The organism is Variovorax glacialis (genome assembly GCF_051216375.1).
Taxonomy (GTDB): domain Bacteria; phylum Pseudomonadota; class Gammaproteobacteria; order Burkholderiales; family Burkholderiaceae_C; genus Variovorax.
Genome location: NZ_JBPJZT010000006.1, coordinates 113,196 through 224,332, shown reverse-complemented (window position 1 = coordinate 224,332; position 111,137 = coordinate 113,196). Strand labels below are relative to the sequence as shown.

Sequence of the window (111,137 nt, the reverse complement as noted above, 5' to 3'; positions counted from 1 at the left end):
GCCGACGACTACCTGGGCAAGCCCTTCGATCTGGCCGAGGTCGAGGCCCGTCTCCGCGCCCTGGTGCGGCGTGCGCAGGGCACGGAGGACATCGCCACGCTCGGGCAACTCCGGCTGGATCGCAGGGCCCGGCGCTTCGCGATCGGCGGGGTTCCGCTCGACCTCCCCGCGCGCGAGTTCGAAGTGCTCTGGGAGTTGATGAGCCCACCGGGCCACACGATCAGCAAGCGCGAACTGTCGGACAAGCTTTCGACCTTTGACGAGTCGCTGGGCGACAACGCGTTGGAGGCTTTCATCTCGCGCCTGCGCAAGAAGCTGGCCGGCAGCGGCGCCGCGATCCGCACGCTGCGCGGGATCGGCTACCTGCTGGAAGCGGAAGTGTGAACGTGCGCGCGACGGCAGGGGCCGGCGCAGGCCCGGCGCCCTCGCTGACCGCGCGCGTGCTTCGGCGCGTCCTGTTGCCATTGGCCCTGACCTGGCTGGTGGGTACCGCGGTGGCGCTGTTCGTCGCCAGCTATTTCACCGAGCAGGCCTTCGATCGCGAGATGCTCGACGATGCCTATGCGGTCTCTGCCAACGTGCAGGCGGGTGAGCGCGACATCGAACTGCTGCTGTCGCCGCGCGAGGTCAACAGCGTCCTCTTCGATCAATCGGAAACCGTGTTCTTCGCCGTACTGCGGCCCGACGGATCGTTGCTCGCCGGGCATGCGGGCCTGGAAGCACCCGAGCCGGAAGAGGGCGCGCGCTACCGGTTCTCGCGCGTCGTCTACCAAGGCAAGGAGTTGCGGGCAGTGGTGTTGAACCACGAGAAGCCCAATGCCTATCGCGTGGTGATCGCGCAAACCACGCGCGCACGCGCCGTGCTCGTCGAGCGGTTGCTGATCTACTCGCTGGCGCCGCAACTCGTTCTGCTGGTCCTGCTTGCCGCGTGGCTGTGGCGCGGCATTCAACGCGAGCTTCGTCCACTCGGCGAACTGCGTCAGACGCTGGAACAGCGCGATGCCCACGACCTCGCGCCCGTGCCGGTAGCGCGGAGTTCTCGCGAACTCGAACAACTGGGTGACACGCTCAACGCGCTGCTGGACCGACTCGCCCAGAGTGCCTCGGCACAAAGGGAGTTCGCAGGCAACGTCGCGCATGAACTGCGCACACCGCTCGCCGGCATTCGCGCGCTTGCCGACTATGGTCTGGCGCAGCGCACGCCAGCCGTGTGGCGCGAGCAGCTGGAGCACATTGCCGCAAGTCAGGCACGCGCGAGCCATCTGGTGGATCAGTTGCTTGCGCTCGCGCTGGCCGACGAAGGACGCACCGGCCTGCAGCGCGAGCCGCTGCGGCTGGATCAGTTGGTACAGGAGGCCGTGCTGCGCCATCTCGCACGCGCCGACGCGCGCGGCGTGGACCTGGGTGCGCTCGGCCTCGATGAAGTCGTGACGGTGGAGGCGAACGCCGCCCTGGTCGAGGGCATCCTCGACAACCTGATCGACAACGCGCTCCGCTACGGCGGGCGCACCATCACCATCGAACTGGCGGACTCCACGCTGGCCGTCGTCGACGACGGCCCCGGCATACCCCCGGAGGCCCAGCGCGACCTCATGCAACGCTGGGCCCAGGGCCCTGCCGGCCAGAAGCTGGGACAAGGCGCCGGCCTCGGCCTCGCCATCGTCGCCCGCTACGCAAAACTCCTCGGCGCAGAACTCAGCTTCGCAAAGGCATCCCCCGAAGGCGGCCTCCGGGTCAGCGTAGCCTTCGCCCCCGACTGACCGCTACCCAACGCAATTCAAGGAACCCCGCGGAACCGGCTCTGCCGGCCGCCGGGGTTGCCCCCGGCAGGAGGAAGGCGGCCGCGCGATGTGGGCGGGGGGGCGAGCTCAGAAACCCCGCGGAACCGGCTCCGCCGGGCCGCTGGGGTTGCCCCCGGTAGGGGGTAGGCGGCCACACGAAGTGGGCAAGCCTGGGGGCGAGCTCAAAGCCTCGGGTAGTCGATGTACCCCGCCTCGCCGCCACCGTAGAACGTGTTCTTGTCCCATGGATTCAGCGGCGCCCCTTCGCGCAGACGACGCACCAGGTCGGGGTTGGAGATGAACGGCTTGCCGAAGGCGATCAGGTCGTCGCCTTCCTTCAGGGCCTCTTCGGCCAGCGGCTTGTCGTAGCCGTTGTTCACCATCCATGCGCCCTTGCCGCCGGCCTCGCGGTAGGCTGCCTTGAGGGCTTCGTAGTCGAACGGACGATCCTCGATCTCGCGCGGGCCGCCAGTCGCGCCTTCGATGACGTGGATGTAGGCAAGGCCGAGCGATGCGAGTTGTTTGACGACATAGTCGAACAGCGGCTGCGGATCGTCGTCATGCACGTCGTTGGCGGGCGTGACTGGCGACAGGCGGATGCCCGTCTTGCCGCCGCCGATCGCATCGACGACGGCGCGCGTCACTTCGAGCAAGAGGCGCGCGCGGTTCTGGATGCTGCCGCCATAGTCATCCGTCCGCTTGTTGCTGCCGGTCTTGAGGAACTGGTCAAGCAGGTAGCCGTTGGCGCCATGGATCTCGACGCCGTCGAAGCCCGAGGTCTCGACCGCGTTGCGCGCAGCAACCGCATAGGCATGCACGATGCCCGGCAGTTCGCTCGCGTCGAGCGCACGCGGCTCGGAGGTCTCCGTGAAGGTCGGAACGCCATCCTTGATGAGCACCGTCTTGGTCCTGGCGGTGATCGCGGACGGCGCGACGGGCTTGGCGCCTTCGGGTTGCAGTTCGGTGTGCGAGACGCGACCCACGTGCCAGAGCTGCACGACGATCTTCCCGCCTTCGGCGTGCACCGCATCGGTCACGCGCTTCCAGGCGTCGAGCTGCTCCGTGCCATAGAGCCCGGGCACGTCCGCATAGCCCTGCCCCTGGTGGCTGATCGCCGTCGCTTCGGTGATGAGAAGGCCGGCACTCGCGCGTTGGGCGTAGTAGGTGGCGGTGATGTCGCGCGGAACCGCGTTCGGCGAGCGGTTGCGCGTGAGGGGTGCCATCACGATGCGATTGCTCAGCTTCAGGTCGCCGGCCTGGACGGGGTCGAAGAGGGAGGACATTGATGGTGTTGCTGGTTGATGTGAGGAACGATGGAGAGGGTAAACGCCGTACGTCATCCCCGCTGTCGCGAGGTTGTCGATTTGCTGCTAAGCGATGCCGCAGAATGGCTGCGCACCCATGACGCCGACCGCCGCCACGCTCACGCCCGCACAAGCATTGCGCCTGGCGCTCGCGTTGTCGCTGGGCGCCGCAGTGTCGCTGGGCATCACGCGCTTCTCCTACGGCCTGTTGTTGCCGCCGATGCGCGCCGACCTCGGCTGGAGCTACACGCTGGCCGGCGGGATGAACACCGCGAATGCCGCTGGTTATCTGCTCGGCGCATTGATGATGCCCGCCTTGATGCCACGCTTCGGACCGATTCGCCTACTGGTGGGAGGCGCGGTGTGGGCCAGCGTGTTCATGGTGGCGAGCGGCTTCTTCACTTCAGCGCCCGCATTGCTGTTTCAACGGCTGCTTGCCGGATTGGCAAGTGCCTGGGTGTTCGTCGCCGGGGGCCTGCTCGCGGCGCGGCTCGCCACCTTGCAGCCCTCGCGGTCTGGCTTCCTGCTTGGCATTTACTACGGCGGTACCGGGCTGGGCATCACGCTGTCGGCCTTGCTCGTGCCGGCCGTGTTGCAGGCTGCCGCGACGACACCGCACGGCTGGGCCTGGGCGTGGTGGGCGCTGGCGGTGGCGAGCTTCGCTGCAACGGCGGTGATGGCGTTGGCGATGCGGGCGCTGCCTGCGGAAGCGCGTGCACATGTGCCTGCACCGTCAGCCGACGCGCCCCGTTCGACGCCGACGCCGGTGTACCGCTTCGGCTGGGCGCTCGCTGGCTACACGCTTTTCGGTGCCGGGTACATCGGCTACATGACCTTCGTGATCGCCCTGCTGCGCGAGCAGGGTGCTCGACCGGCCGACATCACGACCTTCTATGCGCTGCTCGGCGTGGCCTGCGTGGCATCGTCGCGCCTGTGGGCGGGTCTGCTCGACCGGTTTCGCGGCGGCGGACCGCAGGCAGTGCTCAACGCCTTGCTCGGCATCGCCACGTTGTTGCCGGTGCTCAGCCCGTCGTGGCCGATGGCGATGGCTTCGGGCCTGCTGTTCGGCGCCGTGTTCCTCTCCGTCGTGGCATCGACCACCGCACTCGTGCGCCACAACCTTCCTGCCGCCCAGTGGGCCGCAGGCATCAGCGCCTTCACGATCGCCTTCGCGCTCGGCCAGATCGTCGGCCCGACCGTGACCGGCTGGATCTCCGACGGCAAAGGCGGCCTGGCCCGCGGCCTCGTCGCCTCCGCGATCACGTTGTGGGCCGCCGCCCTGATCGCATCACGCCAACGAGAGCTACGCGATTCGTGAAACACCACGGATCCGGCTCCGCCGGTCCGCAGGTGTTGCCCCCTCGAAGGGGGAAGGCGGCCACACGAAGTGGGCAAGCCTGGGGGTGGGCGTATTACTTAATCAGCCCCTCAGCCTTCATCGCCTCCTGCACCGCAGGCCGCGCGCCAACGCGCGCATGCCACGCCTTGAGGTTGGCGAAGTCCGCGATGTCGACCCCGGTCGGCTGGGCCCAGTTCGTGACGGTGAACAGGTAGCCGTCGGCGACCGTGAAGTTCTCGCCCATCAGATAGTCCTTGCCTTCGAGCTGGCCGTTGAGCCACTCGTAGCGCGACTTGAGCTTGGTCTTGAAGCTGTTCTTGGCTTCGTCGGGCATGTTCGGGTTGAACAGCGGCGAGTAGCTCTTGTGGATCTCGGTGCCGATGAAGGTCAGCCATTCCTGCAGGCGGTACCGCGACAGGGTTCCGTTGGCCGGTGCGAGGTTCTTGGTCGGGGCCAGGTCGGCGATGTACTGGACGATCGCGGGGCCCTCGCGCAGGCGCGTTCCGTCGTCGAGTTCGAGCAGCGGCACATAGCCCAGCGGATTGATGCCGTAGTAGTCGGTGCCATCCTGGAGCTTGTGGCTCTTGGTGCTGGCGAGCATGGGTTCGAAGGCCACGCCGGCTTCGCGCAGCGCGATGTGGGGAGACAGCGAGCAGGCGCCCGGCGAGTAGTAAAGCTTCATGCGAAAACTCCAGTGAAAAGGCGGAATGCGATTTTGCAAGCGGAGGTCGATGCTAGCGGGTTTGGGGCGTCGCGTTTTTGTCCTACGGCCGCTTGCGCGCCGCGACTATGAGCGTCGACGCCGCCGCTTTTTAAGCTTGCGCCGCTGCGGTGGAGGGCCATCGCAAGGAGTTGTTCATGTTGAAGTACGCCATCATCTTTGCCGTCATCTCGTTGATTGCCGGTGCGCTGGGCTTTGGCGGCGTCGCCGCGGGCGCGGCGGGTATTGCCAAGGTGCTGTTCGGTCTGTTCCTGATCCTTGCCGTCGTGTTTCTGGTGCTGGCGGCATTGGGCGTGGGCGCAGTGAAGAAGGCGCTGGACTGAAAGTGGGAGCGTCTTCGATGCGGTGGCCGCGCGTACGGCCTCTGGTGGTGCTGCTGCAAAGTCCGGCGCATCGCGTTCTGCGCGTGCTCCACGTGACGCAATCCCACTGGCACTTGCCATCCCGGCCTGACGGTGCGAGTGGCTCGCCTCATGGGCGGCTCGGCGCGCAGTCCTGATTCGATCAACTCATCCAGCGAAGGCTGTGCCCGCAGGCGCAGGGAGGATCATGCATTTCTCGCACATTGACGCGGTGCTCGAGTACGAAGTCTCGGCACCGTCGCACCTGTTGCTCAACATCGAGGCGGCGCGCAGCGGCTCCCAGGCGCTCATCAGCGAGGACCTGGTGATCGAGCCCGCGGTCGAGATGCAGGCCTTTTGCGACGATGGCAACGGCAACCGTTTCATCCGCTTCGACGCCGCGCCCGGGCCGCTGAGGATTCGCTACAAGGCCAGCGTTCAGCGCGCACATGTGGATGTGCCGACCGACCTGCAGGAAGTGCCGGTGAACGAGGTGCCCAACGAGATCCTCCACTACATGATGCCGACGCGCTATTGCGAGTCGGACTTGATGTCGCGTTGCGCGCAACAGCTGTTCGGCGACCTGCCGCCCGGGATCGGACGCGTGCAGGCGATCGTCGACTGGATTCACGAGAGCATCACGTACGAGCCCGGAAGCAGCGACTCGACGACGACGGCGCGGGAGGTGTTCGTCGAGCGTGCCGGCGTATGCCGCGATTTCGCGCACCTCGGCATTACCTTTTGCCGCGCACTGAATATCCCGGCGCGGCTGGTCGTGGGCTATGTCTGGTTCGATGAGCCGCCGCAGGACTTCCACGCCGTGTTCGAAGCCTGGCTGGGCGGGCAATGGGTGCTGTTCGATGCGACGCGCATGGCGCCGGTCGATCGCCTCGTCCGCGTGGGCACGGGGCGTGATGCGAAGGACGTGGCGTTCTGCACGATCTTCGGTCCCGTCACCATGACGGGGAAGACCTTGATGGTGCGCGAACTCCAGGACGAACGCGCGGCAGTGCATGCGGAGCCGGAACCCAGCGGCCTGCTCGTTGGTATCGAAAAGCCGGTTCCTGTGATGCCGCACGATGCCGGGGATAAGGGTCAGGCTGCCGCTCATGTTGTTGCGGTAGAGAGCTGAAGCCGCATTGCTATCAAAAAGATAGCAATAAATCCAGATTGGATGCCGATCTTGAAGGGGTTCGGGCATTCGATCAGCATGCCCCCAAGGGCGGCACGAAGTGGCTTGAGCGATTAAAATTGGTGCCCCTTTCCGCAGCGCACGCGACAGTGCGCCACTCCCATGCTCTATCCCGAAGAATTCGACGTCATCGTTGTCGGTGGCGGCCACGCCGGCACTGAAGCCGCGCTGGCGTCCGCCCGAATGGGCGCCCGCACCTTGCTGCTCACCCACAACATCGAAACCCTGGGGCAGATGAGCTGCAATCCATCGATCGGCGGCATCGGCAAGGGCCATCTGGTGAAGGAGGTCGATGCGCTGGGCGGCGCGATGGCCATCGCGACGGATGAAGGCGGGATCCAGTTTCGAATTCTCAATTCCAGCAAGGGACCGGCCGTGCGTGCGACGCGCGCACAGGCGGATCGCGTGCTCTACAAGGCGGCGATCCGCCGTCGGCTGGAGAACCAGCCTAATCTGTCCTTGTTCCAGCAGGCCGTCGACGATCTGATGATCGAGGGCGACCGGGTGGTCGGTGCGGTGACGCAGGTGGGCATTGCATTCCGTGCGCGCACCGTCGTGCTGACGGCTGGCACTTTCCTCGACGGCCGGATCCATGTCGGACTCGACAACTACCAAGCAGGGCGTGCGGGCGATCCACCGGCGGTCAGCCTGTCGGCGCGGCTCAAGGAACTGAAATTGCCGCAAGGGCGCTTGAAGACGGGCACCCCGCCGAGGTTGGACGGCCGAAGCATCGACTTTTCGAAATGCACCGAGCAACCCGGCGATGGGGGCGGAGCAGGACCGATGCCCGTGTTCAGCTTCATGGGGCGAGCCGACATGCATCCGCAGCAGATGCCTTGCTGGATCACCAACACCAATGCGCGCACGCACGAGATCATCCGGTCCGGCTTCGATCGCAGCCCGATGTTTACCGGCAAGATCGACGGCGTCGGACCGCGCTATTGCCCGAGCGTCGAAGACAAGATCAATCGATTTGCCGACAAGGAAAGCCATCAGATCTTCCTGGAGCCGGAAGGGCTGACGACCAACGAGTACTACCCGAACGGGATCTCGACCAGCCTGCCGTTCGACATCCAATACCAGCTGGTCCGCTCGATGGCGGGCTTGGAGAGCGCGCACATCCTGCGGCCGGGCTATGCGATCGAATACGACTACTTCGATCCGCGCGAACTCAAGAGCAATTTCGAGACGCGCGCCATTCAGGGCCTGTTCTTCGCCGGCCAGATCAACGGCACGACGGGATACGAGGAAGCGGCTGCGCAGGGGCTGTTCGCGGGTATCAATGCTGCACTGCAGTGCAGGGGAGAGGCGGCTTGGCTGCCCCGTCGCGACGAGGCGTACCTGGGCGTCCTCGTCGATGACCTGATCACGAAGGGCGTGACCGAGCCCTATCGCATGTTCACGAGCCGGGCTGAGTTCCGACTGCAACTGCGCGAAGACAACGCAGACATGCGATTGACGGAAGCGGGTCGCAAACTGGGCTTGGTCGATGATGCGCGTTGGGATGCGTTCTCACGGAAACGCGATGCTGTTTCACGTGAAACAGAGCGCCTGCGCTCGATCTGGGTCAATCCGCGGAATCTGCCGGCAGCCGAGTCGGAGCGCGTGCTGGGCAAGGCCATCGATCACGAATACAACCTGGGTGATCTGCTGCGTCGGCCCAACGTGAGTTATGAATCGCTTATGTCATTGGATGGCGGCAAATACAGTGCTGCCGAACCGTTGGGCGAATCCGAGGTCGAGCAGATCGAGATCGCAGCCAAGTATTCGGGCTACATCCATCGCCAGCACGACGAGGTCGAGCGAGCCGCGCATTTTGAGAATCTCAAGCTGCCTGCGGATCTGGACTACGGGCAGGTCAAGGCGCTGAGCTTCGAGGTGCGCCAGAAGCTGACCAAGCATCGTCCCGAAACGCTAGGCATCGCTTCGCGCATCTCCGGGGTGACGCCAGCGGCCATCTCGCTGCTGATGATTCATCTCCGCAGAGGTGGGCACCGTGCCTTCGTCCGTGACGGGGCGCCAGAGGCCCAGTCCGCAGAATGAGCCAGGAACAGCAGCTGCGCGAGGGCGCCCAAACGCTTGGCATTGAGTTGACAGCCCGGCAGAGCGAACAGCTCTTGGCCTACGGGGCGATCATCCTGAAGTGGAACAAGGTCTACAACCTCACCGCACTCCGGGATCCGGCGAGTGTCTTGACTCATCATTTGCTCGACAGTCTCTCGGTTATCAAGCCTCTTTCCAGGGAACGGGCGGGAGGCGCCAAGCTGCTGGACGTCGGGGCCGGCGCCGGGCTTCCTGGCGTGGTGATCGCCATTCTTCGGAGCGACATCGACGTGACCTGTGTCGATGCCGTGGCGAAGAAGATGGCCTTCGTCCAGCAAGTTGCGTCCGAACTTGGCCTGCGCAATGTCCGTGGTCTGCACGCCCGTGTAGAGACATTGACCGGAAGCTATGACGTCATCAGCTCCCGCGCCTTTGCATCGTTGCCTGATTTCGTCAGTGGCTCCTCGCATTTATTGGCTCCGACGGGTGTCTGGCTCGCCATGAAGGGCAGGGTGCCCAGTGACGAGATTGCCCAGTTGCCGGCCGGAATAGAGGTGTTTCACGTGGAACAACTGTCCGTTCCGGGCCTCGACGCCGAGCGCTGCGTCGTCTGGATGCGAAAACCCGTCCTCTGACCGGCGTCCGCCGCGTCGACCTCGCTTAGACTCGACGCACCCCCTTCTGAGGCAATTTCATGTTCGGCATCGCTGATTACGGCGCGTTCGTCGCGGCCATCATTCTTTTTCTGGCGATTCCCGGGCCGGGAAACCTTGCCTTGATCACATCGACCAGCAAGGGCGGAATTCGGGGCGGATTGGCGGCGACCATCGGATTGATCGCCGGAGACCAGGTGTTGATGTGGGCAGCGGTCGCAGGCGTAGCGACGCTGCTGACCGCCTATCCCGCTGCGTTTAGCGCGGTCCAATGGCTGGGTGCCGCCTATCTGGCGTGGCTCGGCTTCAAGATGCTGCGCACCAAGCCGGGCGCCGCTCCCATCCTCAACATCAAGCCCCGGCAGTATTTGCGCCAAGCCTTGATGATCACGCTTCTGAATCCCAAGGCCATCGTCTTCTACATGGCGTTCTTCCCGCTGTTCGTCGACCCATCCCGTCATCAGGGCCTCACGACCTTCGCCGTCATGGCGTTGACGATCGCAACCCTGACATTCCTCTACGGCCTTAGTGCGACCTTGTTGACACATTTCTTGGCCGAACGCATGCGCGCCAACCCCCGGATTTCAGGGACGCTCAACAAGCTGGCCGGCGTCTTCCTGATCGCTTTTGGCGTCAAGCTGGCGGCTTCCTCGTGAGCATGAAAAGCCCGCAAGCCTGCATTTCGCCGTCCGCGCCGAGGAAGGGCTCCTGAACATGGCCAAGATCTTCTGCATTGCGAATCAGAAAGGCGGTGTCGGCAAGACCACGACCACGGTCAATCTTGCCGCAGGCCTGGCGAAAGTCGGCCAGCGCGTGCTCATGATCGACCTGGATCCACAGGGCAATGCCACGATGGGTTCCGGAATCGACAAGCGCCAGCTTGAAACGACGGTATATGACGTGCTGCTCGAATCAGCCTCCGTGGCCGAAGCAAGGGTGAATGCCGAAAAATGCGGCTACGACGTTTTGGGCGCCAATCGCGAACTGGCTGGCGCTGAGGTCGAAATGGTCACCCTCGACCGTCGGGAGAAGCGACTGCGGACCGCCCTGGCCGCCGTCGGCGCCGAGTACGACTTCATCCTGATCGACTGCCCGCCAAGCCTGAGCCTGCTCACGCTCAACGGGCTGTGCGCCGCGCATGGTGTGATCGTGCCAATGCAGTGCGAATATTTCGCCCTCGAAGGACTGACCGATCTGGTCAACACGATCAAGCAGGTGCATGCCAACCTCAACAAGAACCTGCAGATCATCGGCCTGCTGCGCGTGATGTTCGATCCGCGCATCACGCTGCAGCAGCAGGTCAGCGAGCAACTCAAGGCGCATTTCGGCGACAAGGTCTTCGATACGGTGATCCCGCGCAATGTGCGACTGGCGGAGGCCCCGAGCTACGGGCTTCCCGGCGTCGTTTTCGACCCGGCGGCCAAGGGTAGCCAGGCCTTCGTGGCCTTCGCTCAGGAACTGGTCGAGAAAATGCCTCCCGCAAGTGCGCTGGCCGCGGAGTCGCCTGCGCCGGTCACGCCCATCGCGCCCGTGCCGATGGACCCGCCGCCTGTGGCTGTCCAGCTTCCGGACGGTCCCTGAAATCGTTTTCGCCAGAGATGACTGTCACGAAAATCCTGCTGCTGCCCGGTTGGCAGAACAGCGACCCCAACCATTGGCAGAGCCGTTGGGAAGCCATCTACGGTGATCACCGGGTCGAGCAGCACGACTGGATGCGCCCCCTGCGCGGCGACTGGTCGGCCCGCCTCGAAGAGGAGATCCTCGCAGCGCCGGGCCCGGTCGCGCTGGTCGCGCACAGTCTCGGATGCATCCTCGTTGCCGCGTGGGCGGCCCATTCGCGAAACACCGGCAAGGTGCGCGCCGCGTTGCTGGTCGCTCCCGGCGATCTGGAGCGCGACGACGTCCGCCAGATGATTCCCGGCTGGGCACCCATCGTTCGCCAACCGTTGCCGTTCCCCGCCCTGTTGATTGCCGCCCAGGACGACCCCTACTGCGATGCGAGCCGCTCCCACCAGATGGCCCGCGACTGGGGTGCACGCCACATCGATGCCGGCAAGCGCGGCCACATCAACAGCGAATCCGGCCTGGGCGACTGGCCCGAAGGCCGCGCGCTATTGAACGACCTTTTGAAAGAAGACTGATCTCCATGGCCACCAAAAAACCCAAGGGCCTCGGCCGCGGACTCGAAGCCCTGCTCGGGCCGACCTTCAACGGGCCGGACCACGGGTCGGCCGAAGACATGCCGACGCCCAACCCGACGACCCTGAACCTCGACCAGATGGTGCCGGGCGTCTACCAACCGCGAACGCGCATGGACGAGGGTGCGCTGTACGAACTGGCCGAGAGCATCAAGGCGCAGGGCATCATGCAGCCGATCCTCGTGCGACGCCTGGACGCAGATGCAGCGCGTGCCAAGAACGCCGAATTCGAGATCATCGCGGGCGAGCGCCGCTTCCGAGCGGCAAGTTTGGCGGGGCTGGAGAGCGTGCCAGTGTTGGTGCGGGATGTGCCCAACGAGGCGGCCGCCGCGATGTCGCTGATCGAAAACATCCAGCGCGAAGACCTCAATCCGCTGGAGGAAGCCCAAGGCCTCCAACGCCTGGTCGCCGAGTTTGGGCTCACTCACGAATCGGCCGCGCAGGCAGTGGGTCGTTCGCGAAGCGCCGCCAGCAATCTTTTGCGACTGCTCAATCTGGCGGAGCCGGCACAGGCGATGCTGATGGCCGGCGATATCGACATGGGTCACGCCCGCGCGCTGCTGTCGCTCGACAAGGGCACGCAGATTACCGCGGCGAATCAGATCGCAGCCAAGAAGCTCTCGGTGCGCGAGGCGGAAGCCCTGGTCAAGAAGTTGGCGGCCGAATTCAGTCTCACGCCGTCGCCTCGCCGTGGCGCAGCCGAGAAATCGCGGGATCTTCTTCGCGTGGAGGAAGAACTCGCCGACCTCCTGGCGGCCGAAGTCGAAGTCCGAATTAAGAAGCGCAGCCGACGTGGCGGCCGCATCGAGGAGAGCGGCGAACTCGCGATTCACTTCGGCTCGCTCGATGCCCTCAACGGATTGATCGACCGGATCCGCCAAACGGCATAGCTCGCGCGACGCGCTCCTGGCTTTCCGGGCGATTGATTCATCCGGTTACTTGGATCTATTCTCTGGTTCAGTTTTTAACCAGAAAGTATTAAGAGGGATCCAGCCATGGACAACACGAGACTCTCGCTCGCGGCCTTTGCCTTGGGTGCCATCTTCCTGACCGGATGTGAAACCACGGACATGCAGATGGGCAGCCAGAGCGCGAAGACGGTGGCCACCGGCAGCGCGGCGGGCAGTGCGTCTACGAACACCAACACCGCGCTCGAGAAATGCGCGTCGCCGCTCGGCACGGTGTCGCTGGTCGAGAACCAGACCGCAGGCTGGTACACGATCCTCCGCAACGAATACAAGCTGCCGCCCACAGCCAATCTGCTGCGCCTGCTGGTGCAGCAATCGAACTGCTTCGTGGTGGTCGAGCGCGGCGCGGCCGGCATGAACGCCATGTCACGCGAGCGCCAGCTGATGCAGTCCGGCGAGATGCGACAGGGCAGCAATTTCGGCGCCGGCCAGATGGTCGCTTCCGATTACGGACTTTCGCCGGAGATCGTCTTCAGCAACCAGAACGCGGGCGGAGTCGGGGGCGCGCTGGGCGGGCTGGTGGGCGGTCGCTACAGCGGCGTGATTTCCGCCGTCGGCGGCAGCATGCAGACCAAGGAGGCCAGCGCGATGCTCACGCTGGTCGACAACCGCTCGGGCGTCCAGGTGTCGGCGTCGGAAGGCAGCGCATCCAAGACCGATTTCGGCGCCTTCGGTTCGGTCTTCGGCGGAAGCGGCGCTGCAGGGCTCGGCGGCTACACCAACACGGCGGAAGGCAAGATCATCAGCGCGGCTTTCATGGACGCGTTCAACCAGATGGTCATCGCCCTGCGCGACTACAAGGCGCAGACCGTGCAAGGGCAGGGCCTCGGCGGCGGCGGCCGTCTCGGCGTGGACGGTGGGGCCGCACCCTCGCAAACCTCGGCACCGGCCGCGAAGCGCACGGGCAACGGAACCAGCACGAAAAAATAAGGCATCGCTCAGGGTGTGCAAAAGCCCGGCGGCTCTTTCGAGCCCCGGGCTTTTGTCTGGGTGCGCGGCGATGGCTAGAGACTGAAGATCTTGCCGGGATTCATGATGTTCTTCGGATCCAGTGCGCGCTTGATCGTCCGCATCATGTCGACCGCTCCGGCGCCGGCCTCGGTGACGAGGAAGCCCATCTTGTGCAGGCCGACACCATGTTCGCCCGTGCAGGTTCCCTCGAGCGCGAGCGCGCGCGACACCAGCGCGTGATTCAGTTTCTCGGCCGTCACGCGCTCTTCCGGCGCGTTGGGGTCGAGCAGATAGCCGAAGTGGAAGTTGCCGTCGCCCACGTGGCCGACGAGGAAATAGGGGATGCCGCTGGCATCGGCTTCCGCCACGGATTCGAGCAGGCAATCGGCCAGGCGCGAAATGGGCACGCAGGTGTCGGTCGAGATCACTCGGCAACCGGGACGCGATTGCACGGCGGCGAAATAGCTGTTGTGCCGCGCGGTCCAGAGGCGCGTCCGCTCTTCGGGCGTGCTGGCCCATTCGAAGGCATTGCCGCCATGGCCGCTGGCCAGCTCCTGCACGGTTTCGGCCTGCTCCTTCACGCCGGCCGGCGACCCGTGGAACTCCATCAGCAGCATCGGTTCCTCGCGCAGGCCCAGCTTGGAATAGGCGTTGACCATGCGCACGGTGTTCACGTCGATCAGTTCCACGCGCGCGATGGGCACGCCCAACTGGATGATCTCGATGGTGGTGCGCACCGCAGCCTCGATGCTCGGGAAGGAGCAGATCGCCGCCGACACCGCCTCCGGCAGGGGATAGATGCGCAAGGTGATCTCGGTGATGACGCCCAGCGTGCCTTCGCTCCCCACGAGCAGGCGCGTGAGGTCGTAGCCCGCTGACGACTTCTTGGCCCGCGTGCCCGTGCGGATCACTTCGCCGCTGGCGGTGACCACTTCGAGCGCCAGCACGTTCTCGCGCATCGTGCCGTAGCGAACCGCATTCGTGCCGCTCGCGCGCGTCGCCGCCATGCCGCCGATCGAGGCGTCGGCACCCGGGTCGATCGGGAAGAACAGGCCCGTGCTCTTGATCTCCTCGTTCAGCTGCTTGCGCGTGACGCCGGGTTGCACCGTCACCGTGAGATCGTCGGCGTTGACGGACAGTACGCGGTTCATGCGGCTCACATCGATGCTGATGCCGCCTTGCACGGCCAGCAGATGCCCTTCCAGCGAGGAGCCTACGCCGAAGGGAATCACCGGCACGCTGTACTCGCTCGCGAGCCTGACTGCGTCCGCCACGTCCTGGGTGCTCTCGGCAAAGACCACGGCGGAAGGCGGCGGCGCATCGAAGGACGACTCGTCGCGACCATGCTGCGAGCGCACCGCCAGCGCGGTGGAGCAGCGATCACCGAAGCGGGACTTGAGGGCCTCGATCAATGCGTCCGGCACCTCGCGCAGTGCGATCTCCGGCGTGAGATGGGAAAGAGCGGTGGGGGCGTTCATCGAGACGATCTCCTGAAGGGTCTAACATTCTACGAACCGCATTCGCAAAAGCTACGGAAGACACCCCATGGGCAATCGCCTCACTCAGATCGCGACGCGCACCGGCGACGACGGAACCACCGGCCTCGGCGACAACACGCGCGTTCCCAAGGACCACCTGCGCGTCCACGCGATGGGCGACGTCGACGAACTCAACTCCAACATCGGTGTGCTGCTTTGCGAGCCGATGCCGCCCGCTGTTCGCGAGCTCCTGGTCGACGTGCAGCACCAGCTCTTCAACCTGGGAGGCGAACTGTCGATGCCCGGATTCACGCTGCTCAAGGCCGATGCGCTTCTGCAACTGGACAACGCACTCGCCGAGCACAACGCCGCATTGCCTCGCCTGGCCGAGTTCATTCTCCCGGCAGGCACGCGCGCCGCCTCGCTGGCCCATGTATGCCGCACCGTCGCACGGCGGGCGGAGCGTGCCGTCGTCGCGCTGGGCGCAAATGAGGAAATCAACGACACGCTGCGCCGGTACCTCAATCGTCTGAGCGACCTGCTCTTCGTGCTCGCGCGTGTGCTCAATCGCATCGACGGCGGCGACGACGTGTACTGGAAGAGCGAACGCATGGCGCGAGCCGCTGCGGGCGAGCGGGCTTCCGGGGCTTGAGAGACATCTCTCGGAACTCGGCTTTACCTGCCTTCACCTCGCGCGTACGTGCGCAGTGGGAGCGCGATACATGCGCATCCCACACTGAACTCCTCATCAACGCAGAAGGAGTTCCAGAATGATCAAGTCGAAGAGAATGGCCGTGGCCACTACAGCGCTGGCGATGTGCATGGCGGGAAGTGCCTTCGCGCAGGATCCCCGCTTCGATCGCGGCCCGGACCGCAATGACCGCAACGACCGGCAGGAGCAGCAATACCGCCGTCCGGACGGCCCGAACAACGGCTACTACCAGCAGCGCCATCAAGACTTTCGTCCCGGCGCGCAGTTCAGCCGTCAGGGCTATCCCAACCCACATGCCGAATGGCGCAGGGGCGGCCATGTGCCCAGTGAATACCGTGGCCGGAACTATGTCGTCAACGATTGGCGCGGACATCGCCTCTACCAGCCGCCGCGCGGCTACCAGTGGGTCGGTGTGGGCGGTGACTTCGTGCTGGCTGCGGTCGCCACCGGCCTGATCGCGCAGATCATCGTCGGCCAGTAATGGCCGCCTTCAGGTGGCGGTGGAGGGCGCCATCTGGGCGCACACGTTGCGCCCGGTGATCGTCAGGCGCAGCCCGCCGCCGTGCCATTCGAGCCAGTTGAGTCTCACGTAGGCATCGATGTCGTTGTCGTCGATCTGGTCGGCCTGATGCTGCTGGAGGTGACCGACCGTGGCGGGCAGGCCCTGCCGCAGTCGTTCACGATCCGCGGCTTCGGCAACTGCCTTGGGAGAGACGCGCGTCTGGGAATTCGATGCCATGGCTGATTCGATCTGATCGCTGAGGAAATCGCACCAATGTACGCTTCCTGAGAACTTCGTCACGGACCTTTTCCACAATCTGGCGCAGGGCAAACACCGAGACGCGTCTCGAAGGCGACTTACTTGGGCTGTTTGAGCAGCTTGCTGACCTCGTCCACGTTGTCCTGGATGCGGCGGCGCACCACGTCGAAAGCCTCGGCCTGCGACTTGGCCGCCATTTCCGACAGCTCACGGATGTCGTCGAGCGCCTGCTTGAATGCCGCCTTGCCCATGGCATCGAGCTTGGCGAGGCCCTCGCGCGGATCGGTGCCCTTCATGCCCTTCATCGTGCCTTGCCATTCCTGGATCGAGCTCTTGAGCATCTCGGTCTGGCGCTGGACGACGGCCTGCAGCCCCTGGTAGGACTTCTCGTTGGCCTGCACGAGCGCCTGCAGGTCCTTGCGTCCGCTTTCGACGATCGCTCCGGCGGCGCCTGCCAGCGGGAGGTTCTGCAGCCGTTCGGCCATGCCCTTGAGCGGCTTGACGAACGCTTCCTGCACGTCTTCCACGGATGGCCCGCCCATCGGCCGAGTCTTCTTGGCGGCGGTGGTGCTCGATTTGCTGGTTGCCATGGTGCGTAGTCTCCGGGTTTGTGTTGGGACTTCCACGATACGCCCACACCGTGGTCGGATGGAAGCCCCAGTCGCCGGAACTTGCTATTTCGCACGCGTGTGCTAAATTCCGCGCCATGGACGCCAAGACCCAGAAGAGCGAACTGACCCGCGCCGCCATCGTCGGCGCGGCGATGGATGTCGCCGCGGCCGAGGGCCTGGAGGCCATCACGCTGCAGGCGGTGGCCAGTCGCCTCGGCCTGTCCAAGAGCGGGGTCTTCTCCCGCGTCGGCTCGCGCGAAGCCCTCCAGAAGGCGGTCATCGAGGAATATGGGCGCCGCTTCCTCGCCGACGTGTTCGTCCCCGCCATGCAGAAGCCCAAGGGCCTGGCGCGCCTGAACGACATCGTCGAGCGCTGGATTGTGCGCATGCGCGACGTCGAGATCGAGAGCGGGTGCATCTACACCGCCGGCGCCTTCGAGCTCGACGACCGCGAGGGCGAACTGCGCGACCACCTCCTGGCGGAAGTGTCGCGGTGGCGGGCCGCGCTGCGGCGCACCGTGACCCAGGCCGTCGAGACGGGCGAACTCAAGTCCGACACCGACCCGGCGCAGTTGGTCGGTGAAATCTACGGGCTCGTGATCGGGCTGCTGCACGACGCCCGCTTCCTCCGTGACCCCCGCGCGGCGGACCGTGCCGTGCTGACCTGGCAGCGGCTGCTCGCCAGCTACAGGGCTTGAGCTTCAGGTTCGTTGCCAAACCGTTTTGATGCATGCACAGATTTCGCACATACGTGCGATAGATAGGAAAAACACCATGTTGATCGCTGCTCTGTTCCTCCTCGCCTGCGGGCTCGCAATGGGCATTCGCGCGCTTGTCGAGACGTTGCGCAGCCTCCCCGGAGGCAACGAAGACTGGGTCTGGTACTGAGGGAGCCGCCGTGACCACATCCAGCTCTGGCACGGCATCCAGCGCCGCTTCCAGCTACTACGGCGAGACACCTTGGATCCGCACGCTGCGTCTGGGGCTCGGCGCCTTCCAGCGCATCTGGCCGACGCTCGGGGTTCGCGCCGCCTACCGGCTCTTCGGCACGCCCTTGCCGCCCAAATGGCTGAATCGCCGCCACGGGCCAGACGCTCACTGGCATCGCCAGGCGTGGTCGTACGAGAACGCCAGCATCGGCATCTACACCCCGGCGGTCGTTCCCATGGACGCGCCGCTGGTACTGCTCGTGCACGGCTGGGGCGGCCATGCGGGCCAGATGTTGCCGCTCGCCAAGGCCATGGCGGGCGCGGGCTTCACGCCGGTGATGGTCGAAATGCCTGCCCACGGGCGCAGCGCCGGGACGGTGAGCAACCTGCCGCAGTTCGCCCGTGCGATCGACTACGTGGCGGCACGCCTGGTTCAGCGGGGCGACAAGCTCAAGGCGGTGGTCGCCCACTCGCTGGGCGCGAATGCGCTCGCCTACGCGGCCAGCCGTGGCTTGCCGGCCGAGCGGCTGGTGCTCCTGGCGCCTCCGGCGTCCCCTCATGAATTCACTCGCTACTTCGCGCAGGTGTTCGGTCTCACCGAGGGCACGCGGGCCGCCATGCAGCGCCTCATCGAAGCGCGGGAGGCGATCCTGATGCCGCTGCTGGAGCCGGCAGCCGTCGGTCCGCGCATCGGCCAGCGGACCCTGGTGGTTCACGACCGCGACGACCGGGTCAACCGCTTCGAGGACGGCGTGGCCTATCGCGACGCCATCGCGGGCGCGCAGCTCGTCGCCACGCAGGGCCTGGGCACCGTCGCATCCTGAAAGAAGCGGCGGTGTTGCAGGCTGTGGCCGCGTTCATCGCGCGGCCGTGAAAGTCGAGCGACCGGAAAGACGCCCGGTCAGCGCGCCGCGAGCGCGGCGTCCGGCAGTTCGATCTTGACCTGGAGCACTTCGAGGTCGTCCTGCTTCTCGAGGTGCACCTTGATGTCCTCGGCCTTGATCGACACGTACTTGGAGATCACCGCGATCAGCTCGCGCTGCAACTCCGGCAGGTAGTCGGGGCGCTTGCCGCCGAGGCTGCTGCGCTCGTGCGCGAGGATGATCTGCAGCCGCTCCTTGGCCACGCTGGCCGTCTTCTTCTTCTCGCCGAGCAGAAAGGAAAAGAGGGACATTGGCTACCTCGTTCCGAAGATTCGTTTGAAGAAGCCGGGCTTCTCGGCGTCGACGAAGCGCATGGGCTTCTCTTCGCCGAGGAAACGTGCCACCACGTCGGTGTAGGCCTGGGCCACGTCGGTGTCCTTGTCGTGGATCGCCGGCACGCCCTGGTTGGAAGCCTGCAGCACGCTTTCGGATTCAGGGATCACCCCGATCAGCTTGATGCGCAGGATGTCCTGGATGTCCTCCAGCGACAGCATCTGCCCGCCCGCCACGCGGTTGGGGTTGTAGCGCGTGATCAGCAGGTGCTCCTTGATGGGCTCGCCGCCTTCCTTCGCGCGCTTGGTCTTGGAACTCAGCATGCCCAGGATCCGGTCGGAGTCGCGCACCGACGACACCTCGGGGTTGGTCACGATCAGCGCCTCGTCGGCGAAGTGCATGGCCATCAGCGCACCGGTCTCGATGCCGGCCGGCGAATCGCACACGATGTAGTCGAAGCCCTGGTCGGCGAGCTCCTTCAGGATCTTCTCGACGCCATCCTGCGTCAGGGCGTCCTTGTCACGCGTCTGCGAGGCGGCCAGCACGAACAGGTTGTCGCACTGCTTGTCCTTGATGAGCGCCTGGCTCAGGTTCGCCTCGCCCTGGATCACGTTGATGAGGTCGTACACCACGCGCCGCTCGCAACCCATGATGAGGTCGAGGTTGCGCAGGCCCACGTCGAAATCGATCACCGCTGTCTTCTTGCCCGCGAGGGCGAGCCCCGATGCAAAGCTCGCGCTCGTGGTCGTCTTGCCGACGCCGCCCTTGCCCGAGGTCACCACCACAATTTTGGCCATTGCCATTCCTTCTTATGTTCGTTCGTTTCAGTTGTTCAGTTGGGCGCCCGCCGGGTCAGAGGATCGGATCCATCACGATCTTCTTGCCGTCCAGCGAAATCTGTGCCGGCTTGCCCGCGATTTCGGGGGGAAGGGCGACTTCGACCGTGCGGTAGATGCCGGCAATGGCCACGAGCTGCGCTTCCAGGCAGGTCGTGAAGATGCGCGCCTCGGTGTCGCCTCGCGCACCCGCGATCGCCTTGCCGCGCAACGGGGCGTAGACGTGGACGTTGCCGTCGGCGATGACTTCCGCGCCGAAGCTCACCACCGCGGTCACGATCACGTCGCCGCCGCGGGCGTAGACCTGCTGGCCCGAACGCAGGGGCTTGTCGATGATCAGCGTGCCGTTCGCCGGCACCGGCACTTCGCGGACGATCTGAGGTGCTTCGCTCACGGGCTCCGCCGGAGGCGCGGACGCCCGGGGCGGGGGCGCGACAGGCATCGCGGTGATCGAGAGGCCGGCCGCGCGGGCCGCAGCGTTCTGCGAATCGCTGCCGCCGCGGACGGCGACGGGCTGCGTCTGGTGGCGCGCGAGCAGGGCGCGCAGTGCCGTGAAGTCGAGTTCCGCCTCGGCTTCGGCCTCCTCATCCTGCAAAAGGGAAAGGTCGATGACCACCGGCTCCTGTTCGAAGAAGTCGGGCGAGTCCGCCAATTGGGCGTCGAGCGCCTCCGCCAGCACGTCGAGATCAGCCGTCTTGAGGATGACCGCGATCAGCGGCAGCGTTGCGCTCTTGAATTCGAATACCGCCTTGGTGCGCGCGGCGGAAGCATCGGCCATGGAATACGTAGGTACGAAAAGCGATGGAGTCTAACTGGCACTGGGTTCCGATGGACTCAAACGCTCGAATATGGATGACGGTGCACAACAGCTATTGCACGACGTTGCACTTTCCGTCGGTTGGCTGCCCTCAGTTGCGCGAGCGCCCCAGCAACGCGTAAAGCAGGATCGCGCCGAAGGTCGCCGTGCCGATGCCGCCGAGGGCGAACTGGCCGAACTTCAGCGTGAAATCGCCCGTGCCGAGGATCAGCGTGATCGCCGCCACGATGAGGTTCTTGTTCTGCGAGAAGTCGACGCGGTTGTCCACCCAGATCTTCGCGCCCGCCACGGCGATCAGGCCGAACACCACGATGCTCACGCCGCCCATGACCGCCAGCGGAATGGCCTGCACCAGCGCACCGAACTTGGGGCTGAAGCCCAGCACCAGCGCGATCAGGGCCGCGACGACGAACATCGCCGTCGAGTAGATCTTGGTCGCCGCCATCACGCCGATGTTCTCGGCGTAGGTCGTGACGCCCGTGCCGCCGAAAGCGCCGCTCACCATGGTCGCGACGCCGTCGCCGATGAAGGCGCGTCCCAGGTAGGGGTTGAGGTCGCGGCCGGTCATCGCGCCGACGGCCTTGAGGTGGCCGAGGTTCTCGGCCACCAGGATCACCGCCACCGGTGCGATCAGCAGGATCGCGTTGGCATCGAACACCGGCGACGAGAAGGTCGGCAGCCCGATCCAGGGCGCGGCGGCGAGCGCGGTCAGGTCGATCGGCTTGCCCAGCCCGAGACCGTTGGTCAGCACTGCGTAGATCAGGCTCGCGACGATCAGGCCCATGAGGATCAGCAGGCGCTGGATCATCCCGCGCGTGTACACCGCGATGAGACCCACGCACAGGAAGGTCAGCGCCTGGATCCACGTGTCGAAGCCCGTGGGCGCCATGTTCTTGATCGGCACGCTCGCCAGGTTGAGGCCGATCACCGCGACCACCGCGCCGGTGACCACCGGCGGCATCAGCCGCTCGATCCAGTGCACCGCGACGTCCTGCTCGACTTCCTCCACCTCGATGCCTTCGAGCCCGCGCACCGGTGCCCGCTTGGTGTGGCGCTCGTTGGTGAAGTGCACCAGCACGCCGATCAGCGCGTAGATGAGGCCGCAAGCGATGATCCCGCCCAGCGCCACGCCGAGATTGCCGTTCGGCCCCGAGCCCGAATAGCCGCTGGCCGCGATCACCACGCCGATGAAGGCAAAGCTCGATCCCAGGTAGCTGGGCACCCGGCCGCCCGTGATGAAGAAGAAGAGCAGGGTGCCGATCCCGCTCATCAGGATCGCGATGTTGGGGTTGAAGCCCATCAGGATCGGCGCCAGCACCGTGGCGCCGAACATCGCGATCACGTGTTGCACCCCCATGGCCGTGGTCTGCCCCCAGGAGAGGCGCTCGTCGGGCGCGACGACGGTCGCGGCGCTGGCTGTCACCTTGCGCCAGCGGGGAAGGTAGGAATCGCTCATGTCTTCTTCTCCTCGGTTGTTGTCTTGTCGGAGCGGTGCGGGTCGACCCCGCTCAACCGGCGCGCGGCGCCAGCACGGCCATGGTGATGCGCGAGACGCAGGTCAGCTCGCCGTCTTCGTTCGTCAGGTCGATCTGCCACACCTGCGTGGTGCGGCCGCGATGCACGGGCCGGGCCGTGCCGGTCACCCAGCCCTTCGAGGCGGACTTGAGATGGTTCGCGTTGATGTCGAGCCCGACCGCGCGATGGCCTTCCGGTGCCGAGTAGTGGGCGCCGCACGATCCCAGCGTTTCCGCCAGCACCACCGAGACGCCGCCATGGAGGATGCCGTAGGGCTGACTCGTGCGCTGGTCCACGGGCACGCGGGCCCGGATGAAATCGTCGCCGATCTCGAGGAATTCGATGCCGAGGTTCGACACCGCGGTGTCGACGTGGCTCCGGGTGAGTTCGTCGATCGAAATCTCTTTTTGCCAGATGCGCATGGGGTGTCTCCAGTTCTGATGGGTCAAAACTATAGCGATTGGCGGCAGAACGTCGCGCCTATGGCTGACAGTGTGATCGTCGGCACTCCGCCTAAGCTTGCCGCATGACGCGCGCTCGACGATGGATTGCCGGCGTGGCCGCCGCTGCGGTCGTGCTTGTCATCGGCCTCGCGGTGCTGGTTCGCACGCTCCTGCCGAGCGACGAACAGCTTGCGGCCGACCTGTCCGCGCGCTTCGAGAAGGCGTCCGGGATTGCCCTGCATGTCGGCGCGGTGCACTGGGCGCTTCGGCCTGCGCCCGTGGTGGTGCTGGAAGAGCTCGCCACCGTGCAGCCCAAGCCGATCACCATGCGCCGCGTCGTGATCCGGCCGCATCTCGCAGCCTTGTGGAATCGCAAGATCGCCATCGACACCGTGGAGATCGACGGGGCCGTGCTCCCACGCGCTTCCGTGCGTGCATTCCGCGGGCGCTGGCAGGCGGACGACGCCACCACCGTGCTCGCGGGCGCGTGGACGCTCGCGGAGATTCCGGTCGAACGCGTGCGCCTGCGCGATGTCGTGTGGATCGACCGCCGCGACATTGCATTGACCTACGACGCGGACATCCGCTTCGATCCGCGCTGGCGGCCGCGCGAGGCGCAACTCAGCCGGGCGGGTGTGACGCCGCCCGCGACCCTGCGCATCGAGCGCGAAGGCGATCAGGACCGCTGGCGCACGCTCGTCGACGTGGGCGGCGGCACGTGGAACGGAACGGCCGAATTGCAGGCGGCCGCACGGGACAGCCTGCGCCTGGCTGCGCAACTGGAGCCAAGGAACGTCGATGTGGGTGCGCTAGTCCAAGCCTTCGGCCGTCACAGCGCTGTGGAAGGCAAGCTCCAGGGGCAGACTTCGGTCAACACGGAGGGCAAGGACCTGACGGAACTCGCCCGCAACCTCCACACCCGCACACGATTCACCATCGCGCCTGCGACGTTGAAAGGCTTCGATCTCGCCAGGACGGTCAGCACCGGCCGCAGCAGCCGTGAAGGGCAAACGAAACTCGACACCCTCACGGGCACGCTCGACACCCAGGCCACCGACGAAGGCGTCATCTTGCGTTACATCGGCCTGAAGGCGCATTCGGGCGGGCTGACGGCGAGTGGCAGTGCCACGGTCATCAACCGGCGGCTCGATGGCGAAGCGGCGGTCGACATCGTCGACGGCGTTGTCGGCGTACCGCTCAAGCTCGGCGGCACGCTCGACGATCCGCAACTCTCGCTCACCGGCGCGGCGCTCGCGGGTGCGGCCGTCGGTACGGCGGTGCTGCCCGGCGTCGGCACCGCGCTCGGCGCGCGTATCGGCCAGCAGATGGACAAGCTGCTCGGCAAGGAAGACCCGAAGAAGAAGGGCCACTGAGGGTTTCCGTCGCTTCCGGCCGTCGATCAAAATGCCGGGTTTCGACGATCCAGCCATCAGAGGTGACCCATGCACGTCAGTTATTCGGTCTTCACGGAAACGAGTTTCTGGTTGATGGTGGTGATTTCCGTCGTGCTGCCCTTCGGCATCTACGGCGTGCTGATCGCCAAGAAGGCGATTTCACGGATGACCGTGCTCGTGCTCGGCTTTTCCCTGGTGGCCATTGCGGGCGTGGACGTCTTCTTCCTGCAGCGGCTGGCAACGACCGCGGCGGCCACGCCTTCGCTGGCAGACGATGTTCTCTTCGTGTCGGAATTGCGGGTGGCCCTCTACCTGCTGCCCGCGCTGTTCGCGGGCCTCGGCATCAACGTGATCTCCCACGTCATGACGACGCACCTGGTCGCCGCGGAGAGGCGTTTCGCCGAGCAGCAGGCGGACGAATCGACCTCGGAGGTGTGAAGGAACCCGCCGAGGCTCAGAACGCTTCCCAGTCGCCGCCGGCCGAAACTGCGGCGGCCACCGGCGCGGGCTTGCGCTGGGGTGTCTTAATCGGCTTCGGCACAGCGGGCGCTACGGCGGCTGCAGGGCGCTGCTTGGTGACCGACTGACCGCCTTCGAGCCTGAACACGCTCACGACCTGCGAGAGGCTGCCTGCCTGTTCCTGCAGCGATGCGGCGGCAGCAGCGGCCTCTTCGACCAGCGCCGCGTTCTGCTGCGTCACCTGATCCATCTGCGTGATCGCCTGGTTGATCTGCTCGATGCCCGAGGTCTGCTCCTGGCTCGCCGCGGTGATCTCGCCCATGATGTCCGTCACCCGCTTCACGCTGTCGACGATCTCTTCCATCGTCTTGCCGGCTTCGGCCACCTGCTTGCTGCCTTCCTCGACCTTCTCGACCGAGTCGCCGATCAGCGTCTTGATTTCCTTCGCTGCGGCTGCGGAGCGTTGCGCGAGGTTGCGGACTTCGGAGGCGACGACCGCGAAGCCGCGGCCTTGTTCACCGGCACGAGCCGCTTCGACAGCGGCATTCAACGCCAGGATGTTGGTCTGGAACGCGATGCCGTCGATGACGCCGATGATGTCCACGATCTTGCGGGACGACGCATTGATCGAGCCCATGGTGTCCACCACCTGCGAGACCACGCTGCCGCCCTTGACCGCGACTTCGGAAGCAGAGACGGCGAGCTGATTCGCCTGGCGCGCGTTGTCCGCGTTCTGCTTGACGGTGCTGGTGAGTTCTTCCATCGACGCGGCCGTCTGCTCCAGCGAACTCGCCTGCTCTTCGGTGCGCGACGACAAATCCTGGTTGCCCGTCGCGATCTGCGTGCTCGCGCTCGAAACATTCACGACCACCCCGTGCACCTGTTGCAGCGAGCCTTTCAACGCTGTGCGCATCCGGTCGATGGCGCGAAGCAGGTGCCCCGTCTCGTCATTGGCATAGCTCGTCTGCGGCAACCCCGTCAGGTCCATCCCGGCGATGGCCTGCGCCATCTTCTCGGCGCGGCGGAGCGGCCGCGTGATGCTGCGCGTGAGGAACCAGGCCATCAAGCTGCCCAGGGCCAGCGAAAGCGCCGTACAGACCGTCAGCAGTGTGCTGGTTTGCGCACGCAGTTCCTCGCCGCGCTGCGCGGCTGCATCGAGCTGCGCCCGCTGCAGGTCCACCATCTGCTGGACCCCTGCGAGGTAGTTGACCGAGGTCGGTTCGAAGCGCGAGGTGAACACGCGGTTGGCCCCTTCGAGGTCGCCCGCCAGCTTGAGCTTGCTGACTTCCTCGCGCGCCGCGAGGTACTCCTTGCGCAGCTCGCCGACCTTCTGGAACAACTGGCGCTCCTCGGGCGTGGTCATCTGGCCTTCGATGAATTTCTGAAGCTCGTTGGTGTCCTTGATGGACGTCGCAGTCGCCGGCGCGAAGTAGGCAATCAGGCTCGGGTCGCTGCTCTTGGCGATGGCGGCGGCGCGTTGCACGCCGGAGGTGGTGTGGCGCAGCCAGTCGGAGCCCGCGCGTTCGGTCTTAACGCTGTCATTGACCATGCTGTCGATTTCGACGCCAAGCTCGCGAAGCTTCAGCACCGCAACGACGCTGCTCGCGAGGAACAGGGCCAGGATGGCGCCCAGCACAAGGGCCAGGCGCCTGCCAATCGAGATATTGCTCAAGAACATGATCGTGATTCCGGAAGAAGGTGAGAGGTCGCAGACAGGGATATCGGCCGAAAGCCGACAAACTTGAAGGGATCTCCCGCATGCTTCTCACGCATGTCGAGCGGGGATGCGAACCGGTGCGGTTCGCGGGGGCTCAGAACTTGTAGGTCACCGAAAGGTACGGGACGATCGGATTGACCTTGAGGCTGGACTGGCTCTGGGCCACCGGCAGGCCTGCCACCGAGGTGGTGAGCTTGGCTGTGGTCTTCAGCGGGATGTACGACACCGAGAAGGCCATGCCCCAGTGCTCGTCGAACTGGTAGGCGGCACCGACGTTGAAGACGGCCGAGAAGGAGCTGTCGAGTTTCGCCGTGGTCGACGACAGGCCGACGGGCGCGCCGATCCGGTTGGCGAGGGCGCCCTGCAGGCCGGGGGTGAGCTTCACGTCGTTGTACCAGACGTAGGTCGCGCCGAGGCCGACGAAGGGACGGAGCTTGGCATCGCCTTCGAGGAAATAGTATTTGGCCAGCAGCGTGGGGCTCCACTGGCGCGCTTCGCCGAGTTCGCCGATGGGGGCCAGCGTGCCGGCGCCCTGGAGTCTGAACTTCGGCGGGATGCCGATCACGCCTTCGACCGCCCAGTGGCTGTCGATGAAATAGGTGGCGTTGAGGCCCAGCGTGTCGGAGTTGTCGACGGTGGCGCCGGAACCTGGCACCACGGCCACGCGTGGCGCGGTGAAGGTCAGGGGTTCGCTGGAATCACGCGGGGCGAAATGCAGCCAGCCGGCGCCGACTTGCCAGTCGCCAGCCTTTTGCGCCAGCGCGCTGCCCGATCCGAACGCGGCAACGGCAGCCAGCGCAAACAGTTTTGTCTTCGTCATGTAGTTCACATCTAGGTTGGGGGAGTCTTTAGGATACGGTGCCGTTTAATTAGTTTGCCTCGGCCTGTCGCCTGTGCAACACGGGCCGGCAAAGGGGTACGGCGACCGAGCCAGCACTCACTTTACGCCCGTGGGGCCGAAAGGCAGCGACAGACCTGAAGATGTCGGACCCTGAATTTTTTCCCTTGACCGCCGATATGGAGGCTGGTTCTCCAGGGATCTTCTGACCAGGGATCATTTGGCCCGCCTCGTGCGGGCCTTCTTTTGCCTGTTGCCGGATCAGGACCGTCGCTCGGCCGACCCGTAGCGGCGCCGCGCCTCGTGCCGCGCCAAGCTGCCTTGCCGGAAGAAGGTCGCCCAGTCGCTGCGCTCGCGTGCGTCGATGTCGTTGAGTTCGTCGGGGACGGTCACCAATCGCAGCGCGTCCTCGCCCGGCAGCCGCCGCGACGAATCGAGGAAGCGGAGCCGGCATTCACCCACGCCGATCGCGTCGCCGTTCCTCAACGCACGTTCCACGACGCGCGCCTGGTTCACGAAGGTGCCGTTGCGGCTCGCCATGTCGCGCACGACGAAGCGCTCGCCCGTCCACCGGATGGCCGCGTGGTGGCGGCTCACCCCGAGGCTGTCGATGTACACGCCGCACGTCGGGTCGCGTCCGATCGTCGTGATCGGTCCCTTGATGTTGACCTGCCGGACGCTGCCGTGCGGGGTCAGGACGATGAGTCTGGGCATTTCGCTCTCACTGCTCGATGGTTGGAAGTGCTTGCATTTCGGCGGCCTGTCTCGTTTCCTGAAGTGCCGCGGTCCATCGGCCGCGAAGTTGCCCAAGGGAGTCGCTGAAAGTGCGACATCCGTCGCGATGACGGCATGAAAAAGGCCCGCGAGGGGCGGGCTGTACCATCGTTCGAGCGGCAACCCCGCCGCCTGCAACCGGACTCGAACTGGAGCGAACATGATTGGAAGATTCCTTGCCGTCGTCCTTGCCATGCTGCTGGCAGCCTGTGCAAGCACAGCGGACGTCAAGACCGACTTCGACGCGCAGGCCCCGTTCGCCAGCTATCGCAGCTACAACTGGATCACACCGCCTGCCGGCACCGACACCCTGATGCCCCAAAGCGTCGTCGCAGGCATCAACGCGCGCCTGCAGGCGGCAGGATGGAAGCTGGCCGCGGAAGGCGACGTTCACGTCGCTGCGCACGTGACGCGGGTCCAGGGCCAGAACTTCAACAATTTCTACAGCGGCATCGGCCACGATCTCAACTGGCTGGGCGTCGGCAGCGGATGGCCGGGCTACACCACGATGTCCGTCGACGACTACGAGCGGGGCACCCTCGTGGTCGACATGTTCGACGCGCGCACCAAGCGCGCGATCTGGCGGGGCAGCGCGACCGGCGTCCTCCCGGACGACCGCTCTCGCCTCAACGCGGCCGTTGAATCGGCACTCGACAGGCTGTTCGCCGGCTTTCCGCCGAAGGGCCCTGCCGGGCGCTGACGGGCGATCAGTCGAGGCCGCGAGCCGCGAGTTCTGCCGAGAGCGCGGCTGCGCTGGTGAACTCGCAGGCCTGCAGGCCGGCGTCGAGCGCACCGGTCACGTTCGCTTCGACATCGTCGATGAAGAAGGTCTCGGCGGCCGGCACGCCCAACGCCTCGAGGCAGCGCAGATAGGCTTGCGGTGCCGGCTTGGTCGCGCCGAACGATGCCGTGGCGAAGATGGCCTCGCCGAACAGCGAGGCCACCTCCGGGCACAGGGTGTCCATGTGCAGTGCGAGCAGGCGGCAGTTGTTGGTGAGGATCGCAATCCGCCGGCGCGTCGATACGATCTGCGCGAGGCGAAGCACCTCGGGATCCAGCGTCATGGCCGCGCGCCGCGCGTCCAGCCAGGCGTCGAGCGTAACGGTGGTGCCCAGGTGCCGGCCGAGCTCGGCCAGATAGTCTTCGTCGCCGATCAGGCCCGCATCGGCCCGCGATTCGAGGCCGGTGCCCCAGATGACATGGCGAACCGCCTCCGCGCTGCGGTGCGTCGATGCGGCAAGGTGCTCGACGCGCGCGGCGCGGTCGTAGTGGCACAGCACGCCATCCAGGTCGAACAGCACCAGTGAGATCGCTGCGCCCATGAGCCGTCCCGGCAAAGCGCTTTTCGAGGAACGCTAGCCCGTGGCCTGGCAGGCCGCACGGATGATGCGGTTCGTCGGATTGGGCTCGACGTCGACGAACAACATCGGCCGTGGATTCGCCGCGTAGTCGGTCACCTTGTGCGGCGGCCCGTTCCACAGCGGGGTCGGGTAGAAGGTCGCGAACAGGTACTCGGCCTTGCGTGCGCGACAGTCGAAGACGACCCGGGATTCGTACGAGCGGTAGGGCACCTTTTCCCAGTTCGTGCGCTGCCTGGCGCGGCTCACGCGCACGTTCATGGTCTTCAGCGTGCCGTTTGTCCTGATCGCGACGGGGTCGACCTCCACCGTGTCCACGGACGCATCGCGCGGATTGCCTGTCACGGTGAACCAATTGGTCTGAGCCTGGGCCTGGCAAGCTATCAGGCCAAGCAGCACGAGCCACCTTCTCACGTCGATTTCCTTTTGCTGCCGATTCCTTCCGAATTCTAGCCAGCGGTCCGACGCCAGACGCCCCCTCAGGCGACCCGCACCACCTCCGAATGAGGGCCGCCGTAGAGCCGCTCCACCTCGGCTGCGCGCCGTGTCAGCACGGCCCGCTGGTTGATGTAGCCCTTGTCGGTGATCTCGCCGGCGTCGATGTCCGGCGGGGAGCCGAGCACCAGCGCCCGGACTGGGCATTGCGACGAGCCACCACCCGCGTCGCGCAGCTCGCGCATCACGCGTTCCAGCGCCGCATGCCACGCCTCGCGTGCTGTCGGCCCGCCCTGCGGACTGGGAAACACCAGCATGCCGACCTGATCCCGATCGTGGCCGGTGATCACGACGTCCTGCGCCAGCGGCGCGAGCCGCGAGACCAGGTCGACGCGCAGCGTGCCCACCGACACCCAGGTTCCGCTCGTGAGCTTGAAATCCTCGGCCACGCGGCCGTGGAACATCACGCCGCATTCGGGGCGCGTCGAATCCGCGAGGAAGCCGGCATCGCCGATCCGGTAGTAGCCCTCGTCGTCGAAGGCTTCGGACGTCTCGCGCGGCGCGTTGCGATAGCCCGGAAACACCGACACGCCCTTGACCCGCATCTCCAGCTTGTCGCCATTGGGGACGAACTTCAGCTCCAGCCCGGGCAGGGGCGCGCCGATGCAGCCGGCCCCTTCGAGCCGCCAGTGCGCGGAGGTGATGGCGGGCGAAGTCTCGGTGGCGCCCCATGAAGTGGTGAGCCACAGTGGCCGGGCAGGCCGGGCGCGCCGGGCAACGGCCTCCAGCCGCTGCCAGGTCGAGGGCGCGAGCGCCGCGGCCGCGTAGAAGGCCAGGCGAAGGCGCGACATGACCTCCGCCGCCAGTGCGCCGTCGGCTTCGAGGAAGGGCAGCAGCATGTCATAGCCGCGCGGCACGTTGAAGAGCAGCGTGGGCCTGACCTCGCGCAGGTTGCGCACCGTCTTCTCGATCAGTCCCGGCGCGGGCCGCCCCTCGTCGATGTAGAGCGCGCCGCCGTGGCACAGCACCATGTTGAAGTTGTGGTTCGCGCCGAAGGTATGGCTCCAGGGCAGCCAGTCGACCAGCACCGGCTTCTCGTCCTCCAGGAAGCGCCAGGTCTGGGCCATCATCTGCTGGTTGGCGCACAGCATGCGGTGCGTGTTGATCACGACCTTCGGCTTGCCCGTCGAGCCGGAGGTCAGCAGGTACTTGGCGTGGTCATCGGGAAGGATCGCCTCGAAGGCCGCCAGGACGGACGGTGTCTCCTGCGCCTGCGTCAAACGGTCGAAGGGCAGGGCGCGGGCATGGGCATCGGTATTGCGGCTGAACACCTTGACCGCGTCGACGTCGCAGCCCGACAGGGACGGGCCGTAGACCTTCGCGTCCGAGGCGTAGATCAACGCTGGATCCAGCGCGCGCAGCATGCCGTGCAGCCGCGTCGGATCCTTCGCCATGCGCGAATAGGCGCTGGACAGCGAGCAGGCCGTGCGGCCGATGTGCATCGTCGCCAGCATCAGTACGGCGTGGTCGATCGCGTTGTCCGAGAGGATTGCCACCGGCCGGTTCTTCGGGATGCCCATGTCCAGCAGGCTTTGCGCCACGGCGCCCACGACCCGGCGCAAGGCGCGGTAGTCGAGCTTGCGCCAGCCTTCGCCGCTGTCGTCGCGTTCGGCCAGCGCCAGCGCGTCCGGTGTTTCCCGGGCCCAGCGTTCGAGCCATTCGCCGATGCAGCGGGCGTAGGGCTTGAGCGCGACCGGCGAGCGCAACGCGAAGGAGCCGTCGTCGAAATCGATGCGCACCGTGCGCGGCGGCGCGAGCTGGCGCTCGTCGTCGAAGAAGGCGGGCGTGGTCATGATCTTGTTGTCTCCTTGAGGTCCACATCCGCCATTCCGGATGGGGCCGAATCACACGGGGTCGTCGAGGCCGGGAGCCAGCTTCTTCTCCTTGATCAGGTTCAGCAACAGGGTATCGCGCGCGGCCTCGATATCGGCGGTGCGGCGCTCGCCCAGTTCGGCCGCCACGCCTTCGGTGACTTGCTGCTTCAGTTCGGCCGTCATGGTCGGCGAGCCGAGGTCGCGCCACCAGTCTTCGATCGGTCCGCCAAGGTGGTCGAGCAGGTGCGCGATGCCGCCGGCGCCGCCCGAGAGATGGAGGTTCATGAACGGCCCCATCACCGCCCAACGCAATCCGGGCCCCTGCGCGATGGCCGTATCGATGTCCGCCACGGAGGCTACGCCCTGGTCCACCAGGTGGAAGGCCTCGCGCCAGAGAGCGGCCTGCAGCCGGTTCGCGATGTGGCCCTTCACCTCGCGCTTCACGTGGATTGGCCGCTTGCCGATCGCGCTGTAGAACGCCATCGTGCGTTCGACGGTTTCGGCCGAGGTGTGCTCGCCGCCGACCACTTCCACGAGCGGAATCAGGTGCGGCGGATTGAAGGGATGCCCGAGCACCACGCGCTCGGGATGCTGGCAGGCGGATTGCACGCCGGTGATTGCGAGCCCCGACGAACTCGATGCGAGCACGGTGCGCGGCGGCGCGGCGGCGTCCATGCGGCGGAACAGATCGATCTTGATGTCCATGCGTTCCGGCCCGTTCTCCTGCACGAAGTCGGCGCCCGCCACCGCGTCTTCCAGCCGCTCGTGAAAGCGAAGCCGTTCGACCGTCGCGCCGTCCGCCAGCCCGAAGCGTTGCATCGTCGGCCAGTGCTGCGCGACGGCCGCGCGCAGGCGCGCCTCGGCGCCGGGTGAAGGATCGGTGGCGTCCACATCGAGACCCTGGGCAAGGAAGTACGCCGCCCAGCTCGCGCCGATCACGCCGGTGGCGACCACCGCAACGCGCCGCACTGCCGACGCCGGCGCGCTCATCGCAGGTTCCGTCCGGGAGCGGCGGGAGCGAAGTCGGGCACCGGCAAGCCCCTGCGCGGCAGGCCCATCATGTCGCGCGCCTCGGCGGGCGTGGCGGGCTCCATGTCCATCTCGCGGATGATCCTCACGATGCGCTCGGTGAGCTGCAGGTTGGTGGCCAGCTCGCCGTGGCGGAAGTACAGGTTGTCTTCCAGCCCCACGCGCGCATGGCCGCCGAGCAACAGTGCGCTGATGTTCGCCTCCAGCTGCGAGGGCCCGATGCCGCTCACGCAGAAGATCGCGCCCTTGGGCAGCGTGTCGACCATCATCTGCAGATGCCGCGGCGAAAAGGGCATCGCGTTCTGGAAGTTGCGATGCACGTTCATCACGAGGTTGATGAAGTAGGGCGCCTCGTCCAGCCCTTCGTTGATCAGCGTGGTCGTGTCCTGCAGGATGTGCGTGGGGCTGAACACCTCCCACTCGGGCTTGATGCCGCGCGCCTTCATCCCGGCTGCCAGCTCGCGGCCCTTCGACAGCGGCGTGTCCATCAGGATGTCGCGGCCCTCGAACGAGAGGTTGAGCGTGGTCGCGTCCAGCGTGCACATCTCGGCGCCGGCGTCCATGCCCTTGATGCGCTCTTCCCACGCGATCTCCCAGCGGTTGCCCGGCAGCGGCTTGACCATGTCGCCGTGCACGCCGCCGCCCGTGGAGTTGTTGATCACGATGTCGCAGCCCGCCGCGCGGATGCGCGTGTTGATGTCGCGGTAGACGTCCGCGTTGCAGGTCGCGCCGTCGTCGGGCCGGCGCGCATGGATCGCCGCGACGCTGGCACCGGCGTTCCAGCAGCGGACCACGTCGTCGGCGATCTCGGCCGGCTGGGTGGGCAGGTGGGGGTTCTGCGACTTGTGCGCCATCCCGCCCGTGGGGGCGATGGTCACGATCACCTTGCGCTTCGACATGAGGTTTCTCCTGTGAACAGCGGGGTATTATTTTTGGCTGCCTCCGCCCTGGCAGTCATCGCGACGACATTTGGGATCAGGGTTTACGAGGCGCCGGAGCATTCATGCATCACCACAAGCCGACCGGGAGACAACAGGCGGCATCCCTTTCGCTTTCCATTCCCACGCTGCTGGCGTTGTCGGGCTGGTTTCCCCATCTGGACCCCGAGGCGCAGGCGCGCGTGCTCGAAGACATGCGCGAGGAACACGTCGCCGCCGGCGCGGCGCTGTGCCGCCGCGGCGAGACGCCGCTGCACTGGTACGGCACGCTGGAGGGCCTGCTCAAATGGTCGCTCACCTCGGACGACGGCCGCTCGGTGACCTTCGGCGGCCTGTCGGTCGGCAGCTGGTTCGGCGAAGGCACGCTGCTGCGCGCCGTGCCGCGCACCGCCGACATCATCGCGCTGCGCGACAGCCGCGTCGCGGTGCTGCCGGTCGACACCTTCGAGTGGCTGCATCGCACGCAGATGAGTTTCAACCACTTCCTGCTGGTGCAGATCAACGAGCGCCTGCACTGGTTCATGGGCAACTATGCGGCGCAGCGCCTGCTGGATGCGGACAGCCAGGTGGCGCGCGCGCTGGCCGGGCTGTTCCATCCGTGGCTGCATCCGCTGGGGCAGACGCACCTGGAAACTTCGCAGGAAGAGATCGCGAACCTGTCGGGCCTGTCGCGGCAGCGGTGCAACGCCGCGCTGAACCGGTTGCGGGAAGCAGGGCTGCTGCGGATCGAGTACGGCGGGATCACCGTGATCGACCTCGGAGGGTTGCGCCGCTTCGTGGACCAGATCTAGCGCCTGCATGCCTGCAGCGGGCGCTCGCGCAGCAGGCCATGTTCCCGGCTATGCTGCGCCACTTCACGTCGCCAAGGACCCACATGCCGCCTCGCCTCACCGCCCGGGATTTCGACCAGGAGCTGCTCATCCTCTTCGATGCCTACGTTCATGGCGACCTGGACCGGCGCTCGTTCCTGAATCAGGCGAAGAAGTTCGCCAAGGCCGGCGTCGCGGCCACGACCTTGCTGACGGCGCTGAGCCCCGATTTCGCAGCCGGGCAGCAGGTACCGCCCGGCGATCCGAGACTGAAGGTGGAGCGAGTGAGCTATCCGTCGCCTTCCGGCAGCGGCACGGTCAAGGGCTACCTCGCGCGCCCAGCGAATGCCGGCGACAAGCGCCTGCCGGCGGTGCTCGTCATCCACGAGAACCGCGGCCTCAATCCGCACATCGAGGACATCGCGCGGCGCCTGGCGCTCGACGGCTTCATGGCCTTCGCGCCGGACGCACTGACACCGCTCGGCGGCTACCCCGGTGACGAGGACAAGGCGCGCGAAGCCTTCGCCAAGCTGGACCAGGCGCATGCCCTCAATGACTTCCTGGCGGCCGCCACCTGGCTTCGGTCGCGGCCCGATGCCACGGGCAAGCTGGGCGCAGTCGGTTTTTGCTACGGCGGCGGCATGGTTCACCAGCTGGCGATCCGGTTGCCTGACCTCGATGCGGGCGTACCCTTCTACGGCAACACGCCTGCACCCGCGGAAGCGGCCAAGGTCAAGGCACCGCTGCTCATCCAGCGTGCCGAAGTCGACGAGCGGATCAATGCGGCATGGCCAGCCTACGAGGCGGCCCTGCGTGCCGCAGGCGTGCGGTTCACGGCCTATCAGTACCCCGGGACCCAGCACGGCTTCAACAACGACACCACCCCGCGCTACGACGCGGCGGCCGCCCAACTGGCGTGGTCGCGCACGGTCGCGTTCCTGAAGGCACAGCTGGAAGGCGCCGGCTAGCGCCCGGCCGCATCACGCGGCCATGATCACTGGGAGATGGGCCTCGAGCCGTCCGCAGGCAGAACGATCGTCGAATCGCCGTCGGGCGAGGTGATCGTGGTCGAGTCGCTCCGCGGCAGCGGCGCGTTGTCGGGAATCACGACCGTCGCCCGGCCACCCGGCGACTGGACGTCGATGGTCGGGGCGACGCCGCCCTGGCTCTGGTCCATGGCGCGACCCGCGTCGCGTATGCAGGCGTCCCGCGCCGGGCGCGGCAGGTTGCCGCTGTTGCAATACGCCACCGCCCGGTTGTAGCGCTGCGTCGCCGCATCGGGATCGTAGGCGGACTGGGCGAGCGCACCCACGCTGGTCACGAGTGCGGCGCAACAGATTGCGGCTTGCGTGCGGAAACGAGTCAAGTGCTGCTCCTTGCGATCCACGGTGTAGCTCGCCAGCGACATGCTAAGAGTCGGGCGTGATCGGCACAAGCCCGGCCCCGGCGCGGTCCCTGGCCGCCGGCCGCGACCGGCGACCCTAACGGTAGATGACCGCTCGCCGGTAGCCCCGCCGCGCAACCCCGGCGTACGACAAGGGCGTCAGCGGCATGCCGATCACGTCGATGAAGAGCGAGACCTCGGCGCTCTTGGCGGGAACCTTACCGTCCAGCACCCTGATCGTGTAGGACAGCGTGTCGCCCTTCAGCGCGGGCGACTGCAGCACCGCCACGATCTGGTGGAGCGTGCTGCCCTCGACCATCGAGATGTCGGCGTTGGGCGGATCGCTCAGAAAGCTGTCCTTGCCCATCCCCTTGGTCCAGAACGGGACGAAGGCGGCCGTCTGCATGTTGCCGGCGATGCGCTCGGGACGATCGCTGAAGAACACGGTGACCGGGCTGACACCCTTCAGCGTCAGGAGGCCGGTCGCCTTGTCATAGGTCATCGCCTTGGCCGTCTGCACGAACAGGAAGTCGGCCTGCTTCACGCCGTCGGCGGTCTGCGCCAGGGCGGACGTCAGCGTCGACGCCGAGGCGAGCAAGGTTGCGGAAGTCACGATGCTGCGACGAGTCGTCATGAAAAGGCCCTGATGCGTTGCGTTGATGCGTCCTTCCTGGTCATTGTGGGCGGGCCGGGCCGGCAAATCCAGTCGAATTGCAGCGGTGGCATCGCCCGGCGCTGTCACAAAATGGCGATGCCGAACGTCTACGCACGATGAACGACGCCACCGACACCTTCACCCGCCTTCGCCCTCGCCTGCAGGGCATCGCCTACCGCATGCTCGGCTCATCGGCCGAGGCCGAGGAAGTGGTGCAGGACGCCTGGCTGCGCTGGCACGAGGCCGAGCAGGAGCGTCTCGACAGCACCGAAGCCTGGCTGGTCGCCGTCACCACGCGTCTTGCCATCGACCGGCTTCGCTCCGCGAAGGTCCAGCGCGAGCACTACATCGGCACCTGGCTGCCCGAGCCGATGCTGACCGAATCGCCGAGCACGCCGGAACAGATGCTGGAGCGCGCCGACGACGTGTCGATCGCCTTCCTCGCCGTGCTGGAGCGGCTGGCCCCCGAGGCCCGCGCCGCCTACCTGCTGCGCGAGGTCTTCGACACCGACTACAGCGAGGTGGCCAGCACCCTGGGAAAGAGCGAGAGCGCATGCAGGCAGCTCGTCCACCGAGCCAAGGAGCAACTGAAGGACCAGCGGCCCCGCCACGTGGTGCCGCGCGATGCGCAGCTTCGCCTGCTGCGAGGGTTTGCCGATGCCGCGACCCGCGGCGAGTTCGCCGCGCTGAAGGCGATGCTGGCCGACGACGCGCAACTCATCGGCGACGGCGGCGGCAAGGTGCCCAGCTTCGGCGTGCCGCTGGTGGGCGGCCAGCGCATTGCCCAGCTTTACCTGGCGGGCAACCTGCGCCACGGGGACTCGGTCCGCTACGAGGTCGTCCTGCTCAACGGTGAGTGGGGCTTGCTGCGCTTCATCAACGGCGAGCTCGAGTCCGCGCAGGCCATCGAGACCGACGGCGGGCGCATCGTGCGCATTCATGCGCAGCGCAATCCCGACAAGCTGGCGCGCATCGTTGAGGCACTGGGTCTCCGGGCCGCCGACGCCCCTCGGCCGCGCTAGAAGAAATCTTTTGCCAGCCCGTCACAACCGGCGGTCGTGGAACGTCTTTCAGGGGTGGATGGTTGCAACGTGCCGCCGTCCTCGATCTCCCAACGGACTGAAGGACTGACATGAAGGTCGTGATCATCGGAGGCAGTGGCCTCATCGGAAAGAAACTGTCGGCTCTGCTGCGGCAGGCCGGGCATACCGTGTCGACGGCATCGCCCTCGTCGGGCGTCAATGCCGTGACGGGCGAGGGGCTGGACCTGGCACTGGCAGGGGCGCAGGTCGTCGTCGACGTCACGAACTCGCCGTCGTTCGAAGACGAGGCGGTGATGCAGTTCTTCCAGGTCTCGACCCGGAACCTGATGGCGGCAAGCGCCAAGGCGGGCGTGCGCCATTTCGTGGCTTTGTCGGTCGTCGGAGCGGATCGCCTTCCTGCCAGCGGCTACCTGCGCGCCAAGGTGGCGCAGGAGGCGTTGATCCGGAACGGAAAGGTGCCGTACACCATCGTGCGCGCGACGCAGTTCTTCGAGTTCCTGATGCCCATCGCCCAGGCAAACACCATCGGACAGGCGGTGCGGGTCCCGTCCGCGAAGCTGCAACCGATTGCCGCGTCCGACGTGGCAGCGGCGCTGGCCAAGGTCGTGGATCGCGAGCCTCTGAACGGCACGCTGGAAGTGGCCGGCCCCCAGGCCGTCCCGCTCGACGACTTGATCCGTCAGGTCGTGAAGGCCGAACGGGACGCGCGGGAAGTCGTCACGGACGCCGACGCCACCTACTTCGGAACACCGCTGGACGACGACTCGCTGACCCCCGGCAACCAGCCGTGGATCGGCGCGACGTCGCTCACCACCTGGCTCGCGACGGAACCTGCGACGCGCTGAGCGCGAACACGCCCTCAGAAGAAAGTCACGACGCCATTCGACAGGTCGTACATCGAAGCGACGATCTTGATCTGCCCCTTCTTCTCGAGGTCGGCGAGGATCGGGCTGCCGCTGCGCAAGGTGTCGATCGTCAGTTGCACGTTGGAGCGCGCGACGGCGTCGACGAAGGCCGGATTGCTGCCGGTCCGCTCGCCTGTGTAGGTCGTCGCCGCAATGGCCGGCTTGATCGTGTCGAGCAGCCCGGTCAGGTTGCCGAGCTGCACGTTGTCGATCGCGCCGCGCACGGCGCCGCAGGCGGTGTGGCCCATCACCAGCACGACCTTGGCGCCGGCCGCCGCGCAGGCGAACTCCAGGCTGCCCAAGATGTCCTTGTTGGCGATGTTGCCGGCGACCCGCGCGTTGAAGGTGTCGCCGATGCCCATGTCGAGCAGGATCTCGGCGGGCGCGCGCGAGTCGATGCAGCTCAGGATCACCGCGGCGGGGTACTGGCCCGAGGCGCTCGAACGCTTCTGCGCGAGGTAGTCATGCGTCTGCAGCTTGCCGGCGCGGAAGCGCTGGTTGCCCTTCTTCATCAACTCGATGACCTGGTCGGGCGTCAGCGCGTCGCGCTGGGCCTTGGTCAGCGAAGCCGCCTGCGCATCGTCGGTCCGAAGGCCGATCCCGGCCATCAGCACCGCGGCGCCGGCACAGCCGCCGGCCTTCTTCAACCATGCGCGCCGGCCGCCGACGGGCGAATCGCCCGTTTCGCAGCAACGATCTGAGAGAGTCATGAGAGGTCCTTCACGTTCACCAACCGGATTGCTGCTGCCGACCGCCGTGGATGTTACCCGCGATACCCCCGGCGATGCCGCCGATGGCGGCGCCCGTCCACGCGTCCCCACCCGAGATCGCCGCGATGCCGGCGCCGCCGGCCGCACCCATGGCCGCCCCGCTCATCGTGCCCTGCTGCCGCGGCGTCATGTCCGTGCAGGCTGCGGCGAGCGCGAGGGCTGCGACCACCGTCGCCATTCTGATGTGTTTCATGGTCGGCTTCCTTACTTGTTCTTCTGCAGGCCGGGCACGGCCATCTCGAACCAGATGATGTCCAGCACCGGATGCCTCATCTTGGTCGGGTTGGCCGCGTACCAGCGGTCGACGCCTTCGCGCACGCTGTCGAGTGTCTGCCCTTCCATGCCCTTGGCCAGGCGCGGCAGGAAACTCTGCGCGTCCGACGGCGGATTGCCCGCGTGGTAGGCACTCTGGACCTGGACCATGTTGGCAAGGCCGACGAGGTACGCTTTCTTGACGGCCTCGCTCGAGGTGCTCCATTGTTCACCCGTCACGATGGGGATCTCGCCCGCCTGCGCCGGGATCGACAGCAGGCCCAGCGAGAGGCACGTCGCGGCCATCGCTGTGCGTATTCGCGTGTTGGTTTTCATGCGTTCTCCGTTGATTGAAGACATCGGGACTGTGGCCGGCATGCGCGGCATGCGTCCTCAGTGTTCCCATTCGAATTTCGTTTGTCCATGCGGCTCATGGATATTCGCCATCCATCACGCGCATAGCGCGCATCGGGCACGTCAGAGCCGCGCAAGATCGGGCCCGCCGCGCGGCCCGAACCATGCGCGGTCGTAGGCCGTCTTCGCCGTCTTTTCGGCTCCAGCGTTGCCTTTCCCGCGTTCCACCTCCACCAGGCCCGCAAGTGCCCAGCCGTTGTTGCGCACGTGCACGAGCGAGTCGCGGAACGCCTGCTGCGCCTCGTCGAGCTTGCCCTGGCGAAGCTTCACCGAGCCCAGCGACTGCCGCACGGGGTAGTACCAGTAGGGTGGCTCGGTGTAGGGAATGGTGTCCTCGATCCTGACGGCATCTGCATAGAGCTTGGCGGCACTGTCGAGGTCGCCGTTCGCATCGGCGAGCCGCGCCGCCGCGACCAGGCCCGCCGTGCGGATGATCTCCCTGGCCGGCAGCCCCCACGCCTCGAAGGCCTTGTAGTCGGCCGTGCGTTCGATCTGCTCGATCGCGTCGATCTCCTTCTGCGCACCTGCCTTGTCCTTGCGTGACGCGAGGGCGACGGCGCGCGCGTAGTGGTACATCGTCGAAACCAGCGCGGCGTCGTTGCCGGGCGGTGCCAGCGCGAGGATCGTGTCGGGATCGCTGAAGCGCGCATGCGCCGCGAAGGGCGAGGACTTGATCGGCTGCAGGATCGGGAATGCCTTCACCAGGTCCATCGGCACCGAGGCATCGAGCTTTTTCGCCGACGCCACGGCGGTCTTCCCGTCACCGCCCATCAGCGCCGACACCATCACGAAGTGGATGTTGTGCGGGTAGTAGGCCGTCTTGTAGATCGGGTCCGACGGCGATGTCCTGAAGTAGTTCTCGTCGATCTGCTCGGCCTTCCGATTCAGCGTCATCGAATCGCGGTACATGCCCACGCGGTAATAGATGTGCGCCGGCATGTGGACCACGTGGCCAGCGCCCGGCATCAGGGCCGCGAGGCGGTTGGCATAGGGCAGGGCCTTCTCGGGCTGCGTCGACGCTTCCATCGCATGGATGTAGAGATGGATCGCGCCGGCATGGGCCGGGTCACGCCGGAGGACCGTCTCGAGCGTCGACACGATGTCCGCGCCGCGGCCCTTCGATCTGGCGCCACCGGGTTCCCAGTAGTCCCAGGGTTGCGTGTCCATCGCGGCCTCGGCATAGAGTGCCAGCACCGTGTTGTCGGCGGGGAAGGCCGTGGCCACTGCCTTCATCGCATCGGCGTAGGCCGCGTCGAGCGGCGCGCGATCGGGCGGCGGACTGGCGGCGTAGCGCTTCTCGAGCGCGCCGATCAGCGCCTGCTCCTTCGCGCTGGCTCCGCCCTTGAGCGCTACCGCCTTGCCGAGCGCAGCCAGGGCCGGTGCATTCGCCTCCGGCATCATCGGCACGTTGATGTTCGTGCCCAGCACGAAGGCCTCGCCCCAGAAGCACATCGCGCAGTCGGGATCGAGCTTCTGCGCGGTCTGGAAGGCGCGCTGCGCTTCCGCGTGGTTGAAGCCGAAGTCCAGCCGCAAGCCCTGGTTGAAGTACGCCTGCGCCTGCGGACTTTTCGTCGTGATGCGGAACTGGAGCGAGCCGAGGTTCTTGTAGAGCGGCGGCTCGGCGGTGGCCGCCTGCGCGGGTGGTGCCGTCTGGCTTGCGACGCGGACCAGGGCCTTCAGCGATGTGGGCGGGCCGGACATGGCTGGCCCGCAGACGCCGGATGCCGACAGGAGCGGGTCAAAGGCATCGACGGTGCGCCCGGCATTGACGCCGTCCGCCACGAGCAGTCCAGTCGAGGCGAGGGTGAACGCGGCTGACGCGAACGTGTGCCGACGCGGCAGAGGAAATCGATGCGATGGCATGGCGTTCCTCCTGGAGCGTCAGAATTTTGGCACTTGGTCCCGCCCTTCGCAATCGAGCTACATTCGTCGGAAACAAGGGAGCAACGCGGGCTGGGGGAACTGATTGAGAGTCCTGGTTTCTGGCGGATACGGAAATTTCGGCGCGCGCATCTGCCGGGCCTTGGCAGAGCAACCCAATGTGGAGTTGGTCATCGCCGGCCGGAGCGCGCCGAAGGCCCGTGCGTTCGCCGCGGAACTGGGCGGCGGTGCAATGGGCATCGCACTCGATGTTGGCCAAGTCCTTGCCGAGGCGCTTCGTGCGATGGGGATCGAAATGGTCATCCACACGGCGGGACCGTTCCAAGCTCAAGGCTATGCGGTCGCCAAGGCGGCAGCGGCTGCCGGAGCGCATTACATAGACCTGTCTGACGGGCGTCGCTTCGTCTGCGACTTTCACGCCGCGATGGACGAAGCCTTTCGATCCGCTGGTCGAGCAGCCGTTACCGGTGCAAGCACGGTCCCGGCGCTCTCTTCGGCTGTCGTCAATCATCTTTGCGCGGGTTGGCAGCGCATCGACAGCATCGACATTTGCATCGCGCCTGCGCAATCCGCCCCGAGGGGGCGTGCGACGATCGCCGCGGTACTGAGCTATTGCGGCGAGGACATCTCCGTCTGGGAAAAGGGTCAATGGCGGACTCGACGGGGATGGGCTGGCCCGGAAGTCGTTGCGTTTGCGCGCATGAGGGCCCGCGTCGGCGCACTGTGCGAAATCCCTGACCTCGAACTCTTTCCGACACACTACGGCGTCACGCAGCGCGTGATCTTTCGCGCGGCACTCGAAGTGAGGCTGACCCAATGGGGACTCGCCGCGCTGGCCGCTGCGCGCGCTGTCGGATTGCTGCCCAATCCGGCGAGCTTCTCGCGCGCAGTGGCCGCGGCGTCTCCGATGTTCGATCGCCTGGGCACGCAAAACGGCGGCATGGTGGTGCGCGTCGAGGGCGTTGCCGGCTCCGGGCGGACGGCCCGGCGCGCGTGGCACATCGCTGCGGGCAACGATCACGGTCCCGAGATTCCTTGCATGGCGGCCATTCTCTTGGCGCGCCGTCTCGCCGCCGGCGGCGAAGTGGCGGTCGGAGCGTCAACCTCGATGGGTCTGCTGAAGCTGATGGAGTTCGAGCCCGAGTTTGCCAAGTGGGGCATGGTCATTGACACGATCGAGGAGGCCTGAAACATGACGCACGAGCGAATGGAGTTCGCCATGCCGGCCAGCGCGGAGGTGGTGTTCGACGCATTCCACTATCACGAGTGGCGGCACCGATGGGATTCTCTCGTCGGCGCAACCCGAGTGGAAGGCGCTGCACCGTGCCCCTTCGTCGGCGCGACGACCGAGAACACCGGGAGAGGAATCCTCGGGGCACTCTCGATGCGGACCCGCTTTGTCTCTTTTGACCGCCCGCGCATCGCGGCGGCCTCGATGGAAGAGCCGTCGTTTCCGTTCACCCGATGGGCGGCATCCATGCGCCATCGCGCAGTGGGCCACGGCACGTCCGTGCTCATCTACACGTATTCGTTCGACGTAGGACCACCGGCGTTGCGATGGGCGTTGGCACCGGTGGTTCGGCGGGTCTTTCAGGCGCAGACCCGTCGCCGCTTCGATCTACTCGCTCGATTCCTGGCATTGCACGCCGGCGAGGTCGAGCAGTGGCAACGAAGGCGGACGGTCGAGGTCGCGCCCGCGGGCTCCGGCCCCTAGACCCCGAGCAATTCCTCCAGCACCTGCGGCGAACCCAATAGCTCCGACGACGCCCCGTGCCGCACGATGCGGCCCTTCTCCATCACGACGGCACGGTCAGTGTGCCCGAGCACCTTGCGCCAGTCGCGATCGACGATCAGCGTCGCGATGCCGGTCGCGCGGATGTCGCTGATCACGCGCCAGATCTCCGCCACGATCAGCGGCGCCAGCCCTTCGGTGGCCTCGTCGAGGATCATCAGGCGCGGATTGGTCATCAGCGCACGGCCGATGGAGAGCATCTGCTGCTCGCCGCCGGACAGCTGCTGGCCGCCGTTCGAAAGGCGCTCCGTGAGCCGCGGGAAGGTCGCCATCACGCGGTCGAAGGTCCACTCGCGCTTGCCGTCGATGCCCGCGCGCGCGCTCATCAGGAGGTTCTCGCGCACCGAGAGATTCGGAAAGATGCCGCGGCCTTCGGGCACGTAGCCGATGCCGCGGCGCGCCATCTTCTCGGGCACCCATCCGGTGACCTCCTGGGCATCGAGCCGCACATGTCCGGAGGCAGGGCGAACGTAGCCCATCAGCGACCGGATCAGCGTCGTCTTGCCCATGCCGTTGCGGCCGAGCAGGCCGACGGACGTTGCGGCGGGAATCTCGACATCCACACCGCGCAGGATGTGGCTGTCGCCGTAGTAGGTATTGAGGCCTTCGATCTGAAGCATTTCAGTGGTCCTCGCCCAGGTACGCGGTGCGCACTTCGGGATTGGTGCGGATCGATGCCGGGTCGCCCGTCGCGATCACCGTCCCGTTGACCATCACCGTGATGCGGTCTGCGATGCGGAAGACCGCGTCCATGTCGTGCTCGACGAGGAGGATCGCGTGCGAGTCCTTGAGCCGGGTCAGCAGCGCCAGCATGCGCTCCGTCTCTTCCGCGCCCATGCCGGCCAGCGGTTCATCGAGCAGCAGCACGCGCGGCTTGGTTGCCAGGCACATCGCGACTTCTAGCTGGCGTTTGGCCCCGTGACTCAGCGTGCCGGCGATGCGATCGACCACCGCATCGAGGCCGGCTTCCGCAAGGGATTCGCGCGCCGCCGCATTGCTGTAGGCACAGTGCTTCGAAGATTGCCAGATGGCCCAGGGCCGTGGTGTCGCCGCCTGTGCGGCGAGCCGGCAGTTTTCGAGCACGGTGAATTCCGGAAAGATCGTGGTGCGCTGGTAGCTCCGCCCCACGCCGGCCAGCGCACGCCGGAACTGCGCGCGCTGCGTGATGTCCTCGCCATCGAGCGAGATGCGGCCATCGGACGCGCTGATCTCGCCCGAGAGCATGTTGATCAGCGTGGACTTGCCCGCGCCATTGGTGCCGATCACCGCGTGCACTTCGCCGCGGCGCAGGTCCAGGCTCACGGCGTTGACGGCGACCAGCCCGCCGAAGCGCCGTGTCAGTGTGTCGACGGCCAGCAGCGTGCTCATGCCGCACCCTTCGGCGACACACGGGCCGCAATGCCGATGATTCCCCGGGGCAGCAGCGCGACGAACGCGATGATCGCGAGGCCCAGCGTGAACTGCCAGTGGTCGGCCAGCGGGCCGACGATCGCCTGCGTCGACAACAGCTCCTTCAGCAACGTGAAGGCCACCGCGCCGATCACCGCGCCGCGCAGGTGGCCGAGGCCGCCCAGGATGATCATCAGCAGCACCTCGCCGGAGTTGTGCCAGGCCAGCAGCTCGGGATTCACCACGCCGTCGCGCGACGCCACGAGGAAGCCCGCCAGCCCGGCCAGCGCACCCGCGATGACGAAGGCCGCGAGCTTGTAGCCGTAGACCGGAAAGCCCGCCGCACGCATGCGCTGCTCGTTGACGCGAATGCCCGCCAGCGCGGCGCCGAAGCGCGAGCGCCGGATCAGCGCGAGGAAGCCGTAGGTGCCTGCGAGGGCGGCCAGCACGAAATAGAACTGCACGTAGCGGTTCTCCATGTCGAGCGCGCCGAGCGCAGGGCGGATGTACATGTAGATGCCGTCGCTGCCGCCGCCGAGCGCGGTGTCGTGAAACACGAAGAAGGCCATCTGCGCGAAGGCCAGCGTCACCATGATGAAGTACACACCCCGCGTGCGCAGGCTCAGCGCACCGACGAAGAGGGCATAGGCGGCCGCGGAGCCCATCGCCAGCGGCAGCAGGAGCGCGATCGAGCCGCCTTCCTTGCCCGAGCCGAGCACCGTCGCATAGGCGCCGATGCCGTAGAAGGCCGCATGGCCGAGGCTCACGAGGCCCGTCATGCCGACCAGCAGTTCGAGACTCAGCGCGAAGATCGAGAGGATCATCACCTTCACGATCAGGTCCGACAGGTAGGGGCTCAGCATCGGGCCGAGCACAGCCAGCGCGATGGCGGAGAGCAGGGGTACGAAATGGGAAATGCGTTGCATGCTAGATCTTTCGTCCCATGAGACCTTCGGGGCGCCAGATCAGCACGATCGCCATCAGCACATACACGCCCATGCCGCTCAGGTCGGCGAAGAACACCTTGCCGAAAGTGTCGACGAAGCCCACCAGCAGCGACGCCACCAGCGCACCGGTGATCGAGCCGATGCCGCCGATCACCACCACGACGAAACAGATGATCAGCACGCTCGCGCCCATGCCAGGATAGACCGAGGACATCGGCGCCGCGATCATCCCGGCCAGCGCGGCGAGCGCTACGCCGGCCGCGAACACGATGCGGTACAGCCGCCGGATGTCGATGCCCAGGCCGCGCACCATGTCGCGGTTGCTTGCACCGGCGCGGATCATCATGCCCAGGCGCGTGCGGTTCACCACGTAGTACAGCGCGACCGCCAGCACCACGCACGCCGCAGAGGCGAAGAGCCGATACCACGGATAGCTCATGAGACTGCCCAGCGCGAAGCTGCCGTCCAGCCAGGGCGGCGCCTTCACGCCGTGCACGTCGTTGCCGATCAGCAGCGAGCGCAATTCCTCGAAGACCAGGATCAGCCCGTAGGTCATCAGCACCTGCTGAAGGTGGTCCCGCTGGTAGAGATAGCTGAAGAAGGCCCACTCCAGCACATAGCCGAAGATCGCCGCGAGCACCACGCCCGCGAGCAGCATCACGATGAACTGGTCACCGAACAGCGGCGACAGCGCGAACGCCATGTAGGCGCCCAGCATGTAGAAGCTGCCGTGAGCGAGATTGATCACGCCCATGATCCCGAAGATCAGCGTCAGCCCCGAGGCGACCAGGAACAGCAGCAGCCCGTACTGCACGGAGTTCAGGCACTGAACAAGAAAGGTACCGAAGTCCACGTTCCAGGTTCTTCCACAAGATCATGAGAGGGGCGGAGTCCCATCAGGGAAACACCGCGGAACCGGCTCCGCCGGGCCGCAGGTGTTGCCCCCGGCAGGGGGTAGGCGGCTACACGAAGTGAGCAAGCCTGGGGGCGAGCTACATCACATCTTGCAGCCGCGTGCCGGATCGGCCAGGTTCTTCACCGCGACGTTGATCATCTTGTTCTCGTTGCCTTCGACCTTGCGCAGGTAGATGTCCTGCACCGGGTTGTGCGACTTGCTGATCGTGAAGGTGCCGCGCGGGCTGTCGATCTTCGCCTTCTCGATGGCGGCTGCGAACTCGGCCTTCTTGGAGATGTCGCCCTTCACGGCGGTGAGGCCGATCGCGAGCATCTGGGCGGCGTCGTAGCCCTGCACCGCATAGACGTCGGGCTGCAGCTTGAACGACTTGGCGTAGGCGGTGCGGAAGGACGTGTCGCGCGGCGTGTTCAGGCCGTCGGCATAGTGCAGCGTGGTGAGCATGCCCTGGGCGGAATCGCCCTGCGCTTCGAGCGTGCCGTCCGTCAGGAAGCCCGTGCCGAAGAGCGGAATCGTCTTGTTGAGCCCTGCCGCCGCGTAGTCCTTGACGAACTTGACCGCGCCGCCGCCGGCGAAGAAGGCATACACCGCATCGGGCTTGGCCGCTGCGATCTCGGTGAGCAGGGCCTGGAACTCGACGTTCGGGAACGGCACGGTGAGCTGCTTCGTGACTTGGCCGCCGGCCTTCTCGAAACCTTCCTTGAAGCCGCCGGTGGACTCGTCGCCCGCCGCGTACTTCCAGGTGATGGTCATGGCCTTCTTCTTGCCCTGCTTGGCCATGACCTCGCCCATCGCGTAGGCGGCCTGCCAGTTCGAGAATGAGCTGCGGAAGATGTTCTGCGCGCACATCGGGCCGGTCACTGCATCGGCGCCGGCGTTCGGCACGATCAGCACGGTGCCGCTTTCCTTGGCCGCCTTGGCCATGGCCATCGCGACGCCGGAGTGCACGGTGCCGATGATCACATCGACGTTGTCGCGCTTGATCAGCTTGTTGACGTTGTCCGTCGCCTTGGCCGGATCGGATTCGTCGTCGACCTTGACGAATTCGATCTCGCGGCCGCCGAGCTTGCCGCCTTGCTCCTCCAGACGCAGCTTGAAGCCGTTCTCGATGGCCACGCCGAGCGCCGCGTAGGTGCCGCTGTACGGCAGCATCATGCCCACCTTGAGCTTGCCCTGTTGGGCATGCCCCAGCGTGGCGATGGTGGCCAGCGCGAGGGCGGTCAGCGTGGTGCGTGCGATGCGGATGCTCATGGAGGGACTCCTTGCGTTGAAAAATTCAGGTGGTTGCGGCCGGGGCCGGGTCGAATTCAGGGGACACCTCGCCGAATACCTGAGGCGTCAATACTTTACTGGTAAACTATTTATCTCTCAATTAAGAGTTTTCCCTGACAGCTCGTTCAGGAACGAGACGGTCGCAACTATCGCCGTTTCGGGCTGGTCGCGGTGCGGGGAATGCCCGCAGTCCGGGATCTCCAGGAGCCGCGTCTGCGGCACCCGCTCGGCGATGTCGCGGATCTGCCGGAGCGTGCCGTACTCGTCATCGATTCCCTGGATAGCAAGAACCGGGCAAGCGATGGTGTCGAGCTCCGCCTCGATGTTCCAGTGGCGGAAGGGCGGGTGCAGCCAGATGCGGTTCCAGCCCCAGAAGGCGGAGTCGACATCGTCGTGATAGCGGCCGAGTTTCTGCGGCAGGTCCGTCTCGAGGTAGGCCTGGCGCGCCAGCTCGATGTTGGCGACCGTCACGTCTTCCACCAGGATGTGCGGCGCCAGCACCACGAGGCCGGCGACCCTGTCGGGAAACCGCGCCGCGTACAGCAACGAGATCGAGCCGCCGTCGCTGTGGCCGAAGAGCCAGGGCTTCTCGTCGAGGCCGATCGCCTCGAAGAAGGCCGGCAGCACTTCGTGCGACTGGCGGTGCATGAAGTCAACATCCCAGACCTCGTCGGGGTCGCGCGGCGTCGAACGGCCATAGCCCGGACGCGAGAACACCAGCCCGCGGAAACCGCCGGCTTCGCACAGGCGCTCGGGGAAATCCTTCCACATGGCGATCGAGCCGAGGCCTTCGTGCAGGAAGACGAGCAATGGCGCATCGCTGCGTTCCGGGGCGATGCGCACGTATTCGATGCGCACGTCCTTTCCCCGCCAGCGGATGGCGGCGAAACCGGGCGCCGTGCTCACGCCTTCCGCTCCCGCTCCCGGAGACGGAAACGCTGGATCTTTCCGGTGGCGGTCTTCGGCAATTCGTCCACGAACTCGATGAAGCGCGGGTACTTGTAGGGCGCGAGGCGCTCCTTGACGAAGGTCTTCAGTTCGTCCTCGCCGACGGACTGGCCGTCCTTGCGCACCACGTAGGCCTTGGTCTTCGTCAGCCCGTCCGCATCCTCCTTGCCGATCACCGCGGCTTCCAGCACGGCCGGGTGCTGCATCAGCGTGGCCTCGACCTCGAAGGGCGACACATAGATGCCGCTGACCTTCAGCATGTCGTCGCTGCGGCCCGCATAGGTGTAGTAGCCGTCGGCGTCGCGCGAGTACTTGTCGCCGCTCTTGGTCCAGTCGTCGCGAAAGGTGTCGGCGCTCTTCTCGGGGTTGGCCCAATACATCAGTGCGGTGCTCGGTCCCTTGATATAGAGGTCGCCGACTTCACCGACGGCGACGGGCTTGCCATCCTCGCCGCGCAACTCGATCTCGTAGCCCTCGACCGGCTTGCCGGTGGTGCCGTAGCGGATGTCGCCGGGCCGGTTGGAGATGAAGATGTGCAGCATCTCGGTCGAGCCGATGCCGTCGACGATCTCGCAGCCGAAGTGCTGCTTGAAGCGCTGCGCGATCTCGCCCGGCAGCGCCTCGCCGGCCGACGAGCACATGCGCAGCGCGACGGCGTCGCGCGCGGGCAGGCCGGGGGAGGCGAGCATCCCGGCAAAGCCGGTCGGGGCGCCGAAGAAGACCGTCGGCTTGTGGGCGCCGGTCCAGCGCTTGAATGTGGCATCGGGCGTCGGCCTCTCGGCCATCAGCAGGACGGTGGCACCGACCGAGAGCGGGAAGGTCAGCGCATTGCCCAGGCCGTAGGCGAAGTACATCTTCGCGGCGGAAAAGCAGATGTCGTTCTCGGTCAGGCCCAGCACCGGCTTGCCGTAGAGCTCCGCCGTCCACCATGGATTGGCGTGCGTGTGCACCGTGCCCTTGGGCTTGCCGGTCGAGCCGGAGGAATAGAGCCAGAAGGCATGGTCCTGCGGCGCTGTGGAGGCGGGCGCGGCCAGCGGATCGTTCGCCGCAATGGCCGAGTCGAGGTTGTGCGCGCCGTCGGGCAGTGGCCCGGTGGGTCGCGAGACGAAGAGCGTGCGCACAGCGCTTGGCGCCTTCGACATCGCCTCCTGCAACACGGGCAGCAGCGCGCCCGAAACCAGCGCCGCCGTCGCACCGCTGTGATTCAGCATGTAGGCATAGTCGTCCGCGGTGAGCAGCGTGTTGACCGCCACCGGCACCACGCCGGCGTAGAGGCTGCCGAGAAAGCTCACCGGCCAGTCGCTGCCGTCGAGCATCAGCAGCAGCACGCGGTCTTCGCGGCGCACGCCATTGGCAAGCAGCGCGGCGGCGAGCCGGCGTGCGCGGTTCTCGAGCTCGCCGTAGCCGAGCGCACCGTGGTCGTCGACGTACGCGGCCTTCTGCGCGCGGCCGCGGTTGAGTGCGAACAGGTGCTCCGCGAAGTTGAAGGGGTTCGGCAGGCTCATCGTTTGTCTCCTCGGGTTCGTCGGGAAAGTGTGTGCGGGCTACTGCAGTCCGAGCTGCGCCAGCACGCCCGGGCTGGCCTGCACCGCGCTGCGGCGGTGATAGAAATCCAGCGCGCGCAGGCCGCCCAGTTCGGCACCGCCGCCCGCACGGCCCGGTCCGCCATGCAGCGACATCGGCATCACGTTGCCGTGGCCCGTCTGCGCCTGGGCGACATCGGGCGTGATCACATGAACGCGCCCATGGCTGGCGGCGAGCTGCACCGACACCAGGCCCAGTGCGACTTCGTCGGCGCCGTAGAGCGAAGTCACCAGCGAGCCCTGCCCGCGATGCGCAAGCGCCATCGCATGATCCAGGTCGCGGTAGGGCAGCAGCGTGGCCACCGGGCCGAAGACTTCTACGTCATGCACGCGGTCGGCCGCATCCGCATCGCGCGCGCCCAGCAGGAGGGGGCCGATGCAGGCAGCGATGGCCGGGTCGGCATCGACGAGCGGCTTCACGCTCCCGTCATGCAGCACGCTGGCTTGCGCCTTCAGCGATTCGAGCCCTTCGCGAACGGCGTCGAGTTGCGCCCGGCTCACGAGCGAGCCCATGCGAACGCTCTCGTGGCGCGGATTGCCGACCGTGATGCCGGCGAGCTTCGCGCCGATGGCCTCCGACGCCGCGTCGTAGACCGAGGCGGGCACCAGGATGCGGCGGATCGCGGTGCATTTCTGGCCCGACTTCACCGTCATCTCGCGGACCACCTCGCGCACCAGCAGATTGAAGGCCTCAGAGCCGGGCGCCGCATCCGGCAGCAGCAAGGCGGAATTCAGGCTGTCCGCCTCGATGTTCACCCGCACGGAGCGCTGCGCCACCGCGGGATGCGAGCGGATCACCGCGCCGGTTGCGGCCGAGCCGGTGAAAGAGACCACGTCGAAGGGTTCGAGTTGGTCCATCAGCCCGTTGGAACTGCCGCAGATCACCGACAGCGCGCCCGCCGGCAAAACGCCCGCCTCGACCACGTCCCTGACCATGCGTTGCGTCAGCCATGCGGTGGAAGTCGCGGGCTTCACGATGACCGGCACCCCGGAAAGCAGGGCAGGCGCGGCCTTTTCCCACAGGCCCCAGGAGGGGAAGTTGAAGGCATTGATGAACAGCGCCACGCCCCGCGTCGGCACCTGGAGGTGCTGCGACATGAACACCGGCTCCTTGCCTAGCTTCACGGCATCGCCGTCGCGCAGGGCACGCACGTCGCCCAGCGCGTCGCCCCACTTGGCGTACTGCCCGATCGTGAAGATCGCGCCGTCGATGTCGACCGCCGAATCGTTCTTCACGGTGCCGGAATTGGCGGTGGCGATCTCGTAGTAGCTGTCGCGATTCGCCTGCAGCACTTTCACGATGGCACCCAGCAGTCCCGCACGCTCGCGGTAGCTGAGCCCGCGCAGCGCCGCCCCCCCGGTTTCACGTGCGAAGCGGAAAGCATCCGGCAGATCCAGCCCCGTCGCATCCACCCGGACCAGTTCAGCACCCAGCACCGGATCAAACAACGGCGTCCCGCTGCCACTCCCGGCCTGCCATCGGCCAGCAACGTAATTGGAGAGGAGTTCGGTCATGAAGGTCAGACGGTAAAAAGACGTTTTCGGAAAGCACCGCGGAACCGGCTCTGCCGGGCCGCGGGTCTTGCCCCCGGAGAGGGGGTGGAGAGCGACACGAAGTGCGCGAGCCTGGGGGTGAGCCTTACTTGCTGAATTGAATGGCCCCTTCGGGCAGGAGGTAGAGAACCAGGGCGCGGCCCTGCGCAACAGTCGGGTGATGAGCGCTTCCGGCCGGGTAGACGCACCAGCCCGCCGGTCGGCCGTCGAAAGTGGCGTCGCCTTCCAGCGGCATGATCAGATCGATCTCGCCGTTGGGATGCGTGTGGTGCGGCCCGGCAATGTCCCGCATGTCGACCACGTCGACCGAAAAACGGCTCAGTGCGTCCTCGGCCTTGAACACCCGCCCATAGCGGATGCCACCCCCTTCGCGCTCGCACAGCCAGCCTTCGGCCACGCCGTCGATGCAGGCCTGCTTCAGGTTGGCGAAGCTCGGCGTGCCGGCGCCATGGTGGGTGTTGAGCCAGCGGTCGAGTTCATCGTCGAGCGGACGGCCGGCGATCTGCGTCGCTACATCGGCGACGATCTGATGGAAGTCTTGCTTGGACATGGCGATTTCTTCGTGCGTGGGGGAACCAACTTGCGGCAATCGGCTGCGTGCAGTATCTTGCCTGTGAGCGAACCATAAACATGCAGTCAAATGGTGTCAAGCAATATAGTGCATGAACCCGTGTTAACCCTGACGGCACCCATCGACGACAGCGAGAGAGACCCATGAACGAGCGAGCCGACGACGCGGTACTGACCGCGCCCACCGACGCGAACACCCCGGCCGAGGAGGCCAAGAACCCGCTGCTCGTGGCGCTGGGCGAGCGCGTGCGCAACCTGCGCGCGCGGCGTGGCCTCACCCGCAAGGCAGTGGCGCAGGCGGCCAATGTGTCGGAGCGGCACCTCGCCAATCTCGAATACGGCATCGGCAACGCGTCGATCCTCGTGCTGCAGCAGGTGTCGACCGCCCTGCAGTGCTCGCTCGCCGAACTGGTGGGCGACGTCACCACCCTCTCGCCCGAGTGGCTGCTGATCCGCGAGCTGCTGGAGCACCGCGGCGAAGCCGACCTGCGGCGCGCGCGCATCGCACTGGGCGAACTGCTCGGCACCGCCGCCGGCGATCCGGCCCGGCAGCGCCGCATTGCGCTGATCGGCCTGCGCGGCGCGGGTAAGTCCACGCTCGGCCAGATGCTGGCGGACGATCTCGACGTGCCCTTCATCGAGCTGAGCCGCGAGATCGAGAAGTTCGCCGGCTGCAGCGTTCGCGAGATCCACGACCTCTACGGAACCAACGCCTACCGCCGCTACGAGCGCCGCGCCCTCGAGGAGACGGTGCAGATCTACAGCGAAGTGGTGATCGCCACGCCCGGCGGCATCGTCTCCGATCCGGCCACCTTCAACCAGTTGCTCGCCCACTGCACGACCGTCTGGCTCCAGGCGGCCCCCGAAGAACACATGGGCCGCGTCCGCGCGCAGGGCGACACCCGGCCCATGGCCGCCAGCAAGGAGGCCATGGACGACCTGCGCCGCATCCTGAGCGGCCGGGCCGCCTTCTATTCGAAGGCCGACCTCAGCGTGGACACCACCGGCCACGACCTGCCGGAGAGCTTCCAGCTGCTGCGCACCGCGGTGCGCGAGATGATGAATCACGAAAGCTGACCGGGCGACCAGAAGGACCTGTAAAAAATCCATTCCGGTGTTGACTCGCCCCAAAACATGCAGCATGATGCATGTTCCGGCGATCGACAAATGCACTATTGTTCCTCGCCACCGAACCTTCAAGGAGACTTCGACATGGCCGAAACCGCTGCGCATCCCGCCCGTGTGGACTACCGCACCGACCCCACCCAATACCGTCACTGGAAACTGAGCGTCGAGGGTCCGGTCGCGCGCCTGTCGCTCGACATCGCGGAAGACGGCGGCATCCGGCCCGGCTACAAGCTCAAGCTCAACAGCTATGACCTGGGCGTCGACATCGAGCTCAACGACGCCCTGAACCGCGTGCGCTTCGAGCACCCCGAAGTGCGCTCGGTCATCGTCACCAGCGCCAAGGACCGCATCTTCTGCTCGGGCGCCAACATCTTCATGCTGGGCGTCTCCAGCCACGCCTGGAAGGTGAACTTCTGCAAGTTCACCAACGAGACCCGCAATGGCATCGAAGACACCTCGAAGCATTCGGGCCTGAAGTTCATCGCGGCCGTGAACGGTGCCTGCGCCGGCGGCGGCTACGAACTCGCGCTGGCCTGCGACGAGATCGTCCTGGTCGACGACCGCTCGTCGTCCGTCTCGCTGCCCGAAGTGCCGCTGCTCGGCGTGCTGCCCGGTACCGGCGGCCTGACCCGCGTCACCGACAAGCGCCACGTGCGCCATGACCTCGCCGACATCTTCTGCACCAGCGTCGAAGGGGTTCGCGGCCAGCGCGCCGTCGACTGGCGCCTCGTCGATGCCATCGCCAAGCCGGCCCAGTTCGGCGCCGCCGTGCAGGAACGCGCCGCCAAGCTGGCCGAAGGCAGCGACCGCCCGGCGAACGGCAAGGGCGTGAGCCTCACCCGCCTCGAACGCGAAGAGGGCGCCGACAGCCTGCGCTACGAACACGTCACGGTCGAGATCGACCGCGCCCGTCGCACCGCCACCTTCACCGTCAAGGCACCGAAGGGCGCGCAACCGGCCGACATCGCCGCCATCGAGGCGGCAGGCGCCACCTGGTGGCCCCTCGCGATGGCCCGTCAGCTCGACGACGCCATCCTCAACATGCGCACCAACGAGCTCGACGTCGGCACCTGGCTGCTCAAGACCGAAGGCGACGCCCAGGCCGTGCTCGCCAGCGATGCCACGATGCTCGCGAACAAGGACCACTGGCTGGTGCGCGAAACCATCGGCGCGCTGCGCCGCACGCTCGCCCGCCTCGACGTGTCGTCGCGCAGCCTCTTCGCGCTGATCGAGTCGGGCTCCTGCTTCGCCGGCACGCTGGCCGAGATCGCCTTCGCGGCCGACCGTGCCTACATGCTCGCGCTGCCCGACGATGCCGAGAAGGCACCGAAGCTCACCCTCGACGAGTTCAACTTCGGCTTCTTCCCGATGGTCAACGACCAGACCCGCCTGCAGCGCCGCTTCTATGAAGAGAGCGCGCCGATGGAGGCCGCGCGCGGCGCCGCCGGCAAGGCGCTCGACGCCGACGAGGCGCTCAAGCTCGGCCTCGTCACGATGGCGCCGGACGACATCGACTGGGACGACGAGATCCGCATCGCCATCGAAGAGCGCGCCGCCATGTCCCCGGATGCGCTCACCGGCCTCGAAGCCAACCTGCGCTTCGCGAGCCAGGAAAACATGTTCACCCGCATCTTCGGCCGGCTTACCGCTTGGCAGAACTGGATCTTCCAGCGCCCCAACGCCGTCGGCGAAAAAGGCGCGCTCAAGGTCTACGGAACCGGTGAAAAAGCCGGCTTCGACTTGAACCGCGTCTGACACAGAGCCCGATCAAACCCAAGGAACAACGATGAGCACGATCAACTACAGCGAGAAGATCCCCAACAACGTCAACCTCGGCGAGGACCGCACGCTGCAGCGCGCGCTCGAAGGCTGGCAGCCGAACTTCGTCAACTGGTGGGACGACGTCGGGCCGGACGGCTCGACCAACTACGACGTCTACCTGCGCACCGCGGTGAGCGTCGATCCGCAGGGCTGGGCGCAGTTCGGCCACGTGAAGATGCGCGACTACCGCTGGGGCATCTTCCTGAACCCGGGCGATGCCAACCGCGAGATCCATTTCGGCGACCACAAGGGCGAAAAGGCCTGGCAGGACGTGCCCGGCGAGCACCGCGCCAACCTGCGCCGCATCATCGTCACGCAGGGCGACACCGAGCCGGCATCGGTGGAGCAGCAGCGCCACCTGGGCCTGACCGCGCCCAGCATGTACGACTTGCGCAACCTCTACCAGATCAACGTGGAAGAAGGTCGTCACCTGTGGGCCATGGTCTATCTGCTGCACAAGCACTTCGGCCGCGATGGACGCGAAGAAGGCGAGGCGCTGCTGCAGCGTCAGTCTGGCGATGCAAACAACCCGCGCATCCTGGGCGCCTTCAACGAGAAGACGCCCGACTGGCTCGCCTTCTTCATGTTCACGTACTTCACCGACCGTGACGGCAAGTTCCAGCTGTCGGCCCTGGCCGAGAGCGCCTTCGATCCGCTGGCTCGCACCACCAAGTTCATGCTGACGGAGGAAGCGCACCACATGTTCGTGGGCGAGAGCGGCGTGTCGCGCGTGCTGCAGCGCACCGCGCAGGTCATGAACGAACTGAAGACGGACGACCCGCAGAAGGTGCGCGCCGCCGGCGCCATCGACCTCGGCACCATCCAGCGCTACCTGAACTTCCACTACAGCGTGACCATCGACCTGTTCGGCGCCGACCAGTCGAGCAACGCCGCCACCTTCTACAGCTCCGGCCTCAAGGGCCGCTACGAGGAAGGCAAGCGCACCGACGACCACGTGCTCAAGGGCCAGACCTACAAGGTGCTCGAAGTCGTGGACGGCCAGCTCGTCGAGAAGGACGTGCCGATGCTCAACGCGCTCAACGAAGTGCTGCGCGACGACTTCATCAAGGACTCCGTGGCCGGCGTCGGCCGCTGGAACAAGGTGCTCGAGAAGGCCGGCATCCCGACCCGCCTCACCGTGCCGCACAAAGCCTTCAACCGCCAGATCGGTGCCCTGGCCGGCATCAAGATGTCGCCCGAAGGCCGCGTAGTCAACGAGCAGGAATGGGCCGCGAAGAAGGCCGAGTGGCTGCCGACCCCCGAAGACTTCGCTTTCGTGGCATCGTTGATGGGCCGCGTGGTCGACCCCGGCAAGTTCGCCGGCTGGATTGCACCACCTGTGATGGGCATCAACCGCCAGCCGGTGGATTTCGAATACGTCAGATTTGGCTAACCCCCAGGCTACGCGCACTTCGTGTCGCTTCGCCTACCCCCTTGCAGGGGGCAACACCGGTGGCCCGGCAAAGCCGGTTCCACGGTGTTCTGCGAAAAGGCCGGGAGGAAAATGCCGAGTGGCGGCCATGGGTCGGTCGCTCGGCAACAAAGGAGAACACGATGGACATGGCTGTCGACGTCGCGGTCATCAAGCAGCACCTGATCGACCCCGAGATCTGCATTCGGTGCAACACCTGCGAGGCGACCTGCCCGGTCAACGCCATCACGCACGACGACCGCAACTACGTGGTGCGCGCCGACGTGTGCAACGGCTGCATGGCCTGCATCTCGCCGTGCCCGACGGGCTCGATCGACAACTGGCGCACCATGCCCGTGGCGCGCGCCTATTCGATCGAGGAGCAGCTGACCTGGGACGAACTGCCCGCCGAACTTTCGCCCGAGCAGCTCGAAGCCGAAGGCGTGGCCTCGCCGGACGATGCACTGGTGCAGGTCGCGACCGCTTCGCCGCAGCCGCCGACCGCGCCGGGCGAAGTGGCGTTCAACTCGGCGCAATACGGCGCGACGGTGCCGCCGTGGTCCGCCGCGCACGCGTACACCAACCTCTTCCCGCCGAAGGCGCCGACCACTGCCACGGTCGTCGGCAATTTCAACTGCACGGAAGCCGGCTACGAGAACCAGACGCACCACATCGTGCTCGACTTCGGCACCATGCCGTTCCCGGTGCTCGAAGGCCAGTCGATCGCGATCATCCCGCCCGGCCTCGACGCCAACAGCAAGGCGCACTTTGCGCGGCAGTACTCGATCGCCAGCCCGCGCAACGGCGAGCGCCCCGGCTACAACAACATCTCGCTGACCGTGAAGCGCGTGCTGGAGGACCACCAGGGCAACCCCGTTCGCGGCGTGTGCAGCAACTACGTGTGCGACCTCAAGGTCGGCGACAAGGTGCAGGTCATCGGGCCCTTTGGCTCGTCCTTCCTGATGCCGAACCATCCGAAGTCGCACATCGTCATGATCTGCACCGGCACCGGCAGCGCACCCATGCGCGCGATGACCGAATGGCGCCGGCGCCTGCGCAAGAGCGGCAAGTTCGAAGGCGGCAAGCTCCTGCTCTTCTTCGGCGCGCGCACACAGCAGGAGCTGCCTTACTTCGGCCCCCTGCAGACCTTGCCCAAGGACTTCATCGATATCAACTTCGCCTTCTCGCGCACGCAAGGCCAGCCCAGGCGCTACGTGCAGGACATGATGCGCGAGCGCGCCGCCGACCTCGTCGAACTGCTGAAGGACGGCCAGAGCCACTTCTACGTGTGCGGACTGAAGAGCATGGAAGAGGGCGTCGTCCTCGCGCTGCGCGACGTGGCGACCGACGCGGGCCTGGATTGGGACACCGTCGGCGCGAGCCTCAAGCGCGAAGGCCGGCTGCACCTCGAAACCTATTGATGCCCTGATGAAATTTGCCGACTTCCACACGGGCCAGGTCATCGAGGCCGGCCCGTACCTCGTGACCGAGGCGGAAGTCGTCCAGTTCGCGCGGGCCTACGACCCGCAGTGGTTCCACACGGACGAGGCTGCCGCGGCCGAAGGGCCCTTCGGCGGCCTCATCGCGAGCGGGTGGCACACCAGCGCGATCGCCATGCGGCTCGTTACCGATGCCGCGCTCGCCGGCTCCGAATCCTTCGCGTCGCCCGGCCTGCAGTACCTCAAGTGGCCCAACCCGGTGAGGCCCGGCGACAGCCTGCGGCTCGTGGCCGACGTGGTCGAGGCGCGGCGATCGGAGAAGCGGCCGACGCTCGGCATCCTGCGCTGGCGCTGGCGGCTGTTCAACCAGAAGGAGATGCCGGTGCTGGATCTGGAGGCGACCAGCCTGTTCAGGCTGAGCCCTTGATCGGATTGCGCCCGAGGGCGCGGAGGAAGAAACTCGGCGACGGCATGGTGACATTCAGCTCGCTCATCGTTCACCCATGAATCGCCCCTGGAAGCACCTCGCCTCCATCTCCCACTGGCTCGACGAGATCGACCCCGGCGTCCATCGTCGGATCAAGGGGCTTCGCCTCGCGACGGCCTACGGCATTGCCGCGCTGATGGGCGCGGTCTACGACATCGCCTACAAGTTGCCCGACGGCGCCTCGTTGAGCCTGCTGGCGGGAGGCATCGCGCTGTGGGCCAGCGTCTCCGAAGGGCGCGCCACGCGCGGCGAATCGAGCCGCGACCTCGCGCTGTTGACGCTCAGCGCGGTGCTGGGCGGCGCCTTCACGGCAGGGCTGACGCCCTGGCTGATGCTGTCCGGCAGGGCGATGCCCGAGCTCACGCTCGTTCTCGGCGCCTTCCTCGTCGGTTACGGGAAGCGCTTCGGCCTGCTGGGCGGCGGTGCCGGATCGCAGTTCTTCATCGGCCAACTGCTCGCCTACGGCCTCGGACTGACGACATCCGACTTTCTCCTGCTGGGTGCAGCGGGCGTGATCGCCGCCATCGCAGCCATCGTTCCCCGGGTGCTGAGCGGCCCTGCCGAGCACCCCACCGCGATGCCGCCGGCGCCGGAGGTCGTCAGCTTCTGGCGCCTCTCGCCGGAGTTCGTGATGGGCCTGCAGGCCGCGTTGGCGGCGCTTGTCATCGTGGCGCTGAACAGCGCATTCACGCTGACCGAATCGGTCTGGGCGATGGCTGCCTGCACCTATGTCGTGACCAGCACCGCCGCGGGGACCATCGCCCGGATCCGCCAGCGCGTGATCGGCACCGCGATCGGGCTGCCGCTCGGACTGGCCTGCCTCCCGGTGGCGGAGCACGCCGCGCTCCTCCTGTGGGCTGCGGCGGCCCTCGCGATGGTGATCTACGCGATGGCCCTGCCGAAGCGCTACGACATCGCCTGCGCCGCCTACACGTTCACGCTGATCGTCACGCTCGCCGCCAGTGGCGAGCATTCGCTTTCGCTGCTTACCGCACGTTTCTGGGAGACGCTGATCGGCGGCGCGCTCGGTCTTGCGGCGGCGTCCTACGTCTTTCCGTTGCGCGAACGCACCACGCCATAGCGCTGCGGGATTCCACCAAGGATTTGATTCGGCCCGGGCGGCGCATACTGAGGGTAGACCCGCGAAAGCCCTAACCCCAAGAGCAGCGGGCAGCAGCCAGGAGACAAGCCTTGCAGCGAACCGATATCGCCAATCCGGCCTACTTCCACAAGGTCGTGGATTGCCAGTACGCCTGTCCGGCGCACACCCCCGTTCCCGAGTACATCCGATTGATCGCGCAGCGCCGCTACGGCGACGCCTACATGGTCAACTGGGTCTCGAACGTCTTCCCCGGCATCCTCGGGCGCACCTGCGACCGGCCCTGCGAGCCCGCATGCCGGCGCGGGCGGGTCGAGGAGAGCAACGCCAAGGATCCCGAGCCGGTGGCGATCTGCCGGCTCAAGCGCGTGGCCGCCGACATGAAGGAGGACGTGCGTTCGCGCATGCCGACCGTCGCGCCGAGGAACGGCCGGCGCATCGCCTGCATCGGCGCGGGGCCCGCCTCGCTCACCGTCGCGCGCGATTTGGCGCCGCTGGGCTACGAGGTCACGGTGTTCGATGGCGAGGCGAAGGCCGGCGGCTTCATCCGCACGCAGATCCCGCGCTTCCGGCTGCCGGAGTCGGTGATCGACGAGGAGACGGGCTACATCCTGGACCTCGGCGTCGAGTTCCGCAGCGGCGAGCGCATCGAATCCATGAAGGCGCTGATGGCGCAGGGCTGGGACGCGATCTTCGTCGGCTGCGGTGCGCCGCGCGGGCGCGACCTCGATGTGCCGGGCCGGCAGGAGGCCGCGGCCAGCATCCACATCGGCATCGACTGGCTCAACTCGGTCTCGTTCGGCCATGTGACCCGCATCGGCCGTCGCGTCATCGTGCTGGGCGGCGGCAACACCGCGATGGACTGCTGCCGCTCGGCGCGCCGTCTGGGCGGCACCGACGTGAAGGTCATCGTGCGCAGCGGCTTCGAGGAGATGAAGGCCTCGCCCTGGGAAAAGGAAGACGCGCAGCACGAAGGCATCCCCATCATCAACTTCCACGTGCCCAAGGCCTTCGTCCACGAGAGCGGCAGGCTGACGGGCATGCGCTTCGAGATCGTCCGCGCGGAGTACGACGCGCAAGGCCGTCGCTCGCTGGTGCCGACGGGCGAGGAGGATGCGTTTTTCGAATGCGACGAGGTGCTGGTGGCCGTGGGGCAGGAAAACGCCTTTCCGTGGATCGAGCGCGATTGCGGCATCGACTTCGACAAGTGGGGCCTGCCGAAGCTGGACGCGACCAGCTTCCAGTCCTCGGTGCCGAACGTGTTCTTCGGCGGCGATGCGGCCTTCGGTCCCAAGAACATCATCACGGCCGTGGCGCACGGGCATGAAGCGGCGGTGTCGATCGACCAGTTGCTCCACGACGATCCGGTGCATGCGCGACCGCCGCCGATGACCAACCTCGTGTCGCAGAAGATGGGCATCCACGAGTGGAGCTATGACAACGACACCTCCAACGACCTTCGCTACAAGGTGCCCTGGGCCAAGGCCGAGAAGGCGCTGGCGAGCATCCGCGTCGAGGTCGAACTCGGCTTCGATGCCGCCACCGCCTTCAAGGAGGCCGAGCGCTGCCTGAACTGCGACGTGCAGACCGTGTTCACCGAGACGGCTTGCATCGAATGCGACGCCTGCGTGGACATCTGCCCGATGGACTGCATCAGCTTCACCGAGAACGCCGACGAACCGGCGTTGCGTGCCCGCCTGAAGGCGCCGGCGCTCAACCTGGCGCAGGACCTCTACGTCTCCGGCGGGCTGAAGACCGGCCGCGTGATGGTCAAGGACGAGGACGTCTGCCTGCACTGCGGCTTGTGCGCGGAGCGCTGCCCCACGGGTGCCTGGGACATGCAGAAGTTCCTGCTCAAGATGACGCCGGCCGGAACGCGCGTCAAGGCAGAGGAGGTCGCGGCATGAAGACGCCCCGGATCGAAGCCGTCAACGACTTCGTCATCAAGTTCGCCAACGTGAACGGCTCCGGCTCGGCCTCGGCCAACGAGCTGTTCGCCAAGGCCATCCTGCGCATGGGCGTGCCGGTGAGTCCGCGCAACATCTTCCCGAGCAACATCCAGGGCCTGCCGACCTGGTACGAGGTGCGCGTGACCGAGAGCGGCCATCTCGGCCGGCGTGGCGGCACCGACATGATGGTCGCGATGAACCCGCAGACCTGGGACGCCGACCTGGCCGAACTGGAGCCCGGCGGCTACCTGTTCTACGACAGCACGCGGCCGCTCCCGCCCTCGAAGTTCCGCGACGACATCCGCGTCATCGGCATGCCGCTGACCGAGATCTGCAATGCGGTCTATCACGACCCGCGGCAGCGCCAGCTCTTCAAGAACATCGTCTACGTGGGCGCGCTCGCGATCCTGCTGGGCATCGAGCCGGAAGTGGTCGAGAAGCTCTTCGGCGAGCAGTACAAGGGCAAGGAGAAGCTGCTGGCCTCCAACGTGCAGGCGCTGCACCTCGGCTGCGACTTCGCGCGCGAGAACCTGCGAGAAGCCGTGGGGCTGAAAGTGCGGCGCGCCGATCGGGTGGGCGACCGCATCTTCGTCGACGGCAACAGCGCCGTCGCGCTCGGTTGCGTGTACGGCGGCGCGACGGTCGCGGCCTGGTATCCGATCACGCCCTCGTCGTCGGTGGCCGAGGCCTTCCAGAAGTACTGCGCGAAGTTCCGCGTCGATCCGTCCACCGGCCAGAACCGCTATGCCATCGTGCAGGCGGAGGACGAGATCGCTTCCATCGGCATGGTGGTCGGCGCCGGATGGAACGGTGCGCGCGCATTCACCGCGACCTCCGGGCCGGGCGTCTCGCTGATGACGGAATTCATCGGGCTGGCCTACTTCGCGGAGATTCCCGTCACGCTCGTCAACGTGCAGCGGGGCGGTCCTTCCACCGGCATGCCCACGCGCACGCAGCAGGCCGACATCCTGTCCTGCGCCTACGCATCGCACGGCGACACCAAGCACGTGCTGTTGTTTCCCGAGGATCCGCACGAATGCTTCGAGCACGCCGCGGCGGCGCTCGACCTGGCGGACCGACTGCAGACGCCGGTCTTCCTCATGACCGATCTCGACATCGGCATGAACCAGCGTCTGTGCAAGCCTTTCGCGTGGGACGACAGCCGCGTCTACGACCGCGGCAAGGTCATGACGGCCGAGGAACTGGAGGCCGGCAAAGACTTCGGCCGCTACAAGGACGTGGATGGCGATGGCATCCCCTGGCGCACGCTGCCCGGCACGCACCCGAGCAAGGGCAGCTTCTTCACGCGGGGCACGACGCGCGACCCCTATGCGCGGTACTCCGAGCGCGGGCCCGACTACATCTACAACGTCGAGCGGCTGCTGAAGAAGTTCGCGACGGCGGCCACGCTGGTGCCGCGGCCGGTGCTGCGGCCCGCCGCCGTAAAGACCGGGCTCGGCGTGATCCACTTCGGCTCGACCAGCCCGGCCATGCACGAGGCGCTGGAGACGCTGGAGGCCGACGGCATCCACCTCGACGCGATGCGACTGCGCGCCTTCCCCTTCCCGCAGAGCGTGCCGGACTTCATCGCGCAGCACGAGCGCGTGTTCGTGGTCGAGCAGAACCGCGATGCCCAGATGCGCAGCCTGCTGGTCAACGAGCTGGGCATCGATCCGGCCCGGCTGGTGCCGGTGCTCCATTTCGACGGCACGCCCATCACGGCGCGCTTCATCGCGGAGGCCATCAGCCGCACGATCGAGACCGAGGAACTCGCATGACCTATCTCGCCAAGCCCCGCCTGCACCACCCGACGCTGGCCACCAACAAGGTCGGCTACACGCGGCGCGACTACGAGGGCAAGATCTCCACGCTGTGCGCCGGCTGCGGCCACGACTCGATCTCCGCCGCGATCATCGAGGCCTGCTGGGAACTGGACATCGAGCCGCACCGCGTCGCCAAGCTCTCGGGCATCGGCTGCAGCTCCAAGACGCCGGACTACTTCCTCGGCGCCTCGCACGGCTTCAACACGGTGCACGGCCGCATGCCCAGCGTGCTGACGGGCGCCAACCTGGCCAACCGCGACCTGCTGTACCTCGGCGTTTCCGGCGACGGCGATTCGGCCTCCATCGGCCTGGGCCAGTTCGCGCACGCCATGCGGCGCGGCGTGCGCATGGCCTACATCGTCGAGAACAACGGCGTCTACGGCCTGACCAAGGGCCAGTTCTCAGCCACGGCCGACCAGGGTTCGAAGAGCAAGAAAGGCGTGGTCAACACCGACAGCCCCGTCGACCTCGTGGCGATGGCGCTGCAGCTCGGCGCCAGCTACGTGGGCCGCGGCTTCTCGGGCAACAAGGCGCAACTGGTGCCGCTCATCAAGGGCGCGATCAGCCACGGCGGCGCCGCGTTCATCGACGTGATCAGTCCGTGCATCGCCTTCAACAACCACCCCGGCAGCACGAAGAGTTACGACTACGTGCGCGAACACAACGAGGCGGTCAGCCGCATCGACTTCATCAGCGGCCGCGAGGAAATCGCCGTGGACATGGCGCCGGGCGAAGTGCTCGACGTCCGCCAGCACGACGGCACGCTGCTGCGGCTGCGCAGCCTGCACCCGGACTACAACCCTGGCGACCGCTACGCCGCCATGGCCCACATGCAAAGGCATCAGGAGATGGGCGAGATCGTGACGGGGCTGCTCTACGTCGACCCGCTGGCGACCGACCTGCACACCGCGCTCAACACCAGCGACCGCCCGCTCAACGCGCTGGGACCCGACCAGCTCTGTCCAGGCGCGAAAGCCCTGCAGCGGCTCAACGACGCCTTGCGCTGAGCGCCGGCAAAGGGCACCATTGCCGATTCTTCGGGGGACGGAACATGGCCGAACGCACTGTCTTTCAGTCCATCTCGCGCAAACACGTCACCAGCCTGGGCCCACGGGCGAGCGTGCGCGACGCCGCCTGCGTGATGACGCGTGCCAATTGCGGCAGCGTGCTCATCATGGAGCCGCCGGACATCCTGCTGGGCATCCTGACCGAGCGCGACCTGATGACGCGCGTCCTGGCACGGGGCCTCGACCCCGAACGCACCACGGCGCGCGAGGTCATGACCCCCAATCCGATCTGCGTGCCGCCGGAGACGCCGGTCTCCGACGCAGTTGTGCTGATGCTGGAGCGGGGCTTTCGCCATCTGCCGCTGGTCGCGGGCAAGAAGATCCTCGGCGTGTTCTCGGTGCGCGATGCGCTGCCGAGGGAACTGGGCACCGCGCTCAGCCAGACCGAGTTCAACGAGCAGGTGAACGACGTGCTGGGCTGAGCCGGGAACGCAAGGTCTGCGAGGGTAGTTCGCCGAACAGTGCCCTGTATTGCCCCGTGAAGTGCCCCAGGTGCGTGAACCCGCATCTCATCGCTGCCTGGGCGACACTGATGTCGCCGGGCCCCGTCGAAAGCAGCAGCCGTCGCGCCGCATCCAGCCGCACGCAGCGGAGGTAGTGCACCGCCGTCGTGTCCGAGACCTGCCTGAAGCTGTTCTGCAGCGTGCGGCGGCTGGTCCGGAGGCGAGCGCAAAGGGCCTCGATGCCGGGAGGCTCATCGGTACTGCGGGCGACGATCTGATGGCACTGCGCCACGACATAGCTGGCGGACGCGCTTCCGACGGACTGGGGCGCGCCGGTCGCGTGCTCGGCAAGGTCCGCGATCGACTGGAAGATGGCTTGCGAGGCGATCGGCGCCCGGAATGCGCCCAGCGCCTGGCGTCGCAAGCGCCGCAGGTACGGCAGGGGCGCCTGCATGTGCGAACGTGACAGGAGGGCGCGTGCAGCTGGCGACAGCGGTCTTTCGTCGAGCAGGCGCAGGAACTCGTCGGCTTCGAAGGTCACCGCCAGCAGTTCCATGTCCCTGGGTCGCTGCAGCGAGAACTCCTCGCCGCCGCGAAGAACGAAGAGCGTGTCGGCGCGTACTTCACGCCCCTGCATTCGCGGTGTTCCGGCGGCTGCGCCGTTGAGAACGGCAAAGCAGATCTTTCCCTTGGGAAGGCAACCCTGCTGGACGACGCGCTCGCTCATCCACTTGCGAAAGACGTGCAGGCTGCCGGCGGTGACTTCAGCGAGCGAACTGCGCATCGCGCCCCGCGTCATCTGCGCGTAGCGCTGGTTCCACTCCGGCGCCGACGCACCGTGCAGGTGGAAGTCGTGGAACACGCTCAGCTTGTAGGTCATGCGGATGCTCGCTCGATTTGCCGATTTCGGATAGCCGCGGATCGTGTGCCTGCCCATACTGGCTCGCGAACCCTCTTCAGCAGGATACCGAGCGGACCGATCATGAATGTCGAACAGACCAAGAACGCCCTTGTCGGCGAATGGGTGAGCATCGCCCCGGAGATCCGACCCAGCGCCCTCAAGAATCCGGACGGCGCCTTGAAACCGTTCTACCTGAAGCGTGACTTCAAGTATCTGGACGGCGATCGTTTCGAGTTGACTGTCGTGAATTCGGCGGACCCGTATGGCGCCGTGCCCATCGCACGGATCGTCATCCGGGGCCACATGGCGTGGCGCGGGCCGCATCCCATTGCGGAAGGGGCGCAGAAGGTCGACTTCCTGGCGGACGAAGGCTACGAGGTGACGCCGCTGGTCCAGGGCTTCGCCGACCTCCTCAACCAGGTGGCGGGCAAAGGCTTTGCCAAGTGGGAGGTGAACGGCACGCAGAGCATCTTCGGCAAGGCGTTCCCGCCCTTCGGCCTGGTCGAGGGCGAGAACTTCATGGAGGTCGACCTGGTGTACCTGAGCCGTGACATGCTGTTCTGGGGCGCGCGGAACATCGACGGCCGGGGATTCGACAAGGAAGAGAACAGGCCCACCAACCTCCAGATCCCGCTCGTGCGCAAATAGGGCGGGGGGTGACTTGCCCCAAAGGGCAAGACCCCGTGTCCCTCGGTGCAATGGAGCAAAGACGAGTTCGCCCGTTAAGCTGGCGCGTTAGTTGCTGCCGTCGAAAGCGGTGCAACGGGAGCCCGCGAGGTGAATGTTCATGAGCTTGTCTTCGGCATCGTCCCGGCGTCGTAGCCGTGCCTGGGTGGCGGCTTGCGCAGCCGTGCTGCTGGCCGGCTGCAACTCCATGGCGCCGATCAATCCGCCGATCGATCACGTCGACCTGGACGGCGGCTACCGCGTGGGCAACCTGCTCAAGCGCCGGCACTCGGTGTCGAACGACAACAAGACGCTGTTCGTCCTGACCTTTTCCGGGGGCGGCACGCGCGCTGCCGCGTTTTCCTACGGTGTGCTGGAGGAACTGCGACGGACCAACGTCATGGTCAATGGCAGCCCGCGCAACCTGCTCTCCGAAGTGGACCTGGTGACCGGCGTGTCCGGCGGCAGCTTCACGGCGCTGGCCTATGCGCTTTACGGCGACAAGCTCTTCACCGAGTACGAGTCGCGCTTTCTCAAGCGCGATGTGCAAGGCGCGCTCACCTCCCGCACGCTGAATCCCACCAACTGGTTCAAGCTGGCGAGTGCGGACTACGGCCGGTCGGAGCTCGCGGCCGACTACTACGACGAGATCCTCTTCAACGGGGCGACCTTCGACGACCTGCTCACCCGGCAGACGCCTGCAACGGGAGTGACCGGCACCGACCTCTCGACCGGCGCGCGCTTCCAGTTCTCGCAGGACCACTTCGACCTGCTCTGTTCCGACCTCGGCAAGGTGCGGCTGGCGCGGGCGGCCGCCACTTCGTCGGCGGTGCCGGTGGTGCTGTCCCCCGTGACCTACCGGAACTACGGCGGCCATTGCGGCGCCGTGATGCCCGCCTGGGTCAAGGACGTCACCGACCCCGTAGCCCAGGCACGACCCTCCGGCCGCGCGCTGCTGCGCTACCGCGACATGCAGGCTTTCGAGGACAGCGCGAACCGGCCCTACCTGCACGTCGTCGATGGCGGCGTCGCGGACAACCTCGGCCTCCGTGGCGTGATCGAGGCGCTCGAAGAGGTGGAGGCGAGCCCGGCCTTCCAGAAGGAGATCGATTTCAGGAACCTGCGACGCATCGTGGTGGTGGTGGTCAATTCCCGGTCGGCGCCGGCCACCAACTGGGATCGCAGCCCGCGCGCGCCCGGCATCGTGAGCCAGGCCCTGCAATCGTCGAGCGTGCCGATCGATCACTTTTCCTACGAGTCGGTCGAACTGCTGAAGGACATCGCCCAGCGCTGGGCCGATGCGCGGCGTTTCGAGATCGCCGACAAGCGGCTCGGCGGCATGTCCAAGGCGCAGGCCGAGGCCGACGTGCCCGACCTTCGCTTCGATGCGATCGACGTGAGCTTCGACTCGATCACGGACCCGAAGGAGCGCCGCTATTTCATGGACCTGCCGACCAGCTTCGTGCTGTCGAACGAAGAGGTCGACAAGCTTCGCGCGCTCGCGGGGAGGCTATTGCGCGAGGCGCCCGGCTACCGCGAGCTGATCGACTCGGTGGAAGGGCCGGCGACGCCCGCGCAGCGCGCGGCGCGGCAACAGTAGCAGGTGCGACGGGCGGCAGGACGCCGCAAAGATACGAATCGAATCGTCTCTGCACCAAAGTGCCATAGCGACATCCGGTCGCGCGTCGTAGTCTGGTTCCCGAACGCGCCGACCCGCTCTCCAGGAGATCGCCTTGACACACAAACTGCTCGCTGCCGCCCTGCTGGGGCTGTCACTCGCCGCGCCCGGTATCCATGCGCAAAACAACCCGGCGCCCGCCGCGGCGACGGAGAGCCCGGTCAATCCCGCATCGGTCCAGGCGCTCAAGGACATGGGGACCTTCCTGCAGTCGCTCAAGCGCTTTCACGTGTCCACGGAATTGACCGGCGAGGTCGTTCTCGCGGACGGCCAGAAGCTGCAGCACTCGGCCCACGCCGACATGGATGTCCAGCGCCCGAACAAGCTGCGCGCCCGCATGTTCACCGCCCGCAACGAGCGCATCGTCGTCTTCGACGGCCAGCGGGCGACGCTCTATCTCCCGTCGCAGAAGTACTACTCGACGGTCGATTTCAACGGCAACGTCGATGAACTGGTCCAGAAGCTGGAGGCCAGGTACCGCGTCGAGGTTCCGTTGAGCGACCTCTTCCTGTGGGGCACGCCGGCCGCGCCGCTCGACAAGCTCGAATCCGCCATGAACGCCGGTCAGGACTTCATCGGCAACGACCTGTGCGACCACTTCGCCTTCCGCCAGGGAAGCTACGACTGGCAGATCTGGATCTCGACCGGCGGCAAGCCGCTGCCGCGCAAGCTCGTGATCACCAATCGGGCCGACGACGCGCGGCCGCAGTCGGTGTCGCTCATCGAGTGGAACCTGAATCCGACCTTCAAGGACGACGTCTTCCGCTTCACGCCGCCCCAGGGCGCGAAGGCGGCCGAACTTCGTTCGCTCGAAGCAAAGTAAGGGGCAACGAAATGAACAACACATTCAACAAGCTGCTCGTGCTGCCGATCGCCGCGCTCTTCGTGGCCGGCATCGCCCTGACACCCGATGCGATGGCAAGGCCGGGAGGGGGTGGTATGGGCGGGGGCGGCGGTGGTGGAGCGCGCGCCGGTGGCGGCGGAATGCACGCTGGCGGCGGTGGCGCGAACCGGCAGGTCAACAACGTCAACCGCGACGTTCGTGCCAACAACGTGCGCAACACCAGCGTCAACAACATCAACGCGAACGTGAACCGCAACGTGAACGTGAACGTCAACAACACCCGCGGCGGCTGGGACAACGACTACCACCCGGTCGCGACCGCCGCGGCCATTACGGCCGGGGTCGCGGTGACGGCCGCGGTCGTCGGCTCGATGGTGAACACTGTTCCTGCCGGCTGTGTGCCGGTGAACTATGGCGGACTCATCTACCAGCAGTGCGGCACCGTGTGGTACCAGCCGCAGGGTTCGCAGTACGTCGTGGTCAATCAGCCGTATTGATCTTCGCGGGAGGCACTCTCGCTGCGGCATCGGTCAGCGGCTGGCAGTCGTCGCCGGCTCCCGCCGCGCGTAGAACTCCGCCACGCTGTCGAGCTCCTGCGGCGTGAGCGGACGCACCATGTTGCGCATCTGCCCGAAGCTGTCGTTGCGCCGGGCGCCGGATGCGAACGCTTTCAGTTCCTTCAGCAGGTATTCCTTAGGCATGCCTTCCAGCCACGGCGCGCCGATCTTGTGGTCGATGCCGCCGTGGCACGAGACGCAGGGAACGATGTTGCGCAGCGGATCGCCGACGCGCACCAGCGCAGGCGCATCCGGTTCGCCTGCCTGCACGATGGCCGCGCGCGCCTTGGGCAGCGAGTCGTAGTAGGCGGCGATGTCCGCGATGTCCCTGTCCGACAGCCTTTGCGCGAGCGTCTGCATGATGGCGCTGGTGCGATCGCCGCGCTTGTAGTCGTGCAGTTGCTTGATGACGACTTCCGGATACTGCCCGGCCAGATTCGGCGCATTCGCTTCGCTCATGCCCTGGGCGCCGTGGCACATGCTGCACTGCTGGACCGCGATGGTGGCGCCCCGGCCGATCGCGGCACCCCCGCCCGCGCGTGCCATGTCGCTGGTCAGCACGACCTGGGTCGTCCCTTTTCCCGCACCGGGCCACTTGCCTTGCAGGGACCATTCGCTCGGCACGCCCGCGGCGCGGCAGATGCTGTCCCAGACGCCCTTGGCCGTGAAGTCGCCCTGCTGCGAGGGCAGCCAGATGAAGCCGGCGAGCACGGCCACCACCGTCATTCCGCCGACGCCGAGCAGGCTCCAGCGAAACCAGCCGTTGCGCCACGAGTACAGGCGAGCTTCCTGCATCATCGACCCCCGATGGGAATGGCAGGCACCGAGGTCTCCTTCAGCGATGCCAGCTGGGCGATCGGAAAGCCGTAGTTCACGAGCGTGAGCGCGATCATCAACGCGAGCCACAGTCCGAAGCTGTTCAGCGCGACCGGCGTGGTCGTCGGCATGTGCACCGGCGTGCTGAAGGTGAAGGGCGCCGGTTGCACATCGGTCTTCTTCGCGCGCGCCAGGATGAAGACGAAGAGCAGGGCCGAGATCACCAGCATCAGCCCGCCGAGAGAACCGGCGATCAAGGTCCAGCCCTGGCCCGCCAGCGCCGGGTTGGAGAAATCGAAGTACGCCATGCGCCGCGGCATGCCCAGCAGTCCGACCCAGTGCCAGGGCATTGTCATCACCATCATGCCGATGAACCACAGCCACAGTTGCGTCCTGACGAGTCCTCCAGGCAGTGGCCTGCAGCCTGTCAGTTGCGGCCAGAGGTCGTAGGCCACCATGAAATACATGATGACGATGGCGCCCGCGAAGATGAGATGGAAATGCCCCGTCACCCACTGCGTGTTGTGGATGGTCTCGTTGAGCTGGAAGCTCATGTTGATGAGGCCGCCCGCGCCGCCCAGGCCCAGCATGACGAAGGAGAAGGTGACGGCCAGCATCATCGGGTTGTCCCACGGCAGTGCCTTGACCCATCCGAAGAGGCCCTTGCCGCCGCGCAGCCGCGCCGCGATCTCGACCGACGCGACGATGGTGAACACCGTCAGGAAGGTCGGCACCGCCACCATCGCGGTGAACACCGAGTGCAGGAACTTGATGCCGAAGCCTACCTGCGGATCCGCGAAGAGATGGTGGATGCCGATCGGCATCGAGAAGACGAGGAACAGCACGAAGGCGACGCGCCCCATCGTGTCGCTGTAGAGGCGCCCGCCGATGGCGCGCGGCACGATCGTGTAGAACGCGATGTAGCTCGGCATGAGCCAGAAGTACACGATGGCGTGCAGCGTCCACGAGAAGAACACGCGCGACAGGCCGGCGTCGATGGTGTCCTTGAAGCCGAGCGCCACTGGCAGGATCAGGAAGAGGATCTCGATCGCCGCGCCCACCGAGGTCCATGCCCACAGATAGGCGCCGGCCACGTTGCCGAACATCGCCAGCGGCACGGCCTTGCCCGCGTTGTCCTTCTTCCAGGCCCACAGGTTGATGCCCATGAGTGCCACCCACACCCACGAGCCGACCACCACCAGCACGACGCCCAGGTAGTAGAACGCGCTCCCGATCATCGGCGGGTAGAAGGTATAGAGCACGGAGGCGCGGCCCATCGCGATCGGCGTGGCCGCCATCACCGTGCCCACGATCACCGTCCAGAAGCCGATCCACGCCCAGCGCATGCCGAGAAGGGGTCGCTTCAACGCCAGTTCGCTGATCGCATAGCCGAAGCCCATCGCGACCAGCGTCGGAAACACGTAGCCCATCACCGTGCCGTGGCCGGTCACCGAGCGGTAGTAGTGCTCCGGATCACCGATCCAGGCGCTGAGCGGGCTGCGCACGAACATCTGCCATTCGCCGAGCACGATGGCGACCGCGAAGGCCGCGAAGGCGACCCAGAAGTGCGCGAGCACGAGTCGTCTAGCGAGAAACACAGTGCATCCTTTCTCCGCCCTTCGCCTTGGCGAGGAACTCGTCGGCAGGCAGCACCTGCACGCGCCCCCACATGGCCTCGTGCCCCGTGCCGCAGTACTCGTGACAGGGCATCAGGCGCTCGCCGGCCTTGTCGAAGCGGGTAGTGAAAGTGGCGATGAAGCCGGGAACCAGCATCACGTTCGCGTTGGTCTTGTCGACGACGAAGCCGTGGACGGCATCGGTGCTGGTCGCGCGAAACGTCACCGGCATGCCGGCCGGCACCACCAGGCATTGCGGCTCGAACGAATACTGCTGCGCGACGAGTCGAACCGTCACCTTGCCGTCCGCGCCGAGCGTCGTGCCCAGGTTGTCCTCGACGAACTCGCCCGAAACATGGAGCGTGCGCGGGTCGATCGTTTCCACGCGCGACGGCGGCATCGACGCCCAGTGCAGGCTGGTGAAGATCATCGTCGCCAGCAGCAGCACGACGATGAGCACGACGATGACGGCCCAGCGCCGCTCGGCCGCGTCGGCGACGGCCACCGAGGCGTGCGCGGCATCGGCGCCCGTCGGCGTCACTGGACGACTCCCCGCGGAAGGAATGCGAAGAAGTAGAAGATGAACAGCATCGCGATGACGAGGAAGGTGGCGACACCGACTACCGCGAACGTGCCTGCGGGGCCGCGGCGCACGATCTCCTCGATGCGCGCGTCGTCGTGCGCGGGATCCGATGCACTCGCAGCCGTCGAATCGTCGTCACGCGTTGCCATGGTGCGGCCTCGTCCTATTCCGGAATGATCTTGCGCAGATCGCTGACCTGCGCGGGCGCGACCGGGGTTCCGCTGTTCTCCCAGGCGACGCGGATGTAGGTGACGACAGCCGCCACTTCCTCGTCGTCGAGGATGTGCGAGAAGGGCGGCATGCCATGCGGCCTCGGGTTCTTCATCGTCCCGGGCGCGTAGCCGCCGTTCAGCACCATGCGGATCGAGTTGACCGGCGACGACATCGTGATCGACTGGTTGCTCGCCAGCGGCGGGTAGCTCGGCGGAAAGCCCTTGCCCTCGTCGCCGTGGCACATGAAGCATTGCTTCGCGTAGGTCTTGCGACCGAGCTCCATGACGTTCGGGCTCACCAGCCGCGCGCTGCTGGTCGGCGGGGGTTCCGAGTCGCGCTGAGGCAGTTCCTTGAGGTACACCGCCATCGCCTCGACGTCTTCGTCGCTCAGGTATTGAAGGCTGTTGTAGACCACTTCGGCCATCGGCCCGTACACCGTGGCCCGGTGCGAGACGCCGACCTGCAACAGGTCCTTGATGTCCTTGATGCTCCAGTTGCCGAGCCCGGCCTCGCGATTCGATGTCAGCGAGGGCGCATACCAGTTCTGGTTGGGGATCATCCCGCCTTCGAACTCCTGCGAGGTCTTGGAGCCGCCGAGCCGGTTGATGGCCGTGTGGCACATCGCGCAATGGCCCAGGCCCTCGACCAGGTAGGCGCCGCGATTCCACTGCGTCGACTTGCTCTTGTCCGGCACGTACTCGCCCTGCTTGAAGTAGAGCGTGCGCCAGCCGATCAGCAGGTCACGCTGGTTGAACGGGAAGTTCAGTTCGTGTGGCCGGTTCTTCAGGGCCACGGGCGGCACCGACATCAGGTAGGCATAGATGGCGTCCGAGTCCTCGCGCGTCACCTTGGTGTACGACGCGAAAGGCATCGCCGGATACAGCAGGGAGCCGTCCCTCGACACGCCGTTGTGCAACATCCGGTAGAAGTCGTCGGGGGTCCATTTGCCGATCCCGGTGTCGTCGTCGGGCGTGATGTTGGGCGCGTAGAGATTGCCGAAAGGCGTGGGCATCGGCCGCCCGCCCGCGAACTGCTTGTCGCCGGGGTTCGAGTGGCAGGCCACGCAATCGCCGGCGCGCGCGAGGTATTCGCCCTTCCTGATCATCTGCGTGGTCGCGTCCATCGGGACCGCGCCGGGGGTCACCGGCAGGTAGCCGGGCATGAAGATCGCGAGCGCGCCCGCGACCACGACCGCCGCGACCACCACGGTGACGAGGACGATGCGCGTGCCTTTCCTCATGGCGTCCTCATGGCATGGGCTTCTGGCTGCCGCACGAGATCGGCATGGCCTGGAGGTTGGCCTTCGCGGGCGATGGATCGGCGGGCGCGTCCTGCGCGGCCAGCCAGGTGGCCACTGCATGCACATCGGTCTCCGTGAGGCGATCGGCAATGCGCTTCATGCAGTCGGGTGGTGCTGCCTGCCGACCGCCGGTGCGCCAGCGCGTGAGCTGCGCCACGATGTACGACGCGCGCAGGCCGGCCAGTCCGGGAATGCCGGGCTCCATGCCGGTGAGGCCCGCGCCGTGGCAGGCGATGCAGGCCGGCAACTGCTTGCTCGCATCGCCCGTAGTCGCCAGTGTCGACCCGCGCGCAACCACTTCGGGCGCGGCTCCGATCGGTTGCTTGGCCTCGAAGGCCGGTCGCTGCTTCGCGAAGTACTCGGCGATCTCGCGCAGGTAGGCATCGGGCAGGTACGCGATGAGGTAGTTCATCGGCGGGTACTCGCGCCTGCCGTCGCGGAAGGCGACGAGCTGGTTGTAGAGATAGGCGGCGGGCTTGCCGGCGATGCGCGGGAAGTAGGCGTTGCTCGTCCCCTGGCCGCTCTGGCCGTGGCAGGTCACGCAACCCTGCATGCGCGCTTCCATCGAATCGACCGACTTGAAGGCGGGGATCGCCGAGTCCTGCGCGCGGGCCATGCCCGCTGTCACGAACACGCACACCGCAGCCAACCCGATGGAAGCGTACTTCCGGCAGACCGCGTAATGAGCGTCGGCAACCATTCGGCGCTTTTATACGTCGCCTGCGCCGGCGTCAATCAGCCTGAAGGGGAAGGCGCGACCCGTCCCGGGTGGCCGGCCATCAGAACCCGCTCTCCCGCAGCACGACGGCAAACAGCCGGGTGAACCCATCGGCCAGAAGGCTGCGCCGCGCGGCCTCGATCTGCAGATGGCCGCGGGTTTCCTTCAGCCCTGGCACGGGCTCGTCGAGCTGCACCAGCACGTGGAACAACGCGGGCGCCGGCACCAGCGCCTCGCCATGCGGCACGGTGGTCAGCGGTCCGCCGAAGCGCGACGCCAGCATCGGATGCTCCAACTGATTCACGCGCGTGGTGGCGATGGCGATCACGCGCCCGCCGATCGGCCTGGGCTGGCCTTCGGGATAGAAGCGCACACGGCCGCCGACGCTCAGGCGCTGCACCTCCTCCTGCTTGACGTAGGCATCGACCTGCCAGCGCGCGGGATCGACGAGCACGCCGATCAGCTCGCGGCTGCCGATCCACTGGCCGCTGTTCCATTCGGGGTTGACGTCCAGCCACTCGCCGGCGAAGGGCGCCTGCAAATTCAGCCGGGCCATCTCCGTGCGGGCGGCGCGCACCTGCTCGAACTGCGCGATGAGCCGCTGGCGGGTGGCGGCTTCCTGCGCCAGCCCCGAGGGGTCTGCCAGCAGGCCGGCCAGTCGCTCCTGGTAGCCGCGGATGCTGGCTTCGTTGCCCTGGCTGCGCGCGGCGATGTCGGGCTCGTCGAGCACCGCGAGCGTGTCGCCGGGCCGCACCACGCCGGCCGCATGGATCCGCTGGATCAGGGACGGGTAGGGCGCATACACCCGGAGCTGCTGTTCGGCGCGGGCCACGCCCCGCGAATGGATCTGCGTGCGCCATGGCACGGCCAGCACCAGCACGATGGCGGCGAGCACCATCCCCAGCACGATGCGCCGCCCGCGCACGACGTCCTTGCGCCGCGCCCACCAGTGCTTCAGCTCGCGCCACACCGGCATGACGATGAACCACGAGATCTCGACCGCGAAGAGCACGATGCCCAGCAGCTTGAAGAAGAACAGGTAGACCGCCACCGCGATGCCGAGGAACAACACCAGCCGGTAGAGCCAGGTCACGACCGCGAAGGCGACGAGCATCCGCCGGCGCGCGGGGCTGAAAGGCTCGGGCCAGGCTTCGTCGAGACCGAGCACAGAGCGCCGCAGCGTCACGCGGGCCAGCGCCGACGAACGCTCATGGAGGTTCGGGAAGTCCAGCAGGTCCGACAGGATGAAGTAGCCATCGAAGCGCATGAACGGGCTCGCGTTCAATGCGAGCGAGAGCACCCAGCTCGTGGTTGCGAGGTAGAGCAGCGCATTGCGCAGCGGACCCGGATCGCACAGCGCCCAGCCGAGCGTCGAGAGACCGGCCAATCCGAGTTCGGTGAGGATCCCCGCGGACGCGATCGCGAGACGCTGGCGCGAACTGCGCAGCTTCCAGCTCTCGCCGGTGTCGGTGTAGAGCATCGGCCACATCACCACGAAGGCGATGCCCATGTGCGCCACGCGCAGGCCGAGCCGCGTGGCGACCAGCGCATGGCCGAGCTCGTGCAGCGTCTTCGCGACGATCAGGGCCAGCGCGAAGCTGAGCAAGCCTTCGGTGGAGAAGGACTCGACGACGTCCGTGGCAAAGGTGTCCCACTGGTGCAGCACAAGCACGATGCCCAGCGCGCCCAGGAGAATGACGAGCCACGCAGTCACTGGATTGAACAGCCAGCCCAGGTGCCGCGCGATGCGCGCGAGATGCACTTGCGGGCGAAGCAGCGGAATGCGGAAGAAGAGGTAGTGATGCAGCCACCAGCGCCAGCTCGTCCACGCGTTGCCCCGGCTTCGACCCTGCAAGCGGGCAACGGCTTCGGGGCCGGGGCGCAGCAACTGGTGTTGCTCCAGGAAGCGGCGGAAGTCCAGCACCTGGCGTGCATCGGGCTTCAGCGCGGTCTGCTCGGCGATCTGCTCGCTGATGCGTCGCGGCGACTGGCCCCAGCGCAGCAGGCATTCGAATTCGAGCCAGCCGATGCGATAGAAGCGGTTCACCACCGTGTCCTGGATCACCCATGCGGGATTGCCGCGCGGGTCGGGGCCGGCCTCGCTGAGCCGCAGGTCCTCGCGCAAGGGCGGGGTGGGTTGCTCGGCGAGGTCGTCGTTCACAGGCCGGTCCATGCGCGCACGGCGGCCAGCGGCCGGCGCAGGAGGTAGTAGCCGAGGATCACGCGCTCGCCGTAGAGCTTGGCCGTGCCGTGCAGACCGAGCCGGGCATGCGGCGGCGCATCCTCGATGCTCGCGAGCAGGCGGTACGAAGACACGCCTTCCTCGCTGGGCTTGGCCTGGTAGCTGGTCTCCAGGATCTGCCCGTGCAGCGGGTCGAGCGGGTAGGCGGTGAGAAACAGCGTGACCTTGGCGCCGGGCTCCAGCGCGATGGCATCGGCCACGGGCAGCTGCACCCGCATCGCGGGCTGCGACGGATCGGCCACATGCAGGATGCGCTCGCCGGTGACCACCGGTTTGCCGAGCCAGTCGTTCGGGTCGCTGAACACGGCGACGCCCGCGCGCGGCGACAGCACCTGCGTGCGCTTGAGCTGCGTCTCGACGGCGGCCAGCTCCGCGCGCTTCTGGCGGGCATGCGCACCGAGCAGGGTCAGTTCGTTCTTGCTCTGCGGGTTGTCGAATGCGCGCTGGCTCGCGGCCATCAGTTCGGCATCGGCCACCGCAACTTCCTTGCCGAGCACTTCCGAGCGGCTGCGCAGCGTGGTCTCGTCCAGCGAGAAGAGCGGCGTGCCGATCTCCACCGCCTGGTTGGGCCGCACCTGCATGCGCTCGATCACGCCGTCGATCGGCGAGCTGATGACCTGCGCGTTCAGCGACACGACCTCGGCCGGTGCCAGCACCGTCTGCCGCACCGGCCACAGCATCAGCGCGGCGAGCACCACGAGCACGGCCAGCGCCTGTCGCCGCTTCGGCCGCCAGCGCGGCAGGCGACGCCGGGCGACAAAGGCGGACCACGCATGCGCCCAGGTCTGCCAGACGCCTTGCAGCAGCGGCTGGAGCTGTTCGGACGGCGGATGCTCCAGCAGATAGAGCAGCACGCCCAGGCGCCTGCCGTCGCGGTCGTGCAGCGGAATGCACCACAGGCCGGCGGGCCACCACTCGGCCCAGCCCTCGGCGATGTCGGCGGGCGGATGGACGGCGTCGCGACCCAGCCAGCGCGGCTTGTCGTCTTCGAGCTGCGTCGAGAGCCAGCGCGATGCGCGGCGCAGCCACACGAGGTAGGGCGAGTCCTCGCTCGGCCTGGCAAGACCGGAGACGCACAGCAGCTCCAGCCGGTCGCCCTGCTGCGCCAGCACCAGCGCCTGCCGGAAGCGCAGCAGCGGATGGAGGTCGTTGGCCATCGAGAAGGCCAGCGCATCGAGTGACGGCGCTGCCAGCGCCCGATCGCGCAGCGCATTGAGGCTCAGCAGGAGCTGCGCGGCGGGCGGGGGACGTTCAGTCACGGTCCGTGGGGAACCGGGCGATGCCGCTCATCCCCGGGATGAGCTCCGGATGCTCGCTGTCGAGGCGGGCCTCGAGCTCGACCGTCTGCGCGACCGCATCGACGCGCGCATTGATCGCACTCACCTGCGCCGGGTAGCTCTTGCCCGTCTCGTGGATGGTGACGACCAGCGGCGCACCCGGCTTGAGCCGCGCCAGCAGCGTGGACGGCACGTTGAGCCGCACCTTCAGCGCGCCGTCGCTGACCAGGTCGAACAACGGCGTGCCGGCGCTGACGGTCTGGTGGGGCTTGGCCAGCACCTTGGCGATGCGTCCGCTGAAGGGCGCGCGCACCTGGCAGTAGCCGCTCTGCGTGCGCGCGAGCGTGAGCGCGCCCTCGGTCTTGTCGACCTCGGTGGTGGCCATCAGCACTTCGAGGTCGCCCGCCGCGTTGAGCTTCTGCAGGTTGCGCTTGGCATCGAGGTTCTGCCGCGCCATGTTGAGTTCGGCGGCGGCGACTTTCACGCGCGCCTGCGTCTCGGTGCAGACGAACTGCGCCAGCAGCGCGTTCTTCGCCACCTTCTGGCCCAGCTCCACCTGCAGGTCGCTCAGGGTGCCGTTCATCTGGCTGGACAGCGTGGTCTCCAGGCGCGACGCCAGCAGCACGCGGATCGCGCCCGGGTCGTCCATGGCGGTGTTCGGCTTGCGCGGCGGGTCCGCGGCCCAGGCCAGCGGCATCGACAGCGCCAGCGCGACGGCGAGGAGGGCGCGATCAGCGCGGGGTCGTCGCATCGGACTTCTCCTCGCTGCTCGCCAGCAGGCCGCGCTGGCCGTTGACGGTGCGTTCGATCTCCTTCGCGACGGTCTGCACGTCGTTCTTTTCGAGCGCCTCGGGGAGCACGTCGAAGCCGACCGAGTTGTACAGGCGGCCCTGCGCGGCCTGCGCGTTCGAATAGGCCGCCTCGCGCTGGTAGCGCGACAGCAGCAGCCGGCCTTCGGCCCGGATCAGTTCCAGCTCGGTGCCGACCGAGGCGGTGCGCGCGGACTGCGCGTATTCGAGCAGCCGCCGGTCCACGCGCAGGCTCTCGTCGGCGAACTCGACTTCCTGACGCGAGAGCTGGTAGCGCAGGTAGCCGACGCGGACCTGCGTCAGCACCGCCATCGACAGCGCCACGCGCCGCGCCTCGGCGGTCTGGTCCTGGCTCTGCTGGGCGGCATTCAACGAAGGAAGCTGCAGCAGCTTCAGCAGGTTGAAGGAGATCGTCGCTGCGCCGGCGTTCCAGGTGTTGTTGAAGAGAAAGATGTTCGAGTCATAGAAGCGGCCGTAGTTGAGCGTGACGTTCGGCCACAACTGCGCCTTGGCGATCTTGATGTCGTAGTCGTCCACGCGCGCGCGATACCACTCCTCCATGATCTCGGGGCGGGTCTCCAGCGAAAGCTGTTCGAGGCGGTCGACGTCCTTCGTGACCTCCGGCAAGGCCGGCTCGGGCGTGTCGGCCAGCACCATGCGCGAACCGGGCGGCAGCGACATCAGCGCCGCGAGTTCGGCCTGCGAGAACTCCAGGTCCTGGCGCCGCACGGTGAGCAGGTAGACCGAATCGAGCAGGGCGCGCTGGTAGGCGAGGATGTCCTGGCGCGGCAGCAGGCCCTTGGTCTCCGCCTCGCGCGCGGCTTCCAGCGCCTTGTGCGTGCGCGCCAGGAGGCCGTCGACCTCCGGCAGCAGGCGCTGCGCGCCCAGCGCGCGCCAGTAGGCATTGCGCACGTCCTGCAGCACGTTCTGCGCGACCTTGCGGCGGCGTTCGTTCGCCATCAGGATCTGGTCGGCCTTCTGCTGCGTGCGGTAGTACGCCATGCCGAAGTCGAGCAGGCTCCAGCTCAGGCCCAGGCCGTAGAGGTCGCGATCGCGCTGCTCGGAGGTGGATGCGCGCAGGCTCACCTGCCGGTCCTCGATGCCGATCGAGGTGCCGCCCGAGTCGTTGTTGCGGCCCACGTAGCCGGCGGACGCCACCAGGCGCGGCAGCATCTCGTAGCTGGCGACATCGCGCAGGTTGGCCGCCAATGCGCCTTCCATCAGCTTCAGGCGGTAGTCGAGGTTGTACTTGAGCGCACGCGCCGCCGCTTCGTAGAAGGTGATCGGGACGGTGACCGGCTCCTGGTCTGCATACATGCGCACCTTGTCGCTGGACACCCGCTTGCGCAGCTCTTCCTGCGTGTACGGGGTGGGTTCGAGGGCGCCGCATGCACTCAGCACCAGCACCGATCCCAGGGTTGCGCTCAGCAGCTTGGAGGAATGACCGGCCATGTTCTTCCTTGTCTTGTCAGAGGCGGTTCGGTTCGGGTGCGGCGATGCCTGCCTGCCCAAGCGGATGAAGGCGCTGCGCGGCCTCGCGCAACTGCTCCATGAAGCCGAGGGCGGTCTGCGGATCGGACGGCGCTTCGTCCGCCGTGACCGCGAGGTCGTCGGCATCGACGGTGAAGAGCGAGGGGTTGGCAAGCAGCCCGTCGGCGCTGAGGCTGACGCGGCCCTCGCGCCCGGCGATCCGGGCCGTGTCGAGTTCGCTGTTGCGCCGGCTCGCATCGACGGCGCGCGCGACGTGCTGGTCCGGCACCTCGCCGAGGCCGGCGCCCAGCGAGGTGCTGCGGATCTCCGGCGTCAGCTGCCACAGGACCTGGGTGCCGTCGCTGCTCCAGGCGGAGACGGTCAGGGCGGCGTCGATCTGTTGCACGACCGGCGTGATGTAGATGGCGGGATGCATGCCTAGCTGCACTGGCTCCCGGTAGTCGCGATCCAGGAGGAAGGAGAAGTAGTTGTCCGACGGCGGCGCGACGTACGGCGCCGGGATGTCGAGGTTGATCAGCAGTTGCGCCGCATCGGTGGCGCCCGCGCGATCGGCGATGGTGTAGGTGAACACGTCCTGCAGCACGCGGCCCAGCCTGCCGGCGGCGAGCACGTCGGGATTGGTCTGGTCGATCGTGTAGGTGTAGCTGCCGTCCGCATGGATCACGAGCGTGCCGTAGCGTCCCACGACGCTCTGCCCGAGCGCGCCGGCGGTGCCGGAGCCTGTCTCCGCGCCGGTGCGGATCGCGATCACCTGCAGGCCGTCGCCGCCGTCCACGTCGGTGTCGTTCGGAAGCACGTTGCCGCTGGCGTGCGGCGCGGGCGTTTCGCCGAGAGCGACATTGCTGTCGTCCGTCGCGACCGGCGCATCGTTGGCACCCCGGATCAGCACATTCAGATGGGCTTCGGACGTCGCGCCGGCGGTGTCGCGAATGCGGTAGGTGAAGGTCTCGCTCAGCGTCTCGTCCGGATTCCGCAGCGCCTGCACGGTGGGATTGGCGTTGTCGAGCACGTAGCTGTAGCTGCCATCGGCGTTCAGCGTCAGCTGGCCGTACAGGCCCATCAGCACCTGGCCGGGGGCGGCGGTCTGCCCCACGGCATTGCTCACGGCCAGCACCCGGCCGGCATCGAACGATTGGCCGATCGCATTGCTCACGCCCAGCACCTGCATGGTCTCGCCGTTGGCGACGCTGTCGACGTCGCTGTCGTTGACGAGGACGTTGCCCGTGGGATTGACCCCCGGCGTCCGGTTGGCAATGCCGCCGGCCTCGACGGCGGTCGCGTTGTCGTCGCGCGCGATGGGCGTGTCGTTGCGTCCGTCGATGGTGACGCGCAGCTCGGCCGTGCCGGGCGCGCCCCAGATGTCTTCCAGCGTGTAGGTGAAGGTCTCGCTCAGCGTCTGGCCGCTCGTGCGAAGGGCCTCCACCGCCGGCAGGCTGTTGTCGGTCACGTAGGTGTAGCTGCCGTCGGCGTTGAGCGTGAGATCGCCGTACAGGCCGCGCAGGCTGGTGCCGAGCGTGCCGGCGGCGCCGGTGCCTGTCGCGGTGCCGGTGCGCACCGACGTGACGACCAGCGGATCGCTTTCGAGGTCGACGTCGTTGGCCAGCACGTTGCCGCGGGGATCGACGCCCGCCTGTGCGTTGTTCAGGCCACCGGCCTCGACCGCCGCCGCGACGTCCGCAACCCCGTCCGGGAGATCGTTGACGCCACGGATGGCGATGTGGATCTGCGCCAGGTCGTTCAGTCCTCCCTGATCCGTCGCCTGGTAGGTGAAGTATTCGTCGACGAACTGCAGCGGCCCGAGCGCCAGCACTGTGGGATTGGTGGTGTCGACGAAGTAGTTGGCCGCACCGTTGGCGCCGATGATCAGCCGACCGTAGAGTCCGTCGATCGCCGTCCCGTCGGCATTGGTGGTGCCCGCGTTCACGGGCTGTAGCGCGCCGCCGGCGGCTTCCTGTCCGACGCGAATGCCGCTGACGCTCAATACATCGGCCCGGTCGACATCCGTGTCGTTGTCCAGCACGTTGCGGGACGGATTGACCGTGACGCCGACGCCGTTGTTCGCGACGGCCACCGCGACGTCGTCGACCGCGACCGGCGCGTCCCATGCGCCGCGGACGGTGATGGTCAGCTGGGCGATGTCGGTGGCACCCGCGGTGTCGCGCATCCTGTAGCTGAACACTTCCGTCAACGTGTCTCCAGGCCGCATCGCCTGCACCGCCGCCAGACTGTTGTCGACCTGGTAGCTGTAGGCGCCGTTGGCGGCCACGGTCAGGGTGCCGTAGGTGCCGTTGATGGCATGGGCGGCAGCTACCGCGACGAAGTCGGTCCTCTCCGATTCGGGGCCGACGCGGATGCCCGTGAGGGTGCGCGTGTCGCCCGCATCGACGTCGGTGTCGTTGGCCACCAGATTGCCCGTGGGATCGACCCCGGGCGTTCCGTTGGCGGTGCCGCCGGCTTCCGTCGCGAAGGCCACGTCGTCCACGGCAACCGGGTTGTCGTTGCGGCCCTGGATCGTGACGGTGAGCGGTGCCGAGCTCGTCGCGCCGGCGAGGTCGCGGATCTGGTAGACGAAGGTCTCGACCAGCGTGTCGGAAGGGGTGCGCAGCGCCTGGACGACCGGATTGCTGTTGTCCAGCGTGTAGCTGAGCGTTCCGTCGGCGTTCAGCAGCAGCGTGCCGTAGTTGGTGGTGAACGGCGTGCCGATGACGCCGCTGACGGGACCCGCGCCTGTGGCGTGGATGATGCTGGAGGCTTGCAGCGTCTCGCCGAATCCATCCACGTCATCGAACAGGGTGAGGACGTCGCCCGATGGGTCGGTGCCCGGCGTGCTGTTGTTCAGGCCGCCGGCCTCGATGGCGACGACGTTGGTCGGGTTCGCCGTGGGTGTGTCGTTGGCGCCCTGGATCGTCACCGTGAGGGTTGCGCGGTCCTGCGCGCCGGCCGCGTCGATCACCGTGTAGCTGAAGCTGTCGCCGAGCGTGTCGATGTCGCGGCGCAGGGCCTGCACGGCGGGGTCGTTGTTGTCCACGCGGTAGGTGTAGGCGCCGTCGGCGTTCAAGGTCAGCCAGCCATAGGTGCCGCGCAGTTCGGTACCGAGCACGCCCGCGGTGCCGGACGCCGCCTCGGTGCCGGTGCGCACGGACGACACCGCATGCGTCTCGCCATAGTCGATCGGGTCCGTGGCGACTTCACCGCCGTCCACGTCGGTGTCGTTGGCGAGCACGTTGCCGGTCGGGTCGACGCCCGGCTGGTTGTTGTTCTGGCCGCCGGCCTCCACGGCGGTGGCGGCATCGTCGGCGGCCACCGGGTTGTCGTTCTGGCCGCGGACGAGCACGATGACCTCGCCCAGGTCGGTCTCGCCGTTGCCGTCATCGATCGTGAAGGTGAAGCGTTCGATCAGCACGTCGGAGCCCTGGCGCAGGGCCTGTACCGCAGCGTTGGCGTTGTCGACCGCGTAGGTGTAGGTGCCGTTGGCCTGCAGGGTGAGCGTGCCGTACTGGCCGGCGACGACCCCGCCCGTCGGGCCGACCGGCGTGTCGGTGCCGCCCGCGCCCTCCGCACCGGGACGCACGAAGGTCACGGTCAACGGATCGCCGTCGGGATCGAAGGCGACGCTCGTGACATCGCCGGTCGGATCGACGCCCGGCGTCGCATTGGCCACGCCACCGCGCTCGGTGGCCAGCGCCACGACGTTCTGCGCCACTGGCGGATCGTTGACCCCGCGCACCGTGATGACGAGCTGCGCCGTGTCGACGAGGCCGCTGGTGTCGGTGATCCGGTAGGTGTAGATGACGTCGACCGTCTGCCCGGCCTGCAGACCCTGGAGCGTCGCGTTGTCGCTGTTGACGTCGAAGGTGTAGGCGCCGTCGGCCCCGATGACCAGCGTGCCGAAATCGCCCGTCACCGGCACGCCGCCCAGCAAGGCATAGGTGCCGGCGATCGAAGTGCCGTTGACGACGCTGGTACCGGGCACCACGGGGGTCAGCGGAGGGGCCGAGCTTTCCGGTCCGGTGCCGATGCCGTTCACGGCCAGCAGCGTATTGGGCGTGTCCGTGCGGTCCACGTCGGTATCCACGCCGTTGCCGCCGGGCTGGTCGATGGTGCCCGGGCGGCTCGGGAAGAGGATCACGTTGCCGGCCGGATTGCTTTCCGCGGCATTGCCGTTGGTGGACGCGGCCTGCGCATTGGCATGGTCGTCGCTCGCGACCGGGTTGTCGTTGGCGCCGCCGATGACGATGCGCAGCTCGACCAGATCGTCCAGTCCCGCGGCATCCGTGACCCGGTAGCTGAAGATGTCGTTCAGCGTATCGCCCGGCACCATGCGCTGCACCGTGGGATCGTTGTCGAAGACGACGTAGCGGTAGCTCCCGTCCGAGCCGATGGTCAGGGCTCCGTAGAGGCCGATCACGACCGTTCCGTTGGCGCCCGTGGTGCCCGGGTTCACGATGGACACGGGGCCCTGCGCCAGGGGCGGGACATTGCGGACGCCCGTGACCTGCTGGGTCTCGCCGTTGGCGACGCTGTCGACATCGGTGTCGTTCGACAGCACATTGCCCGTCGCGTTGCTGCCCGGGGTGCCGTTGTTCACGCCGCCGGCCTCGACGGCGTTGCCGACATCGTTCGCGCCCACGGGCGTGTCGTTGGCGCCGTGGATGGTGACCGTCAGCACCGCGCTGTCGCGCAGCCCTTCGATGTCCGAGAGCGTGTAGTTGAAGCGCTCGACCAGGGTCTGGCCTGAAAGCCGCAGCGCCTGCACGGCCGGGTCGTCGTTGTTGACCACGTACTGGTAGCCGCCGCCCAGGCCGACGGTCAGCGTCCCGTAGAGCCCGGCGAAGGTCCTCGCGCCGATCGATGGCAAGGGAAGCTCCGGCGTGCCTTCCAGCCCCACCGTGATGACGCGCAGCTCGTCCGCATTGGTGGCGATGTCGACATCCGTGTCGTTGTCCAGCAGGTTGCCGGTCGGATCGACGCCGACCTGCCGGTTGTCGCTGCCGCCGGCCTCCGTGGCGTCCGCGGCGTCGTCGACCGCCACGGGCTGGTCGTTCACCGGCGCGAGAACGATCGCGAGGGTGTCCTGATCGGTCAGCGCGTCGGCCGGGTTCTGCGTCGGCGTGCCGTCGCCGTTCGCATCGCCGGTGTTGCCGCGGTCGTTGGTCAGGATGGTGAGCGTGTCCGTGCCGTTGAAGTCCTGGTTGCCCAGGTACTGCAGGTTGGCCAGCGCGAGGTTGAGGGCCGCGAGGTTGCCGCTGAGTCTCAAGGTCGCCGTGGCGGAACCGCTCACCGTGACGCCTGCCGGCACGCTCGTCAGCGACAGCGTGCCGTTCAGCACCGAGAGCGTGATGTCGAGCGTGCCGCTGGCGGCGTCGACGTCGGTCACCGACAGGCCGCTGATGGCGAGCGTCACGTCCTCGAGGCCGTCGGGCGCCACCGCGGGCAGGTGGTTCACGGGGGCATCGTTTTGCTCGACGTAGCCGGCGTTCGCGGCGGCCGTCGCGCCTTCGCCGAGGGTGACGACGATCTGCCCGAGCGGGCTCGCCGCATGCGTGTCGATGCGCACGCGCAGGTCGCCGAGCGGCTGCGGATAGCTGATGGTGCCGGTCGGCGTGTCGATGCGGAACACGCCGGCAGGCAGCACGCCGAAGCGGTACTGCCCGTTGGCATCGGTCGTCGTCGTGAACACGCGGTTGTCGGCCGTCGTGGCGAGATTGCCGTCCACGCCGCCCCAGGTCAGGCTCACGGTCTGTCCGGGAAGCGCCGGGCCGTCGGGCACCGCGCTGGGGGTGGCGGAGGCGGTGTCGTCCCACAGCGTGCCCTGGATGATGCCAAGGCCCGCGCCTTCCGCGAGCACATAGGTATTCGGCGCGCCGCCGATGCCGGTGCGTTCACCGTTGACGGTGCCATCGACGCCCACCGGTGTGCCGCCCCAGGTGGTGAAGGTCTCCGGAAGGCTCGACCACGTCAGCACCGCGTTGCTGCTCGCAATCGCTGCGGAATTCGGCAGCGTGACCTGGTAGATCACCTGGATCCGCGTGTTGGGATCGAGCTGGTCGAAATCGACCGTCAGTCCGCCGGCGGTGCCGACGGTGATGCCGGCAGGGAGATTGGCTGCGGTATAGACCGTGCCGTTCAGCGAGATGCTCACGAAGTTGTAGCCGCTCCCGACCGGGAACGAATCCACGAGATGGGTATTGAAGGCCGACAGCGTGCCACTCTCGACGAAGGTCAGCGCCACGGTGGCCGTGCCGGTCGTGCCGGCCGGATTCGGATTGAAGTCGATCACGCGCTTGTCGACGCTGGCGAAGGCCGGTTCGACGATGCGCTCGCCCACGATGTTGCCGACCGCGCGCGACCCTCCACCGACGAGTTCCAGGGCCGTCACGTTGAGCACCGCGCCCGCCCTGTTGGAAGCCTGGTTGAGCACGCGTGCGTTGAACTCCAGCGAGATCCCTTCGCGGTCCGGGTCGTTGGGATTGCCGTTGACCAGGTTGCCGAAGTCGAAGGTGACGGTCTGGCTGCCGTCGGGATTGACGACCACGTGGATGAGCGCCGGATTGAACACCCCGGTCGGCGCGGGACCCGAGAGACCGGGCGTGATGTCCTGCGCTTCGGGGCTGTTCTCGTTGCCGAAGATGAACAGCGTGCCGCCGACGACCAGGTTGACGTCGGTCGACATTTCGTTTTCGGAGATGAGGGCGACGCGCACCACGTTCTGGAGTGCATCGGGCGTGATGAATCCGAGGCCGGCGGGCAGCGTGACCTGCACGTGGTAATTGGGGTTGTTGCCCTCGGGCACCAGCACCACCACGCGGTAGCGGATCACTTCGCCGATGGTGACCTGTTCCAGTTCACCGGAGGTCGGCGAAAGGGCCGGCGTGTTCGGCAGTCCCCCGACGCGGGAGACCTGGATGGCCTGGGCCACGTCGAAACTCAGCGTGACGTTGCGCCGGTAGTCGTTGAGCACGCCGGTGCCGAGACCGCCATCGACGCCGGTGCGTTCGCCAGTCGGATCGGCCGTGCCGGCGGTGGTGCCGTCGAGGCTGGTCCACTGCACCTGCGCCGTGTTGGTGAAGGCGGACTCCGCGGCGGCCGAGGCGTTGACCACGCCGGTGATGCGCAGCACGATGCTGCCGCCCTTGCCGATGTCGATGTTGGCGCCGGAGGCGGTGCGCAACTGTCCGCCGACGATCTCGAAATCGACGCCGCCGTGATTGGTCGCCGCGCCCTGGTAGGCGACGCCGGCGATCGCCAGGTTGCTCATCTCGGTCGGCAGGTTGTCGAGCAGGCTGATGTCGAAGGCGTCGAAGTCGCTGCCGCCGTTGCCGTTGCTGATCGTGATGGTGAATTCGACCGGATCGCCATCGTCGAAACCCAGGCCCGGATCGGTGACCAGCGTCTGCGCGATCTGCAGCGTCGGCTCGCGTACGGTGACGGTGGGGGTACCGCCGGTCAGCGCGACGGTGCGATCGACGGGCGTGGCGCCATTGGGCGTGTCGGTGTCCGGGTCGCTGAAAGTGATCTGCGCGCTGTTCTGCAGCGCCCGGTTCGACTGGTTGGCCGCGACGTTGCTCGCCACGAGCCGAAGGCGGACCACGAAGCTGTTGTTGCCGATGACGTTGTCCGCCGTGGCGCCGGCGGCGGTGAAGGCCAGCCGGGCGCCGGCGCCGTCGCCGCCGATGGTGCCCGACAGGGCGCTGATCGCCCCGGGCGTGATCGTGCCGCTGAAGTCCGCGGCGAGCGCCGCGCTGCCGGCCGTCGTCGTGATGAGCTGGTAGCCGAGGCCGCCGTTGAAGCTCGTGTCCAGCCGCAGGCCGGCCGGAATCAGGTCGTCCAGCCGCAGCGACTGCGTGGTGCCTTCGGGCAGAGTCACGACGATGTCGTAGAGCATGCTTTCGCCGATCACCAGGTCACTGCCGGTGGTGTGCGTGGCGCTCGAGTCGCTGTTGTCCAGGCTGCCGCCCGCAAAGGTCTTGATGACCGCGGGCGACGCCACTTGCTGGTTGGCCAGTTCGGTGATGTCGGTCGGCGCGAAGTCGGAGCCGCCCTCGACGCTGGCGTAGTGGGTCAGCGCGGCAGTGCTCTGCAGGGTGCGGGCCGCGTCGATGGTGCCGCTCACGACCGCGTCGTAGGTGATGACGACGATGTTGGCGCCGCTCGCATCGGCGGCCGTGCCCGGGCGGCCGGGTGCGAGCGTGGGGGTGAAACCGGCGTCGAGGAAGGTGATCTCGTTGCCGGCCACGCTGTAGTCGGTGCCGGCGACGAGCAGGGTGCCGTCGCCGCGATAGATCTGCAGGTTCGCCGTGGCCAGGCTGCCGCCGACGAAGCCCAGGCCCGCAGGCAGGGTGACGGTGGTCTGCACATCGAAGGCACCGCCGCCGCCGCGGTTCTCGATGGCGGTGGCCAGCCGCACGGTGTCGCCCGCATCGATGCCGGTGACGTTGCCATCCACCGCCGCGAGGTCGGTCACGCTGCCCTGGAAAGGTACGCCGGCGGATCCGGGTGCGTTCCACGTGCCGGTGGTGCCGGTCACCGTGCCCTGGCTGGTGGACACAACGCCATGGCGGATGTCCAGCACCGGCTCGGCCACGGAGGTGATCACCGCCACGTCGGACGAGACCAGATGGTTCTTCACGATCGTCGTCTGCTGGTCGGACTGCGCCAGCACGTCGAGCTCGCGCTGGTCGGCGAAGGGCTGGTCGCCCACGCGCAAGGTGAACTGCACTTCGATGCGACTGCCGTTGACGGTGGAGTTGACGTAGTTCCCGAAGTCGAAGACGACCGAGTTGCCCGGGCCGGTGGTGACCGAGTCCACGCCATCGGGGTTGGTGTTGCCCGGCCCCAGTGTCCATTGGCCGATGCCGGCGCCCTGGCTCCAGGTGACGCCCGCGAGGTTGAGCAGCGGCTGCGGCATGTAGGCAGTGAGGCGGAAGCCTTCGTAGTCGCCGGTCACTAGGTCGTAGCTCATGCGGAAGGTGACCACGTCGCCCGGGTGCAGCTCTGGCGTGGCCGCCGGCGGGCCGCTGTTGACCGACACCAGCTGGATGTCGACCTGGCGCGTGGGGATCGTGCTCGTGGTCGCGGAGCCGTCAGACTCGTCGAAGCCGGTCAGGTTGATGGCGTCGACGAGGAGGGTTCCCGTCACCGTCGCGTTGTTGCCGACCGCGTCGCCTTCGTTGATCTCGGGGTGCGGCGGGTGCGGCGTCACGTAGGTCTGCGCGATGGTGGTGCCGTAGCTGATCACCGCCGTGGTGGCGCCGTCGCGCGAGTCCTCGAAGGCCAGGTCCCCGACCAGCGCGCCGAGCGCCGCGGGCCCGCTCGACGCCGCCTGCAGCGAGGCGGCCAGATCGAAGACCAGCGTGGTCGTGCCGTCGGGGTTCAGCGTGCTCGTGACGATCAACGGAATGCTCTGCGTGATGCCGGCGCGCGTGACGCTGAAGGTCGCCGGGCCATTGAAGGTCTGGCCGTCGGCGAGCGTGTCGGTGATCCTGAAGCTGCCGTCGCCGAAGAAGTTCTGGCCGACGGCGAAGAAGTCGGAGATCGCCACGTTCAGCGTGTAGCGCAGCGTGTCGCCGGGGCTGAGGCCCGATGTGCCCAAATCCGTCTGCACCGTGGCCTGCTTGATGAGGCTGACGGACTTCGCGACGAAGCTCGCGTTGGTGCCATCGCCGGTGTCGCTGAAGCCGATATCGGTGGCAGGCGGGACGACGTCCCGCGGGTCGATCGGCGTCCACCTGCCGCTGACGGTCGGCGCGCCGAAGGTGATGGTGGTGTCGTCGCCCGTCGCGGGGTTGACGACCGCCGAGCCGTCCGCGCCCGATTCGGGCACGTAGAAATTGACCACGGTGTTGGTCGGCGCGCTCAGCGCGGCGTAGGTGATCGTGTAGCTGCTGAGGAACACGCTGTCGCTGGCGATGGCCACCGCGATCTCCGAAGGGTTGGTGATCACGGTGCCGTCGCGCAACGTGATCGAGCTCAGCGTGCCGCCCGCACCCGGGACGATCGAGGTGACCTGCACGTCGCCCGGCAGATCCTGGGTGACCGACACGTCGGTGAGCGTCTGGCCAGGCGCAGGCGTGACGGTGACTGTCTGCGAGTGCGGGAAGTTCGGGCCGGTGACGGTCTCGCCCTCGGGCATGTTGATCGACTGGTCGATCGTGACGAGCGTGGGGTGTACGACGAAGTCGTGGAGCGAGCCTTCGATCAGGCTCGGATCGACCGTCGGGTTGTCGAGCGCGTCGTTGCCGAACTGGAAGCCGCCGCGCGCCCGGACGGTGAGGTCCGGTGTGCCATTCGAGAGGCTGGTGTCGGCCAGGTTGCTGAGTTGCGCCGTGACTTGCACGGCGACCGTCGGCTGGTCCTGCGACAGGCTGCCGTAGGGCAGTTGCAGCACCACCATCTGGTCGCCGGGGCGCATGCCGACGCTGGCCGCGTTGATGACCACCGGATTGCCGCTCGAATCCCGCGCCAGCGGATGCGTGGCATTGCCGGCCGCATCGAAAGTCAGCACAAAGGACTTCACCGGCTGGCCGAGGTAGGTGGCGGCGATGAAGGTGGCGCCGTCGTCGCCGTCCTTTCCGGTTGCCGGCATGAAGAGGTCGACATAGGGGCCGTAGCCGTCGTCGGCCGACGTGTTGCTCATGTTGACCGTGAAGCTGAACTGGCCGCCGAGCAGTGCATCGGTGCCGCCGGACAGGCCGACGGTCGGCCCGGCGGCCAGAAGGCCGTCGAAGCTGGCGAGCGTGCTGGCGCTGAGCGCAATGGGCTTGTCGACATCGCCGCTGCGGACTTCCAGCGTCCAGTTGCCGCCGGCGGCCGCGCTGCCGGTGTTGTCATTGGAGGCGCCGACGTCGGCACCCGTCCAGTGGGCGAGCTCGTTCACGAGCGCCTGGCCCGCGACCCCCGCACCGACGTTGCAGCCATAGAGCTGGATGTCCGCGCCGGGTGCGAGGTCGCCGCGCCAGTTGCCGAGCACGCTGCTGGCCTGGTCGATGTTGTCGCTGGTGAGCGTGCGGTTGCCGAGCGTGAACTGGCCTGCCGCACCGTGCGAGAAGATCTGGATCGAATCCACGGGGCCCATTTCGGCCAGCGCCGCGGAGATGGCCGCCAGCCCGTCGGTGCGGCTGTCGACCACCAGCAGCCGGGCGTCGGCGGGAAACTGGGCCGTGAGCTGGTCGCGGTTCTCGACGCGACTGTCAATCACCACCAGTTGATGCGGGGCGGAGGGCGTCGGGGTGGAAGGGGGCGGCGCGTCGGCGGCGGGGCGCGCCGCAGCAGCGGCGGTCTCGACGGGCGTTGCCGTTGCCGCGTGCGCCGGATCGGCATGGTGCTGCTGGTCGACCGCCGACGCCGCTGCCCCGTCAAAGAGGATGCGCGGCTCCAGTGCCAATGCGTGCGATCGGGGTCGCAGCCAGTCGACAGCTGCAGAAGCAGACCTTGCACCCGAGTTCATAACGTCTCCGTCGAAGGTGCCTCGCGTCGGGCCCGCCGCAGGGGCCGCATCCACGAGCGAACCTCGTTGAATGTTGTCGGCCAGTTTGCCACTCGCACGGAGCTCCAACCCCGATAAAGGTCTGCCCTTAGGGGCAGGCTTGTAAAAGAATGTAGGTCGTCAGGCGAGGTGAAGGATGCCCAACAGGTACAGCGAGCCCAGCATCATGGACACGGAAAGTGCGACCTGCATCACCCCCAGCACCGCACCCAGGACCTGCAGCACGCCCACCACGGCGGGCCGCATGATGCTTCGCACGAAGACCATGGCGAGAAGGTTCAGCGCCATCACGATCGCGAGCACGGCCATGGTGGCCACGGTGCGCTGCGCATCGCTGCTCAATGTCAGCAGGAGGATCACGGCGGAGATGCCGTAGGGCGTCACCAGCATCGGGAAGGCGATCTTCATCGGGTTCGGCGGTGTCGCCGAGGCTGCGGGGGGAGCGGAAGGTGGCGCCTCGTACTGCGCCAGGACGCCTCGGAGCGCGATGACGAAGAAGATGACCCCGGCCGTGAACTGGAGCGCGCCGGCGGGCACCAGCCACTTGTCCGCGAGCGAGCTTCCGATGAAGCCGCCTGCGGCCAGGGCGACGGTGGCGATCACGGCGGCCTTCAACGCCAGCGCGCGTAACGCGCGCACGTCCAGCATGTGGGTGGACTGCGCGAACGGTCCCAGCAGCTTGAGCGGGCCCAGCGTGATGAAGAACAGGGTGAAGACCTGGGTCGTGTCGAGGAGGTAGCCGCCGTGTCCCGGCGCCGCGATCGCGGCGCCGGGCAGCGCGAGGGCCGTGATCGCGACGATCGCGCGGCGATCCAGCAAGGTGTGCGATCCGGAAAGCGTCATGTTGATTTTTCCTTGGCGCAACGCCGGTTGGCGGCAGGCGGAGCCGCCCGCTCGCTCATGGTTGCTTGTCCCGACCGGCCGCGATGGCGGCAGCCAGTTCCGCATTCTCGCGGGCCATCCTGTGGGCAGCCTCGAGATCGCGTCCGAGGAAGAAGCCGAGCACGGTCCGGATGCCCGCGATGGTAGCCAGGCGGCCGAGCTCGTCCCAACTCGGCGAGACGACCGTCGACACCAGGTCGGCGGCCAGCAGGAATTCCAGGCCCACCATCATCCAGCGCGACAGCCCCTGCCAGACACCCAGCGCGACTTCCGCCGGCGGACGACCCGCGAGAAAGCCGGTGAAGAGGTTCATGACCGCCATCAGCGCGCCGAGGGCGAGCAACACGAGAGTCGCGGCTTCGAGCAGTCGCGACAGGATGTGCGCGGAGGTGTGGAGCAGTTCTTCCATGAGCGACGCGGGACGATGGCTCCCGGCATGGTGAAACCGTACGCCGGCCTTGCCCATCGGGCAAAGGGCAGCGCCGATTGCCCCTTGGGGCAGCGGGACGCCGGAGCACGCCGCGGCTGCTTGCCAATCGACGGCATTGAGCTAGCATTTGCCGCGCCCTGGAAGCCCGGGGCCAGGAGGGCTCGCAGCGCATGCAGGTTTCTTTCAACAGGCACGGTCCGTTCTATCGGCTGCAGCGTCGCCTAGGCCTGTTGTCCGACACCGACCTTGCGGTGGGACGCCGGGCCGTGCTGTTCGTCGCCGTGGCGTGGATCCCTGCCGTGCTGCTCGCGGCCCTGGAGGGGCTCGCGCTCGATGCCAATCACGAGCGGGCCATCCTGCTCGACTACAGCACCTACGCCATCGCCATCGCCATCGCTTCCCTCGTGTGGATGGAGCAGACCTCGGACGATCGCATGGCGCATCTGATCGAGCAATTCGAGGCCCGGGGCATCGTGCCGGAAGCGGCGCGTGCCGGCATGATCGTCGCCCGGAAGAACATGGAGCGCCGAACCGGCTGGTGGCTGGCGGAACTCGCCGTGCTCGTCATTGCCTACGTGTTCGCCTACTTCTGGCTGCTGAGGGCGCCGGTGACCACCACCGCGGGCACCTGGCATGGGCGCGTGGTCGATGGGACGTTCCAGCTGACGCTCGCGGGCTGGTGGACGGTGTTCGTTGCGCTGCCGCTGTATGGCTTTCTCTTCGGCCGGTGGCTGTGGCGCTTCGTGACCTGGGGACTCATGCTGTATGACATCTCGCGCTGCGACCTTCGCCTAGTCGCCACGCATCCGGATCGCTGCGGCGGCCTGGCCTTCATGGGGCAGTATCCGCAGACCTATGTGCTGTTCGTCTTCGCGGAAAGCACGGTCATCGCCGCGACCGTGCTGAAACTGGTCGTGCATGGCGATGCCAGCCTGATGAGCTTCAAGTTTGCGCTGCTGGGGATGATCGCCTTCTTTGCCATCGCGTTCGTCCTGCCCCTGCTGGTCTTCACGCCGCGGCTCGTGACACTGAAGCGCAAGGGCCTGGCGCACTATGGGTCGATTGCGAGTCGGCACAACCTTGCGTTCGAGGCGAAATGGGTGTCCGGGCGGGAGGTCCAGCCGGCCGAAGAGATGCTCGGGGCGCCCGATCCGTCCTCGCTGGCGGACTTCGCCGCAGGCTATGACCTGATCAAGCGCATGCTGCCGATGCCGGTCACCCTGGAGAGCATCCTGCCGGTCGTGCTGGCCGCACTGGTGCCGATGATCTGCGTGGCGGCGACCCAGGTGCCGTTTGCCCAGATCGTCGAGGCGATCAAGTCGCTGATGCCGCTTTGAGGCGCGCCATCAGGCGAGCGCGGCCTGGGAACTGATGGCTGTCGCCTTCGGCGCCTGCGGCTTGGGCTCGCAGCCCGCGAGGACGACCAGCGTCGTGAGGACGCAGAGCAGCGTGAGGTTGCGGTAGTTCATGACGTCTCCTTCGGCAGTCGCTTCAGGGCTCCTTGCCGGTCTTCAGCGGGTAACCCACTTCCCTCCACGCCTTCATGCCGCCGTCGAGCGCCACGGCGCGCATGAAGCCCATGGATCGCAGCGTCGCGGCGGCGAGCGTCGAGATGTAGCCCAGTTCGCAACAGGCCAGGATGCGCCGCGTCGGGTCGGGCAGGTCCTGGTTCACGCGCAGTTCGAGCTGGCCGCGCGGCAGCAACCGGGCGCCGGGGATGTGGCCGCCTTCGTACGCATCGCGCTCGCGCACGTCGAGCACGATGAGGTCGTCCTCCACCGCTTCGACCCGTGACTTGAGTTCGGACAGCGACATGAACGGTACGGAAGACGTCGCCTCCGCGAGCAGGCTCGCCACGGTCTTGCCGCCGCTCATGTTCGTGCGCAGGGCTTCGGTGATGTGCGTCGGCATCGTGAGGTTCAGGTTGCGCATCATCTCGACGAACTCGGCGCGCTCGCGCTTCTGCAGGCGCGGATTGGTCGCGATCTCGTCGGCGATGGTCGAATGGCCGCGCCCCTTGTAGTCGTGCGCCGGGTACACCTGCAGCACAGGATCGAGGTGCAGCAGGCGATGGAACAGGCTGTCGTACAGCGCCTCGGGATCGCCGCTGGGAAGGTCGGTGCGGCCGGTGCCGCCGATGAGCAGCGTGTCGCCGGTGAACACCCGGTCCTCGACCTGCAGGCACATCGAGTCGGCCGTGTGGCCCGGCGTGTGCAGGGCCTGCAGCCGCAGCTTGCCGAGCACGACCATCTCGCCGTCGCCGATGCGCATGTCGACGAAGGGGGCGGGACTTGCACGATGCATCACGACCGGCACGTCGAGCTGCCGTGCGAGCTCCTTCGTGGCAGAGAAGTGGTCGGCGTGCGTGTGCGTGTCGATGAGGTAGCGGATGCGCACGCCGTCGCGCGCCGCGAGCGCGATGTAGTGGTCGATCTGGCTCAGTTCCGGATCGATCAGCGCGGCGACGCAGGCCTGGTCGCAACCGATGAGGTAGGACTGGCAGCCGCCGGTCGGGATCTGCTCGAAGACCATGGTGCGTCCGGCGGTGGTGCGGTGCAGCAGCTGTGCGGCGGCGCGATCAGCCCGGTTGCTTCACGACGCGCAGGTAGGGCTTCGGTGCCTTCCAGCCTTCGGGGAAGAGCTTCTTCGCATCGTCGTCCGACACCGAGCCGGCAATGATCACGTCCTCGCCGTTCTTCCAGTTGGCCGGCGTGGCGACCTTGTGCGCGGCGGTGAGCTGCATCGAGTCGAGCACGCGCAGGATCTCGTCGAAGTTGCGTCCGGTGGTCATCGGATAGGTGAGCATCAGCTTGATGCGCTTGTCGGGGCCGATGACGAAGACCGAGCGCACGGTCGCATTCGTTGCCGCCGTGCGGCCGTCGGAAGTGCCGGGTTCCTCGGCGGGCAGCATGTTGTAGAGCTTGGCCACGGCGAGGTCGGTGTCGCCGATCATCGGGTACTTGGGCAGGTAGCCCTGTGTTTCCTCGATGTCCTTGGCCCAGCGTTCGTGGGCGTCGACCGGGTCGATGCTCAGGCCGATCAGCTTCGCGTTGCGCCGGGTGAACTCGGGTTCGATCTTCGCCATGTAGCCCAGCTCGGTGGTGCACACCGGGGTGAAGTCCTTGGGGTGCGAGAACAGGACGGCCCACTTGTCGCCGATCCAGTCGTGGAACTTGATGGGCCCTTGCGTGGTGTTGGCCGTGAAATCGGGGGTGACGTCGTTGATGCGCACAGACATGTTCGCTCCTTGAATGATGGGGTGCCGGGTCACCGGAAAGTACACCACGAACCTGTGTCGCTTACAAGTAAGGGCACTGTGCTTTCCCGCATTGAACAGGGGCGTGCTGGCGCGTTAGGCTGCACAGGTGAAACCCAACTCTCCCCCCTTCATTCCCCGGATCCGTCTCTACCAGGATTGGCTGCGCGACGAGCGCGGCCTCGCCTTCGATTCCTACGATGCGCTGTGGCGCTGGTCGGTCACTGACCTGCCTGCGTTCTGGCAGAGCATCTGGGACTACTTCGGCATGCAGTCGCCCACGCCGGCGAGCACCGTGCTGGTCGATGCGCGGATGCCCGGCACGCGCTGGTTTCCCGGTGCGCAGGTCAACTACGCGCGCGAGGTGCTGCGGCATGCCGATGCGGCGCACGCGGCCGGCATGCGGGCCATCATCAGCGACAACGAACTCGGCGGAGTGCGCGAGATGTCGTGGCCCGAACTGCGACGCCAGGTCGCGGCCTTCGCGCTGACCTTGCGCGAGCTCGGCGTGGTGCGCGGAGACCGCGTCGCGGCCTACCTGCCCAATGTGCCGGAGACGATGGTCGCCTTCCTAGCGTGTTCCAGCATCGGCGCCGTGTGGAGCGTGTGCGCGCCCGACATGGGAACCGCGGCGGTGGTCGATCGCTTCCGGCAGATCGAGCCCAAGGTGCTGATCGCGGCCGATGGCGTGCACTACGGTGGCAAGCCGCTGGACCGCAGTGCGGTCGTGCAGGAGCTGCGCTCCGCATTGCCGAGCGTGCGGAAGCTCTTGCTCGTCCGCACGCCTTTCGCAGCAAAACAGATTCCGGCCGAAGCCGAATGGACGACTGCCGTCGCGCGCGACGATGAAGTGACCGCAGCCTTCGAGCCCGAGTGGCTGCCTTTCGACCACCCGATCTGGATCGTCTATTCCAGCGGCACCACCGGCCTGCCCAAGCCGATCGTGCATGGTCAGGGCGGCATCCTCATCAACATGTTTGCCTGCGGACTGCACCACGACCTGGGGCCGAGCTACAGCGCCAACAACTTCGGTGAGCGCTATCACTGGTACAGCTCGACCGGCTGGGTCATGTGGAACTCTCAGCTCTCGGGGCTGGCGTTCGGATCGACCATCTGCATCTACGACGGCAACCCGGCCGGTAGCAAGGAGAAGCCCGACTGGGGCGTGCTCTGGCGCTTCGTCGCGCGGCACCGGGTGACCTTTTTCGGCGCCGGCGCCGCGTACTTCACCAACTGCATGAAGGCCGGCCTGCAGGTGAAGGACTGCGGCGACATGCGCCGCGTGCGCGCGCTCGGCAGCACCGGCTCGCCCTTGCCGGAGGACGCGCAGCGCTGGGGCACGGCGCAGGTGCTCGCGGCCGGCTCGCCCGCCGTGTGGTGGTACAACATTTCGGGCGGCACCGACTTCTGCGGCGGCTTCGTCGGCGGTCATCGCGAACTGCCCGAAGTGCCGGGGCAGATGCAGTGCCGCTACCTCGGCGCATCGGTGGAGGCGTGGAATGAGGCCGGCGAGCCGGTGATCGGCGAGGTCGGCGAACTGGTCTGCACGAAGCCCATTCCCTCCATGCCGCTCTGTTTCTGGGGCGACGAGGGCAACGCGCGCTACCTGTCGAGCTACTTCGACACCTACCCCGGTGTCTGGCGCCACGGCGACTGGATCCGGATCGGCGTGGACGGCGGCTGCATCATCTACGGCCGCAGCGACGCCACCATCAACCGCCAGGGCCTGCGCATGGGCACGAGCGAGATCTACAGCGCCGTCGAGGGCCTGCCCGAGGTGCTCGACTCGATGGTGGTCGACCTCGAATACCTCGGCCGCGAAAGCTACATGCCGCTGTTCGTTGTGCTGCGGCCGGACGTCGAACTCGACGACGCGATGCGAACGAAGATCGACAACGCGATCAGGACCTCGCTGTCGCCGCGCTTCGTGCCGAACGACATCTTCCAGGTCGCGGAGATTCCGCGCACGCTCTCGGGCAAGAAGCAGGAGTTGCCGATCAAGAAGCTGCTGCTCGGCCAGCCGATCGACAAGGTCGTGAACCGCGAGGCGATGGCGAATCCGGGGAGCCTGGAGTGGTTCGTGGCCTTCGCTGCGCGGCGAGGGCGAGCGCAGGCGGATGGCCGGGCCTCATGAAAAAGCGCTCTTGGGCGGTCCGCGTTGACCGCCTTCACCGCTGTACATACAATTGTAGATACAACGAGGGTGCCCATCATGCCGCAGTCCATCGCCAAACTTTTTGCAACCGGCGGCAGCCAGGCCGTGCGCTTGCCGGCCGAGTTTCGCTTCGAAGATGCCTCCGAGGTTTACATCCGTCGCGATGAGAGCACTGGCGACGTCATTCTGTCCACGCGTTCGCCAGTGGACTGGCTGTCGTTCATGCAGTTGCGCAAGCAGCTTGGCGCAATGACTGGAGACTTTCTGGCCGAACGCGAGCAGGTCGAGCAAAAGCGAGACCCGTTCGAGGGCTGGGAAGAATGACGCTGTACATGCTGGACACCAACGCGGCGAGCGAGGCGATTCGCGGCCATCCGGCATTCGATGCCCGATTGCAGGCGCTACCCCCTGGCCAGTGGTGTATCTCGGCTGTGACTTGCTCCGAGATCCGCTACGGCGTGGCCAAGCGCCCGGAGGCGGTGCGGCTGCATCGCATCGTCGACGAGTTCCTGCGCATCGTGCCGATCCTGCCCTGGGACGCCAAGGCGGCAAACCGGCATGGTGAACTGCGTGCCGCCTTGAAGGCCCGCGGCAAGCCCATCGGGGACTTCGACGAGATGGTCGTCGCGCATGCGCTCGCAATCGGCGCCGTGGTAGTCACGGACAACACGCGGCACTTCTCTCGGGTTCCAGGCCTCGTGGTCGAAAACTGGTTGCGGCCCTTGACCGGCCACTGAAGTCGACGTCTTTGCGCGCGGAACGCGAGCGGCGGGTCCAGAGCGAGCCCACCACAGTTGGCTTGTGCCTTGCATTGATTTCGGAAAACTCATGAACACCTTCCTTGAGATCGCCCGTCATTCAGCGCTGATCCTCGCCGCCCTCTCTGCATTCGCCGTGGGCACGAATGCCCATGCGCAGGCGTCCTCCACCAAGCCGATCCGTCTCGTGGTGCCCTTCGGCCCCGGCGGCGTCGCCGATCTCACGGCGCGCACGGTCGCGCAGAAGATGTCGGAGTCCATGGGGCAGAGCATCGTCATCGACAACAGGCCCGGCGCCGGTGGCGTGGTGGCCGCCGACACCGTGGCCAAGGCGGCGCCGGACGGGCTCACCGTCCTGCTGATGTCGAACGGCAATGCCGTCAGCGCGGGACTGTTCAAGCACCTGCCATTCGACACTCTCAAGGACTTCGCACCGGTCTCGACGCTCGGCTATTTCGACATGGCCGTCGTGACGGCAGCGGACTCGAAGTTCAGGTCGATGCAGGAACTGCTGGCCTACGCGAAGGCGAACCCCGGCAAGCTCAACATCGGCACGATCAATGTCGGCAGCACGCAGCATCTGGCGGCCGAGCTGCTCGTGCGCAGCACCGGCATCGACGCGCAGGTGGTGCCCTTCAACGGATCGCCGGCGATGATCACGGCCCTGCGCGGCGGGCAGATCGATGCGGGCGTCGAGATCCTCGCGCCGATCCTCGGCCAGATCAGCGGGAAGTCACTGCGTCCGATCGCGGTCATGGGCGCCAAGCGTTCATTCGCCTTGCCGGACACGCCGACGGTCGCGGAGACCGGAGCGCCGAAGTTCAACGTGGCGTCATGGAATGCCTTTGCGGTGCCCGCCAATACCCCGCAGACGGTCGTCGCACGACTCAACAAGGAAGTCAACGCAGCGCTCGCCGCACCCGAGGTGAAGGAGCGGCTGCGCCAGCTCGGCGTCGAGGCGCAGGGCAGCACGCCGCAGCAGCAGGCCGAGCTGCTCAAGGGCGAGATTCAGCGCTGGTCCGACGTCATCCGCCTGGCGGGGATTCCGCAGCAGTAAGCGGCGTCGGGCACGAACCGCGGAGACCTCACGCCCAGTACAGCCGCATCGGGTTGTCCACCAGCAGCTTGTGCTGCAGCGCCGCGGTCGGCGCGATGCGCGGGATCATGTCGACCAGCGTGCCGTCGTCGGGCATGTGCGTCTTGAGGTTGGGATGGGGCCAGTCGGTGCCCCACAGCACGCGGTCCGGGAAGGTCTCGACCAGCCGTCGCGCAAAGGGAACGACGTCGTCGTAGGTCGGCGGGCCGGACACTGAAAGGCGCTCCGGGCAACTCACCTTCGACCAGATGTTCGGATGCTCGCGCAGCAGGTGGACGAAGCGCTCGAACTGTGGCCCGTCCACGGATTGACCGACATCGGGCCGGCCCATGTGGTCGACCACCACGATGGTCGGCAAACGCGTGAAGAAGTCCTGGAGCTCGGGCAGGTCCTGCGCCTCGAAATAGACGACCACGTGCCAGCCCATCGGCGCGATGCGCTCGGCGATGCCCATCAGTACGTCGCGCGGCGTGAAGTCGGCGAGCCGCTTGAGGAAGTTGAAGCGCACGCCCCGCACGCCGGCTTCATGCAGCAGGTGAAGCTCGGCATCGCTCACCTCCGGCGCGACCGAGGCCACGCCCCGTGCGCGACCGTTCGAATGCGCGAGGGCGTCGAGCAGTGCGCTGTTGTCGGTGCCATGGCACGTGGCCTGCACGATGACGTTGCGCTCGAAGCCGAGCAGGTCGCGCAGCGAGAACAACTGATCCTTCGAGGCATCGCAGGGCGTGTACTTGCGCTCCGGTGCAAAGGGAAACTCCGCAGCCGGGCCGAAGACATGGCAGTGCGCGTCGACCGCCCCGGGCGGCGGCGCGAAATGCGGCTTCGACGGATGCGGGTGAAAGGAGAGCCAGCCTGCGTCCATGGTGTCTACAGCCACTTTCCGTCGGACGGCATCTGGATGCGGGTCTCCGGGGTGCCACCGTCGATCAGGGCGCCGACGAAGATACTGAGCACCGAGATGAAGATGCTCGCGAACAGCGCCGTCCAGAAGCCGGACACCCTGAAACCTTTCACCAAGGCCGACACCAGCAGGATCATCAACGCGTTGATGACCAGGATGAAGAGCCCGAAGGTCACCAGCGTCAGTGGCAGCGTGAGGATGATGAGCAGCGGCCGGACGATCGCGTTGGCGAAACCGAGCAGCAGCGCCGAGACCACGAGCGCCGAGGCGCTGTCGAAATTGATCCCCTTGAAGATATGGCTGGCCACCCAGAGCGAGAAGGCGGTGATCGCCCAGGTGATCAGGAAGGGAGCCAGGGAATTCAGCATGTCGTCGCTCTCGTCGTTGGTAGGACCGGACGATCATATCGGCGGGCGCGGCGGAGCGGTCACGCACGCATGCCGGCAAACCTGTACGTGAACGTACACGTTGACGTACAATGGCGGCATGGCCGATGTTCCAGAAACCTTCACCGTCCGCGAAGCCGCCGCCCGGCTCGGCGTCACGCCGCGCACCCTCAAGTACTACGAGGAACTCGGCATCGTGGTGCCGGTGCGCAGCGAAAGTCGCTACCGCCTCTACGAGGCCGCCGATCTCGACAAGCTGGCGCGCGTGCTGCGCATGCGCTCGCTCGGCTTCTCGCTCAACTCGATCACCGAGATGATCCAGAAGCCCTTCGAGCCCGCCGCCGGCGGGGGGCTCCCACGGCTCTCCGACGCTTCGCTGAAGGAACTCAAGGACACGCTCGTCAAGCAACTCGACGCGCTCGATACCCGCGTCGCCCAGGTGCGCCGCGAACTGAAGGAAGCCGCCACGCTCCAGGCGCAACTGCGGCGCGACATCGACTACGTGGAGCGACGGCTCCAGGGCGAGCCGCTCGAATCGGTGCTGGAAGAGCGCCGGCGGGCCGGACCCGTCCGGCCCGCGGCGCGAAAGGGCAAGCAGCGATGAGTGCATCCGTTCCCGCATCGGGCCAGCGCCGGCTCGACATCGCGGCATGGATGCCGTGGGTCATCGGCATGGTGACCGGCATCGACTACTTCGACAACGCGCTGTTCGCCTTGTTCGCGAGCTACATCGCCGGCGGCGTGAGCGCCTCGGCCGACGAACTCGTCTGGGCATCCAGTGCCTACGCGCTCGGCGCGGTGCTGGGCATCCTGAACCAGCATGCCTGGGTCGAGCGCCTGGGCTATCGCCGCTATCTCGCGATCTGCATGTTCGCCTTCGCCGCCGGTGGCGTGTGCGCCGCCCTGGCTGACAACTCGGTGCAGCTCATGCTCGCGCGGGGCGTGCAGGGCTACTTCGTCGGGCCGATGCTCGGCGCCTGCCGCATCCTGATCCAGATCGGCATTCCGCCTCAGCGGCGCGCCAAGGCGCTCAAGTCCTTCATGGTGCTGATCGTCTTCAGCGGTGCGCTGGCGCCAATCGTCGGTGCCTACCTCGTCACTCATTTCGAGTGGCGCTCGCTCTTCCTGTGCACTGCGCCCGTCGCGGTGCTGACCGGCGTCATGGCGCTGTGGACCCTGCCGGACATCGGCGACGTCGCGCCGCACGAGCGCACCGCCCCGCACCACGCGCCCTACGTCGTGTTCGCGCTGGCACAGGCTGCGCTGCAGGTGGTCCTGACGCGCGCGCACTTCGAGCTGTTCTCCGGTTCGCCGACCCTGATCGGACTCGCCCTCGCGGGCATCGCGGGGCTCGCCTGGTTCGTGTACCACCAGTGGCAGCATCCGGCGCCTCTGGTCCGGCTCGACGCGCTGAAGCACTCGACCTTCCAGGTCGGCCTGGCGCTCTACGTCGTCTACTACTACCTGTCGACGGGCTTCAGCTACCTCCTGCCGCGATTGATGGAAGGCGGCCTTGGCTTCACGGTCGGCGATACGGGCTATTTCACCGGGGCGACCTCGCTCGCTTCGGGCCTGCTGCTTTTCGTCTACCTCAAGTTCTCGGCCCGGGTCCCGCACAAGAAGTGGCTTGTCGTGACGGGCTTCGGCATTGCCGCGCTGGCGGGATGGCTCTTCGCGCGCATGTCGCCGGAGGTGGGGCGGCTGCAACTGGTGGTCCCGCTGTTGCTGCGGGGCCTGATGATGCTGTTCGTGGTGCTGCCGGTCGCGAACCTCACCTTCCGTGCGTTCGGTGCGGAGGACTTCGCCCACGGCTACCGGCTCAAGAACCTGGTGCGCCAATTGGCGATTTCATTTGCGACCGCGACGGTGATCGCGTTGCAGCAGCATCGCACGGCGCTGCACGGCACCCGGCTGGCCGAATCGGCCAGCGCATCCAACCCCACTTTCATGCAGTCGCTGGACATGCTGACACGCGGGTTCACGGCCGGCGGCCATGCCATTGGCGAAGCGCATGCGCTGGCGATTGCCGCTCTCTCGCGCGTGCTCGAGCAGCAGGCGACCTTCATGGCTTCGCTGGACGGCTTTCAGGTGATGGCGGTGATCGCGCTGGTGTGCGGCGCGTATGCGGCCTGGCAGCGGGAGATCGACTGAGCCGAACGAGTAACGACCGCGGGCGGCACTTTCCGCCGCGTCATGTGACTTCGTCTCGCGCGGCGGCGACTGCCCGTTCGTTGAGCATCGCGGCGGAAGGCCAAGCGGGATGCGGCCCGGGCGAGATGTCCAAGCTGTTATCCACAGAGTCATGCACCGGTCTCGGGGAAAACAAAGCCTTGACTTTCGCATTTTGGTGCACTGCACAACGGGGGTTTCTCATTGGGAGCGGCACGATTTCCGTGCATCGGGACCGTGCAGCGCAGCACGCCGGGCGTGTTCGAGGCCATCGATCTTTTCCACAGCGTGATGCAAGCGGTAACTCACTTGCGCCGGACGAATCGTTTCGTCGCTGGCGTCTTCGCGCGATTCGGTATACGGCGCTCCCGACGCCATGGTGATTGAACCGATCGGCTGCTTTTGGGAATGAACAGCCGGACCCGCACGCTCCGTCCCCGTCCATTTCCAAACCCGCCGCACGGAGTAAAGTGAACCGACCGCCCCTCCGCACGAGCCTCCCATGCCAAGCATGCCCCGCGATGCCATCCGGACGCAGGCCGAGGACCTGTCCCTGCTGGCCGAACGCGCCGAGGCGCGCCTGATCGACCGCACGGCGAACGGCGAGCTCCAGGCCTTCGAGCAGTTGTATCGCGCCTATCACCCGCGGCTGTCGCGGTTCCTTGACCGTGTGACGCGACGGCCAGGACTCGTCGGGGAACTGCTCAACGACACGATGCTCGTGGTCTGGAACAGGGCCGGCACCTACAACGGCCGCTCCAAGGTGTCGACCTGGATCTTCGCCATCGCCTATCGCAAGGCCATGAAGGCGCTGAGCCGGCTGGACGAGCCCGTGGAGGACCAGGACGACGACGATCGTCCCGCGCCGCTGGAGACAGGCCCGGAGTTCCACGCGACGCAATCGCAACTGCGCGGTGCACTCGCGCAGGCCCTCGACCATCTTTCGCACGAGCAGCGCGCGGTCGTCCACCTGACCTATTTCCACGGCATCGGCTGTCGCGAGATCAGCGAGATCGTCGGCTGTCCCGTCGACACCGTGAAGACGCGCATGTTCCATGCACGGCGCAGGCTGAAGATCCTGCTCGCCGGCGAACTGGAGGACTGGCTGTGACCGGGCGGGTGGTCTATCTCGACACCGATGTGCACCAGAAGGTGCAGTCGATGTTGCCGTGGTACGTCGGCGCGAGCCTCGACGCCGACGAGCGTGCCCGTATCGAAGCCCACCTTGCCGAATGCCCGCATTGCCAGGCCGAGCTCGCGTTGGAACGCGCGCTTCACGGCGCCTATCCGACGGAAATCGCTGCACCGGCCGATGTCGACCAGGGGTTCGCGCTGCTGCGCGAGCGCATCGCCGTCACGGCACCGCCGCGGCAGCGCCAGGGCCTCCTGGCGCGGCTCGGGGCTCGCTGGCGGGAATGCCCGGCATGGACGCGCTGGGCGATGCTGGCGCAAGGTGTTCTCGTCGCGGCCTTGTGCGGCGTGCTGATCCTGCCGATCGCGCCCGAACAACGCTTCCGGGCACTCGGCGACCCGGGTGCGGCACCCGGCGCCGCCGGCAATCTGATCGTGCGATTCCGCCCCGAGGCGACCGAGCAGGAAATGCGGCGCGTGCTGCGCGACAGCAGGGCCCGACTGGTCTACGGACCGACCACCACCGATGCCTACCTGCTGGCCGTGCCGGCCGGCCTCGAAGCGACGGCGGTGAAGCAGTTGCGCCAGGAAAAGGCCGTGCTGCTGGTCGAATCGCTGGACGGTCGGGCGGTGCCATGAGGTGGCTGGTCGTCGCCTGGCTGATCGCGCTTGCCGCGGTCCAGCCGCTCGCCCGCGCCGCGCCGGGCGACCCGCCCTCGGCAGCGCCGGCCGCCGGGCAGCAGGTGCTGTTGTTGCTGCGCCTGCCGCCCGAGCACTTTCGGCCGGAGAACGCCTATTCGGGCGGCTATGGCGACGGCCCCGCCCATGGCGCGCGCCGCCGCGTGGCTGCTGAGCTCGCACGCGAGCACGGCTTGACGCTGGTCACCGACTGGGCGCTGCCGCTGCTGGGCGTGGACTGCTTCGTGATGATCGTGCCGGACGGCCAGCAGCCCGAACGCGTGGCGCAGGAACTGGCGCGCGACCCGCGCGTGGCCTGGGCCCAGCAGATGAACGTCTTCCGGGCGCGCGGTCACGACGACCCGCTGTTCTCGCTCCAGCCCGCGGCGAAGGCCTGGCACCTGGTGGACCTGCACGAGATCTCGACCGGCCGCAACGTGCGGGTCGCGGTCGTCGACAGCCGGGTCGACGACCGCCATCCGGACCTCGTGGGGCAGGTGGCATTGAAGGAGAACTTCGTCGACGGCCGCGGCGACCTGGCCGAGGACCACGGCACCGCGGTCGCCGGCATCATCGCCGCGCGTGCCGACAACGGCGTCGGCATCGTCGGCGTCGCACCGGACGCACGCCTGCTGGCGCTGCGGGCCTGCTGGCAGGAGAGCAGCCAGAGCACCGTGTGCACGAGCCTGAGCCTTGCCATGGCGCTGCACTTCGCGATCCTGCATGACGCGGACATCATCAACCTGAGCCTCAGTGGGCCGCCTGATCGCCTGCTGGACAAGCTGCTCGACCTGGCGCTCTCGCGCAGGATCAGCGTCGTTGGCGCGGTCGACCGGAGCCTGCCGGACGGCGGCTTTCCCGCCTCGCATGCCGGCGTCGTGGCCGTCGCTGACGACAGCGGCGAGCGGGCCTCGCCGGGTGCGCTGGTCGCGCCGGGCCGCGACGTGCCGACCACGCTCCCCGGCGCGCAGTGGAACCTGGTCTCGGGTTCGTCCTATGCGGCAGCCCATGTGGCGGGGCTGTTCGCCCTGATGCGCGAGCAGTCGCCGGATCCTGCGGCCGCACCCACCCTCGCGAGCGTCGTGTCGTTCCCCGGCGGAGGCATCGACGCTTGTGCCACACTGACACGCGTCGCAGGTTCCGGTTCCTGCGTCCGCACCGTGACGCGCTCCACGACGCCCTCCAACGTACGCCAGTGACATGCTGACCGCCGCCGGTCTGCGTGTCGCGCTCGGCCCCTCGCTGCTCGTGGCCTGCGGTGCGGCATTCGCGCAGACCGGCGGCAGCATCACCTTCTTCACGGACTATCGCTACCGCGGCGTGTCGCTCAGCGACGAACGGCCGACCCTCAGCCTGAGCCTCGCGCACGACGACCCGAGCGGCTGGTATGGCGGCGCGTCGCTCACGGGCGTTTCGCTGTACCCGTCCCAGCGCGAACTGCAGGTCCTCGGCTATGCGGGGTATGCCGGCCGCTTCTCGGAGCGCCTTGGCTGGGAAGCCGGTGGGACCTTCGTTCACTACGGTGGCGACTCGCGCTATGACTTCGGCGAAGCATTCGCGGGCCTGAGCGGCGAACGGTGGAACACGCGCCTGCACTATGCGCCCGACTACTTCGGCAGCGGCACGCGCACCGTCTACGGCGAAGTGAATCTCGGCATTCCGCTCTCGCCGATCACCCGCGCCACGGCGCACCTCGGCTACCTCGCGCGCGTCGGCGGAGCCCGCAGTCCCACGACCGCCAGTGGATCGAACCTCGACGGCAGCGTGGGCCTGGCCGTCGCGCGCGACGCGTGGGAGGTGCGGCTCGACTGGATCGGCGGCGGCCGCAGCGGCTTCTACCCGACCGCCTACGGACGCGCCGCAGGCAGCGCGCTGGTGCTGAGCGCATCGCTCTCCTTCTGAATTCCGCGGCGGGTTGAACCTTCCGGCATCGGTGCGGAATACACCGACCCCAGCCGAAAGGAGATGCAAATGAACGCGAATCGCCTGAAGTTGTACCGGGTCGCCTGTGCGGGCGCCCTTGCGTTGGCCGCCTGCGGCGGCGGCGGCGGATATTCCGGCGGCAGCGCGTTGGTGCCCGTCACCCCCGCCGGCATGGGCGTTGCCACCACCGGCACGAGCTATGTCGCAACCAAGCTCGTGTCCGACCTGTCCGTGGCGAGCAACCTGTACGGCAGCGGGAGTTCGGACGCACGTCTGATCAAGCCCTGGGGGGTCGCCTTCAATCCCCAGGGATTCGTCTGGGTGGCGAACAACGGGACATCGACCTCGACGCTTTACGACGGCAACGGGGTTCCGCAATCCCTGGTCGTCGCGATTCCGCCCGGCACCTCCGGCAATGCGGCGCCGACCGGCATCGTCTTCAACGGCCATCCGGACTTCATGGTGACGGAGAGCGGCAAGTCCGGGGCGAGCGCGTTCATCTTCGCGGGCGAAGCGGGCACCCTGTCGGGCTGGTCGCCCGGGGTCGACATGACCAAGGCCGTGAAGGTCTTCGACGACGGCGGCGCCGGCACGGTCTTCACGGGACTCGCGCTCGCCAGCCAGGGCGGATCGGACATCCTGTACGCGGCGGACTTCCACCATGCGAAGGTCGAGATGTTCGACTCGAGCTTCACGAAGGTCACGGCGCCGGGCAGCTTCGTCGATTCCGCATTGCCGGTCGGCTATGCGCCGTTCGGCATCCAGGCGATCGGCGGCCAGATCTACGCCAGCTACGCCGTGCACGACGCGGCGGCGCGCAACGCGCTCCCGGGCGCCGGGCAGGGGGCGGTCGACGTCTTCGATACGGCCGGCAAGCTCGTCCAGCGGCTCATTCCGCCCGGCAGCGCGCTCAACGCGCCGTGGGGCATGGCCATGGCGCCGGCCGGCTTCGGGCCGCTGAGCAACGCCCTGCTGGTCGCCAACGCCGGGGACGGAAAGATCAACGCGTTCAATGCGACCTCCGGGGCATTGATGGGAACCCTCTCCGCGCCGGACGGCAACCCGATCGTGATCGACGGACTGCTCGGCATTGCTTTCGGCAACGGCCTCAACAACCAGCCCGGGAACACGCTCTTCTTTGCCGCGGGTCCGAACGGCGGATCGCACGGCGTCTATGGGCGAATCGACGTCCGCTAAGGCCAACCATGAAGGAGAAACTCACCATGAAACGTGCAATGGCCGTGTTCATTTCCGGCTTGTCGCTGGCCGTCAGTCTTTCCGCGCTCGCCGCCGGGGGTGGTGGCGGAGGCGGTGGCGGTGGGGGAGGCGGCGGGGGAGGCGGAGGCGGTGGTGGCGGACCAGGCATGAGCGAAGCCAACCCGGATCCCGACTTCAGGGCGGGGATGACCGCCGTCGGCAAGGAGGACTGGCAGCAGGTCGTGGCGCACATGACCGTCTACGTCGTGCGCAGCCCGGGCGACGCCGATGCCTGGAACGAACTCGGCCACGCGCACCGCAAGCTGGGCAACATGGACACCGCACTGAGCGACTACGACAAGGCGCTCAAGATCAATCCGAAGCATCGGGGCGCTCACGAGTACCTCGGCGAGGCCTACCTGCAGATGGGCGATATCGGCCGGGCCGAACAGGAGCTGAGGATGCTCGACTCGCTCTGCTTCTTTCCGTGCGAGGAGTACACCGACCTGAAGTCGGAGATCGCGAAGTACCGCACCCAGCACGCGAAGACCGGTTCCTGAGGTCTTGACGCCTTGACCGCACGCACCGGCGCCCTGGGCCTGATGCTTGCCCTGGCGCTGGGCGGCACGGCCGCGACGGCACAGCAGGCCCGGGTGGACACCCGCGGCGAGGGCGATTCCATCCACGTGACGGCGTCCGCCGAGATGCAGGCGGACCCGCGCACCGTGTGGAACGTCATCACCGACTACGACCATCTTGCGGAATTCATTCCCTACGTCCGCAGTTCCCGCGTGTTGCGGCGAGACGGCGACCGCGTCCTCGTCGAGCAAACGGGGGAGTTCACTTTCCTGTTCTTCAGGCAGCCGGTGCGGACGAAGCTGACCGTCGTCGAATCCCCGCCGCGCCGGGTCACGGCGCGCGCCGTTGGCGGCAGCGGCAATCTCAGGGAGATGGAAGGCAGCTACGCCGTCGAAAGCCTGCCCGCGGGCACGGTGCGCCTGACCTACGCGGGACGCCTGGTGCCTGATTTCGCAGTCCCGCCGCTCATCGGAAGGATGGTCGTGCGCAACGTGTTCGCGAACCAGTTCAACGCGATGGTCGGCGAGATCCTGCGTCGCGATGCGGAGAGCGGGCGTTGAAAAAAAGTGCGTCATGTTGCAACCACACAAAATATGACTGCAACCTGACTAAAACAGGCTGTTTCTTCGCCTGTTGCCGCATTGCGACGACCGCAAACGGCAACGGCAAATAAGAACGATTCGCAGCAAGAATCGGATGGCGCGGCTTTCTCCTCGCAAGCGTTCGCGCCCCCCACTTTGCACCGAATCCAATGAAGCCTTTCCGGACACATCCTGGCCGCCTCAAACCCACCGCTGTCGCGCTGCTGGGCCTCCTCTCCCTGGCCGGCGCCAACGCGCAGCAGGCCGCTCCGCCGGCGCCGACCGAAGCAAGCCCCGCGACGCCGTCGAGCGGCGCCGTCGTGCCCCAGACGCTGCGCGAGGTCAAGGTCGAGAGCGAGCTCGACAAAGGCAGCTTCGGCCCGAACGCCGAATCGATCAGCCGCCTGCCGGCCGACCTGCGCGACATCCCGCAGTCGGTCACGATCATCAACCAGGCGCTCATGCAA

Annotated in this window: 105 protein-coding genes and 1 pseudogene (2 of these 106 cut by a window edge); 54 read left to right on the top strand and 52 right to left on the bottom strand. The window is 67.0% G+C overall.

The window, feature by feature from the left end:
* Both ACSFBL_RS17960 and ACSFBL_RS17955 read left to right on the top strand, forming a co-directional pair.
* Positions 1–384: the 3' portion of a response regulator transcription factor gene (locus ACSFBL_RS17960; RefSeq protein ID WP_435517151.1), read on the top strand. 306 nt of this gene lie to the left of the window's left edge; 384 of the gene's 690 nt are visible here — the last part of the coding sequence; its start codon lies beyond the left edge, outside the window; the stop codon is at positions 382–384.
* Between the two features lie 2 nt (positions 385–386).
* The gene (locus ACSFBL_RS17955) at positions 387–1,760 is read left to right on the top strand and encodes a sensor histidine kinase (protein ID WP_435517377.1); all 1,374 of its coding nucleotides are present in this window, start codon (positions 387–389) and stop codon (positions 1,758–1,760) included.
* A 203-nt stretch (positions 1,761–1,963) separates the two neighbouring features.
* Here ACSFBL_RS17955 and ACSFBL_RS17950 read toward each other — a convergent pair whose 3' ends face one another.
* The gene (locus ACSFBL_RS17950; RefSeq protein ID WP_435517150.1) at positions 1,964–3,064 is read right to left on the bottom strand and encodes an alkene reductase; all 1,101 of its coding nucleotides are present in this window, start codon (positions 3,062–3,064) and stop codon (positions 1,964–1,966) included.
* A gap of 118 nt (positions 3,065–3,182) precedes the next feature.
* Here ACSFBL_RS17950 and ACSFBL_RS17945 point away from each other — a divergent pair, with 118 nt between their 5' ends.
* Positions 3,183–4,403: a YbfB/YjiJ family MFS transporter gene (locus ACSFBL_RS17945; RefSeq protein ID WP_435517149.1), complete on the top strand. Its 1,221-nt coding sequence runs from the start codon at positions 3,183–3,185 to the stop codon at positions 4,401–4,403.
* A 94-nt stretch (positions 4,404–4,497) separates the two neighbouring features.
* Here ACSFBL_RS17945 and gstA read toward each other — a convergent pair whose 3' ends face one another.
* A complete protein-coding gene (gstA, locus tag ACSFBL_RS17940) occupies positions 4,498–5,106 on the bottom strand; it encodes a glutathione transferase GstA (protein WP_435517148.1) in 609 nt (202 codons plus the stop codon).
* 176 nt (positions 5,107–5,282) lie between these two features.
* Between gstA and ACSFBL_RS17935 the strand changes: the two genes are divergently transcribed.
* The 9 genes from ACSFBL_RS17935 to ACSFBL_RS17895 all read left to right on the top strand — a co-directional run bounded on the left by ACSFBL_RS17935 (position 5,283) and on the right by ACSFBL_RS17895 (position 13,470).
* On the top strand, positions 5,283–5,468 hold the full coding sequence (locus ACSFBL_RS17935) for a DUF1328 family protein (RefSeq protein ID WP_093106971.1): 186 nt from the start codon (positions 5,283–5,285) through the stop codon (positions 5,466–5,468).
* A 226-nt stretch (positions 5,469–5,694) separates the two neighbouring features.
* Positions 5,695–6,618, top strand: a complete 924-nt coding sequence (locus ACSFBL_RS17930) for a transglutaminase-like domain-containing protein (protein ID WP_435517147.1) — start codon at positions 5,695–5,697, stop codon at positions 6,616–6,618.
* Between the two features lie 162 nt (positions 6,619–6,780).
* Entirely contained in the window at positions 6,781–8,721 is a 1,941-nt protein-coding gene (gene mnmG, locus ACSFBL_RS17925) for a tRNA uridine-5-carboxymethylaminomethyl(34) synthesis enzyme MnmG (RefSeq protein ID WP_435517146.1), read from the top strand.
* Entirely contained in the window at positions 8,718–9,356 is a 639-nt protein-coding gene (gene rsmG / locus ACSFBL_RS17920; protein ID WP_435517145.1) for a 16S rRNA (guanine(527)-N(7))-methyltransferase RsmG, read from the top strand. The genes mnmG and rsmG overlap by 4 nt, the downstream gene beginning before the upstream one ends.
* Before the next feature lie 59 nt (positions 9,357–9,415).
* On the top strand, positions 9,416–10,030 hold the full coding sequence (locus ACSFBL_RS17915) for a LysE family transporter (protein ID WP_435517144.1): 615 nt from the start codon (positions 9,416–9,418) through the stop codon (positions 10,028–10,030).
* Positions 10,031–10,088: 58 nt separating this feature from the next.
* Entirely contained in the window at positions 10,089–10,955 is an 867-nt protein-coding gene (locus ACSFBL_RS17910; RefSeq protein ID WP_435517143.1) for a ParA family protein, read from the top strand.
* Positions 10,956–10,972: 17 nt separating this feature from the next.
* Entirely contained in the window at positions 10,973–11,515 is a 543-nt protein-coding gene (locus tag ACSFBL_RS17905; protein WP_435517142.1) for an RBBP9/YdeN family alpha/beta hydrolase, read from the top strand.
* A gap of 5 nt (positions 11,516–11,520) precedes the next feature.
* On the top strand, positions 11,521–12,462 hold the full coding sequence (locus ACSFBL_RS17900) for a ParB/RepB/Spo0J family partition protein (RefSeq protein ID WP_435517141.1): 942 nt from the start codon (positions 11,521–11,523) through the stop codon (positions 12,460–12,462).
* A gap of 105 nt (positions 12,463–12,567) precedes the next feature.
* Entirely contained in the window at positions 12,568–13,470 is a 903-nt protein-coding gene (locus ACSFBL_RS17895; protein WP_435517140.1) for a CsgG/HfaB family protein, read from the top strand.
* 74 nt (positions 13,471–13,544) lie between these two features.
* Here the strand turns inward: ACSFBL_RS17895 and ACSFBL_RS17890 are convergent, their stop codons facing one another.
* Positions 13,545–14,969, bottom strand: a complete 1,425-nt coding sequence (locus tag ACSFBL_RS17890) for an FAD-binding oxidoreductase (protein ID WP_435517139.1) — start codon at positions 14,967–14,969, stop codon at positions 13,545–13,547.
* 67 nt (positions 14,970–15,036) lie between these two features.
* Between ACSFBL_RS17890 and ACSFBL_RS17885 the strand changes: the two genes are divergently transcribed.
* Together ACSFBL_RS17885 and ACSFBL_RS17880 are read left to right on the top strand one after the other, a co-directional pair.
* Positions 15,037–15,621, top strand: coding sequence for a cob(I)yrinic acid a,c-diamide adenosyltransferase (locus ACSFBL_RS17885; protein ID WP_435517138.1), 585 nt, complete (start codon positions 15,037–15,039; stop codon positions 15,619–15,621).
* Between the two features lie 118 nt (positions 15,622–15,739).
* Positions 15,740–16,162, top strand: a complete 423-nt coding sequence (locus ACSFBL_RS17880) for an RcnB family protein (protein ID WP_435517137.1) — start codon at positions 15,740–15,742, stop codon at positions 16,160–16,162.
* A 9-nt stretch (positions 16,163–16,171) separates the two neighbouring features.
* On the opposite strand, the gene ACSFBL_RS17875 is transcribed toward ACSFBL_RS17880, so the two are convergent.
* The gene (locus ACSFBL_RS17875) at positions 16,172–16,420 is read right to left on the bottom strand and encodes a hypothetical protein (protein ID WP_435517136.1); all 249 of its coding nucleotides are present in this window, start codon (positions 16,418–16,420) and stop codon (positions 16,172–16,174) included.
* 119 nt (positions 16,421–16,539) lie between these two features.
* Positions 16,540–17,031, bottom strand: coding sequence for a TIGR01841 family phasin (gene phaP / locus ACSFBL_RS17870; protein ID WP_435517135.1), 492 nt, complete (start codon positions 17,029–17,031; stop codon positions 16,540–16,542).
* Positions 17,032–17,147: 116 nt separating this feature from the next.
* Here phaP and ACSFBL_RS17865 point away from each other — a divergent pair, with 116 nt between their 5' ends.
* Together ACSFBL_RS17865 and ACSFBL_RS17860 are read left to right on the top strand one after the other, a co-directional pair.
* A complete protein-coding gene (locus ACSFBL_RS17865) occupies positions 17,148–17,750 on the top strand; it encodes a TetR/AcrR family transcriptional regulator (protein ID WP_435517134.1) in 603 nt (200 codons plus the stop codon).
* Positions 17,751–17,950: 200 nt separating this feature from the next.
* Positions 17,951–18,855, top strand: a pseudogene (locus ACSFBL_RS17860) (alpha/beta hydrolase).
* 27 nt (positions 18,856–18,882) lie between these two features.
* Here the strand turns inward: ACSFBL_RS17860 and minE are convergent.
* The 5 genes from minE to ACSFBL_RS17835 all read right to left on the bottom strand — a co-directional run bounded on the left by minE (position 18,883) and on the right by ACSFBL_RS17835 (position 22,767).
* A complete protein-coding gene (gene minE, locus ACSFBL_RS17855; protein WP_028249800.1) occupies positions 18,883–19,155 on the bottom strand; it encodes a cell division topological specificity factor MinE in 273 nt (90 codons plus the stop codon).
* A gap of 3 nt (positions 19,156–19,158) precedes the next feature.
* Positions 19,159–19,974, bottom strand: a complete 816-nt coding sequence (gene minD / locus ACSFBL_RS17850; protein WP_435517133.1) for a septum site-determining protein MinD — start codon at positions 19,972–19,974, stop codon at positions 19,159–19,161.
* Between the two features lie 55 nt (positions 19,975–20,029).
* Complete coding sequence (gene minC / locus ACSFBL_RS17845; protein ID WP_435517132.1) at positions 20,030–20,791, bottom strand: septum site-determining protein MinC; 762 nt, start codon at positions 20,789–20,791, stop codon at positions 20,030–20,032.
* A gap of 130 nt (positions 20,792–20,921) precedes the next feature.
* Positions 20,922–22,286, bottom strand: coding sequence for a solute carrier family 23 protein (locus ACSFBL_RS17840; RefSeq protein WP_435517131.1), 1,365 nt, complete (start codon positions 22,284–22,286; stop codon positions 20,922–20,924).
* A gap of 52 nt (positions 22,287–22,338) precedes the next feature.
* Positions 22,339–22,767, bottom strand: coding sequence for a PaaI family thioesterase (locus ACSFBL_RS17835; protein WP_435517130.1), 429 nt, complete (start codon positions 22,765–22,767; stop codon positions 22,339–22,341).
* A 134-nt stretch (positions 22,768–22,901) separates the two neighbouring features.
* Here ACSFBL_RS17835 and ACSFBL_RS17830 point away from each other — a divergent pair, with 134 nt between their 5' ends.
* Both ACSFBL_RS17830 and ACSFBL_RS17825 read left to right on the top strand, forming a co-directional pair.
* Positions 22,902–24,161 carry an AsmA family protein gene (locus ACSFBL_RS17830; protein ID WP_435517129.1) on the top strand — a complete coding sequence of 420 codons (1,260 nt, stop codon included), beginning with the start codon at positions 22,902–22,904 and terminating at the stop codon, positions 24,159–24,161.
* 69 nt (positions 24,162–24,230) lie between these two features.
* The gene (locus tag ACSFBL_RS17825) at positions 24,231–24,620 is read left to right on the top strand and encodes a hypothetical protein (RefSeq protein ID WP_435517128.1); all 390 of its coding nucleotides are present in this window, start codon (positions 24,231–24,233) and stop codon (positions 24,618–24,620) included.
* A 16-nt stretch (positions 24,621–24,636) separates the two neighbouring features.
* On the opposite strand, the gene ACSFBL_RS17820 is transcribed toward ACSFBL_RS17825, so the two are convergent.
* From ACSFBL_RS17820 to ACSFBL_RS17810, 3 genes are all read right to left on the bottom strand, one after another.
* Positions 24,637–26,319, bottom strand: a complete 1,683-nt coding sequence (locus ACSFBL_RS17820; RefSeq protein WP_435517127.1) for a methyl-accepting chemotaxis protein — start codon at positions 26,317–26,319, stop codon at positions 24,637–24,639.
* Positions 26,320–26,452: 133 nt separating this feature from the next.
* Positions 26,453–27,178 carry an OmpW/AlkL family protein gene (locus tag ACSFBL_RS17815; protein ID WP_435517126.1) on the bottom strand — a complete coding sequence of 242 codons (726 nt, stop codon included), beginning with the start codon at positions 27,176–27,178 and terminating at the stop codon, positions 26,453–26,455.
* 279 nt (positions 27,179–27,457) lie between these two features.
* Entirely contained in the window at positions 27,458–27,910 is a 453-nt protein-coding gene (locus ACSFBL_RS17810; protein ID WP_435517125.1) for an FHA domain-containing protein, read from the bottom strand.
* A 220-nt stretch (positions 27,911–28,130) separates the two neighbouring features.
* Between ACSFBL_RS17810 and ACSFBL_RS17805 the strand changes: the two genes are divergently transcribed.
* A complete protein-coding gene (locus ACSFBL_RS17805; RefSeq protein WP_435517124.1) occupies positions 28,131–28,670 on the top strand; it encodes a DUF4136 domain-containing protein in 540 nt (179 codons plus the stop codon).
* Between the two features lie 7 nt (positions 28,671–28,677).
* Here the strand turns inward: ACSFBL_RS17805 and ACSFBL_RS17800 are convergent, their stop codons facing one another.
* From ACSFBL_RS17800 to ACSFBL_RS17780, 5 genes are all read right to left on the bottom strand, one after another.
* On the bottom strand, positions 28,678–29,292 hold the full coding sequence (locus tag ACSFBL_RS17800) for an HAD family hydrolase (RefSeq protein WP_435517123.1): 615 nt from the start codon (positions 29,290–29,292) through the stop codon (positions 28,678–28,680).
* Positions 29,293–29,325: 33 nt separating this feature from the next.
* Positions 29,326–29,742 (bottom strand): surface-adhesin E family protein, encoded by a 417-nt coding sequence (locus ACSFBL_RS17795; protein WP_435517122.1) that lies wholly within the window; start codon positions 29,740–29,742, stop codon positions 29,326–29,328.
* Between the two features lie 65 nt (positions 29,743–29,807).
* On the bottom strand, positions 29,808–31,616 hold the full coding sequence (locus ACSFBL_RS17790) for a feruloyl-CoA synthase (RefSeq protein WP_435517121.1): 1,809 nt from the start codon (positions 31,614–31,616) through the stop codon (positions 29,808–29,810).
* A 51-nt stretch (positions 31,617–31,667) separates the two neighbouring features.
* A complete protein-coding gene (locus ACSFBL_RS17785; RefSeq protein WP_435517120.1) occupies positions 31,668–32,627 on the bottom strand; it encodes a 3-hydroxyacyl-CoA dehydrogenase NAD-binding domain-containing protein in 960 nt (319 codons plus the stop codon).
* Entirely contained in the window at positions 32,624–33,565 is a 942-nt protein-coding gene (locus ACSFBL_RS17780; RefSeq protein WP_435517119.1) for a beta-keto acid cleavage family enzyme, read from the bottom strand. The genes ACSFBL_RS17785 and ACSFBL_RS17780 overlap by 4 nt, the downstream gene beginning before the upstream one ends.
* A gap of 104 nt (positions 33,566–33,669) precedes the next feature.
* Here ACSFBL_RS17780 and ACSFBL_RS17775 point away from each other — a divergent pair, with 104 nt between their 5' ends.
* Together ACSFBL_RS17775 and ACSFBL_RS17770 are read left to right on the top strand one after the other, a co-directional pair.
* Positions 33,670–34,395 carry a Crp/Fnr family transcriptional regulator gene (locus ACSFBL_RS17775; protein WP_435517118.1) on the top strand — a complete coding sequence of 242 codons (726 nt, stop codon included), beginning with the start codon at positions 33,670–33,672 and terminating at the stop codon, positions 34,393–34,395.
* Positions 34,396–34,478: 83 nt separating this feature from the next.
* Entirely contained in the window at positions 34,479–35,381 is a 903-nt protein-coding gene (locus ACSFBL_RS17770; RefSeq protein ID WP_435517117.1) for a dienelactone hydrolase family protein, read from the top strand.
* 26 nt (positions 35,382–35,407) lie between these two features.
* On the opposite strand, the gene ACSFBL_RS17765 is transcribed toward ACSFBL_RS17770, so the two are convergent.
* Positions 35,408–35,779 (bottom strand): hypothetical protein, encoded by a 372-nt coding sequence (locus ACSFBL_RS17765; protein ID WP_435517116.1) that lies wholly within the window; start codon positions 35,777–35,779, stop codon positions 35,408–35,410.
* A 115-nt stretch (positions 35,780–35,894) separates the two neighbouring features.
* Positions 35,895–36,431, bottom strand: coding sequence for a hypothetical protein (locus tag ACSFBL_RS17760; protein WP_435517115.1), 537 nt, complete (start codon positions 36,429–36,431; stop codon positions 35,895–35,897).
* 137 nt (positions 36,432–36,568) lie between these two features.
* On the opposite strand from ACSFBL_RS17760, the gene ACSFBL_RS17755 reads away from it, so the two are divergent.
* On the top strand, positions 36,569–37,474 hold the full coding sequence (locus ACSFBL_RS17755; RefSeq protein ID WP_435517114.1) for an RNA polymerase sigma-70 factor: 906 nt from the start codon (positions 36,569–36,571) through the stop codon (positions 37,472–37,474).
* A 110-nt stretch (positions 37,475–37,584) separates the two neighbouring features.
* Positions 37,585–38,340, top strand: coding sequence for an SDR family oxidoreductase (locus ACSFBL_RS17750; RefSeq protein ID WP_435517113.1), 756 nt, complete (start codon positions 37,585–37,587; stop codon positions 38,338–38,340).
* Positions 38,341–38,354: 14 nt separating this feature from the next.
* Here ACSFBL_RS17750 and ACSFBL_RS17745 read toward each other — a convergent pair whose 3' ends face one another.
* The 4 genes from ACSFBL_RS17745 to ACSFBL_RS17730 all read right to left on the bottom strand — a co-directional run bounded on the left by ACSFBL_RS17745 (position 38,355) and on the right by ACSFBL_RS17730 (position 41,699).
* Entirely contained in the window at positions 38,355–39,110 is a 756-nt protein-coding gene (locus ACSFBL_RS17745) for a carbonic anhydrase family protein (protein ID WP_435517112.1), read from the bottom strand.
* Between the two features lie 16 nt (positions 39,111–39,126).
* Positions 39,127–39,363, bottom strand: a complete 237-nt coding sequence (locus ACSFBL_RS17740) for a hypothetical protein (RefSeq protein WP_435517111.1) — start codon at positions 39,361–39,363, stop codon at positions 39,127–39,129.
* Positions 39,364–39,374: 11 nt separating this feature from the next.
* On the bottom strand, positions 39,375–39,758 hold the full coding sequence (locus tag ACSFBL_RS17735; RefSeq protein WP_435517110.1) for a hypothetical protein: 384 nt from the start codon (positions 39,756–39,758) through the stop codon (positions 39,375–39,377).
* A 141-nt stretch (positions 39,759–39,899) separates the two neighbouring features.
* On the bottom strand, positions 39,900–41,699 hold the full coding sequence (locus tag ACSFBL_RS17730) for a tetratricopeptide repeat protein (protein ID WP_435517109.1): 1,800 nt from the start codon (positions 41,697–41,699) through the stop codon (positions 39,900–39,902).
* Between the two features lie 103 nt (positions 41,700–41,802).
* Here ACSFBL_RS17730 and ACSFBL_RS17725 point away from each other — a divergent pair, with 103 nt between their 5' ends.
* Positions 41,803–42,906, top strand: a complete 1,104-nt coding sequence (locus ACSFBL_RS17725; RefSeq protein ID WP_435517108.1) for a saccharopine dehydrogenase family protein — start codon at positions 41,803–41,805, stop codon at positions 42,904–42,906.
* A gap of 3 nt (positions 42,907–42,909) precedes the next feature.
* Positions 42,910–43,431 (top strand): SRPBCC family protein, encoded by a 522-nt coding sequence (locus ACSFBL_RS17720; protein WP_435517107.1) that lies wholly within the window; start codon positions 42,910–42,912, stop codon positions 43,429–43,431.
* On the opposite strand, the gene ACSFBL_RS17715 is transcribed toward ACSFBL_RS17720, so the two are convergent.
* From ACSFBL_RS17715 to ACSFBL_RS17675, 9 genes are all read right to left on the bottom strand, one after another.
* Complete coding sequence (locus ACSFBL_RS17715) at positions 43,428–44,129, bottom strand: ABC transporter ATP-binding protein (RefSeq protein ID WP_435517106.1); 702 nt, start codon at positions 44,127–44,129, stop codon at positions 43,428–43,430. The genes ACSFBL_RS17720 and ACSFBL_RS17715 overlap by 4 nt on opposite strands.
* Before the next feature lies 1 nt (position 44,130).
* Positions 44,131–44,877: an ABC transporter ATP-binding protein gene (locus tag ACSFBL_RS17710; protein WP_435517105.1), complete on the bottom strand. Its 747-nt coding sequence runs from the start codon at positions 44,875–44,877 to the stop codon at positions 44,131–44,133.
* Entirely contained in the window at positions 44,874–45,824 is a 951-nt protein-coding gene (locus tag ACSFBL_RS17705) for a branched-chain amino acid ABC transporter permease (protein WP_435517104.1), read from the bottom strand. The genes ACSFBL_RS17710 and ACSFBL_RS17705 overlap by 4 nt, the downstream gene beginning before the upstream one ends.
* 1 nt (position 45,825) lies before the next feature.
* Positions 45,826–46,698 (bottom strand): branched-chain amino acid ABC transporter permease, encoded by an 873-nt coding sequence (locus ACSFBL_RS17700; protein WP_435517103.1) that lies wholly within the window; start codon positions 46,696–46,698, stop codon positions 45,826–45,828.
* Between the two features lie 144 nt (positions 46,699–46,842).
* Positions 46,843–48,009, bottom strand: coding sequence for an ABC transporter substrate-binding protein (locus ACSFBL_RS17695; protein WP_435517102.1), 1,167 nt, complete (start codon positions 48,007–48,009; stop codon positions 46,843–46,845).
* A 117-nt stretch (positions 48,010–48,126) separates the two neighbouring features.
* Positions 48,127–48,936: an alpha/beta fold hydrolase gene (locus tag ACSFBL_RS17690; protein WP_435517101.1), complete on the bottom strand. Its 810-nt coding sequence runs from the start codon at positions 48,934–48,936 to the stop codon at positions 48,127–48,129.
* Positions 48,933–50,483 (bottom strand): benzoate-CoA ligase family protein, encoded by a 1,551-nt coding sequence (locus tag ACSFBL_RS17685; protein ID WP_435517100.1) that lies wholly within the window; start codon positions 50,481–50,483, stop codon positions 48,933–48,935. The genes ACSFBL_RS17690 and ACSFBL_RS17685 overlap by 4 nt, the downstream gene beginning before the upstream one ends.
* Before the next feature lie 39 nt (positions 50,484–50,522).
* On the bottom strand, positions 50,523–52,076 hold the full coding sequence (locus ACSFBL_RS17680; protein WP_435517099.1) for a 3,4-dehydroadipyl-CoA semialdehyde dehydrogenase: 1,554 nt from the start codon (positions 52,074–52,076) through the stop codon (positions 50,523–50,525).
* A 124-nt stretch (positions 52,077–52,200) separates the two neighbouring features.
* Complete coding sequence (locus tag ACSFBL_RS17675; RefSeq protein WP_435517098.1) at positions 52,201–52,665, bottom strand: 4-hydroxylaminobenzoate lyase; 465 nt, start codon at positions 52,663–52,665, stop codon at positions 52,201–52,203.
* Between the two features lie 164 nt (positions 52,666–52,829).
* Between ACSFBL_RS17675 and ACSFBL_RS17670 the strand changes: the two genes are divergently transcribed.
* From ACSFBL_RS17670 to ACSFBL_RS17625, 10 genes are all read left to right on the top strand, one after another.
* Positions 52,830–53,762 carry a helix-turn-helix transcriptional regulator gene (locus ACSFBL_RS17670; RefSeq protein WP_435517097.1) on the top strand — a complete coding sequence of 311 codons (933 nt, stop codon included), beginning with the start codon at positions 52,830–52,832 and terminating at the stop codon, positions 53,760–53,762.
* A gap of 135 nt (positions 53,763–53,897) precedes the next feature.
* Positions 53,898–55,568 carry a 2,3-epoxybenzoyl-CoA dihydrolase gene (gene boxC, locus ACSFBL_RS17665; protein ID WP_435517096.1) on the top strand — a complete coding sequence of 557 codons (1,671 nt, stop codon included), beginning with the start codon at positions 53,898–53,900 and terminating at the stop codon, positions 55,566–55,568.
* Positions 55,569–55,599: 31 nt separating this feature from the next.
* Positions 55,600–57,027, top strand: a complete 1,428-nt coding sequence (boxB, locus tag ACSFBL_RS17660; protein WP_435517095.1) for a benzoyl-CoA 2,3-epoxidase subunit BoxB — start codon at positions 55,600–55,602, stop codon at positions 57,025–57,027.
* A 161-nt stretch (positions 57,028–57,188) separates the two neighbouring features.
* Positions 57,189–58,466 (top strand): benzoyl-CoA 2,3-epoxidase subunit BoxA, encoded by a 1,278-nt coding sequence (gene boxA / locus ACSFBL_RS17655; protein WP_435517094.1) that lies wholly within the window; start codon positions 57,189–57,191, stop codon positions 58,464–58,466.
* A 7-nt stretch (positions 58,467–58,473) separates the two neighbouring features.
* Positions 58,474–58,911: a MaoC family dehydratase gene (locus tag ACSFBL_RS17650; RefSeq protein WP_435517093.1), complete on the top strand. Its 438-nt coding sequence runs from the start codon at positions 58,474–58,476 to the stop codon at positions 58,909–58,911.
* A gap of 76 nt (positions 58,912–58,987) precedes the next feature.
* Positions 58,988–60,052, top strand: a complete 1,065-nt coding sequence (locus ACSFBL_RS17645; RefSeq protein WP_435517092.1) for an FUSC family protein — start codon at positions 58,988–58,990, stop codon at positions 60,050–60,052.
* Between the two features lie 110 nt (positions 60,053–60,162).
* Complete coding sequence (locus tag ACSFBL_RS17640; protein WP_435517091.1) at positions 60,163–61,977, top strand: FAD-dependent oxidoreductase; 1,815 nt, start codon at positions 60,163–60,165, stop codon at positions 61,975–61,977.
* Entirely contained in the window at positions 61,974–63,797 is a 1,824-nt protein-coding gene (locus ACSFBL_RS17635) for a 2-oxoacid:acceptor oxidoreductase subunit alpha (protein WP_435517090.1), read from the top strand. Before ACSFBL_RS17640 ends, ACSFBL_RS17635 begins: the two co-directional genes overlap by 4 nt.
* Positions 63,794–64,849 (top strand): 2-oxoacid:ferredoxin oxidoreductase subunit beta, encoded by a 1,056-nt coding sequence (locus tag ACSFBL_RS17630; protein ID WP_435517089.1) that lies wholly within the window; start codon positions 63,794–63,796, stop codon positions 64,847–64,849. Before ACSFBL_RS17635 ends, ACSFBL_RS17630 begins: the two co-directional genes overlap by 4 nt.
* A gap of 44 nt (positions 64,850–64,893) precedes the next feature.
* Positions 64,894–65,331, top strand: coding sequence for a CBS domain-containing protein (locus ACSFBL_RS17625; protein ID WP_435517088.1), 438 nt, complete (start codon positions 64,894–64,896; stop codon positions 65,329–65,331).
* Here the strand turns inward: ACSFBL_RS17625 and ACSFBL_RS17620 are convergent.
* Entirely contained in the window at positions 65,300–66,232 is a 933-nt protein-coding gene (locus ACSFBL_RS17620) for a helix-turn-helix domain-containing protein (RefSeq protein WP_435517087.1), read from the bottom strand. The two genes, ACSFBL_RS17625 and ACSFBL_RS17620, sit on opposite strands and share 32 nt — an antisense overlap.
* A 102-nt stretch (positions 66,233–66,334) precedes the next feature.
* Here ACSFBL_RS17620 and ACSFBL_RS17615 point away from each other — a divergent pair, with 102 nt between their 5' ends.
* The 4 genes from ACSFBL_RS17615 (at position 66,335) to ACSFBL_RS17600 (ending at position 69,938) form a co-directional block, all read left to right on the top strand.
* Positions 66,335–66,901 carry a hypothetical protein gene (locus ACSFBL_RS17615; RefSeq protein ID WP_435517086.1) on the top strand — a complete coding sequence of 189 codons (567 nt, stop codon included), beginning with the start codon at positions 66,335–66,337 and terminating at the stop codon, positions 66,899–66,901.
* 139 nt (positions 66,902–67,040) lie between these two features.
* Complete coding sequence (locus ACSFBL_RS17610; protein ID WP_435517085.1) at positions 67,041–68,519, top strand: patatin-like phospholipase family protein; 1,479 nt, start codon at positions 67,041–67,043, stop codon at positions 68,517–68,519.
* Positions 68,520–68,652: 133 nt separating this feature from the next.
* A complete protein-coding gene (locus ACSFBL_RS17605; protein ID WP_435517084.1) occupies positions 68,653–69,420 on the top strand; it encodes a DUF2092 domain-containing protein in 768 nt (255 codons plus the stop codon).
* An 11-nt stretch (positions 69,421–69,431) separates the two neighbouring features.
* Complete coding sequence (locus ACSFBL_RS17600) at positions 69,432–69,938, top strand: hypothetical protein (protein WP_435517083.1); 507 nt, start codon at positions 69,432–69,434, stop codon at positions 69,936–69,938.
* A gap of 33 nt (positions 69,939–69,971) precedes the next feature.
* On the opposite strand, the gene ACSFBL_RS17595 is transcribed toward ACSFBL_RS17600, so the two are convergent.
* The 13 genes from ACSFBL_RS17595 to ACSFBL_RS17535 form a co-directional block, all read right to left on the bottom strand.
* Complete coding sequence (locus tag ACSFBL_RS17595; protein WP_435517082.1) at positions 69,972–70,796, bottom strand: c-type cytochrome; 825 nt, start codon at positions 70,794–70,796, stop codon at positions 69,972–69,974.
* A complete protein-coding gene (locus tag ACSFBL_RS17590) occupies positions 70,793–72,391 on the bottom strand; it encodes a cbb3-type cytochrome c oxidase subunit I (RefSeq protein ID WP_435517376.1) in 1,599 nt (532 codons plus the stop codon). Before ACSFBL_RS17590 ends, ACSFBL_RS17595 begins: the two co-directional genes overlap by 4 nt.
* A 7-nt stretch (positions 72,392–72,398) precedes the next feature.
* Positions 72,399–72,971 carry a cupredoxin domain-containing protein gene (locus tag ACSFBL_RS17585; RefSeq protein ID WP_435517081.1) on the bottom strand — a complete coding sequence of 191 codons (573 nt, stop codon included), beginning with the start codon at positions 72,969–72,971 and terminating at the stop codon, positions 72,399–72,401.
* Positions 72,968–73,162, bottom strand: coding sequence for a hypothetical protein (locus ACSFBL_RS17580; RefSeq protein ID WP_435517080.1), 195 nt, complete (start codon positions 73,160–73,162; stop codon positions 72,968–72,970). Before ACSFBL_RS17580 ends, ACSFBL_RS17585 begins: the two co-directional genes overlap by 4 nt.
* A 14-nt stretch (positions 73,163–73,176) precedes the next feature.
* Positions 73,177–74,466: a c-type cytochrome gene (locus ACSFBL_RS17575; RefSeq protein ID WP_435517079.1), complete on the bottom strand. Its 1,290-nt coding sequence runs from the start codon at positions 74,464–74,466 to the stop codon at positions 73,177–73,179.
* Positions 74,467–74,473: 7 nt separating this feature from the next.
* Positions 74,474–75,142 carry a c-type cytochrome gene (locus ACSFBL_RS17570; protein WP_435517375.1) on the bottom strand — a complete coding sequence of 223 codons (669 nt, stop codon included), beginning with the start codon at positions 75,140–75,142 and terminating at the stop codon, positions 74,474–74,476.
* 163 nt (positions 75,143–75,305) lie between these two features.
* Positions 75,306–77,405, bottom strand: coding sequence for a site-2 protease family protein (locus tag ACSFBL_RS17565; RefSeq protein ID WP_435517078.1), 2,100 nt, complete (start codon positions 77,403–77,405; stop codon positions 75,306–75,308).
* Complete coding sequence (locus tag ACSFBL_RS17560) at positions 77,402–78,745, bottom strand: efflux RND transporter periplasmic adaptor subunit (protein WP_435517077.1); 1,344 nt, start codon at positions 78,743–78,745, stop codon at positions 77,402–77,404. Before ACSFBL_RS17560 ends, ACSFBL_RS17565 begins: the two co-directional genes overlap by 4 nt.
* Complete coding sequence (locus ACSFBL_RS17555; RefSeq protein WP_435517076.1) at positions 78,738–79,514, bottom strand: efflux RND transporter periplasmic adaptor subunit; 777 nt, start codon at positions 79,512–79,514, stop codon at positions 78,738–78,740. Before ACSFBL_RS17555 ends, ACSFBL_RS17560 begins: the two co-directional genes overlap by 8 nt.
* On the bottom strand, positions 79,495–81,024 hold the full coding sequence (locus tag ACSFBL_RS17550; RefSeq protein WP_435517075.1) for a TolC family protein: 1,530 nt from the start codon (positions 81,022–81,024) through the stop codon (positions 79,495–79,497). The genes ACSFBL_RS17555 and ACSFBL_RS17550 overlap by 20 nt, the downstream gene beginning before the upstream one ends.
* Positions 81,025–81,040: 16 nt before the next feature.
* The gene (locus ACSFBL_RS17545; RefSeq protein ID WP_435517074.1) at positions 81,041–92,509 is read right to left on the bottom strand and encodes a VCBS domain-containing protein; all 11,469 of its coding nucleotides are present in this window, start codon (positions 92,507–92,509) and stop codon (positions 81,041–81,043) included.
* Positions 92,510–92,668: 159 nt separating this feature from the next.
* On the bottom strand, positions 92,669–93,391 hold the full coding sequence (locus ACSFBL_RS17540; RefSeq protein ID WP_435517073.1) for a MarC family protein: 723 nt from the start codon (positions 93,389–93,391) through the stop codon (positions 92,669–92,671).
* A gap of 55 nt (positions 93,392–93,446) precedes the next feature.
* A complete protein-coding gene (locus ACSFBL_RS17535) occupies positions 93,447–93,839 on the bottom strand; it encodes a DUF1622 domain-containing protein (protein WP_435517072.1) in 393 nt (130 codons plus the stop codon).
* A 191-nt stretch (positions 93,840–94,030) separates the two neighbouring features.
* On the opposite strand from ACSFBL_RS17535, the gene ACSFBL_RS17530 reads away from it, so the two are divergent.
* The gene (locus ACSFBL_RS17530) at positions 94,031–95,197 is read left to right on the top strand and encodes a hypothetical protein (RefSeq protein ID WP_435517071.1); all 1,167 of its coding nucleotides are present in this window, start codon (positions 94,031–94,033) and stop codon (positions 95,195–95,197) included.
* A 9-nt stretch (positions 95,198–95,206) separates the two neighbouring features.
* Here the strand turns inward: ACSFBL_RS17530 and ACSFBL_RS17525 are convergent, their stop codons facing one another.
* The 3 genes from ACSFBL_RS17525 to ACSFBL_RS17515 are packed head-to-tail and all read right to left on the bottom strand — an operon-like array spanning position 95,207 to position 97,098.
* Positions 95,207–95,329, bottom strand: coding sequence for a hypothetical protein (locus tag ACSFBL_RS17525; RefSeq protein ID WP_435517070.1), 123 nt, complete (start codon positions 95,327–95,329; stop codon positions 95,207–95,209).
* A gap of 22 nt (positions 95,330–95,351) precedes the next feature.
* Positions 95,352–96,392: an MBL fold metallo-hydrolase gene (locus tag ACSFBL_RS17520; protein ID WP_435517069.1), complete on the bottom strand. Its 1,041-nt coding sequence runs from the start codon at positions 96,390–96,392 to the stop codon at positions 95,352–95,354.
* A gap of 46 nt (positions 96,393–96,438) precedes the next feature.
* Positions 96,439–97,098 (bottom strand): peroxiredoxin, encoded by a 660-nt coding sequence (locus ACSFBL_RS17515; RefSeq protein WP_435517068.1) that lies wholly within the window; start codon positions 97,096–97,098, stop codon positions 96,439–96,441.
* A gap of 127 nt (positions 97,099–97,225) precedes the next feature.
* On the opposite strand from ACSFBL_RS17515, the gene ACSFBL_RS17510 reads away from it, so the two are divergent.
* The 4 genes from ACSFBL_RS17510 (at position 97,226) to ACSFBL_RS17495 (ending at position 101,086) form a co-directional block, all read left to right on the top strand.
* Positions 97,226–99,250: an acetoacetate--CoA ligase gene (locus ACSFBL_RS17510; protein WP_435517067.1), complete on the top strand. Its 2,025-nt coding sequence runs from the start codon at positions 97,226–97,228 to the stop codon at positions 99,248–99,250.
* A gap of 78 nt (positions 99,251–99,328) precedes the next feature.
* Positions 99,329–99,595, top strand: a complete 267-nt coding sequence (locus tag ACSFBL_RS17505) for an antitoxin (RefSeq protein WP_435517066.1) — start codon at positions 99,329–99,331, stop codon at positions 99,593–99,595.
* Complete coding sequence (locus tag ACSFBL_RS17500) at positions 99,592–100,008, top strand: type II toxin-antitoxin system VapC family toxin (RefSeq protein ID WP_435517065.1); 417 nt, start codon at positions 99,592–99,594, stop codon at positions 100,006–100,008. The genes ACSFBL_RS17505 and ACSFBL_RS17500 overlap by 4 nt, the downstream gene beginning before the upstream one ends.
* A gap of 91 nt (positions 100,009–100,099) precedes the next feature.
* The gene (locus tag ACSFBL_RS17495) at positions 100,100–101,086 is read left to right on the top strand and encodes a Bug family tripartite tricarboxylate transporter substrate binding protein (RefSeq protein ID WP_435517064.1); all 987 of its coding nucleotides are present in this window, start codon (positions 100,100–100,102) and stop codon (positions 101,084–101,086) included.
* A 28-nt stretch (positions 101,087–101,114) separates the two neighbouring features.
* Here ACSFBL_RS17495 and ACSFBL_RS17490 read toward each other — a convergent pair whose 3' ends face one another.
* Together ACSFBL_RS17490 and ACSFBL_RS17485 are read right to left on the bottom strand one after the other, a co-directional pair.
* Entirely contained in the window at positions 101,115–101,987 is an 873-nt protein-coding gene (locus ACSFBL_RS17490) for an amidohydrolase family protein (protein ID WP_435517063.1), read from the bottom strand.
* Positions 101,988–101,992: 5 nt separating this feature from the next.
* Complete coding sequence (locus tag ACSFBL_RS17485) at positions 101,993–102,394, bottom strand: phage holin family protein (protein WP_435517062.1); 402 nt, start codon at positions 102,392–102,394, stop codon at positions 101,993–101,995.
* A gap of 118 nt (positions 102,395–102,512) precedes the next feature.
* Between ACSFBL_RS17485 and ACSFBL_RS17480 the strand changes: the two genes are divergently transcribed.
* The 10 genes from ACSFBL_RS17480 to ACSFBL_RS17435 form a co-directional block, all read left to right on the top strand.
* Positions 102,513–103,016 (top strand): MerR family transcriptional regulator, encoded by a 504-nt coding sequence (locus ACSFBL_RS17480; RefSeq protein ID WP_435517061.1) that lies wholly within the window; start codon positions 102,513–102,515, stop codon positions 103,014–103,016.
* The gene (locus ACSFBL_RS17475) at positions 103,013–104,563 is read left to right on the top strand and encodes an MFS transporter (protein WP_435517060.1); all 1,551 of its coding nucleotides are present in this window, start codon (positions 103,013–103,015) and stop codon (positions 104,561–104,563) included. Before ACSFBL_RS17480 ends, ACSFBL_RS17475 begins: the two co-directional genes overlap by 4 nt.
* 520 nt (positions 104,564–105,083) lie before the next feature.
* Positions 105,084–105,692, top strand: a complete 609-nt coding sequence (locus ACSFBL_RS17470; protein WP_435517059.1) for an RNA polymerase sigma factor — start codon at positions 105,084–105,086, stop codon at positions 105,690–105,692.
* Positions 105,689–106,351 (top strand): anti-sigma factor family protein, encoded by a 663-nt coding sequence (locus tag ACSFBL_RS17465; RefSeq protein WP_435517058.1) that lies wholly within the window; start codon positions 105,689–105,691, stop codon positions 106,349–106,351. Before ACSFBL_RS17470 ends, ACSFBL_RS17465 begins: the two co-directional genes overlap by 4 nt.
* Positions 106,348–107,589 (top strand): S8 family peptidase, encoded by a 1,242-nt coding sequence (locus ACSFBL_RS17460; RefSeq protein ID WP_435517057.1) that lies wholly within the window; start codon positions 106,348–106,350, stop codon positions 107,587–107,589. Before ACSFBL_RS17465 ends, ACSFBL_RS17460 begins: the two co-directional genes overlap by 4 nt.
* A gap of 1 nt (position 107,590) precedes the next feature.
* Positions 107,591–108,292 carry a TorF family putative porin gene (locus ACSFBL_RS17455; RefSeq protein ID WP_435517056.1) on the top strand — a complete coding sequence of 234 codons (702 nt, stop codon included), beginning with the start codon at positions 107,591–107,593 and terminating at the stop codon, positions 108,290–108,292.
* Between the two features lie 69 nt (positions 108,293–108,361).
* Entirely contained in the window at positions 108,362–109,510 is a 1,149-nt protein-coding gene (locus tag ACSFBL_RS17450; protein ID WP_435517055.1) for a TIGR03118 family protein, read from the top strand.
* A gap of 26 nt (positions 109,511–109,536) precedes the next feature.
* Positions 109,537–110,070 (top strand): tetratricopeptide repeat protein, encoded by a 534-nt coding sequence (locus tag ACSFBL_RS17445; RefSeq protein ID WP_435517054.1) that lies wholly within the window; start codon positions 109,537–109,539, stop codon positions 110,068–110,070.
* Positions 110,071–110,082: 12 nt separating this feature from the next.
* Positions 110,083–110,649 carry an SRPBCC family protein gene (locus tag ACSFBL_RS17440; protein WP_435517053.1) on the top strand — a complete coding sequence of 189 codons (567 nt, stop codon included), beginning with the start codon at positions 110,083–110,085 and terminating at the stop codon, positions 110,647–110,649.
* A 191-nt stretch (positions 110,650–110,840) separates the two neighbouring features.
* Positions 110,841–111,137, top strand: the 5' end (the start) of a protein-coding gene (locus ACSFBL_RS17435) for a TonB-dependent receptor (RefSeq protein WP_435517052.1). It continues 1,995 nt past the right edge of the window; only the first 297 of its 2,292 coding nucleotides appear in the window; the start codon lies at positions 110,841–110,843; the stop codon falls past the right edge of the window.

What these genes read in the sequence shown, in the direction of transcription:
- gstA (WP_435517148.1), bottom strand. Translation starts at nt 5,106, where the DNA reads ATGAAGCTTTACTACTCGCCGGGCGCCTGCTCGCTGTCTCCCCACATC.
- ACSFBL_RS17910 (WP_435517143.1), top strand. Translation starts at nt 10,089, where the DNA reads ATGGCCAAGATCTTCTGCATTGCGAATCAGAAAGGCGGTGTCGGCAAG.
- ACSFBL_RS17625 (WP_435517088.1), top strand. Translation starts at nt 64,894, where the DNA reads ATGGCCGAACGCACTGTCTTTCAGTCCATCTCGCGCAAACACGTCACC.
- ACSFBL_RS17950 (WP_435517150.1), bottom strand. Translation starts at nt 3,064, where the DNA reads ATGTCCTCCCTCTTCGACCCCGTCCAGGCCGGCGACCTGAAGCTGAGC.
- ACSFBL_RS17645 (WP_435517092.1), top strand. Translation starts at nt 58,988, where the DNA reads ATGAATCGCCCCTGGAAGCACCTCGCCTCCATCTCCCACTGGCTCGAC.
- ACSFBL_RS17520 (WP_435517069.1), bottom strand. Translation starts at nt 96,392, where the DNA reads ATGGTCTTCGAGCAGATCCCGACCGGCGGCTGCCAGTCCTACCTCATC.
- ACSFBL_RS17450 (WP_435517055.1), top strand. Translation starts at nt 108,362, where the DNA reads ATGAACGCGAATCGCCTGAAGTTGTACCGGGTCGCCTGTGCGGGCGCC.
- ACSFBL_RS17505 (WP_435517066.1), top strand. Translation starts at nt 99,329, where the DNA reads ATGCCGCAGTCCATCGCCAAACTTTTTGCAACCGGCGGCAGCCAGGCC.
- ACSFBL_RS17470 (WP_435517059.1), top strand. Translation starts at nt 105,084, where the DNA reads ATGCCAAGCATGCCCCGCGATGCCATCCGGACGCAGGCCGAGGACCTG.
- minD (WP_435517133.1), bottom strand. Translation starts at nt 19,974, where the DNA reads ATGGCCAAAATTGTGGTGGTGACCTCGGGCAAGGGCGGCGTCGGCAAG.
- ACSFBL_RS17675 (WP_435517098.1), bottom strand. Translation starts at nt 52,665, where the DNA reads ATGTCCAAGCAAGACTTCCATCAGATCGTCGCCGATGTAGCGACGCAG.
- ACSFBL_RS17485 (WP_435517062.1), bottom strand. Translation starts at nt 102,394, where the DNA reads ATGCTGAATTCCCTGGCTCCCTTCCTGATCACCTGGGCGATCACCGCC.
- ACSFBL_RS17525 (WP_435517070.1), bottom strand. Translation starts at nt 95,329, where the DNA reads ATGAACTACCGCAACCTCACGCTGCTCTGCGTCCTCACGACGCTGGTC.
- ACSFBL_RS17775 (WP_435517118.1), top strand. Translation starts at nt 33,670, where the DNA reads ATGCATCACCACAAGCCGACCGGGAGACAACAGGCGGCATCCCTTTCG.
- ACSFBL_RS17800 (WP_435517123.1), bottom strand. Translation starts at nt 29,292, where the DNA reads ATGGGCGCAGCGATCTCACTGGTGCTGTTCGACCTGGATGGCGTGCTG.
- ACSFBL_RS17595 (WP_435517082.1), bottom strand. Translation starts at nt 70,796, where the DNA reads ATGATGCAGGAAGCTCGCCTGTACTCGTGGCGCAACGGCTGGTTTCGC.
- ACSFBL_RS17730 (WP_435517109.1), bottom strand. Translation starts at nt 41,699, where the DNA reads ATGCCATCGCATCGATTTCCTCTGCCGCGTCGGCACACGTTCGCGTCA.
- ACSFBL_RS17460 (WP_435517057.1), top strand. Translation starts at nt 106,348, where the DNA reads ATGAGGTGGCTGGTCGTCGCCTGGCTGATCGCGCTTGCCGCGGTCCAG.
- ACSFBL_RS17835 (WP_435517130.1), bottom strand. Translation starts at nt 22,767, where the DNA reads ATGCGCATCTGGCAAAAAGAGATTTCGATCGACGAACTCACCCGGAGC.
- ACSFBL_RS17480 (WP_435517061.1), top strand. Translation starts at nt 102,513, where the DNA reads ATGGCCGATGTTCCAGAAACCTTCACCGTCCGCGAAGCCGCCGCCCGG.
- ACSFBL_RS17630 (WP_435517089.1), top strand. Translation starts at nt 63,794, where the DNA reads ATGACCTATCTCGCCAAGCCCCGCCTGCACCACCCGACGCTGGCCACC.
- ACSFBL_RS17570 (WP_435517375.1), bottom strand. Translation starts at nt 75,142, where the DNA reads ATGGCCCGCGCGCAGGACTCGGCGATCCCCGCCTTCAAGTCGGTCGAT.
- ACSFBL_RS17710 (WP_435517105.1), bottom strand. Translation starts at nt 44,877, where the DNA reads ATGAGCACGCTGCTGGCCGTCGACACACTGACACGGCGCTTCGGCGGG.
- ACSFBL_RS17865 (WP_435517134.1), top strand. Translation starts at nt 17,148, where the DNA reads ATGGACGCCAAGACCCAGAAGAGCGAACTGACCCGCGCCGCCATCGTC.
- ACSFBL_RS17680 (WP_435517099.1), bottom strand. Translation starts at nt 52,076, where the DNA reads ATGACCGAACTCCTCTCCAATTACGTTGCTGGCCGATGGCAGGCCGGG.
- ACSFBL_RS17810 (WP_435517125.1), bottom strand. Translation starts at nt 27,910, where the DNA reads ATGCCCAGACTCATCGTCCTGACCCCGCACGGCAGCGTCCGGCAGGTC.
- ACSFBL_RS17780 (WP_435517119.1), bottom strand. Translation starts at nt 33,565, where the DNA reads ATGTCGAAGCGCAAGGTGATCGTGACCATCGCCCCCACGGGCGGGATG.
- rsmG (WP_435517145.1), top strand. Translation starts at nt 8,718, where the DNA reads ATGAGCCAGGAACAGCAGCTGCGCGAGGGCGCCCAAACGCTTGGCATT.
- ACSFBL_RS17545 (WP_435517074.1), bottom strand. Translation starts at nt 92,509, where the DNA reads ATGAACTCGGGTGCAAGGTCTGCTTCTGCAGCTGTCGACTGGCTGCGA.
- ACSFBL_RS17575 (WP_435517079.1), bottom strand. Translation starts at nt 74,466, where the DNA reads ATGAGGAAAGGCACGCGCATCGTCCTCGTCACCGTGGTGGTCGCGGCG.
- ACSFBL_RS17905 (WP_435517142.1), top strand. Translation starts at nt 10,973, where the DNA reads ATGACTGTCACGAAAATCCTGCTGCTGCCCGGTTGGCAGAACAGCGAC.
- ACSFBL_RS17610 (WP_435517085.1), top strand. Translation starts at nt 67,041, where the DNA reads ATGAGCTTGTCTTCGGCATCGTCCCGGCGTCGTAGCCGTGCCTGGGTG.
- ACSFBL_RS17820 (WP_435517127.1), bottom strand. Translation starts at nt 26,319, where the DNA reads ATGTTCTTGAGCAATATCTCGATTGGCAGGCGCCTGGCCCTTGTGCTG.
- minE (WP_028249800.1), bottom strand. Translation starts at nt 19,155, where the DNA reads ATGTCCCTCTTTTCCTTTCTGCTCGGCGAGAAGAAGAAGACGGCCAGC.
- ACSFBL_RS17600 (WP_435517083.1), top strand. Translation starts at nt 69,432, where the DNA reads ATGAACAACACATTCAACAAGCTGCTCGTGCTGCCGATCGCCGCGCTC.
- ACSFBL_RS17745 (WP_435517112.1), bottom strand. Translation starts at nt 39,110, where the DNA reads ATGACTCTCTCAGATCGTTGCTGCGAAACGGGCGATTCGCCCGTCGGC.
- ACSFBL_RS17815 (WP_435517126.1), bottom strand. Translation starts at nt 27,178, where the DNA reads ATGACGAAGACAAAACTGTTTGCGCTGGCTGCCGTTGCCGCGTTCGGA.
- ACSFBL_RS17805 (WP_435517124.1), top strand. Translation starts at nt 28,131, where the DNA reads ATGATTGGAAGATTCCTTGCCGTCGTCCTTGCCATGCTGCTGGCAGCC.
- ACSFBL_RS17945 (WP_435517149.1), top strand. Translation starts at nt 3,183, where the DNA reads ATGACGCCGACCGCCGCCACGCTCACGCCCGCACAAGCATTGCGCCTG.
- ACSFBL_RS17635 (WP_435517090.1), top strand. Translation starts at nt 61,974, where the DNA reads ATGAAGACGCCCCGGATCGAAGCCGTCAACGACTTCGTCATCAAGTTC.
- ACSFBL_RS17580 (WP_435517080.1), bottom strand. Translation starts at nt 73,162, where the DNA reads ATGGCAACGCGTGACGACGATTCGACGGCTGCGAGTGCATCGGATCCC.
- ACSFBL_RS17785 (WP_435517120.1), bottom strand. Translation starts at nt 32,627, where the DNA reads ATGAGCGCGCCGGCGTCGGCAGTGCGGCGCGTTGCGGTGGTCGCCACC.
- ACSFBL_RS17445 (WP_435517054.1), top strand. Translation starts at nt 109,537, where the DNA reads ATGAAACGTGCAATGGCCGTGTTCATTTCCGGCTTGTCGCTGGCCGTC.
- ACSFBL_RS17720 (WP_435517107.1), top strand. Translation starts at nt 42,910, where the DNA reads ATGACGCACGAGCGAATGGAGTTCGCCATGCCGGCCAGCGCGGAGGTG.
- mnmG (WP_435517146.1), top strand. Translation starts at nt 6,781, where the DNA reads ATGCTCTATCCCGAAGAATTCGACGTCATCGTTGTCGGTGGCGGCCAC.
- phaP (WP_435517135.1), bottom strand. Translation starts at nt 17,031, where the DNA reads ATGGCAACCAGCAAATCGAGCACCACCGCCGCCAAGAAGACTCGGCCG.
- ACSFBL_RS17540 (WP_435517073.1), bottom strand. Translation starts at nt 93,391, where the DNA reads ATGACGCTTTCCGGATCGCACACCTTGCTGGATCGCCGCGCGATCGTC.
- ACSFBL_RS17790 (WP_435517121.1), bottom strand. Translation starts at nt 31,616, where the DNA reads ATGACCACGCCCGCCTTCTTCGACGACGAGCGCCAGCTCGCGCCGCCG.
- ACSFBL_RS17900 (WP_435517141.1), top strand. Translation starts at nt 11,521, where the DNA reads ATGGCCACCAAAAAACCCAAGGGCCTCGGCCGCGGACTCGAAGCCCTG.
- ACSFBL_RS17750 (WP_435517113.1), top strand. Translation starts at nt 37,585, where the DNA reads ATGAAGGTCGTGATCATCGGAGGCAGTGGCCTCATCGGAAAGAAACTG.
- ACSFBL_RS17490 (WP_435517063.1), bottom strand. Translation starts at nt 101,987, where the DNA reads ATGGACGCAGGCTGGCTCTCCTTTCACCCGCATCCGTCGAAGCCGCAT.
- ACSFBL_RS17670 (WP_435517097.1), top strand. Translation starts at nt 52,830, where the DNA reads ATGAACGAGCGAGCCGACGACGCGGTACTGACCGCGCCCACCGACGCG.
- ACSFBL_RS17840 (WP_435517131.1), bottom strand. Translation starts at nt 22,286, where the DNA reads ATGAGCGATTCCTACCTTCCCCGCTGGCGCAAGGTGACAGCCAGCGCC.
- ACSFBL_RS17825 (WP_435517128.1), top strand. Translation starts at nt 24,231, where the DNA reads ATGCACGTCAGTTATTCGGTCTTCACGGAAACGAGTTTCTGGTTGATG.
- ACSFBL_RS17760 (WP_435517115.1), bottom strand. Translation starts at nt 36,431, where the DNA reads ATGACGACTCGTCGCAGCATCGTGACTTCCGCAACCTTGCTCGCCTCG.
- boxB (WP_435517095.1), top strand. Translation starts at nt 55,600, where the DNA reads ATGAGCACGATCAACTACAGCGAGAAGATCCCCAACAACGTCAACCTC.
- ACSFBL_RS17650 (WP_435517093.1), top strand. Translation starts at nt 58,474, where the DNA reads ATGAAATTTGCCGACTTCCACACGGGCCAGGTCATCGAGGCCGGCCCG.
- ACSFBL_RS17475 (WP_435517060.1), top strand. Translation starts at nt 103,013, where the DNA reads ATGAGTGCATCCGTTCCCGCATCGGGCCAGCGCCGGCTCGACATCGCG.
- ACSFBL_RS17755 (WP_435517114.1), top strand. Translation starts at nt 36,569, where the DNA reads ATGAACGACGCCACCGACACCTTCACCCGCCTTCGCCCTCGCCTGCAG.
- ACSFBL_RS17515 (WP_435517068.1), bottom strand. Translation starts at nt 97,098, where the DNA reads ATGTCTGTGCGCATCAACGACGTCACCCCCGATTTCACGGCCAACACC.
- ACSFBL_RS17695 (WP_435517102.1), bottom strand. Translation starts at nt 48,009, where the DNA reads ATGAGCATCCGCATCGCACGCACCACGCTGACCGCCCTCGCGCTGGCC.
- ACSFBL_RS17890 (WP_435517139.1), bottom strand. Translation starts at nt 14,969, where the DNA reads ATGAACGCCCCCACCGCTCTTTCCCATCTCACGCCGGAGATCGCACTG.
- ACSFBL_RS17895 (WP_435517140.1), top strand. Translation starts at nt 12,568, where the DNA reads ATGGACAACACGAGACTCTCGCTCGCGGCCTTTGCCTTGGGTGCCATC.
- ACSFBL_RS17620 (WP_435517087.1), bottom strand. Translation starts at nt 66,232, where the DNA reads ATGACCTACAAGCTGAGCGTGTTCCACGACTTCCACCTGCACGGTGCG.
- ACSFBL_RS17615 (WP_435517086.1), top strand. Translation starts at nt 66,335, where the DNA reads ATGAATGTCGAACAGACCAAGAACGCCCTTGTCGGCGAATGGGTGAGC.
- ACSFBL_RS17885 (WP_435517138.1), top strand. Translation starts at nt 15,037, where the DNA reads ATGGGCAATCGCCTCACTCAGATCGCGACGCGCACCGGCGACGACGGA.
- ACSFBL_RS17685 (WP_435517100.1), bottom strand. Translation starts at nt 50,483, where the DNA reads ATGAGCCTGCCGAACCCCTTCAACTTCGCGGAGCACCTGTTCGCACTC.
- ACSFBL_RS17555 (WP_435517076.1), bottom strand. Translation starts at nt 79,514, where the DNA reads ATGCGACGACCCCGCGCTGATCGCGCCCTCCTCGCCGTCGCGCTGGCG.
- ACSFBL_RS17875 (WP_435517136.1), bottom strand. Translation starts at nt 16,420, where the DNA reads ATGGCATCGAATTCCCAGACGCGCGTCTCTCCCAAGGCAGTTGCCGAA.
- ACSFBL_RS17535 (WP_435517072.1), bottom strand. Translation starts at nt 93,839, where the DNA reads ATGGAAGAACTGCTCCACACCTCCGCGCACATCCTGTCGCGACTGCTC.
- ACSFBL_RS17705 (WP_435517104.1), bottom strand. Translation starts at nt 45,824, where the DNA reads ATGCAACGCATTTCCCATTTCGTACCCCTGCTCTCCGCCATCGCGCTG.
- ACSFBL_RS17495 (WP_435517064.1), top strand. Translation starts at nt 100,100, where the DNA reads ATGAACACCTTCCTTGAGATCGCCCGTCATTCAGCGCTGATCCTCGCC.
- ACSFBL_RS17455 (WP_435517056.1), top strand. Translation starts at nt 107,591, where the DNA reads ATGCTGACCGCCGCCGGTCTGCGTGTCGCGCTCGGCCCCTCGCTGCTC.
- ACSFBL_RS17740 (WP_435517111.1), bottom strand. Translation starts at nt 39,363, where the DNA reads ATGAAACACATCAGAATGGCGACGGTGGTCGCAGCCCTCGCGCTCGCC.
- boxC (WP_435517096.1), top strand. Translation starts at nt 53,898, where the DNA reads ATGGCCGAAACCGCTGCGCATCCCGCCCGTGTGGACTACCGCACCGAC.
- minC (WP_435517132.1), bottom strand. Translation starts at nt 20,791, where the DNA reads ATGGCCGATGCTTCCGCCGCGCGCACCAAGGCGGTATTCGAATTCAAG.
- ACSFBL_RS17880 (WP_435517137.1), top strand. Translation starts at nt 15,740, where the DNA reads ATGATCAAGTCGAAGAGAATGGCCGTGGCCACTACAGCGCTGGCGATG.
- ACSFBL_RS17550 (WP_435517075.1), bottom strand. Translation starts at nt 81,024, where the DNA reads ATGGCCGGTCATTCCTCCAAGCTGCTGAGCGCAACCCTGGGATCGGTG.
- ACSFBL_RS17770 (WP_435517117.1), top strand. Translation starts at nt 34,479, where the DNA reads ATGCCGCCTCGCCTCACCGCCCGGGATTTCGACCAGGAGCTGCTCATC.
- ACSFBL_RS17500 (WP_435517065.1), top strand. Translation starts at nt 99,592, where the DNA reads ATGACGCTGTACATGCTGGACACCAACGCGGCGAGCGAGGCGATTCGC.
- ACSFBL_RS17715 (WP_435517106.1), bottom strand. Translation starts at nt 44,129, where the DNA reads ATGCTTCAGATCGAAGGCCTCAATACCTACTACGGCGACAGCCACATC.
- ACSFBL_RS17930 (WP_435517147.1), top strand. Translation starts at nt 5,695, where the DNA reads ATGCATTTCTCGCACATTGACGCGGTGCTCGAGTACGAAGTCTCGGCA.
- ACSFBL_RS17915 (WP_435517144.1), top strand. Translation starts at nt 9,416, where the DNA reads ATGTTCGGCATCGCTGATTACGGCGCGTTCGTCGCGGCCATCATTCTT.
- ACSFBL_RS17935 (WP_093106971.1), top strand. Translation starts at nt 5,283, where the DNA reads ATGTTGAAGTACGCCATCATCTTTGCCGTCATCTCGTTGATTGCCGGT.
- ACSFBL_RS17735 (WP_435517110.1), bottom strand. Translation starts at nt 39,758, where the DNA reads ATGAAAACCAACACGCGAATACGCACAGCGATGGCCGCGACGTGCCTC.
- ACSFBL_RS17530 (WP_435517071.1), top strand. Translation starts at nt 94,031, where the DNA reads ATGCAGGTTTCTTTCAACAGGCACGGTCCGTTCTATCGGCTGCAGCGT.
- boxA (WP_435517094.1), top strand. Translation starts at nt 57,189, where the DNA reads ATGGACATGGCTGTCGACGTCGCGGTCATCAAGCAGCACCTGATCGAC.